This window comes from Rhizobium sp. KDH_Rht_773_N (assembly GCF_052946295.1).
In genome coordinates, this window is sequence record NZ_JBRFNB010000002.1 from 1,256,089 (window position 1) to 1,371,431 (window position 115,343).

Annotated in this window: 95 protein-coding genes (2 of these 95 only partly in view); 43 read left to right on the forward strand and 52 right to left on the reverse strand. The window is 61.0% G+C overall.

Features of this window, described 5'->3' with window-relative positions; all coding sequences use genetic code 11:
• From ACU8HS_RS27680 to ACU8HS_RS27690, 3 genes are all read left to right on the forward strand, one after another.
• Positions 1-58 carry the 3' portion of a substrate-binding domain-containing protein gene (locus ACU8HS_RS27680; RefSeq protein ID WP_112755651.1) on the forward strand. Its footprint begins 1,001 nt before the window's first position, so 58 of the gene's 1,059 nt are visible here — the last part of the coding sequence; its start codon lies off the left edge, out of view; it ends in the stop codon at positions 56-58.
• Between the two features lie 204 nt (positions 59-262).
• The gene (locus tag ACU8HS_RS27685; RefSeq protein WP_113500474.1) at positions 263-1,192 is read left to right on the forward strand and encodes a sugar phosphate isomerase/epimerase family protein; all 930 of its coding nucleotides are present in this window, start codon (positions 263-265) and stop codon (positions 1,190-1,192) included.
• 9 nt (positions 1,193-1,201) lie between these two features.
• Complete coding sequence (locus tag ACU8HS_RS27690; RefSeq protein WP_447016154.1) at positions 1,202-2,326, forward strand: Gfo/Idh/MocA family protein; 1,125 nt, start codon at positions 1,202-1,204, stop codon at positions 2,324-2,326.
• A 75-nt stretch (positions 2,327-2,401) separates the two neighbouring features.
• Here ACU8HS_RS27690 and ACU8HS_RS27695 read toward each other — a convergent pair whose 3' ends face one another.
• Positions 2,402-3,274, reverse strand: coding sequence for an IclR family transcriptional regulator (locus ACU8HS_RS27695; RefSeq protein WP_447016155.1), 873 nt, complete (start codon positions 3,272-3,274; stop codon positions 2,402-2,404).
• Positions 3,275-3,526: 252 nt separating this feature from the next.
• Here ACU8HS_RS27695 and ACU8HS_RS27700 point away from each other — a divergent pair, with 252 nt between their 5' ends.
• Both ACU8HS_RS27700 and ACU8HS_RS27705 read left to right on the forward strand, forming a co-directional pair.
• Entirely contained in the window at positions 3,527-3,961 is a 435-nt protein-coding gene (locus ACU8HS_RS27700; protein WP_112564259.1) for a VOC family protein, read from the forward strand.
• A 3-nt stretch (positions 3,962-3,964) separates the two neighbouring features.
• Positions 3,965-4,408: a VOC family protein gene (locus tag ACU8HS_RS27705; RefSeq protein WP_112753634.1), complete on the forward strand. Its 444-nt coding sequence runs from the start codon at positions 3,965-3,967 to the stop codon at positions 4,406-4,408.
• Between the two features lie 76 nt (positions 4,409-4,484).
• Here the strand turns inward: ACU8HS_RS27705 and ACU8HS_RS27710 are convergent, their stop codons facing one another.
• The 5 genes from ACU8HS_RS27710 to ACU8HS_RS27730 all read right to left on the reverse strand — a co-directional run bounded on the left by ACU8HS_RS27710 (position 4,485) and on the right by ACU8HS_RS27730 (position 10,039).
• Entirely contained in the window at positions 4,485-5,732 is a 1,248-nt protein-coding gene (locus ACU8HS_RS27710; RefSeq protein ID WP_112753636.1) for an ABC transporter substrate-binding protein, read from the reverse strand.
• A gap of 40 nt (positions 5,733-5,772) precedes the next feature.
• Positions 5,773-6,876: an ABC transporter ATP-binding protein gene (locus ACU8HS_RS27715; RefSeq protein WP_447016156.1), complete on the reverse strand. Its 1,104-nt coding sequence runs from the start codon at positions 6,874-6,876 to the stop codon at positions 5,773-5,775.
• Positions 6,877-6,880: 4 nt separating this feature from the next.
• A complete protein-coding gene (locus tag ACU8HS_RS27720; protein ID WP_112564268.1) occupies positions 6,881-7,789 on the reverse strand; it encodes a carbohydrate ABC transporter permease in 909 nt (302 codons plus the stop codon).
• On the reverse strand, positions 7,786-8,661 hold the full coding sequence (locus ACU8HS_RS27725) for a carbohydrate ABC transporter permease (protein WP_447016157.1): 876 nt from the start codon (positions 8,659-8,661) through the stop codon (positions 7,786-7,788). The genes ACU8HS_RS27720 and ACU8HS_RS27725 overlap by 4 nt, the downstream gene beginning before the upstream one ends.
• A gap of 184 nt (positions 8,662-8,845) precedes the next feature.
• Entirely contained in the window at positions 8,846-10,039 is a 1,194-nt protein-coding gene (locus tag ACU8HS_RS27730; protein WP_112564272.1) for a mandelate racemase/muconate lactonizing enzyme family protein, read from the reverse strand.
• A gap of 196 nt (positions 10,040-10,235) precedes the next feature.
• Here ACU8HS_RS27730 and ACU8HS_RS27735 point away from each other — a divergent pair, with 196 nt between their 5' ends.
• From ACU8HS_RS27735 to ACU8HS_RS27755, 5 genes are all read left to right on the forward strand, one after another.
• Positions 10,236-10,931 (forward strand): RraA family protein, encoded by a 696-nt coding sequence (locus ACU8HS_RS27735; RefSeq protein ID WP_447016158.1) that lies wholly within the window; start codon positions 10,236-10,238, stop codon positions 10,929-10,931.
• A gap of 60 nt (positions 10,932-10,991) precedes the next feature.
• Positions 10,992-12,179: a mandelate racemase/muconate lactonizing enzyme family protein gene (locus tag ACU8HS_RS27740; protein WP_112564276.1), complete on the forward strand. Its 1,188-nt coding sequence runs from the start codon at positions 10,992-10,994 to the stop codon at positions 12,177-12,179.
• Positions 12,180-12,367: 188 nt separating this feature from the next.
• Entirely contained in the window at positions 12,368-13,588 is a 1,221-nt protein-coding gene (locus tag ACU8HS_RS27745) for an ABC transporter substrate-binding protein (protein WP_112564278.1), read from the forward strand.
• 105 nt (positions 13,589-13,693) lie between these two features.
• Positions 13,694-14,548 (forward strand): carbohydrate ABC transporter permease, encoded by an 855-nt coding sequence (locus ACU8HS_RS27750; RefSeq protein ID WP_113413369.1) that lies wholly within the window; start codon positions 13,694-13,696, stop codon positions 14,546-14,548.
• Entirely contained in the window at positions 14,548-15,381 is an 834-nt protein-coding gene (locus ACU8HS_RS27755; protein ID WP_112564282.1) for a carbohydrate ABC transporter permease, read from the forward strand. The genes ACU8HS_RS27750 and ACU8HS_RS27755 overlap by 1 nt, the downstream gene beginning before the upstream one ends.
• 13 nt (positions 15,382-15,394) lie before the next feature.
• On the opposite strand, the gene ACU8HS_RS27760 is transcribed toward ACU8HS_RS27755, so the two are convergent.
• Together ACU8HS_RS27760 and ACU8HS_RS27765 are read right to left on the reverse strand one after the other, a co-directional pair.
• Entirely contained in the window at positions 15,395-16,000 is a 606-nt protein-coding gene (locus tag ACU8HS_RS27760) for a flavin reductase family protein (protein ID WP_113413416.1), read from the reverse strand.
• Positions 16,001-16,189: 189 nt separating this feature from the next.
• Complete coding sequence (locus ACU8HS_RS27765) at positions 16,190-16,684, reverse strand: Lrp/AsnC ligand binding domain-containing protein (RefSeq protein WP_112564284.1); 495 nt, start codon at positions 16,682-16,684, stop codon at positions 16,190-16,192.
• A gap of 403 nt (positions 16,685-17,087) precedes the next feature.
• On the opposite strand from ACU8HS_RS27765, the gene putA reads away from it, so the two are divergent.
• The 4 genes from putA to ACU8HS_RS27785 all read left to right on the forward strand — a co-directional run bounded on the left by putA (position 17,088) and on the right by ACU8HS_RS27785 (position 25,019).
• Complete coding sequence (gene putA, locus ACU8HS_RS27770; RefSeq protein ID WP_112564286.1) at positions 17,088-20,789, forward strand: trifunctional transcriptional regulator/proline dehydrogenase/L-glutamate gamma-semialdehyde dehydrogenase; 3,702 nt, start codon at positions 17,088-17,090, stop codon at positions 20,787-20,789.
• Positions 20,790-21,964: 1,175 nt separating this feature from the next.
• Entirely contained in the window at positions 21,965-23,263 is a 1,299-nt protein-coding gene (locus ACU8HS_RS27775) for a CmpA/NrtA family ABC transporter substrate-binding protein (RefSeq protein WP_447016159.1), read from the forward strand.
• Between the two features lie 53 nt (positions 23,264-23,316).
• Positions 23,317-24,210, forward strand: coding sequence for a nitrate ABC transporter permease (gene ntrB, locus ACU8HS_RS27780; protein ID WP_447016160.1), 894 nt, complete (start codon positions 23,317-23,319; stop codon positions 24,208-24,210).
• Positions 24,211-24,221: 11 nt separating this feature from the next.
• Positions 24,222-25,019: an ABC transporter ATP-binding protein gene (locus ACU8HS_RS27785; RefSeq protein WP_112704111.1), complete on the forward strand. Its 798-nt coding sequence runs from the start codon at positions 24,222-24,224 to the stop codon at positions 25,017-25,019.
• A gap of 98 nt (positions 25,020-25,117) precedes the next feature.
• Here the strand turns inward: ACU8HS_RS27785 and ACU8HS_RS27790 are convergent, their stop codons facing one another.
• The 3 genes from ACU8HS_RS27790 to ACU8HS_RS27800 are packed head-to-tail and all read right to left on the reverse strand — an operon-like array spanning position 25,118 to position 29,510.
• Positions 25,118-26,167 carry a DUF2218 domain-containing protein gene (locus ACU8HS_RS27790; protein ID WP_447016161.1) on the reverse strand — a complete coding sequence of 350 codons (1,050 nt, stop codon included), beginning with the start codon at positions 26,165-26,167 and terminating at the stop codon, positions 25,118-25,120.
• On the reverse strand, positions 26,164-27,384 hold the full coding sequence (locus ACU8HS_RS27795) for an MFS transporter (protein WP_113413374.1): 1,221 nt from the start codon (positions 27,382-27,384) through the stop codon (positions 26,164-26,166). The genes ACU8HS_RS27790 and ACU8HS_RS27795 overlap by 4 nt, the downstream gene beginning before the upstream one ends.
• A complete protein-coding gene (locus ACU8HS_RS27800) occupies positions 27,384-29,510 on the reverse strand; it encodes a TonB-dependent siderophore receptor (RefSeq protein WP_447016162.1) in 2,127 nt (708 codons plus the stop codon). The genes ACU8HS_RS27795 and ACU8HS_RS27800 overlap by 1 nt, the downstream gene beginning before the upstream one ends.
• A gap of 522 nt (positions 29,511-30,032) precedes the next feature.
• Between ACU8HS_RS27800 and ACU8HS_RS27805 the strand changes: the two genes are divergently transcribed.
• Both ACU8HS_RS27805 and atzF read left to right on the forward strand, forming a co-directional pair.
• A complete protein-coding gene (locus ACU8HS_RS27805) occupies positions 30,033-30,173 on the forward strand; it encodes a hypothetical protein (protein ID WP_162758017.1) in 141 nt (46 codons plus the stop codon).
• Positions 30,174-30,176: 3 nt separating this feature from the next.
• On the forward strand, positions 30,177-31,982 hold the full coding sequence (gene atzF / locus ACU8HS_RS27810) for an allophanate hydrolase (protein WP_113413376.1): 1,806 nt from the start codon (positions 30,177-30,179) through the stop codon (positions 31,980-31,982).
• A gap of 33 nt (positions 31,983-32,015) precedes the next feature.
• Here the strand turns inward: atzF and ACU8HS_RS27815 are convergent, their stop codons facing one another.
• The 9 genes from ACU8HS_RS27815 to ACU8HS_RS27855 all read right to left on the reverse strand — a co-directional run bounded on the left by ACU8HS_RS27815 (position 32,016) and on the right by ACU8HS_RS27855 (position 43,780).
• Entirely contained in the window at positions 32,016-33,572 is a 1,557-nt protein-coding gene (locus ACU8HS_RS27815) for an ethanolamine ammonia-lyase reactivating factor EutA (protein ID WP_447016163.1), read from the reverse strand.
• Positions 33,521-34,759: a cupin domain-containing protein gene (locus ACU8HS_RS27820; RefSeq protein ID WP_112753669.1), complete on the reverse strand. Its 1,239-nt coding sequence runs from the start codon at positions 34,757-34,759 to the stop codon at positions 33,521-33,523. The genes ACU8HS_RS27815 and ACU8HS_RS27820 overlap by 52 nt, the downstream gene beginning before the upstream one ends.
• Positions 34,760-34,909: 150 nt before the next feature.
• Positions 34,910-36,415 (reverse strand): ethanolamine ammonia-lyase reactivating factor EutA, encoded by a 1,506-nt coding sequence (locus ACU8HS_RS27825; protein ID WP_112753671.1) that lies wholly within the window; start codon positions 36,413-36,415, stop codon positions 34,910-34,912.
• Between the two features lie 63 nt (positions 36,416-36,478).
• Entirely contained in the window at positions 36,479-37,699 is a 1,221-nt protein-coding gene (locus ACU8HS_RS27830) for a hypothetical protein (RefSeq protein ID WP_377312404.1), read from the reverse strand.
• 127 nt (positions 37,700-37,826) lie between these two features.
• On the reverse strand, positions 37,827-38,684 hold the full coding sequence (locus tag ACU8HS_RS27835; protein ID WP_112753673.1) for an NAD(P)-dependent oxidoreductase: 858 nt from the start codon (positions 38,682-38,684) through the stop codon (positions 37,827-37,829).
• Positions 38,685-38,720: 36 nt separating this feature from the next.
• Entirely contained in the window at positions 38,721-40,574 is a 1,854-nt protein-coding gene (locus ACU8HS_RS27840; RefSeq protein WP_447016164.1) for a thiamine pyrophosphate-binding protein, read from the reverse strand.
• Between the two features lie 7 nt (positions 40,575-40,581).
• Positions 40,582-41,586 (reverse strand): Bug family tripartite tricarboxylate transporter substrate binding protein, encoded by a 1,005-nt coding sequence (locus ACU8HS_RS27845; protein WP_112571973.1) that lies wholly within the window; start codon positions 41,584-41,586, stop codon positions 40,582-40,584.
• Positions 41,587-41,726: 140 nt separating this feature from the next.
• Complete coding sequence (locus tag ACU8HS_RS27850; RefSeq protein ID WP_447016165.1) at positions 41,727-42,272, reverse strand: tripartite tricarboxylate transporter TctB family protein; 546 nt, start codon at positions 42,270-42,272, stop codon at positions 41,727-41,729.
• Positions 42,269-43,780, reverse strand: a complete 1,512-nt coding sequence (locus ACU8HS_RS27855) for a tripartite tricarboxylate transporter permease (protein ID WP_162702920.1) — start codon at positions 43,778-43,780, stop codon at positions 42,269-42,271. The genes ACU8HS_RS27850 and ACU8HS_RS27855 overlap by 4 nt, the downstream gene beginning before the upstream one ends.
• A 575-nt stretch (positions 43,781-44,355) precedes the next feature.
• On the opposite strand from ACU8HS_RS27855, the gene ACU8HS_RS27860 reads away from it, so the two are divergent.
• The 4 genes from ACU8HS_RS27860 to ACU8HS_RS27875 all read left to right on the forward strand — a co-directional run bounded on the left by ACU8HS_RS27860 (position 44,356) and on the right by ACU8HS_RS27875 (position 47,542).
• The gene (locus ACU8HS_RS27860; RefSeq protein ID WP_162758018.1) at positions 44,356-44,925 is read left to right on the forward strand and encodes a chromate transporter; all 570 of its coding nucleotides are present in this window, start codon (positions 44,356-44,358) and stop codon (positions 44,923-44,925) included.
• Complete coding sequence (locus ACU8HS_RS27865; RefSeq protein ID WP_112571981.1) at positions 44,918-45,457, forward strand: chromate transporter; 540 nt, start codon at positions 44,918-44,920, stop codon at positions 45,455-45,457. The genes ACU8HS_RS27860 and ACU8HS_RS27865 overlap by 8 nt, the downstream gene beginning before the upstream one ends.
• Before the next feature lie 127 nt (positions 45,458-45,584).
• A complete protein-coding gene (locus ACU8HS_RS27870) occupies positions 45,585-46,454 on the forward strand; it encodes a phosphate ABC transporter substrate-binding protein (RefSeq protein ID WP_112571983.1) in 870 nt (289 codons plus the stop codon).
• A gap of 47 nt (positions 46,455-46,501) precedes the next feature.
• Entirely contained in the window at positions 46,502-47,542 is a 1,041-nt protein-coding gene (locus ACU8HS_RS27875) for an amidohydrolase family protein (protein ID WP_112571985.1), read from the forward strand.
• A gap of 11 nt (positions 47,543-47,553) precedes the next feature.
• Here the strand turns inward: ACU8HS_RS27875 and ACU8HS_RS27880 are convergent, their stop codons facing one another.
• Positions 47,554-47,928, reverse strand: a complete 375-nt coding sequence (locus ACU8HS_RS27880; RefSeq protein WP_447016166.1) for a hypothetical protein — start codon at positions 47,926-47,928, stop codon at positions 47,554-47,556.
• 77 nt (positions 47,929-48,005) lie between these two features.
• On the opposite strand from ACU8HS_RS27880, the gene ACU8HS_RS27885 reads away from it, so the two are divergent.
• The 3 genes from ACU8HS_RS27885 to ACU8HS_RS27895 are packed head-to-tail and all read left to right on the forward strand — an operon-like array spanning position 48,006 to position 50,662.
• Positions 48,006-49,115, forward strand: coding sequence for a zinc-dependent alcohol dehydrogenase (locus tag ACU8HS_RS27885; RefSeq protein ID WP_112571987.1), 1,110 nt, complete (start codon positions 48,006-48,008; stop codon positions 49,113-49,115).
• A gap of 8 nt (positions 49,116-49,123) precedes the next feature.
• Positions 49,124-49,801, forward strand: coding sequence for an RraA family protein (locus ACU8HS_RS27890; protein ID WP_112753675.1), 678 nt, complete (start codon positions 49,124-49,126; stop codon positions 49,799-49,801).
• 15 nt (positions 49,802-49,816) lie between these two features.
• Positions 49,817-50,662 (forward strand): alpha/beta fold hydrolase, encoded by an 846-nt coding sequence (locus ACU8HS_RS27895; RefSeq protein WP_112753677.1) that lies wholly within the window; start codon positions 49,817-49,819, stop codon positions 50,660-50,662.
• Positions 50,663-50,664: 2 nt separating this feature from the next.
• Here the strand turns inward: ACU8HS_RS27895 and ACU8HS_RS27900 are convergent, their stop codons facing one another.
• Positions 50,665-51,585 (reverse strand): LysR family transcriptional regulator, encoded by a 921-nt coding sequence (locus ACU8HS_RS27900; protein ID WP_447016167.1) that lies wholly within the window; start codon positions 51,583-51,585, stop codon positions 50,665-50,667.
• A 213-nt stretch (positions 51,586-51,798) separates the two neighbouring features.
• Between ACU8HS_RS27900 and ACU8HS_RS27905 the strand changes: the two genes are divergently transcribed.
• Entirely contained in the window at positions 51,799-52,398 is a 600-nt protein-coding gene (locus ACU8HS_RS27905) for a HupE/UreJ family protein (RefSeq protein ID WP_112571995.1), read from the forward strand.
• A 74-nt stretch (positions 52,399-52,472) separates the two neighbouring features.
• On the opposite strand, the gene ACU8HS_RS27910 is transcribed toward ACU8HS_RS27905, so the two are convergent.
• From ACU8HS_RS27910 to ACU8HS_RS27940, 7 genes are all read right to left on the reverse strand, one after another.
• The gene (locus tag ACU8HS_RS27910; RefSeq protein WP_112571997.1) at positions 52,473-52,676 is read right to left on the reverse strand and encodes a hypothetical protein; all 204 of its coding nucleotides are present in this window, start codon (positions 52,674-52,676) and stop codon (positions 52,473-52,475) included.
• Between the two features lie 124 nt (positions 52,677-52,800).
• Complete coding sequence (locus ACU8HS_RS27915; protein ID WP_112572027.1) at positions 52,801-53,730, reverse strand: ABC transporter substrate-binding protein; 930 nt, start codon at positions 53,728-53,730, stop codon at positions 52,801-52,803.
• Positions 53,731-53,998: 268 nt separating this feature from the next.
• Complete coding sequence (locus ACU8HS_RS27920) at positions 53,999-54,931, reverse strand: LysR family transcriptional regulator (RefSeq protein WP_112571999.1); 933 nt, start codon at positions 54,929-54,931, stop codon at positions 53,999-54,001.
• 1 nt (position 54,932) lies between these two features.
• Entirely contained in the window at positions 54,933-55,943 is a 1,011-nt protein-coding gene (locus ACU8HS_RS27925) for a 2Fe-2S iron-sulfur cluster-binding protein (RefSeq protein WP_447016168.1), read from the reverse strand.
• Positions 55,944-55,956: 13 nt separating this feature from the next.
• A complete protein-coding gene (locus ACU8HS_RS27930; RefSeq protein ID WP_377312412.1) occupies positions 55,957-56,781 on the reverse strand; it encodes an IclR family transcriptional regulator in 825 nt (274 codons plus the stop codon).
• A gap of 88 nt (positions 56,782-56,869) precedes the next feature.
• The gene (locus ACU8HS_RS27935; protein WP_113413380.1) at positions 56,870-57,394 is read right to left on the reverse strand and encodes a 3-methyl-2-oxobutanoate hydroxymethyltransferase; all 525 of its coding nucleotides are present in this window, start codon (positions 57,392-57,394) and stop codon (positions 56,870-56,872) included.
• 13 nt (positions 57,395-57,407) lie between these two features.
• Positions 57,408-58,694 (reverse strand): aromatic ring-hydroxylating dioxygenase subunit alpha, encoded by a 1,287-nt coding sequence (locus ACU8HS_RS27940; protein WP_113413381.1) that lies wholly within the window; start codon positions 58,692-58,694, stop codon positions 57,408-57,410.
• A 216-nt stretch (positions 58,695-58,910) separates the two neighbouring features.
• Between ACU8HS_RS27940 and ACU8HS_RS27945 the strand changes: the two genes are divergently transcribed.
• From ACU8HS_RS27945 to ACU8HS_RS27955, 3 genes are all read left to right on the forward strand, one after another.
• Positions 58,911-59,228: a non-heme iron oxygenase ferredoxin subunit gene (locus ACU8HS_RS27945; protein ID WP_112572007.1), complete on the forward strand. Its 318-nt coding sequence runs from the start codon at positions 58,911-58,913 to the stop codon at positions 59,226-59,228.
• Between the two features lie 68 nt (positions 59,229-59,296).
• Positions 59,297-60,061 (forward strand): class II aldolase/adducin family protein, encoded by a 765-nt coding sequence (locus ACU8HS_RS27950; protein WP_113413382.1) that lies wholly within the window; start codon positions 59,297-59,299, stop codon positions 60,059-60,061.
• A 180-nt stretch (positions 60,062-60,241) separates the two neighbouring features.
• Positions 60,242-60,991, forward strand: coding sequence for an IclR family transcriptional regulator (locus tag ACU8HS_RS27955; protein ID WP_112704128.1), 750 nt, complete (start codon positions 60,242-60,244; stop codon positions 60,989-60,991).
• Between the two features lie 6 nt (positions 60,992-60,997).
• Here the strand turns inward: ACU8HS_RS27955 and ACU8HS_RS27960 are convergent, their stop codons facing one another.
• Positions 60,998-62,608 carry an FAD-dependent monooxygenase gene (locus ACU8HS_RS27960; protein ID WP_112704129.1) on the reverse strand — a complete coding sequence of 537 codons (1,611 nt, stop codon included), beginning with the start codon at positions 62,606-62,608 and terminating at the stop codon, positions 60,998-61,000.
• A gap of 204 nt (positions 62,609-62,812) precedes the next feature.
• On the opposite strand from ACU8HS_RS27960, the gene ACU8HS_RS27965 reads away from it, so the two are divergent.
• The 3 genes from ACU8HS_RS27965 (at position 62,813) to ACU8HS_RS27975 (ending at position 65,627) form a co-directional block, all read left to right on the forward strand.
• A complete protein-coding gene (locus tag ACU8HS_RS27965; RefSeq protein ID WP_162702918.1) occupies positions 62,813-63,802 on the forward strand; it encodes an ABC transporter substrate-binding protein in 990 nt (329 codons plus the stop codon).
• An 85-nt stretch (positions 63,803-63,887) separates the two neighbouring features.
• Positions 63,888-64,580: a class II aldolase/adducin family protein gene (locus ACU8HS_RS27970; protein WP_112572017.1), complete on the forward strand. Its 693-nt coding sequence runs from the start codon at positions 63,888-63,890 to the stop codon at positions 64,578-64,580.
• Positions 64,581-64,613: 33 nt separating this feature from the next.
• Positions 64,614-65,627 (forward strand): amidohydrolase family protein, encoded by a 1,014-nt coding sequence (locus tag ACU8HS_RS27975; protein WP_112572019.1) that lies wholly within the window; start codon positions 64,614-64,616, stop codon positions 65,625-65,627.
• Between the two features lie 70 nt (positions 65,628-65,697).
• On the opposite strand, the gene ACU8HS_RS27980 is transcribed toward ACU8HS_RS27975, so the two are convergent.
• From ACU8HS_RS27980 to ACU8HS_RS27990, 3 genes are all read right to left on the reverse strand, one after another.
• Positions 65,698-65,946 (reverse strand): hypothetical protein, encoded by a 249-nt coding sequence (locus ACU8HS_RS27980; protein WP_112570075.1) that lies wholly within the window; start codon positions 65,944-65,946, stop codon positions 65,698-65,700.
• 338 nt (positions 65,947-66,284) lie between these two features.
• Complete coding sequence (locus ACU8HS_RS27985) at positions 66,285-67,376, reverse strand: DUF5666 domain-containing protein (RefSeq protein ID WP_447016169.1); 1,092 nt, start codon at positions 67,374-67,376, stop codon at positions 66,285-66,287.
• Complete coding sequence (locus tag ACU8HS_RS27990; protein ID WP_447016479.1) at positions 67,373-68,236, reverse strand: DUF6502 family protein; 864 nt, start codon at positions 68,234-68,236, stop codon at positions 67,373-67,375. Before ACU8HS_RS27990 ends, ACU8HS_RS27985 begins: the two co-directional genes overlap by 4 nt.
• Positions 68,237-68,734: 498 nt before the next feature.
• On the opposite strand from ACU8HS_RS27990, the gene ACU8HS_RS27995 reads away from it, so the two are divergent.
• Positions 68,735-69,382, forward strand: a complete 648-nt coding sequence (locus ACU8HS_RS27995) for a TetR/AcrR family transcriptional regulator (RefSeq protein ID WP_113413383.1) — start codon at positions 68,735-68,737, stop codon at positions 69,380-69,382.
• A gap of 76 nt (positions 69,383-69,458) precedes the next feature.
• Here the strand turns inward: ACU8HS_RS27995 and ACU8HS_RS28000 are convergent, their stop codons facing one another.
• From ACU8HS_RS28000 to ACU8HS_RS28010, 3 genes are read right to left on the reverse strand one after another with little or no spacing between them, the layout of a single operon-like run.
• On the reverse strand, positions 69,459-70,505 hold the full coding sequence (locus ACU8HS_RS28000) for a flagellar hook-associated family protein (protein ID WP_112755588.1): 1,047 nt from the start codon (positions 70,503-70,505) through the stop codon (positions 69,459-69,461).
• A gap of 3 nt (positions 70,506-70,508) precedes the next feature.
• Positions 70,509-71,972: a flagellar hook-associated protein FlgK gene (gene flgK / locus ACU8HS_RS28005; protein WP_447016170.1), complete on the reverse strand. Its 1,464-nt coding sequence runs from the start codon at positions 71,970-71,972 to the stop codon at positions 70,509-70,511.
• A gap of 11 nt (positions 71,973-71,983) precedes the next feature.
• The gene (locus ACU8HS_RS28010; protein WP_113413385.1) at positions 71,984-73,282 is read right to left on the reverse strand and encodes a flagellar hook protein FlgE; all 1,299 of its coding nucleotides are present in this window, start codon (positions 73,280-73,282) and stop codon (positions 71,984-71,986) included.
• A gap of 720 nt (positions 73,283-74,002) precedes the next feature.
• Between ACU8HS_RS28010 and ACU8HS_RS28015 the strand changes: the two genes are divergently transcribed.
• The 3 genes from ACU8HS_RS28015 (at position 74,003) to ACU8HS_RS28025 (ending at position 77,865) form a co-directional block, all read left to right on the forward strand.
• Positions 74,003-76,192, forward strand: coding sequence for a DUF1217 domain-containing protein (locus tag ACU8HS_RS28015; RefSeq protein WP_112570067.1), 2,190 nt, complete (start codon positions 74,003-74,005; stop codon positions 76,190-76,192).
• Positions 76,193-76,206: 14 nt separating this feature from the next.
• The gene (locus tag ACU8HS_RS28020; RefSeq protein WP_447016171.1) at positions 76,207-76,503 is read left to right on the forward strand and encodes a hypothetical protein; all 297 of its coding nucleotides are present in this window, start codon (positions 76,207-76,209) and stop codon (positions 76,501-76,503) included.
• 450 nt (positions 76,504-76,953) lie between these two features.
• Entirely contained in the window at positions 76,954-77,865 is a 912-nt protein-coding gene (locus ACU8HS_RS28025; protein WP_112570063.1) for a flagellin N-terminal helical domain-containing protein, read from the forward strand.
• 131 nt (positions 77,866-77,996) lie between these two features.
• On the opposite strand, the gene ACU8HS_RS28030 is transcribed toward ACU8HS_RS28025, so the two are convergent.
• Positions 77,997-79,172, reverse strand: a complete 1,176-nt coding sequence (locus ACU8HS_RS28030) for an adenylate/guanylate cyclase domain-containing protein (protein ID WP_113413387.1) — start codon at positions 79,170-79,172, stop codon at positions 77,997-77,999.
• Between the two features lie 252 nt (positions 79,173-79,424).
• On the opposite strand from ACU8HS_RS28030, the gene ACU8HS_RS28035 reads away from it, so the two are divergent.
• Positions 79,425-79,622 (forward strand): hypothetical protein, encoded by a 198-nt coding sequence (locus ACU8HS_RS28035; protein WP_112570059.1) that lies wholly within the window; start codon positions 79,425-79,427, stop codon positions 79,620-79,622.
• A 57-nt stretch (positions 79,623-79,679) separates the two neighbouring features.
• Here the strand turns inward: ACU8HS_RS28035 and ACU8HS_RS28040 are convergent, their stop codons facing one another.
• The 8 genes from ACU8HS_RS28040 to ACU8HS_RS28075 all read right to left on the reverse strand — a co-directional run bounded on the left by ACU8HS_RS28040 (position 79,680) and on the right by ACU8HS_RS28075 (position 89,097).
• Complete coding sequence (locus ACU8HS_RS28040) at positions 79,680-81,515, reverse strand: ABC transporter ATP-binding protein (RefSeq protein ID WP_112753699.1); 1,836 nt, start codon at positions 81,513-81,515, stop codon at positions 79,680-79,682.
• A 33-nt stretch (positions 81,516-81,548) separates the two neighbouring features.
• Entirely contained in the window at positions 81,549-82,745 is a 1,197-nt protein-coding gene (locus ACU8HS_RS28045; RefSeq protein ID WP_112753701.1) for an aminotransferase class V-fold PLP-dependent enzyme, read from the reverse strand.
• Between the two features lie 51 nt (positions 82,746-82,796).
• Positions 82,797-83,312, reverse strand: coding sequence for a RidA family protein (locus tag ACU8HS_RS28050; protein ID WP_112570053.1), 516 nt, complete (start codon positions 83,310-83,312; stop codon positions 82,797-82,799).
• Positions 83,313-83,340: 28 nt separating this feature from the next.
• Positions 83,341-84,549: an amidohydrolase/deacetylase family metallohydrolase gene (locus tag ACU8HS_RS28055; RefSeq protein ID WP_112570051.1), complete on the reverse strand. Its 1,209-nt coding sequence runs from the start codon at positions 84,547-84,549 to the stop codon at positions 83,341-83,343.
• The gene (locus tag ACU8HS_RS28060; protein ID WP_112570049.1) at positions 84,550-85,419 is read right to left on the reverse strand and encodes an ABC transporter permease; all 870 of its coding nucleotides are present in this window, start codon (positions 85,417-85,419) and stop codon (positions 84,550-84,552) included. It lies immediately after the preceding gene.
• Positions 85,419-86,360, reverse strand: coding sequence for an ABC transporter permease (locus ACU8HS_RS28065; protein ID WP_162702915.1), 942 nt, complete (start codon positions 86,358-86,360; stop codon positions 85,419-85,421). The genes ACU8HS_RS28060 and ACU8HS_RS28065 overlap by 1 nt, the downstream gene beginning before the upstream one ends.
• 80 nt (positions 86,361-86,440) lie before the next feature.
• On the reverse strand, positions 86,441-87,967 hold the full coding sequence (locus ACU8HS_RS28070; protein ID WP_112704139.1) for an ABC transporter substrate-binding protein: 1,527 nt from the start codon (positions 87,965-87,967) through the stop codon (positions 86,441-86,443).
• Positions 87,968-88,182: 215 nt separating this feature from the next.
• Positions 88,183-89,097 (reverse strand): DMT family transporter, encoded by a 915-nt coding sequence (locus ACU8HS_RS28075; protein WP_112753703.1) that lies wholly within the window; start codon positions 89,095-89,097, stop codon positions 88,183-88,185.
• A gap of 296 nt (positions 89,098-89,393) precedes the next feature.
• Here ACU8HS_RS28075 and ACU8HS_RS28080 point away from each other — a divergent pair, with 296 nt between their 5' ends.
• Positions 89,394-90,596, forward strand: coding sequence for an ROK family transcriptional regulator (locus tag ACU8HS_RS28080; RefSeq protein ID WP_112753705.1), 1,203 nt, complete (start codon positions 89,394-89,396; stop codon positions 90,594-90,596).
• A 31-nt stretch (positions 90,597-90,627) separates the two neighbouring features.
• On the opposite strand, the gene ACU8HS_RS28085 is transcribed toward ACU8HS_RS28080, so the two are convergent.
• Together ACU8HS_RS28085 and ACU8HS_RS28090 are read right to left on the reverse strand one after the other, a co-directional pair.
• Positions 90,628-92,649 (reverse strand): beta-N-acetylhexosaminidase, encoded by a 2,022-nt coding sequence (locus ACU8HS_RS28085; protein ID WP_447016172.1) that lies wholly within the window; start codon positions 92,647-92,649, stop codon positions 90,628-90,630.
• Between the two features lie 643 nt (positions 92,650-93,292).
• The gene (locus tag ACU8HS_RS28090; RefSeq protein ID WP_112570039.1) at positions 93,293-93,760 is read right to left on the reverse strand and encodes an Lrp/AsnC family transcriptional regulator; all 468 of its coding nucleotides are present in this window, start codon (positions 93,758-93,760) and stop codon (positions 93,293-93,295) included.
• A gap of 132 nt (positions 93,761-93,892) precedes the next feature.
• Between ACU8HS_RS28090 and ACU8HS_RS28095 the strand changes: the two genes are divergently transcribed.
• Both ACU8HS_RS28095 and ACU8HS_RS28100 read left to right on the forward strand, forming a co-directional pair.
• Positions 93,893-94,309, forward strand: coding sequence for a DUF2000 domain-containing protein (locus tag ACU8HS_RS28095; protein WP_112570037.1), 417 nt, complete (start codon positions 93,893-93,895; stop codon positions 94,307-94,309).
• 52 nt (positions 94,310-94,361) lie between these two features.
• The gene (locus ACU8HS_RS28100; protein WP_447016173.1) at positions 94,362-94,682 is read left to right on the forward strand and encodes a GXWXG domain-containing protein; all 321 of its coding nucleotides are present in this window, start codon (positions 94,362-94,364) and stop codon (positions 94,680-94,682) included.
• On the opposite strand, the gene ACU8HS_RS28105 is transcribed toward ACU8HS_RS28100, so the two are convergent.
• Positions 94,620-97,757 (reverse strand): autotransporter family protein, encoded by a 3,138-nt coding sequence (locus ACU8HS_RS28105; protein ID WP_447016174.1) that lies wholly within the window; start codon positions 97,755-97,757, stop codon positions 94,620-94,622. The genes ACU8HS_RS28100 and ACU8HS_RS28105 overlap by 63 nt on opposite strands.
• Positions 97,758-98,008: 251 nt before the next feature.
• Here ACU8HS_RS28105 and ACU8HS_RS28110 point away from each other — a divergent pair, with 251 nt between their 5' ends.
• Both ACU8HS_RS28110 and ACU8HS_RS28115 read left to right on the forward strand, forming a co-directional pair.
• Complete coding sequence (locus ACU8HS_RS28110) at positions 98,009-98,455, forward strand: SRPBCC family protein (protein ID WP_112570033.1); 447 nt, start codon at positions 98,009-98,011, stop codon at positions 98,453-98,455.
• An 88-nt stretch (positions 98,456-98,543) separates the two neighbouring features.
• Positions 98,544-99,602: an adenylate/guanylate cyclase domain-containing protein gene (locus tag ACU8HS_RS28115; RefSeq protein ID WP_447016175.1), complete on the forward strand. Its 1,059-nt coding sequence runs from the start codon at positions 98,544-98,546 to the stop codon at positions 99,600-99,602.
• 63 nt (positions 99,603-99,665) lie between these two features.
• Here ACU8HS_RS28115 and ACU8HS_RS28120 read toward each other — a convergent pair whose 3' ends face one another.
• From ACU8HS_RS28120 to ACU8HS_RS28130, 3 genes are all read right to left on the reverse strand, one after another.
• Positions 99,666-108,161 carry a GH36-type glycosyl hydrolase domain-containing protein gene (locus tag ACU8HS_RS28120; RefSeq protein WP_447016176.1) on the reverse strand — a complete coding sequence of 2,832 codons (8,496 nt, stop codon included), beginning with the start codon at positions 108,159-108,161 and terminating at the stop codon, positions 99,666-99,668.
• Between the two features lie 343 nt (positions 108,162-108,504).
• Positions 108,505-109,719, reverse strand: coding sequence for an NO-inducible flavohemoprotein (gene hmpA / locus ACU8HS_RS28125; protein WP_113413395.1), 1,215 nt, complete (start codon positions 109,717-109,719; stop codon positions 108,505-108,507).
• A complete protein-coding gene (locus tag ACU8HS_RS28130) occupies positions 109,712-110,398 on the reverse strand; it encodes a DUF1971 domain-containing protein (RefSeq protein ID WP_447016177.1) in 687 nt (228 codons plus the stop codon). Before ACU8HS_RS28130 ends, hmpA begins: the two co-directional genes overlap by 8 nt.
• Before the next feature lie 103 nt (positions 110,399-110,501).
• Here ACU8HS_RS28130 and ACU8HS_RS28135 point away from each other — a divergent pair, with 103 nt between their 5' ends.
• Positions 110,502-110,921 (forward strand): RrF2 family transcriptional regulator, encoded by a 420-nt coding sequence (locus ACU8HS_RS28135; RefSeq protein ID WP_112570022.1) that lies wholly within the window; start codon positions 110,502-110,504, stop codon positions 110,919-110,921.
• Between the two features lie 25 nt (positions 110,922-110,946).
• On the opposite strand, the gene ACU8HS_RS28140 is transcribed toward ACU8HS_RS28135, so the two are convergent.
• Positions 110,947-111,966 carry a LacI family DNA-binding transcriptional regulator gene (locus tag ACU8HS_RS28140; protein WP_112570020.1) on the reverse strand — a complete coding sequence of 340 codons (1,020 nt, stop codon included), beginning with the start codon at positions 111,964-111,966 and terminating at the stop codon, positions 110,947-110,949.
• 215 nt (positions 111,967-112,181) lie between these two features.
• Between ACU8HS_RS28140 and ACU8HS_RS28145 the strand changes: the two genes are divergently transcribed.
• Both ACU8HS_RS28145 and ACU8HS_RS28150 read left to right on the forward strand, forming a co-directional pair.
• Positions 112,182-114,440, forward strand: a complete 2,259-nt coding sequence (locus tag ACU8HS_RS28145; RefSeq protein WP_447016480.1) for a family 78 glycoside hydrolase catalytic domain — start codon at positions 112,182-112,184, stop codon at positions 114,438-114,440.
• A gap of 74 nt (positions 114,441-114,514) precedes the next feature.
• Positions 114,515-115,343 carry the 5' portion of an extracellular solute-binding protein gene (locus ACU8HS_RS28150; RefSeq protein WP_112570016.1) on the forward strand. The gene runs 446 nt beyond the window's last position, so the window shows 829 of its 1,275 coding nt (coding positions 1-829); it begins with the start codon at positions 114,515-114,517; the stop codon falls past the right edge of the window.

A 115,343-nucleotide genomic window follows, 5' to 3' on the forward strand; every position in this document is an offset into this window, starting at 1 on the left:
GACCGAAGTCGTTCGCGCCAGCTTTGTCGAACGCCGCAGCGAATTCAGCCTCCGCTAAAAACATTGGGAATTCGCTCCCAGGGCAAGTTGTTCGTAACGTTACGAATTCCTTGATTCGTGCCGCGATGCGGCAGGATCATGATGATTTGAGGCGTTGACAGCCGAAGCCATGCCGTGCATTCGTAACGTTACGAATGGGCCATGGGGCGGGGTGGAGCGCTCCGGGGCAGGAAAGACGCTGCGACAATGATGGGAGGACGGCGTGGGTGCTCAGACGCTATTTTTCGGTTCGCCAATCTGGACGTTCAACTGGAACCCGCCTTATGCATCGCCCTTGCGACGGCTGGCGGCTACCGGCTGCAAGGGGGTCGAGCTGACGGCATGGTCGGTCGACATGCTCGGCTATTACACCGACGAGACGATCCGCGAACTCAAGTCGATCGCCGACGGCGAAGGACTGACGCTGACCAATTTCTTCTACAACCTGCCGTTCTCACGTGCGGAGGGCGCGCCGGTTTCGCGTGCGGATCTGGACGCCTATAAACGCGGCGTCGAGCTTGCGGCAAAGATCGGTGCGCCGATCGTGACAAGCATGACGCCCTATCCTTTCCAATCGGATATCCGGCCGATATTGCAGCGGCCGACCGCCCAGGAATGGTCGGCTGTCGTAAAGCCGGAATGGGATTGGGCAGAGGAATATGAGGTTGTCGTGGAAGGCTTCGCGGCCGCCTGTGCCATCGCAGCGGATGCCGGGCTGCGTGTCGCCATTGAGCCGCATCCCTATCGCTGGGTCAGCTCCGGCCAGGGAATGTTGCGGTTGATCGAGCGTACGGGCGCTCCCAATCTCGGCCTGAATTTCGACCCCAGCCATCTCTTTCCTGCCGGCGACATGCCGCATTACGTCGTGCTGCAGCTTGCGGACCGGATCTACAACACGCATTTCTCCGACAATGAGGGGCACACCAACGCCCACTGGCGCCCCGGTCGCGGCAAGATCGACTGGAAGGCAATTTTCGCGGCGCTGCGCACCATAGGCTATTCCGGACCGATCACTCTCGAGCTCGAGGATGCGCCCGGCGCGTCGCATTGGACCCATTTCCGCGAAGCTACGCCGGAATTCGATTCCGAAATGAAACGCGGCATTCGCTACCTGCGTGAGTGCGCCGCCGAACTCGATATCACTATTGCCTGAGGAGCCAGAATGAGCGCGAACAGCCCCATGAAAGTCGGCATCGTCGGTGCCGGAAATATCAGCGCCACCTATGTCGCAACGCTGCATATGTTCGATTTCATTCGCGTGAAGTCGATCTACGACCTGTACCAGGAGCCTGCGCGCAAGCTTGCCGAGCAATTCGGCGTCCAGTCGGTGTCGCTCGATGCGATGCTCGCCGATCCGGAAATCGGCCTCATCATCAACCTCACGACGCCGACCGCCCATTATTCGATCAGCAAGAAGGCGCTGCTTGCCGGCAAACACGTCTATTCAGAAAAGCCGCTCGGCGTTTCCATGGAAGAGGCCGAGGAACTGATGGCGCTCGCCCGCGCCGGTGATCTCAGGCTCGGCTGCGCCCCCGATACGTTTCTCGGCGGTGGCCATCAGCTGACGCGCCGCCTCTACGACGAGGGTCGCATCGGCACCGCCGTTTCCGCAACCGCAATGCTGCTTCTGCCCGGCCACGAACAATGGCACCCCAACCCGGCCTTCTTCTATGGCCGCGGTGGCGGGCCGATGCTCGATGTCGGCCCGTATTATGTCACCAACCTGATCGCCCTTCTCGGGTCGGTTCGCGAGGTCTTCGGCGCCGCCAAGGTCACGCGCATAGAGCGGACCGTGAAGACGGAGCCGCGCTTCGGCGAGACGATCAAGGTGCTGACGCCGACGCACCTGACCGGCGTGATGGAATTCCATAGCGGCGCGACCGTCACGATCGCGACGAGTTTCGACGTCATCAAACACAAGCACAACCAGATCGAAATCTATGGTTCCAAAGGCTCGATGATAACGCCGGACCCAAACAACTTCACAGGCAAGGTCGAGATATTCACTGAAGGTGGTGAGGGCTGGGAGGAGGTGGCAGTCGACCATCCCTATGTCGAAGGCGTTCCCGGCCATCTCGGCCTCAGGGGGCTGGGGGCTGCCGAGATGGTGGATTCGCTGCGCTCCGGCCGGCCGCATCGCGTTTCCTCGGAACTCGCATTTCACGCGCTCGAGGTGATGACGGCCTTTGAGCGGTCCGCCCAATCGAAGCGGTCGGTCGCCATCCGCAGCAGTTGCGGCCGGCCGGATCCGATCCCGAAACATCTGAAAGAAGGCAATTTCACGTGAAGTTTCCTCCCGGTCGGTCGGGCGGCGCGCGAATGCACCGCCTGCCGAGGGGAGAGGGTCTTCGGCGGGCAGATGTTATCGATGCTTCGGCTTTGCCGCCGTCCTTCGACTTGCGCGTTTTGGAACCGGCTCCTCGGCAGCGGGGTTTGTCGACGACATCTCGGGCGTTGCGGATCGGATGTCGTTGGTGATCGATTGCGCCGCCGCAATCACGGCCTGCCGGATGTCGGCCACGCGCTTTTCGTCCACGCCTGTGACGAAGGGAACGCTGACGGCAGCAATGACCGTGTCCTGGTGATCCCTGACGGGGGCTGCGATTGCGTGCACGCCGGACATCTGCTCGCCCATGTCCCGCGCCCAGTTCTGCTTGCGGATCAGCGCCAGCTCTTCGAGCATTCGCCTGGGATCGGTAATCGTCTGGTTGGTGAAGCGCTCGAGCTTGGTCAGGCGGCGCTCGATATCTTCCTGCAGTGAAAAGGCAAGCAGGATCTTGCCGGCGGCACCTGCATGAAACGGCAGGCGCTGGCCGGCCGTCGCCGACAGTGCATATTGGCCGTGCCCCTGGGCGGAGGCGACAACCAGAATATTGTCGCCGGATGGTACGGTCAGCTTGCTGCCCTCGCCCAGAAGCTCGGAAATCCGGTTCAGATGCGGCTGCGCGATCGCCAGGAGATCGTAGCTCGCAACGGTCGGGGCGACATGGGCGGCAAGCGTCAGGAGACGTCGGCCGAGCGTATAACTTCCCGTCGGCGAACGATGCACGAAATCATAGGCGCTGAGCGTGTTGAGCATGCGGTACACGGTCGTCCGCGACAACTTCACGGCCTTGACGACGTCACGGATCGTCGCGCCCTCCGGTGTCCGTTCCAGGAGCGCAAACACCTCCACCATCTGCTCGATGACTGGGATGCGATATTTCTGCGCGGCGTCTTCACTAATGTCGGTCATTCAAATCCTGCCAAGCCTGTCAGGCAACGCTTCGACTTCCATAAGCAATGCGTGGAGTTCACGCAATCGCGGCTCCTTTCGATTGACTCCGGCATGAGAATGCCGGTAAATTCATAAATGAACTTATATCAGTTCAAATAAGAAACGTCACGTCGATTGTTATCCGACGCGACGTTCCGGAAGCGGCGCCGGATCGGAGGTTCGGCGGGCGCTGCCTTGTGCGCGTTCAACGGAAATACGGAGGAGGATGCAATGAAGAGTGTGAAATCGATCGGGCACGTGGCCGTCAGTGTGAAGAACATCGACAGCTCGCTCGACTTCTATGTCAACAAGCTCGGTTTCGACGAAATGTTCCGGCTCGAGCGCGACGGCCGACTGTGGATCGTCTATCTCAGGATCACCGACACCCAGTTCATCGAACTGTTTCCCGAAGGCGTCGGCGACAGCGCGCCGCCCTTTGCCAATGTCGGTTACAACCATCTCTGCCTTGAGGTCGAAAATATCGACGAGGCGATTGCCGATATCACCAGCCGCGGCGTCGTCCTGACGGCCGAAAAGAAGCTCGGCGTCGACAACAATTACCAGGCCTGGATCGCAGATCCGGAAGGCAACCGGATCGAACTGATGCAGCTTGGCGCAGGCGCCATGCAGACGGCCGCCGTTCGCCGCATCAAGGGGCTGGTCTGAGCCATGGATCTTTTCAAACATCTCGGCCACATCGCCTTGCGCGTCAATGACCTCGACAAGTCCCTGGCGTTCTACCAGAAACTCGGCTTTCGCGAGATGACGCGGCTGCTCAACGATCAGGGAGAGGCGTGGATCGTCTACCTGCGCATCAACGACGACCAATATCTCGAACTCTTCCCGAAGGGCGTGGAGCGGCCGGAAACTGCGCCCGATACGATCGGCATTTTCCATATCTGCCTCACCGTCGAAGATATCGACAAGACGTTCGAAGAGCTCGCGAAGGTCGGCATCCAACCGAGCAAGCCAAGGCCGACCAAAATCGGCATCGACGGCAATCGCGGCGCATGGATCGAAGATCCCGACGGCACGCAGATCGAGGTCATGGAAATGGCGCCGGATTGCATTCAGCTGCAGGCCATCAGAAGATTGCATGCAGAATCAGTCTGATTGGACTGTTTTCTCCGCATCACGGATTGATGAGAAAACCCGGCAATGATCTGCCGGGTTTTGTGTTTCGTGGTCCTTAGAAGATCTGGTCGTAGGCGTCCTGCATCGCCTGCACGAACTCGTCTTCGGTCCGCTTCGGATCGCTCCAATATTTGTCGGCTTCCTGCCAGATGGTGCGATACCAGTCGGCATCGGCCGTATTGAAGGGGTTGGAGACCTGCTTCGTCGGATCCTTCAACGTATCGAGGACAAGCTTGTTGCAGGCGTCGAGATTGGTCGTATCGGCATCGGTACGGACGGGGCTCGCGCCCTTCTTCAAGACGAATTCGGCATTGAGCTTCGGGTCGACATCGAGCTTGGCGAAGTCTTCCTGGGCTTTCGCGGTGTCGGCATTGTTGGTGTTGAGGAAACCCCAGGAATCGACGGTGACGACGACTGCCTTGGTGCCGGGAATGTTCATGCAGTCGAAATCCTCGCCAAGCTTCTTCTGGGCGGCCAGGAACTCGCCCTTCATCCAGTCGCCGTGGATCTGCAGCAGGGCCTTGCCGGTAATGACCAGATTGGTCGTGTCGTTCCACTGACGGTTGGGCGAGCCCGGATCGGTGTGTTCGGCGATCTGGCGGAAGCGCTTCAGCGCCGCCCGCATTTCGGGCGTATCGATCACGGTGCGGTCGGGCTTTTCACCGTAGAAACGGTTGTAGATATCGGGGCCTTCCTCGGAGGCGATCAGCGCCTGCAGCAGATAGGCTTTCTGGAACTGGTCGCCGCCCTGGGCGATCGGGATGTAGCCGGCAGCCTTGACCTTGTCGAAGGCCGCAAAGAGGTCGTCGAGCGATTTCCACGATTTGGGATCGACGCCGGCGGCTTCGGCGACATGTTTGTTGTAATAGACCATTCCGTCGATATGCACCGTCGCCGGCGCCTTCATGATCTCGCCGTCGACGGTGATGTTCTTCAGAACCGAGGGCGGGAAATTCTTCGTGGCGCCAATGCTGTCGAACAGCTTGGTGAGCGGCACGCCGAGGCCCTGCTTGTTCAGATCCCGATAGATGCCGGGATCGGAATTCATGAAGATGGCCGGCGGATTGCCGCCGGTGATCATGTTCATCAGGCTGACATTGGCGCCGGAATCATGGGCGATAGACAGGTCTTTCCACTGGTGCCCGTCCTTTGCCCAGGCATCGCGGAGAACGCCGAGCGCCGCGATCTCCGATGGCTTGGACCAGGTGTGGTAGACGACGACCTCATCTGCCCATGCGTTGGTGGCAAGCGTGGTCGCGGCCAGCAGAAGCGATAGTCTCTTCAGCGATTTCCATTTCGTCATGCAGCATTCCTCCCTGTTAAATCTGGTCACATCTTTCTGATTACAGGCGCTGGCCGGTCGGTGCGTCGAACACGTTCAACTTGGTGAGCGGCAGATAGACGGGCAAAGCCGGCTGGCTGCGGTAGCGGTTGGCGTCACGCCCATCGATGCGCACGGCGACGCTCTTTCCCGACATGGTCAGGAAGGCAAAGGCGTCGGGTCCGGATTTTTCGAAATATTCGACCGGGCAGTCGAAGCGGACGGTATTGCCGGCATCCTGACGCTCCTCGATCAGAAGCTCCTCGGCGCGGAAACCGATCTTGACGGGCTTGCCTTCGGCCGCCTTCGCCTTCCACTTATATTCGCCGAGATTGATGCGGATGCCGTCCCTTTCATCCACGGCGACGAGATCGCCACCGTCACGCCTGATCGTGCAGTCGAGCAGGTTCATCGCCGGAGAGCCGACAAAATCGGCGACGAAGAGATTGGCGGGTTCGTTGTAGATCTCGTCCGGCGTGCCGAATTGCTGGATGACGCCCTTATTCATCACCGCGATCTTGGTCGCCATGGTCATTGCCTCGACCTGGTCGTGCGTGACGTAGACGACGGTATTCCTGAGCTGGTTATGGAGCATCTTGATCTCCATGCGCATTTCGTTGCGCAGCTTGGCATCGAGGTTCGAAAGCGGCTCGTCGAACAGGCACACACCGTATTGTTTCACCAGCGCCCGGCCGATCGCCACGCGCTGGCGCTGGCCGCCGGAAAGCTGCGACGGCTTGCGGTCAAGCAGATGCTCGATCTGCAGCAGTTTGGCGGCCCAGGCGATCCGCCTGTCCGCCTCCTCCCGCGAAATGCCGCGGGAAGACAGTCCGAAATTCATGTTCCCGCGCACCGTCTTGGTGGGATAGAGCGCATAGGACTGGAAGACCATGGCAAGGCCGCGGTCCTTGGGATCGAGGTAGCTGACATCCCGCTCGTCGATAAGGATTTCGCCGTCATCGATTTCCAGCAGACCGGCCAGGAGATTGAGAAGTGTCGTCTTGCCGCAGCCGGACGGTCCGAGCAGCACCAGAAACTCACCGTCGCCGATACTGAGGTTCAGGTTCTCGATGACCGTCAGCGCGCCGAACTTCTTCACGATATTGTTGAATGCAATGGAAGGCATGCCTCTATCCCTTGATGGCGCCGGCAGTGATGCCCTGCACGAAGAACCTGCCGAGAACGAAGTAGATGACGAGCGGCGGCAGAGCGGTGAGCAGCGCCGAGGCCATGTCGACCGCATAGTTCTTGGCGCCGGTCGTCGTGACCGTGATGTTGTTGAGCACGACCGTCATCGGCTGCGTGTCCTGCGCGCCGAAGGTGAGGCCCACCAGAAAGTCGTTCCAGATGCCGGTAATCATCAGGATCAGCACGACAATCATGATATTGCCGGACATCGGCAGGACGATTTCGAAGAAGATCCGCCAGAAGGAACCGGAATCGATCATCGCGGCGGCAATGATCTGCGGCGGCATGCCCCGGAAATAATTGCGGAAAATCAATGTCAGGAACGGCATCGACAAGACGCTGTGAATGACGGCAATGCCGAATGTCGTGCCGTAGATATGCAGCGCTCCGGTAATCTTGATCAGCGGATACATGATGATCTGGAACGGCACGAAGGCGCAGATGAAAAGCACGAACAGGAAGCCGTTCGCCCATTTGACGTTCCAGAGCGCCAGCCCGTAGCCGGTCACGATCGACAGCGAGATGGTCAGAACGAGGCTCGGGGCGAGAATGTAGAGCGAGTTGATGAAGCCGACGCGCACACCGTTGCAGTTCATGCCCGAACAGGCCTGCATCCAGGCGTAGGACCAGGCCTCGGTCGTCCAGGGCGAGGGCAGGGAGAAGATCTGCCCCTCGCGGATCTGGTCCATCGTCTTGAAGGATGTGACGACGATGACATAGAGCGGCACTGCGAAGAAGGCGGCGGCCATCAGCAGGAAAACGAAGATCACCACCCGGCTCGGACGGATCAGCGGGCGCCGGCGCACTTTCGTCTCGCGGCCGGATTGCGATGTGGCGGATATCGCCGTCATGCCTCTCTCCTTTGCCGGATGGCGGTGATGATGACGAGCGGCAGGAAGAGCACGAGCGTCGTCAAAAGCATGACGGTCGCACCTGCCGAGGCGAAACCGAGATTCTGCTTCTGCCAATAGGCGTCGATGACGAAATAGGCCGGCATGACCGATGCGCCGCCCGGTCCGCCATTGGTCATGGCGACGATGATGTCGTAGGCTTTCACCACGCCGATGCAGAGCAGGATGATGCAGGTCAGGAAGGTGAGTTTCATCATGGGAATGATGACCTCGATATAGAGCCGCCAGAAGGGAACGCCATCAAGGCGCGCCGCCTGCCAGATCTCGGTATTGATCGACTTCAACCCGGCGAGCATCAGGGCCATGAAGAAGCCGGTCGATTGCCAGACGGCTGCCAGAATGACACCGAACATGACGGTGTCCTGGCTCGCAAGCCAGTTGAAGGAAGCGCTTTCCCAGCCCATCGAGTGCAGCACGTTCTCGACGCCGAGCCCCGGATTGAAGAGCCAGCGCCAGACAAGACCGGTGACAATCAGCGAGACAGCGAGCGGGTAGAGAAAAACGGTGCGGAAGACGCCCTCGCCATGCACCTCCTTGTCGATCAGCGCGGCGAGAATGAAGCCCGTAACGATCGACAGCAGGCTGCCCACGGCAAAGATGACGAGGTTCTGCAGCGACAGGATCCAGGACGGATCGTGAAAAAGCCGCCAGTACTGCTTCCAGCCGACCAGTTCATAGTCGGGAAAGCGTCTGGATGCCGTGAAGGAGAGATAGACGGTCCAGCCTATCGCTCCAATGAAAAAGACAAGCGTCAGCAACGCCGCGGGCGCAATAGCCAGATGCGGGGTGACGCGGCTCCATCGGATTCCCATGAGCCTCCTCCTCAGGTCGCCGGCGTTCCGCTCCTCCGGTGCGCCGTGATCTGTTTCTTATATGAACAATATCTAGTTCATAATAGACCAACTATAGGAATCAAAAAATCGCGATGTCAAATGACAATTGGCTGCGCCCGCTCCAGTTATTCGCGCTGAAGTTGGGTCGCCGGAACGAAGCGGGTCAATCGAAGAATGCCTGATCGTCTTCCGCCAGATACGGCTTTGCCCTTTCGGGCACGAGATCGACACCCATGCCGGGTCGGTCGATCACATCGACAAAGCCATCCTTGACGATCGTCTTCGGCAGCCCCTCGACGATGTCGTACCACCAGTCCGGATCACCGGTCGTATATTCGAAGGCGATGAAATTGTGGGGCAGGGTGGCGCAAACCTGGATCAGCGCCGCAAGACCGAGCAGCCCGTTGGCCGTTCCATGCGGCGCCATCATGATCGAGTGAAGGTCGGCATATTCGGCGATCCACTTCAGCTCGGCGATGCCGCCGACATCGGCCGGGTCGGGGCCGACGACATTGACTGCATGGCCCTCGATCAGTTCCTTGAAATTCTGGCGCAGGTAGATCTGTTCGCCGGTATGGATCGGTGTCGTGCTGGCACGTGTGAGTTCGCGATAGACACCGGCATTGACCCAGGGCGTGTAGTCGCCGGACAGCAGGTCCTCGATCCACAGCACATGGTAGGGCTCCAGCATGCGGGCAAGGCGGATTGCATCCGGCAGCATCCAGCCCGGGCCGCAATCGAGCGCAAGACCGATCCTGTCGCCCGCGACTTCCTTCATCGCGGCGACGCAATCAACCAGGTGCCGCAGGCCTTTTTCGGTGATCGGGCCGCGATCGAGCGCGCCATGGAAGGGGCTGGCATTGGGTTCGCCATAGTAGAAATCCGGGATGCGTTTCATCGGTGAATGAAAGCCGATCGGCTGTTTGATGATGGTGAAGCCTTCCGGCAGATCCATCATCTTCTTCAGGTCGTCGGCCATGTGCTCCGGTTGGTATCCGCTCACCGGAAAGCGAATGGAGCCGTTATAAACACGGATGCGATCGCGTACGCGCCCGCCGAGCAGTTTGTGCACCGGCAGTTTCGCGGCCTTGCCCGCCACATCCCAGAGCGCCATCTCGATAACGCTGACGGCGGAGCCCCAGGGCTTGAAGCTGCCGCGCTGGCGGATCTTCAGCATCACGCGCTCGACATTGGTCGGATCCTCGCCGATCAGCGCTTCGCGGAAAGCCAGGATATGCGGCTTGAGATAGGGCTTCCATGTCTCGGCCTGACCGTAGCCGGAAATGCCCTCGTCGGTGACGATGCGCACGATCGGGCTCTTGCCGATGACGGCGCATTTGAGGTCGACGATCTTCATATCCGCTCCTCCCTATATCGGTTTTACCGGATGTCCGCGCCTGGGCGCCCATCGTCCCTCAAGAGCGATTGACAAGACTCCGATCCTTCCATTACCATTCATTAGAGAACTTTGAAAGTTCAAATAAGAAACAATCGGAGGAGCGACTGTTTCTTAACGTGCTTGCAGGAGTGGGCTTAGCTGGAGGAGGCAGGCCATGGTTACGCAGCATGCAGAGATCGCGGGCAGGGCCGAGCGATTCAAGAAGCTCTATACGGCTGCAGTCTACGACATTCTGGACGAGATGGGACTGCCCAATCAATGTATCGATCTCGGCGTTCATGCGCTCGACCGGTCGATGCGCATTGCCGGTCCTGCCTTTACGGTTGCCGTGACAGCCGACATGCGCAGCGACGAAGAATATGATCTCGAAGAGGTCAAAACCTTCACCTTTTTCCGCCGCATGTATCCAGGTTGCGTCGTGCTGCTCTCGGCGGCTGGCGAGCGCAAGGCCGGCCATTGGGGCGAACTGATGAGCACTGCTTCCAAAGCACGAGGCGCGGCTGGCGTCGTTGTTGACGGTGGAATCCGCGATGGCAATATCCTCCTGGGAATGGAGGACTGGCCGGTCTTTACCCGCTATCTTTCCCCGATCGAGTCTCGGGGGCGCACGCGTATCAGCGGTATCGAAGTCCCGGTTGCCGTGACCGGCACGCTGACCTCGCAGATCAGGGTCAATCCGGGCGATTGGCTGTTTGGCGACATGGATGGCGTGATGGTCATTCCCGCCGACAAGGTTGAAGCCGTTCTGATCCGCGCCGAAGAGGTTCTGACGATCGAGAACCGCTCGCGCGATGAAATCCGTGCCGGCGGCGATGTTGCCGATATCTACGCGAAATACGGACGGCTTTGATCCGTTCGCCACTAGAACAGTCGTCAAGCGGCTTGCGAGACCCGCGACCGGGAGGAAACCATGAAAATTACGGCGCAGAAGGTCTTCGTCGCCAATGTTTCGCGGACCAACTTCGTCTTTGTGAAGCTCTACACGGACGAGGGGCTGGAGGGCGTCGGCGAGGCGACGCTCGAATGGAAGACCAAAACGGTCGTCTCCGCCCTGGAGGAGCTGGAGCGGGTGTTGATCGGGCGCGATCCGTTTGCCGTCGATGCCATCGTCGAGCAATTGCATCGCGATTCCTACTGGCGGACCGGCGCGGTCTTTCGCACCGCGCTCGGCGCAATCGAGGCGGCGCTTCTCGATATCAAGGGCAAGGCGCTCGGCGTGCCGGCCTTCGAACTTCTCGGCGGCAAATATCGCGACCGGGTCGAATGCTATGCCAATCACTGGTTCTTCGGTGCGGCGACGCCGGAACAATATGCCGAGAAGGCCCGCGCGGCGGTCGCCATGGGATACCGCGCCCTCAAATGGGACCCCTTCGATGTCGCCGATCTCGAAATGAACGGCAAGCAGCGACGCCGGACAATCGATATCGTGGCCGCGGTGCGCGATGCGGTCGGGCCGGATGTGGACCTCATGCTCGACGTGCATGGCCGGCTGAACGTGCCGACGGCGATTGCCATGTGCCGCGAACTCGCGCGGTTCGATCTACGCTGGATCGAGGAGCCGACGCCGCCGGAAAGTATCGATGCGCTTGCCGACGTGCGCGCGGCAAGCGCCGTGCCGATTGCCGCCGGCGAACGCTGGTACGAACCTACGCGCTTCCTCGAAGCGCTGGCCAAGAAGGCGGTGGATGTGTTGCAGCCGGATGTCTCCCATGCCGGCGGCCTCGGGGAGACAAAGCGCATTGCGCATATGGCGCATTATCATCTTATTCCGGTTGCCCCGCACAATCCGGTCGGCCCCGTCATGAATGCGATGACCCTGCACATGTCGGTGGCGATACCGAATTTCTCGGTGTTTGAAACCGTCTCGATCGACGTGCCCTGGCGCAAGGAACTGGTTCGCGAGACGCTGCAATTCGACAGCGGCGCAATCCTTGCGCCAACGGCGCCAGGGTTGGGCGTCGAACTGAATGAGGAAGCCTGCGCGCGCTATCCCTATGCGCCATACGATGTGCCGCTGTTCGACGGCAGCATGAACACGAGCGGTGTCGCAACGGGAGCTGCAACATTCGGGCAGGCCGAGGAGGGCGGGCGCGATTGACAGCTAGTGCTCTGCGCCACAAAGTTATATAATGAAACAACATCAGTTCATATTTGAATAGTCCGGTATCTGCGTAGATCGCATGAAAGTGTGGTCTGGTGGAAAGAGGAGCCACCCTGGCGGATACCGGTAGCAGAAAGGTCTGAGGAGACGGAGGCGACCGACATGTCGCACGAAGGAGGAGAACAATGGACAAGATGAAGATGACGGTCATGACGGCCGTAGCAGTCTCGGCACTTTCATACGCATACACGAGTGCAATGGCCGGCGAGGTGGTCTGGTGGACGCCGAACTGGGGCCAGGCGCGAGCGGAGAAACTGGCTGCCGATTTCCAGAAGGCCAATCCCGACATCACGATCAAGATGGAGATCACGACGGCAAACGGCCTGCCGCAGCGCATCCTGACTGCGCTGCAGTCCGGCGCGACGCCTGATATTATCGAGGTTCAGCATCCCTGGGTTCAGGGCTATGCGCATAATGGTCTGGTGCTGCCGGTTGACGATGTCATCGAGGACAAGGACGATTACAACAAGGCGGCGATCAACTACGACACCTATGACGGCAAGCTCTACGGCATTCCGTATCGCATCGAATGCGTGGGCATGCTTTATAACATCAGCGACTTCCAGGCAGCCGGGCTCGACCCTGCCAACCCACCGCAGACCTGGGCTCAATGGACGGACGCGGCAAAGAAGCTGACGACGGGCGGCAAGTTCGGCATGGCGATCACCGGCGGCGGTGAGGTCGGCAATACCGTTACCCGTCTGCTGCCGCTGATCTGGATGAATGGCGGGGACGTCATCAGCGCCGATGGAAAGACCGCCGTGGTCAATACGCCGGAAGCGGTCGCTGCGGTCAAATTCTACACGGACTTCTACAAGAACAAGTACTCGCCGGATTCGACGCTGCAGAATGACGGCATTGCCAACCGCCAGCTCTTCATCGCCGGCAAGGTATCCATGTATCAGGCAGGTCAATTCGACGTCGCCCCGATCATGCAGGCAAAGCCCGACATGAAGCTTGGCGCCATGGCAACACCGCACCCGGAGGGTAAGCAGACTGCCGGTATCATTGGCGGCTGGAGCTATGTGATCCCGAAGGATGCCAAGAATCCCGACGATGCCCGGAAGTTCATCAAGTTCCTCGCGACGTCGGACAATCAGGGCTTCTTCACCGATACGTTCCCGGCCCGCGTTTCGGCCCTGTCTCAGCCGCGATTCCAGGATCCCATGCTCAAACAGTTCGCGGCCATGCTTCCCTTCGGCCGGCCGGCGCCGAACACGCCCCGCTGGGTGGAGATTTCGCAAGCCCTGTTCGATGGCGTGCAGCGGGTTCTTTCCGGCGATCAGGATCCGCAGGCATCCATGGATCAGGCCAAGGATGAAATTCAGGCGCTGCTCGACAGCTGATGAAGCGCTGAGCAGGCAAGGTGGTTTTGCAGCGGGCGGCGTCGGCGCTGCCCGCGCCGTCGACGCCAGATGATATTTCCGCCACATCACAGGAAAGGTCGCCCCATGGGCCGCCCATCTACAGGTCTTCTGTTTGTCCTGCCCGCCATGATCGTGCTGGCCATGCTGATCGCCTATCCGATCGCCTATACGGCCCTGCTCAGCGCCACCAATGCGCAGGGCGCTTTCACGGGCAGGAATTTCGTCAATGTGCTGCGTCCGCCGGTGACGCGGCAGGCCTTCGTCAATCTCATCTATTTCGTCGGCGGGTCGATCGTCTTCCAGGTGGCGCTCGGCACGGCGACCGCCATCCTGCTGAACCAGCAATTTACCGGCCGTGCCATTCTGCGTTCGATAACGCTCATTCCCTGGGTCGTTCCCGGTATCGTTGCCGCGACAACGTGGGCATGGATGTTCCATACCGAATTCGGCATCATCAACTACATGATGACCGGCGCCGGCATCATCCCTGCGCCGGTCAGCTGGCTGACGGATAGCGGTACCGTCATGCCGGTTCTGATCGCCATCAATGTCTGGAAGCTGTTTCCGTTCGTGGCGATTATGGTTCTCGCCGGTCTGCAGGCGATCCCGAAGGAGCTTTATGAGGCGGCCAAGGTCGATGGCGCCAATTTCTGGGAGGAGGTCTGGTACGTCACGCTGCCGCAGGTCCGTCCGGTCATCACCGCGGTAACGCTGCTGCTGGTCATCTGGGGCCTCAACTCGATCACGCTGATTTACGCCATCACCAAAGGTGGGCCTGCCAACAAGACGCTGATCACGCCGATCCAGATCTTTCGGCTTGCTTTCGAGAGTTTCCAGTTCAATCAGGCGGCGGCGCTGTCGGTCATTTTCTTCCTGGTGGCGGCTGTGCTCGTGGCGATCTACCTGAAGGTCCTGGCGGCAAGGCCGGGAGAGGTGTGATGGTACGAAGAAACCGCCTTGGAACGCTGACGATTGCACTCTGCTCGCTTGTTCTCGTGGCCGTCTGTCTCTTCCCCTTCGCCTGGATGGCGCTGTCCTCGATCAAGACGCTTCCCGAACTTTACACGGTGCCGCCGCATTGGCTGCCGTCGGCGCCGACGATCGGCAATTATGTCAACGTCATCTTCAGCTCGAACATTCCGCGCTACTTCCTGAACAGCGTCGTGATCTCTGTCGGTTCCACAGGCCTTGCGCTGATCCTGGCAATCTTTGCGTCCTACGGCTTTGCCCGTTTCGAGTTCCGCGGCAGGCGCTTTCTGCAATCGCTGGTGCTGATCGGCCAATTGCTGCCGACGGCGGCGATCATCGTGCCGCTCTTCATCACGCTGCGCTATCTGCACCTGGTCAATACCTATTGGGGTTTGATCCTGGTCTACATGATCATCACCCTGCCGCTCAGTGTCTGGATGCTGACGAGCTATTTCCGGGCGATACCTGTCGAGCTGGAGGAGGCCGCGACGATCGACGGCGCCTCGCGCCTCGGCGTGCTTTTTCGCATCACGCTTCCGCTCTCCACGCCTGGGCTGGTGGCTGTCGTGGTCTATGCTTTCGTGACCACCTGGAACGAGTTCATCTTCGCGCTCTGCTTTGCAACGGATTCCTCGGTCAAGACCCTGCCGATCGGCCTTGCGGAATTTTCGACCGAGTTCAACACCGATTGGGGAGCGGTCATGGCCGCCTCCATGGTGATGACGGTGCCGATCGCTCTCCTGTTCCTCTTCTTCCAGAACCTTTTCGTCGGCGGACTGACGGCAGGGGCGACCAAAGGCTGAATGAACCTTCCGATCAGGGCGAGGGCGGCGCGCGTTCGGCGGGTTCGGCTTCAACCGAGAGCGCTTCGCCAATCGCGTAGAAATGGCCGCCCGCAACGTGGTGCAGGCTGCGCCATTCCGGGCCGGCCGTTTCAAAGTGCCAGTGCCCGTCGCGAAAGACGCGATCGTCCGCCCACGCGGCCGTTACGTCACCGATGAACAGGTCGTAGGCATCCCGGATATGAGGCTCATCGACCAGTTCGCAGGCGAGCCAGGCCGAGCAGCCTTCCACGAAGGGCAGGTCCTGACCCGGGACGTCAAAAACCGTCACCCCTGCCGCCTGCAATTTGTCCGGCTCCTCATAGAGGCTGCGATTTCCAACCTCGTGGGTCAGCCGGAGTTGAGCGACCGTGGGCACCTGTATGACGAAACGCCTGCTCGCCTCGAGCAGCGTGCGCGTTCGGGCAATCCTGTCGACGACGATTGTCAGCTTCGGGGGATCTATATCGAGCGCGCAGCACCAGGCGGCGGCCATCACGTTGTCGATGCCGTTGTGCCGGGCCGACACCAGAACCGTTGGCCCGTAATTGATCAGCCGAAAGGCCTTCCTGAGTTCAACCGCTTTCATATGCTCGTTCATTTGAAGCCCGGTGGTGAAATTGCGGTCGTGTATTTCGCGCGATAAGGCATGTGCGGAGCCGATTGCATCCGTGAACTGATCGCCCGCCACTCCTCTTCGAGGACCATGTCTCCTTAACCGTGGGCGGCGGAAGAATGCAAGCGGACAGAGAAACCGGCCAATCCGACAATGGCGCTCATGTGTCGGCTGTCAGGGAAGGGCCGGCGGAAACGCATCCCAGCCCTCCTTGACGGTTTCCATCGCCGGGTTCGTCGATGTGCTTGCGACATACGGGAGCGTTGAAATCTTTTCCCCGAGCACGCGACGATACTTGCCGATATCGCGCGTGCGAACCTTCAGGAGATAGTCGAAGCGCCCGGCGATCATGTGGCACGCCTCGACTTCCTTGATCTTCTTCACGGCCTCGTTGAATCTCCTGAGGGCATCCTCGGTGGTATTCGACAGCTTTACCTCCACAAAGGCGATATGGTCGAGCTGCATCTTGGACGGGTTCAGGACCGCCTTAAACCCCTCGATGAATCCTTCGGACACGAGGCGTTTGAACCGCAACTGGCAGGGTGTCTTTGAAAGACCGACGCGCGCCGCCAGGTCCGTGATGGATATTCTGCCATCTTCGGTCAGCGCCTCGATGATCTTTCTGTCGAACTGGTCAAGTTCACTAAAAGTGCCGCCTTCAGTAGCCATTTCGATCTCCAGATATCAATAAATAAGATCAATGTCTCTATTGCGGATGAAAATCCAGTGAGATCGACAATCTGCGTTGTGCTACCTCTATGCCGTGGCTCCTGAAGGACGACTATGGGCACGGCGCGGGAATGCATATCGGGAGAGGATTTTCCGGAGCACAGGCGGGATGAATTCCTGACGCGTGGCAGCAAGATCGATCCCGTTCGCCGGATTGGACGATGTCACGCGAGCGGCGTATCATCGCGTGGCCATTGTTCGGCGGATACCCGATGACCAAGGACCTTCAAAATCGACCGAACTGGGGCGGACGCTCTGGGGCGGCGCCTTCTTCCGGAAAGCTCTTCGGGCCACGAATTGCGACAGTTTCAAATTCAACCAACGCTTCTAAGTAGGCTCTGCAATGCTCAAAGTCGTCGCTGACAACGGCCCTGGTTCAAATTCATCCGAACCCTTCGCGCAGTTCGCACCTCCGATCCGCGAGCAGTCGGACCTGCGTAAGGCAGTCACGGCGGCCTATCGCCGCCCGGAAACCGAATGCCTGCCGCCTCTTGTCGAGGCCGCCCGGCTTTCCGCCGACACAAAGGCGGCCGTGCGCAACACTGCGCGCAGGCTGATCGAGGCGCTTCGTGCCAAGCACAAGGGAACCGGCGTCGAGGGATTGGTTCAGGAATATTCGCTCTCAAGCCAGGAGGGTGTTGCCCTTATGTGTCTTGCCGAAGCTCTCCTGCGCATTCCGGACACAGCGACCCGTGACGCCCTGATCCGCGACAAGATTTCCGAGGGCGACTGGAAGTCGCACCTTGGCGGCGGCCGCTCCCTGTTCGTCAATGCCGCGACCTGGGGACTGGTCGTCACCGGCAAACTGACCGCCACCGTTAACGATCGCAGCCTCGCGGCGGCGCTGACGCGGCTGATCGCCCGCTGCGGCGAGCCGGTGATACGCCGCGGCGTCGACATGGCGATGCGCATGATGGGCGAGCAGTTCGTGACCGGCGAGACGATCGACGAGGCACTGAAGCGCGCACGTCCGCTCGAAGCCCGGGGCTTCCGCTATTCCTACGACATGCTGGGCGAGGCTGCGACGACGGCAAAGGACGCCGAACGCTACTATCGGGACTATGAAAACGCCATCCACGCGATCGGCAAGGCCTCGGGCGGCCGCGGCGTCTATGAAGGGCCGGGGATCTCCATCAAGCTGTCGGCGCTCCATCCCCGCTATGTCCGCGCCCAATCGAAGCGCGTCATGGATGAGCTCTTCCCGCGTGTGCGCGAACTTGCACTGCTTGCGCGAAAATACGACATCGGCCTGAACATCGATGCCGAAGAGGCCGACCGGCTTGAACTGTCTCTCGACCTTCTCGAGGAACTCAGCCTCGACGCCGAACTGCAGGGCTGGAACGGCCTGGGTTTCGTCGTCCAGGCCTACGGCAAGCGCTGCCCGTTCGTTCTCGACTATATTATCGATCTTGCCCGCCGCTCCGGCCGGCGCATGATGGTGCGTCTCGTCAAGGGCGCCTACTGGGATGCGGAGATCAAGCGTGCGCAGCTTGACGGCCTGCCGGATTTCCCGGTCTACACGCGCAAGATTCACACGGACGTCGCCTATGTCGCATGCGCGCGCAAGCTGCTGGCTGCGACGGATGTCGTCTTCCCGCAGTTCGCCACGCATAACGCCCAGACGCTGGCGACGATCTACCATCTCGCGGGTCCCGATTTCCAGGTCGGGAAATACGAGTTTCAGTGCCTTCACGGCATGGGCGAACCTCTCTACGACGAGGTGGTGGGAAAACAGAAACTTGACCGCCCGTGCCGCATCTACGCGCCGGTCGGAACGCATGAGACCCTGCTTGCCTATCTCGTGCGCCGCCTGCTCGAGAACGGCGCGAATTCCTCGTTCGTGAACCGCATCTCCGATCCGAACATTTCCGTCGACGACCTCGTCGCCGATCCGGTGGATCTCGTCGAAGCCAACAATCCCGTCGGCAAGCCGCACGATCTTATCGCTCTTCCCAGGGACCTCTACGGCAGCGACCGCAGGAACTCGTCGGGTCTCGATCTTACCAATGAAGACGAACTGCGCCGGCTCACTGCAAACCTGGTAATGACCGCAAAGACGTCGTGGCACGCCCTGCCGCTTCTGGCCGACGGTTCTGAAGAAGGAGAAACCCGGCCGATCCTCAATCCAGCAGACCATGGCGACGCGGTCGGACAGGTGACGGAAGTCCGCGCAGAAGACGCGGCCAGGATTGCGGCCCTTGCCGCTCGCGGGGCAGGGGAGTGGGCGGCTGTAGCGCCTGCCGAACGGGCCGCGTGCCTCGATCGCGCAGCCGATATCATGCAGGCCCGTATCGAGCAGCTGATGGGCATCATCATGCGCGAGGCGGGCAAGTCCGCTGCAAACGCGATCGGCGAGGTGCGTGAAGCCATCGATTTCCTTCGCTATTATGCCGAGCAGGCAAGGAAAACGCTCGGACCGGCTCACGTGCCGCTGGGCGCCGTCGTCTGCATCAGCCCATGGAACTTTCCGCTGGCCATCTTCACCGGCCAGGTCGCAGCAGCCGTCGTCGCCGGAAACTCTGTCATGGCAAAGCCGGCCGGCGTCACGCCGATCATCGCCTATGAGAGCGTGAAGATCCTGCACGAAGCGGGCGTGCCAAGGGGCGCGCTCCAGTTCGTGCCCGGAAGCGGCCGTCTGGGCGCGGCGCTCATCGATTCTCCCGAAACGGCGGGCGTCATGTTCACCGGATCCACCGGCGTTGCGCGCATGATCCAGGCGCAGCTCGTCCAGCGATTGTCGAAATCCGGGAAGCCCATTCCGCTGATCGCCGAAACCGGCGGCCAGAACGGCATGATCGTCGATTCCTCCGCCCTGGCGGAGCAGGTCGTCGCCGACGTCATAAGCTCGGCGTTCGACAGCGCCGGCCAGCGCTGCTCGGCCCTGCGCGTCTTATGCCTGCAGGAGGACGTGGCCGACCGCACCCTGGCCATGCTCAAGGGCGCCCTCCGGGAACTCACGATCGGACGAACGGACAGCCTGAAGGTCGACGTCGGCCCGGTCATCACCGCCGAGGCGAAGGCGGAGATCGACGGCCATATCGCAAAGATGCGCGCCGCCGGCTGCAAGGTCGACCAGCTTCCGCTGCCGGCCACTGCCGATCTTGGAACCTTTGTGGCTCCCACAATTATCGAGCTCAAGAAGCTCTCCGAGCTGACGAAGGAAATTTTCGGCCCGGTGCTGCATGTGATCCGCTATCGGCGCGAGGAACTCGACCGCCTAATCGACGACATCAACGGCTCTGGCTACGGCCTGACCTTCGGCCTTCATACCCGTCTCGACGAAACCATTGCCCACGTCACCAGCCGGGTGCAGGCCGGCAACCTCTATGTGAACCGGAACATCATCGGCGCGGTTGTCGGTGTCCAGCCGTTCGGGGGGCGCGGACTTTCGGGCACGGGTCCCAAGGCCGGCGGCCCGCTCTACATCGGACGTCTCGTTCAGACGGCACCGGTTCCTCCCCAGCACAGCTCCGTTCATATCGATGCGGCGCTCACGGATTTCGCGCTCTGGCTCTCCCGGACGGGGCGGGCGCAGGACGCGGAGGCGGCGCGCGAACTGGGAAGCCTCTCGGCGGTTGGCCTGGAAAAGGAGCTCGCAGGTCCTGTCGGCGAGAGGAACCTGTACGCTCTTCATCCGCGAGGCAAGGTTCTGCTCGTGCCGCTAACGGAGCTTGGCCTCTACCGTCAGATCGCTGCCGGTCTTGCAACCGGAAACCGCCTGTTCGTCGATGAAGCTTCCGGCCTCAGATCGCTCGCCGGGGATCTTCCGCAACGAGTTGCCGCACGCGTCACCTGGACGTCCGACTGGAACCGGGACGGTCCGTTCGCGGCGGCGTTGATAGAGGGCGATGCAACCCGCGTTCTCGAGGTCAACAAGGCCATCGCCGCGCTTGAGGGACCGCTGGTTCTTGTCCAGTCGGCGACCACCGAAGAGATCGAGAACGATGTCGAGGCCTATTGCCTGAACTGGCTCGTCGAGGAGGTGTCGACCTCCATCAACACGGCCGCTGCGGGCGGCAATGCCAGCCTCATGACGATCGGCTGAGTACGGAAAACTGATAGGGCGTCGTGCGTTCAGCCGATGCCCATATGGATGGCCCCTGGGAAAGTTGGGTAGCCCACCCACGCGCATCATGCCGTCGTCCAGGCGATGAATTACCGTGGGTCTTATGCGGATTGGCGCCCTGGATGACGCTCCGGCGCCGACTGCGGATCTTCTGGATGACTTCGAGGCGATGCAACTCTTTCTGCGACATGGTGATCAAACAGGACATGACGACTCCGACCGCTCCTGATCTCAACCGGGCTGCAGATCGTCATCCTTGCTCCCGACGTTGGCATTGACCAGTGCATCGAGAGGCGAGACTGTCGCATTACTAAATAGCCTCTACATATTGGCATGTCGCACTTGGAAATAGAATGTACCCGGCTACATATTTAGATCGCATAACGTATCTTATGGAACTTTCTTGTGTGACCACGCGGCGAGGTTATTGCATTGATCCTGCGGGCTTGGAATTGCTTGACGCGATGTTCCCCGGCCGATCCGAGCTTGGAGCAGCGACGACCTGACGCTCGCACAGCTGTTTGGTGGGTACCTTGCGCGATTTACGCTCGCGCTCTGCCGTCAAGGCTGTCGTCTCGTCACGTATTGGGGTCCGCCTAGCGAAAGCGAAGGTCGTCACTTGCGCGCTTGGCCACAACCATGCAGGCCGCTGCCGAAGCGCTGAAAACGAGGAGCGAGATTGTCGAAAGCTCCGATCTCCGCCTTCAAGGGGCCGGAGTTTTCAGCACGCCGTTGCTGGCCGAAAAGGTCCCTTTCGCCGTTCGCCCAAGGGCCAGCCGGCGCAAATCCAATTCACAATCCGCTCCAGCAGCCACATGTGCAGTGCACAAATAGAACGCTATTGCAAAAGCAGGAGCCGTCAGTCATGCCTAAATCATCGCCAAGATATACCCAAGCTCATAAAATAGGCAATCGATTTTTCCGGAAATTCGTCTTTTTATTCATAGTGTTACAAAATTCTTCGAAATTGGCACGCCGATTGCAGTCCTTCCTGGTGCATCGGTCAACGGCGACCGACGCAGATAGGCGCGACATAAGCGCTTACATTAGACACCGACGTCGCAAGGATTGCCATCCGGGATTCCCCAATCCCGAGAACGCATTCCGGCGGCGTTTTTTTGTGTCCAAATTCAGCCAGCAGAGGGAACCTGCGCATGACAAAGAATTCGACACCCGGCATCACGCGCCGCAGCATGCTCAAGACGACCGCGACGGCCGCCCTTATCGGCGCTGTCAAAACCGCCTTTCCGTCCGGTGCCTTCGCGGCCGGGTCTGGACCAGAAGTGACAGGCGTCAAGCTAGGCTTCATCGCTCTGACGGATTCCGCCCCGCTGATCATCGCCAAGGAAAAGGGCCTCTTCGCCAAATACGGCCTTCCGGAAACGGATGTCGCCAAACAGGCCTCATGGGGAGCGACCCGCGACAATCTCGTCCTTGGCGGCGCTGCCAACGGCATCGACGGCGCTCATATCCTCTCCCCGCTGCCCTATCTCATGCATACCGGCAAGGTGACGCAGAACAACAAGCCCGTGCCGATGGCAATCCTTGCCCGCCTCAATCTGGACAGCCAGGGCATTTCGGTCGCCAAGGAATATGCCGAAACCGGCGTGCAGCTCGACGCTTCGAAGCTCAAGGCGGCCTTTGAGAAGAAGAAGGCGGAGGGCAAGGAGGTCAAGGCCGCCATGACCTTCCCAGGCGGCACCCACGATCTATGGATCCGTTACTGGCTCGCCGCCGGCGGCATCGACCCGAACAAGGACGTTTCGACCATCGTCGTGCCGCCGCCGCAGATGGTCGCAAACATGAAGGTCGGCAACATGGACGTCTTTTGCGTGGGCGAACCGTGGAGCGAGCAACTCGTCAACCAGGGCATCGGCTTTACGGCAGCCACCACCGGCGAACTCTGGAAGGGCCATCCCGAAAAGGCGCTCGGTCTGCGCGCCGACTGGGTCGAGAAGAATCCCAATGCCGCCAAGGCCCTGCTGATGGCCGTCATGGAGGCTCAGCAATGGTGTGACAGCATGGACAACAAGGCGGAGATGGCCGAAATTCTCGGCAAGCGCCAATGGTTCAACGTTCCCTCGAAGGATGTGCTCGGCCGCCTCAAGGGTGACATCAACTATGGCAACGGCCGTGAGATCAAAGCCTCCGACCTCTACATGAAGTTCTGGAGGGACGGCGCCTCCTATCCCTTCAAGAGCCACGACACCTGGTTCATGACGGAAAACATCCGCTGGGGAAACCTGCCGGCCAATACCGACGTGAAAGCGCTGGTCAACCAGGTGAACCGCGACGATCTCTGGCGGGAGGCCGCCAAGGATCTCGGCGTCGCCGCAGCCGACATTCCCGCCTCGTCCTCGCGCGGCAAGGAAGTCTTCTTCGACGGCAAAATCTTCGACCCCGAAAATCCTGCGGCCTATCTCGACAGCCTGTCGATCAAGGCAGTCTCCTGACCTCTCCCGGCGCGTGATGCGCGCCGGCCCGTTTTCACCTGAGGAGCACGTCGATGTCCGCCCTTGCTAGTGACCACACCCCCTCCCCGACCGCCCCCGCCAAGCCGCCGGCAACGGTCCTGCCGTTTTCCGGCAGGCGGGGATCGCTGTTCAACCTCCGTCATGCGGGACTGGCCGCACTTCGCAATGTCCTTCCGCCGACCGTCGTATTGGCGCTCGTCCTGCTCGTCTGGCAGGTACTGTGTTCTTCCACGACTGCGTCTCTGCCCTCGCCGCACCAGGTGTGGCAGGACAGCTACGATCTGATCGCCTTTCCCTTCTTCAACTACGGCTCCCAGGATATCGGTCTCGGCTGGCGCGTGCTCGTTTCGTTGCAACGGGTCGGCTATGGTTTCGGGCTTGCCGGCGTTGCCGGTGTCGTCATCGGCGCGATCATCGGCCAGTCGGTCTGGGCAATGCGCGGCCTCGATCCGCTTTTCCAGGTCCTGCGTACGGTTCCACCGCTCGCCTGGCTGCCGCTTTCGCTCGCCGCCTTCCAGGATTCCAACCCTTCGGCGATCTTCGTCATCTTCATCACCTCCGTCTGGCCGGTGATCATCAACACCGCTGTCGGCGTGCGCACCATCCCGCAGGACTACCGCAACGTCGCCAAGGTGCTGCGCCTCAATCAGTTCGAATTTTTCTGGAAGATCATGCTGCCCTCGGCAGCGCCTTATATCTTTACCGGCCTCAGGATCGGCGTCGGCCTCTCCTGGCTTGCGATCGTCGCCGCGGAAATGCTGACCGGCGGCGTCGGTATCGGCTTTTTCATCTGGGACGCGTGGAACTCGTCGCGACTTCCAGACATCATCGTCGCGCTCGCCTATATCGGCGTCGTGGGCTTCGCTCTCGACAAGCTGGTGGCGGCGCTCGGCAAACTCGTCGCCCGCGGGGCCACGGCCAGCTGAGGATCATAGCCATGAACGCCTATCTGAAACTCGATCGCATCGACAAGCATTTCGATCGCGGCGGCGTGCGCGCCGAAGTCCTGAAAGATATCAACCTGACGATTTCCCAAGGCGAGTTCGTCTCGATCATCGGCCATTCGGGCTGCGGTAAATCAACACTGCTCAATCTGATCGCCGGCCTCACCCCGGTTTCCGCGGGCGTCGTGCTCCTCGAAAATCGCGAGGTCAACGAACCGGGTCCCGAACGCGCCGTCGTCTTCCAGAACCATTCGCTCCTGCCCTGGCTGACGGTCTACGAGAACGTCAACCTCGCCGTGTCCAAGGTCTTTAACGGCACGAAGACCAGGGCTGAGCGGCATGATTGGGTCATGGCCAATCTCGACCTTGTGCAGATGGCGCATGCCAGGGACAAGCGGCCCTCGGAAATATCGGGCGGCATGAAGCAGCGTGTCGGCATTGCGCGCGCGCTTTCAATGGAGCCGAAGATCCTGCTGCTGGACGAGCCTTTTGGTGCGCTGGACGCATTGACCCGCGCCCATCTTCAGGACGCGGTTATGGAAATTCACGCTCGGCTCGGCAACACGATGGTGATGATCACGCATGATGTCGACGAAGCGGTTCTGCTATCCGACCGCATCGTAATGATGACCAACGGGCCGGCGGCCCGCATCGGCGAAGTGCTCGACGTGGCCATCAAGCGTCCTCGCAACCGTATCGAACTCGCGTCTGACCGGACATATCTCAAATGTCGCGAAGCGGTCCTGAAGTTTCTCTACGAAAGGCATCGCTTCATCGAAGCTGCGGAATAGACGCTGCGCCTTTGCCGGCGGACTGATTGCGGCCCGGTTTCGCGTCCGGTCTGCGATTATCTGCGGACTCGCATCGGCAGGCACGGGATATCCCGTGCCTATCGCTTTCGCCAGTAGGCCGTCACGCTGTGCATTTCACGCGGCAATTTCAGGTCTTCGCGCGCCAGGCGCCGAATTGCCAGAAAGTCATCGCGCTCGCACCCGGCCCAGATAAAGGGGGCAGCTCCCTGATGGGAGGACAGGTATTGTGCCAGCGCCGCACTCAGTTGCATCGTGGTGCCGGCGCCTCTCTTGTCGCGATAGAGGTATGTCAGGTCGACATTTGCGGCGGAGGGAAAATCATAGTGATCGGCCGCGCTGTCGATTTCCGCGAAAACACGGGCTCTCGAGTGCTCGGGGAGTTGCTCGACGATTCGCGCCATTGCTGGCAACGCGGTCTCGTCGCCTAGAAGGAGAACCGAGCGTGCGTCTGGAATTTCGTTTCCGCCGGGCGCAAAAATCCCGACAACGTCACCCGGAAAGGCATCGCGGCCGAAGGCGGCGCCGGGGGCCGGGAGGCCGCATGGTTCATGCAGGACGAAGTCGATCTCGATCTCGCCGCGTGCAAGATCGAGCCGGCGGATGGTGTACACGCGCGCCGAAAGCGCATCCTCGCCGCCCGGCCAAATGATCCGCCCGTCCGCGCCGACCGAAGGCCATACGGCGTCCCGCCCTTTCTGGGCAAACAGCAGGCGAACGTGCAGGCCGCCGGCCACATAGGTCTCAAAAGCCTCTCCGCGAAAAGTGACCCGTTTCATATGCGGGGTGACCAGCCTTGAGGATACGACCTCGATGGTCTGGAAGAATGCAGGCCTGCGATCAATATGCGGAGCGCCATCCCAGGCCATTGACCGATCTGCCGAGAGCGGCTGCGCGGCCCAATGTTCTGCCACAGCCATCTTGACATAGGACAAGCGGATGGCGTCTTCCGCCTCCGCTGTAACACATATGCGATCACTCTCGACTTTGAGAATTGCCTGTCCGTATCGAAGACGAACGACATGCGTCTCGCCGTCAGTCCTGACCTCGGAATATTCACGGAACATGTCGAGCAGGCTCGCGGCCGCCGAGCGGGCATCGCCGTGGGACAGCATGGCATGAGATCTCACGGCGTCCTCCGCAACAAAAGGAAGATCGGGACAACAGCGGCAAGGCATATGCCGCTTGCTCCGGCAAAAATGCTGACATAGCCCAACCGCTCCGCGAGCCATCCGGCGCCCAGCCCGCCAGCGATGCTGACGATGCCGTCCATGCACTGGAAGACAGTGAAGTCCACGCCCGCCTGTTTCGGATCGGACCAATCCATAAACTGCGCATAGAGCGCCACGAATCCGATCGACATGATACCGGACGAACTCGCAATCGCGATTGCGAGCATGAGATGCCGCGGCATGTCGCCAGTGAGGCCCGCATAGGCCAGGCCCAGGAGCAGCGCCGCCTGCGTGACCAGAGCTCCCGCAATCACGGCGCGCACGCCAAAAATGCGGACGAGCGCACCGCCGGCAAGGGCGCCGGCGAGCCCGACGAACATGCTCCCTGCCCCGTTCAGGGCGCCGATCGTGGCAAGGTCGAGGCCCTGGTCGATGAGGAACGGCCCAAGCATGGACAGCCCCCATTTCTGAGCGGCGACGAACAGTGCCGTTGCGATCATGCCGCGCCGGATTTCCGGGCGGCGAACGGTTGCGGCCAGAGAAGGCGTATGGCTGCGCTGCCGTTCTTCCTCTTTCGCTGCGGGCCCCAGGGAAAAGGGCAGGCTGAGGGCCAGGATGGCGCCAGCCATGGCAAAGCAGGCATAGTGCCAGCCGATCCAATCGACAAGAACGAGGAAGAGACCGCCGCCGATCGCCGAACCGAGATAGGAGCCTCCCACCTGCGCGGCATTTCCCCAGCCATGGTGTCGCTTGGCAAGGTTTTCCACCGCGTAACCGTCGCAAGCGATATCGACCGTTGATGCAACCAGTGCGACGAGCGCCAGACAGGCGATGACGGGAAGCAGAACGCCGGGATTGAGGAGCCCAACCAGGGCGATGCCGACAACGCAGATGAGATTGCCGCTGAGCACGATGACGTTCGATCGATTGCGGCCGGCCGCCGGCAGGCGGAACCGCTCGATATAGGGCGACCACAGGAACTTCAACGCCCATGGAAGCACCGTCAGATAGAGAAGGCCGATCTGATCGAGAGGCAAACCCTCTTGCCTGAGCACCGCCGGCAGGCCAAGCATCGTCACGCCGCCGATGACGCTCTGCGCGATGTAGACGCCGCCGATGGCGATGAAGATCGCCACCGGAGAGGGGAATTGAACGGGGGCTTCCGTCGTGCTCATCAGAAGCTGTACTTCACGCTGGCAACGACCTTGCGACCTTCGTCATAATAGCAGAAGCCGGTCGTGCAGACCTGGTTGACCTCGTCCAGCAAATTGGTCGCGTTGACCTGCAACTTGATGCCTTCCATCGCCGGATTGCGCTTGCCGAAATCGTAGCGCAAGGCAGCGTCGACGAAGGTGCGCGCCCCGTTGTCGAGCACCGGCGTGTGAACGTTGTCGCCGAAGCTCGAGCCGACATAACGCACGCCGGCGCCGAGCCCCAGCCCCTCCAAGGCACCGCTCTGAACCTCATAATCGGCCCAGAGGGAGAACATGTGGTAAGGTGAGGAGTTCAGTTGGTTGCCGACCGTCTCGGGGGTGAGCTTGGTGATCTCGACGTCATTGTAGGAATATCCGCCCGTGAAGCTCAGGCCGTTGTCGAGCGAGGCGGTGACTTCAAGCTCGAAGCCGCGCGAGCGCAGGTCGAGCTGCCGCAGCAGGTTGACGCCGGACGACGTTTCGTAGACCGAGGCATTCTTCTGGTCGATATTGAAATAGGCGGCAGAAACCAGGACGTTCTGGTTCGGGAGCTGGTATTTGAGGCCGATCTCGTATTGCTTGCCGAGCGTGGGATCGGCCTGATGGGCGCCGCCGCCCGACGTGAGTACGACACCAGGATTTGCGACGTAAGACGTGCCGTAGCTTACATAGGGCATGACGTTCCACGGCGTCACGTAGCCGATCGCTGCGCGCCCCGTTGTCTCGCTGTCGTTCCGGGCATAATCAACGTCGCCCGGCGTATACTCGCTTCGGTGCCAGTCGTGCCGCAGACCGGCGGAGATGCGCCAGGCGTCGATCTCGACCTGGTCCTGCAGATAGATGCCGACCGAATTCTGCTTCTGCTTTTCGTAATAGGTGATCGCCGGCACATAGGTATAGCTGTCCGTGAACAGGTCCGGCCCGCTGCCCTGCCGGGCATCGTATTTCATGAAGCTATAATCCACGCCACCGATGAGCTTGTGGTGCGCGCCGCCGGTTTCGAACTCGCCTTCCAGATAGGTATCGGTCGCGAGGCCGCTATTGTCTTCGTAACCAATGCCGGGGAAGGCGTCGAAGACCCATTCCTGCTTGGCTGAAAGACCGGAGTAGCGCAGCTTGTGATGAAGGGTCAGGCCTTCGGAGAATTCGTGTTCGAACTCATATCCGATGCGCCATTGCTTCTGGGTAAAGTCGTTGAACCTGGCATCGCCCCCATAGACGGGAGTGGCGCCGATGGACGTTCCAGAGGGACCGTAAGTATTGATGTAGCCCCAGGTGCCGCCGGTCGTGGAATCCATATACTCGCCGAGAATGGTGAGCTTCGTGCCCTCATCCGGCTTCCACGTCAACGCGGGAGCGATCATGAGGCGATCATCCTTGATCGCCTCGATTTCGTTGCGCGCATCGCGGGCCACGCCGGTCAGCCGGTAAAGAAGGACACCGTCATCCGTGAGAGGTCCGGAAATGTCAAAAGCAGCCTGCTTGCGTCCGTATGATCCATATTGAAGTTCGATCTCCCGGAGCCGTTCTTCGGTCGGCCGCTTGGAAATGATATCGACGATACCGCCGGAGCTGCTGGCGCCGTAGAGGGACGCAGCCGGGCCGCGCAGGACGGTCAGGGCTTCCACACCATATGGCTCGATCCGGAAAAGACCGTTGGGGCTGCTGATCTGGCGCAGGCCGTCACGGAAAATGCCGGTATATGTCAGGTCGATACCGCGAATCTTGAATGCGTCGTAGCGGGGCTCGGCACCATATTGGCCGGCGCGAACGCCGGGTGTGTAGCTCACCGCCTCGGTCACATTCTGCGGCAACCGATCGTCGAGCTGCTTGCGGCTGATGATCGAAACCGACTGCGCCGTTTCCGCGACTGGGGTATCGGTCTTTGTTGCGGTGCGGCTCGATTTGGGAACGTAACCATCTGTTTCGACGACACCGGCCACGCCCTCGCTTGAGCCCGTGAGAACGATCGGCGCCAAGGTCGTGGAGTTTTCGCTGGTTGTCGCGCCGCCTGCCGTCTGGCCCCAGGCAGCATCGCCAATGGCTATGCCGACGCCTGCAATCGCGACCGTCGACAAGAGCCTGAGTTTTCCGTGATTTAATATCATAAGACGCCCCCAAAACTCGCGCGCATAAGGATGCCTAAACATGACTCATGCATTCCACTTTATATCGGGGTGCTGCTAAACAAGCTTTTGGCGCGACGCAAGGCCTCCGGGAGATAAAGTTGTCTTTTTCAGACAAGAATAAAGCGCCGCCGCAAATCGACAGACGATCAATCGCCGATTGCACCCGGCTGACGCGCAGGCTGAATTCCCGCTCCGGCGACGCAGACGCCCCTTCTCACGCCCGCGAGCCCCGCCGTCCGTCACTCGCTGGGGATGGATAGCCGGCACGATCTCGTCGACGAACCGCGCCAATTTTATGCACGACGCTTGCCCGCTTTTGCATCTTGCTTAATAAACGAGCATTCGTATACACTTTTTGAGTTTTGAACCGAATGCGGCATAGGTCCATCTCTAAAAATCAAACGGTTAGCAAATCTGGTACGGTGCTTGCTTCGAAGGGGCAGAGTTGGCGGATGAGGTACCGGCACTTTCCAGACGTGCGGCTAGGACGATGCGGAGTCGGTGAACCAATGGATGGGCGGGGCCTTTGATGTCATGACCGATATGGATGGGTTGTCGGTTGCTGCCGCCGGCGATGCCGTTACGACCGACGACGGGGCCATCGCCACAACCTTTATCATTGTTATTCTGGAGGAATGCTGATCCATGCTGCCGACCATTCTTGATCTGACAAGCCTTCGCGCAGCCTATGAGGCGGGCCAGAGCCCGCTCGATATTGTCGAGATCGTCATTGCCCGTCGCGCCGCCTCCAGCGATCCGGCAATCTTCATCACGCCGACGACTGATGACACGCTGCGGTCGGAAGCCCGGGCTTTGATGGAACGTGCACCTGAACCGAACAGTCTGCCGCTCTGGGGCATCCCCTTTGCGGTGAAGGACAATATCGACGTGGCCGGCCTGCCGACGACGGCCGCCTGCCCTGCTTTCGCCTACCGGCCCGAGAGGGACGCGACCGTCGTCGCGCGGTTGCGGGCAGCCGGCGCGATCGTGATCGGCAAGACCAATCTCGATCAATTCGCGACCGGTCTCAACGGCACGCGCTCGCCCTACGGCGCACCGCGTTCGGTGTTTGATGCCGATTATATTTCGGGCGGATCGAGTTCCGGTTCGGCGGTGACGGTGGCCTCCGGGCTTGCCGCCTTCGCGCTCGGCACCGATACGGCCGGCTCGGGCCGTGTGCCGGCCGCCTTCAACAATCTCGTCGGCATCAAGCCGACGCCGGGCCTCCTGCCGAACACCGGCGCCGTGCCGGCCTGCAGGAGCATCGACTGTATCACCATCTTTGCTGCAACCGTCGGCGACGGGGTCGCGATCCGCAAGGTCGCCGAGGGCTTCGATGAGGCTGATGCCTTTTCGCGCCGCGCCGCGTCCGCAGCCCTTCCGGCCGCCCGCCTGCGCGTCGGCGTCCTTGATGGGGCGGAACGAGAGTTTTTCGGCGATGCCGATGTTGAGGCACTCTATGATCAGGCTATCGCGCGAGCCAGGGCGCTCGGTGCCGCCATCGTTCCTTTCGACTATGCGCCCTTTCGGGAAGCCGCTTCGCTTCTCTACGACGGCCCCTGGGTCGCCGAGCGTCTGGCCGCCATCGAAGGTTTTCTGGCGAGCAATGCCGCCGATTTCGATCCTACGGTTCGCAAGATCATCGAAGGCGCCAAAAGCAAGACCGCCGTCGATGCCTTCAACGGCCGCTACCGGCTCGAAGACCTGCGGCGCAGAACGGAGGCCGAATGGGCGAAAGTCGATCTCCTGCTGCTGCCGACGGCACCGACGACTTACAAAGTTGCCGATATGCAAGCCGATCCGATCGTGCTCAATGGCAGGCTTGGCCGCTACACGAATTTCGTCAATCTGCTCGATTGTGCGGCGATCGCCGTTCCTGCCGGCTTCGGCAGCAACGGCCTGCCCGGTGGCGTGACACTGGTTGCGCCGGCCTTCACCGATGACGCACTGGCGCCGCTCGCCGATGCGCTGCATCGTGCGGCCGCAGCCGGCATGGGCGTCGATCGCGCCGCGACCATCCCCGAGCAGAGCCGTATCGCTTCGCCGGCGGACGACACTGTCGCCATTGCGGTGGTCGGAGCGCATTTGACCGGCATGCCGCTCAATCACGAGCTGACGGCTTTGGGCGGCACGTTTGTAAAGGCTTGCCGGACGGCAGGCGATTATCGCCTATTCGTGCTGCCGGACACCGTACCGCAGAAGCCCGGCCTGATCCGCGAACCCGGATATGACGGACATGGACTGGCGATCGAGGTCTGGGCGCTGCCGCCCGACGGCTTCGGCCGTTTCGTCGCCGGGATTCCCGCCCCGCTCGGCATCGGCAAGGTCACGCTGGAGGATGGCTCGAACGTGTCGTGTTTCCTCAGCGAAGCCCATGCCGTGAGGGATGCCGAAGAGATTACCGCATACGGCGGCTGGCGGGCCTACGTCCGCAGCAGAGCGGCCGTCTGAGGCCGCAGGGCGGACACCGCGGCAACGGCGACCCTATCCCCCGCTCCCGAGTTTCTTGTCCGGGAATACCAGCGACTTGATGACGACGGGAACCGCGCCTGACGTTTCCAACATAGCGCCGATGTCGATGTAGTCGAATTCATCGAGCTTGATGCCGTCGATCGAGACAAGCGACGAAATGCCCGCTTCAAGCTTGCAGTGCATTCCGACAAGGCCGCCCACATCGCCATTGCCGACGAGAATCAGCGGATGTCCCCGAGAAAGGATCGGTTTCAGGCCCTCGATCACACCACGGCAGAAGCCGTCCAGCCGGCGATAGCTGGCCGAGCCGTCCCAATCGTAGCAGACAGCGACCGGGCTTTCGCCATAGCCGAGATCGAGCCGCGACAGGGATTCGGTGATGCGGGCCGCCACTTCCGACGGTTCGATCCTGTCGGCAAAATCGATCGCGGGCTTGATGACCGGTATATTGCGTACCGGCAGGAGGCTCAGCGGATGGACGAAGATGGTACTGCCGCTCACCTGCACCGTATATTGCGACGCTCCGACGACGGTGGCGCGGATGCCCTGCTCCGGCTTTTCGAGCCGAGGCGACCAGTTCTCCAGCCTTTCACGCAACAGCTGCGCAAGCAGCGGCCCGAGGTCGCTGAAATTCTCTGTCTCTTCGGCATAGAGGAATTCGGACACGCCGCCGGATACGGTCACGACGTCAGGCAGTAGCCCTGCCGGCAAGGGCGGCAGGCGATGCAGGCCGACCGTCGCCTCACTCATTTCGCCGCCCCGCATGGCTTCAAAAAGCTGATCGACCATTGCAGAGGCGAGGAGCCGCGCATCCGTCTCGCAGAGCGTTTCGCCGAGCGATACGTTGATGCCTGTCTTGCGACCGAAATAGCGGCCGGCCTCTTCGACGCGGATGATCTTCCTGTTTTCGTCGAAGGCGACAATGCGCGCGCCGATGTCGATGGCGGCGATATGGCGGATCGTGCCTTCCGCGCAATAAGCGAGTTTCGACGTGCCGCCGCCGATGTCGACGTTCAACACAGCCTGCCCCGTGCGCCCGGAAAGCGCGACGGCGCCGGAGCCGAAGGCCGCAAGCGTCGTCTCCAGCCCGTCGCCGGCGCTGACCACCACGAACTTACCGGTTTCCTCCGAAAACAGTGTGCCAATAGCCCGCGCATTGCTTCGGCGCACGGCAACACCCGTCAGGATCAGGGCACCCGTGTCGATGTCGGCGGGCGTTATGCCGGCTGCCTTGTACTGATCGGCAAAGAACGCGCCGAGCGCATCGGCGTCGATCTCGTCATCGCCGCGATAGGGCGTCAGCAGCACATCGGACTGGTGCAGCAGCGTCCGCTCCACGACCATGTAGCGCGTGTCGAGCCGCTCCAGCACGATGCGGGAGAAGGCGAGATGCGAGGTCGAGGAACCGATATCGATGCCGACGCTGGTCAGCACGATTTCGTCCTCGAGCTCCATGCTGCGGCCGATATTCGAAAAGAATATCCGGCCGCCCTGTTCTTCCTCGTCGTCGGACATGATCAGACGACGGTCGATTTCTTCTTCGTCGTATCGGACGGCTTTTCGTACCATTCCGGCTTCATGCGAACCTCGACGCCGTTCTTCTTCAGGAGCGCCTCGTACTCCTGGCGAATATAGGGATCCTCCATCCAGTAAGGGATGGCGGTGCCGCCTTCGTTGACGTCGATCGCCGTATAGTCCGTATGCTTTTCGCCAGGCGCACCCGGATCGCGGCCCGGATTGTGCGGGCCGAACCAGGCGGTCAGGCGGAAGTCATCCTTCGAGACGCTGAAATGCTGGTGATACCAGCGCGCGCCGCCGGGAGCTGCCGTCACCATGCCGAACGGGCCGTAATCGAGGCGGCGGACACGGTCGGCGTGGCCGTTCGCCCAGGGATTGACGCCACATTCCTCCGGCCAGGTATAGGTATAACCTTCGCCCTTCAGGCAGATCAGGATTGCCGCCGACGTGTGTGCATGGGCCTTGGAGTAGCGGCCGTTCTCATGCTGGCCGATCCAGTAGTAGAAATTGTTGTTGGTCATGAAGGGCTCGACACGGCGGTAGCCGACGGAGCGGCGGTTATCGAGCGGCAGGTCGCAATTGACCGCATCCGGCAGGAAGTTGGTGCGGCGCATGGCAAGCCCGCGTACCGGATCGGGCTCGATCTCCTCGCGATATTTGTAGAAATCGTCGGCGCCCGAGAAACGGTCGCGGAAGACGAAGGGATTGTTGTAGACGGCATCGAAATTCTGGATGGCGTTGATCACCACCGGTGCCGTCGTGCCGCCGAGCAGCAGCGCCGGGCTGTTGGTGGCGTTGACGATGCGGTGCCAGGCATTCATCGGGATCGAGAACATCGATCCTTCCTGCCATTCGAAGACGTGCTTCTTGCCTTCGCCTTCGAGCCAGACTTCCGTCGAGCCGCGGCCTTCCACGACGAGGTAGATTTCCTCGTACATATGCTTTTCCGGGTTCAGTTCACCCGCGGCCGGAACCTCGACGAGGTGACAGCCCCATTTGGTTTCGGTGCCGTAGAGCTGGATATAGGTGCCGCGGCCGCCGGTACGCTTCCACGGCTTCAGCGGCAGGTTCTTGACGTTGGAAACGCCGAGATCGCGGAAGACGGGGATGCCTTCCTCTTCCATGAACTGGTCATAGGGCGTCGGCTGCTTCTTGAACTCGCCGAAGCCTGCCTTCTTCGTGCCGGCCGGCTCGTGCCAGTGCGTGCCTGTGCCGCCGCCAAGTGGATCCTGATGCATGGGTTTCTCCTCTCGATACGAGGTCGCTCCAGGCATTTCCTGTCCCGGAGCGCTCCTCCCAACCAAATGTTCCTTTATATGGAACATCGTTCCTATTTAAACTCAACGTACATCCGCCCGCCCTGCAAATCAAGGCCGTGCGGCTGTCCGTCACGAAAACAAAAGCGACTTGATCACGACGGGCACGACGCCCGGGGGATTGATGAATTCGCCGAGATCGACGAAATCGAGTTCCTTCAGCTGTACGCCGTCAATCGAGATCAGCTGCGGGCCGATCTCCAGTTCCCGGTCGAGGATACGTCCGAGCGTCAGGCCGATATCGCCGTCGATCACCAGCACCAGCAACTCCCTGCGCGGACCGTCGGGTGCGGCAAACATCTTGATCGCCTTGGCGAGCTCAAGAAGCCGCGGATAGTCGGGCAGGCCGGCGAAGGTAAATGCAAGTGCCAGCGGCGCGGAGAAATCACTGTCGCGGCGCGCGGCCCCGCTGGCAAAAGCCCTGGCAATCGCTTCCGCATCGACATTCTCAGGCACGGCATGGCCGAGATGCACGACCGGGATATTGTGCGACGGCAGCCCTTTGTCGCCGCTGCGATACATTGTCTTGCCGCTTACCTGCACGGTGAACTGAGAAGCACCGATAACCGTCGCGCGGATACGCTGCCCGGCATCGACGATCGGCACCTCGATGCGTGGGGTCAACTGGGAGACGAGCTCCCTGGCAAGCATCTGGGCGATATCGCCATGATCTGCCGTCTCGTATTCGAAGATATATTCCGAGACGCCACCCGAGAAAGTCACGTAGTCAGGCCGGACGTTGCGTTCGAGCGGTTCCGTCAGCAGCAGCTTCTCGCCGAGCGTATCGAGCGGTGCGCCGAGGATCTGATCGACAGCGGCTGCGGCGAGTCTCCTGGCGATCGCCAGCCGAACCTCCGGTTTTGCGAGCGTTTCGGGATCGGTTGCAAGCCCCAGTTCGGCTGCGACAAGCGCTGCCGATTCATCGACGCGCGTCCAGGCCCCCGTCTTGTCCCGCGCAACCAGGCGTCCTCCGACGGCAAAGGCTGCGACGTCGAGAATTTCGCCCTTGCTGATCAGCGCAAGCTTCGTCGTGCCGCCGCCGATATCCACATGCAGGCCGCAGGCGTTGCGCTTCCTGGAAAGTTCTGTCGCACCCGAGCCGTGGGCAGCCAGCATGCATTCGAGCTTGTGGCCGGCGGTTGCGCAGACGAAGCGGCCGGATTCGCTGGCAAAAATCTCGTCGATCGCCCGCGCATTCTTCTTCTTGATCGCCTCGCCGGTCAGGATCACGGCGCCGGTGTCGATATGGCTGCGCTTGTATCCTGCGTCTTCATAACAGTGCGCGAAGAAATGCCGGAGTTCCTGGGCGTCGATCGTCCCGTCCGGCAGAAAAGGCGTCAGCAGGATCGGCGAACGCCAGACGACCTGCCGGTCGATCACCTGAAAACGGCTCGACAGTTCCTCCGTTTCGCGCCGCATGACGACGCGAGCAAACAGTAGGTGCGATGTCGAGCTGCCGATATCGATACCGACGGTCAGAAGCTCGACCGTTTCCTGCTGCCATAGCCACTCGGAAATGACCCGGCGTTCCTCGTCGGAGAGGTCACCATGTTCGTGGTCGAAATCGAGGTCGTGCACGTGACACCGTTCCCTTTACATATGCTTGAGCCGCGCAAGCTCTGCGCGGCTCGTCGGCGGCTATCAGCTTGCCGGGCCGGCAAGGATCGGGGTCTTGATGACACCCGTCAGGCTTTCCTTCGGCAGGGCCATGATAGCCGGCTCGTCGAAGATGTCACCCATGGCCGAGGGCACGCCGGTCTTCTGCAGCTCCTCGAGGAACTTGCGATGAACGCGCGGATCCTGATCCTCGTACTCGATCTGACGCCCCCCGTCCTTGACGGAAGTCGCACCGCCGCCTTCGGCGCTCTTGCGGCGCAGCGAGATGAAGGGATAACGGCGGCTGCCGAGCGAGCAGGCGACATAACGGGCCGGCTGGTCGCAGGTGTTGAAATGCTGGTGATACATCCAGAAGGGCGGCGTATACATGTAGCCGTGGCGCCAGGGGATTTCCTTGAATTCGGATTCCCCTTCGTACCACATCAGCGAATAGCCCTCGCCATCGACCGCATGAACATGCGTGCCCGCCGCATGACGATGCGCCTTCTTGTAGCGGCCGACCGGCATCTGCGAGACGTGCGAATGCATCGTGCCATCGGCAAGGACGAAATTGACGTTGAGCGAACCCTTGCCGCGGCCATCGAACTCGTAGAGCTTGAAGCTCGTCAGGTCGTGCACGAAATTGGTTTCCCAGACATTCTGGATCTTGCGGGCGGATTCCGCGCCATAGGTGTAGAGGACGCCCTCACCCTCGAAATGCTTGGCGCCGCCCAGGCGGTCTTCGAACTCGAAGTCGTTTTCGAAGACGAACTTGAGATTGTGGTAGAGATTGATCGTCAGCGGCGCATCATTGGTGCAGGACAGCCGCACCGTCTCCTGGCCCGAGCCGTTGTGGAACTGGTACTGGCAATTCAGCGGAATGGCGAAGAGTGCCTTCGGCCCCCATTCGAAAGTCCGCGTTTCGCCGTTCGGCAGCCATACCGTCGTCGAGCCGTAGCCCGACAGCACGTAGAAGAAGGCTTCGTAAAGGTGCTTCACCGGTCGCGTCTTCTTGCCGGGCAGGACTTCGATGACATAATTCGCCATGAAGTCGCCCATGCCGTTGGTATGGGCAAAGCAGCCGCGCGCGTCGTAGCGGTCCCAGGCGCCGGTTTCCAGCGCCAGCAGGTCATGGCCGTAGTCGAAATGGATCGGAATGCCCTCCCCCTTCGACCAGTTGCCGTAGGGATCGACCAGAAACTTCGAATTGCCGGGATCGCTGGTCGCTACGGGATCGCTTACGCTTGGCTTTTCACTGACGGACATTGTCTCACTCTCGATTTCTTGTTTCTGTTTCACCGCAGGAGCCATCGGAGGATGGAGCGGCGGTTCGGCGCAATTGCGGACGGTGCCGGCGCTTGCGCGGGCGCATATTCGGTTGCAGGCAAAGGCGTCAGGCAACGCCCCCTTCGGCCGGAGACATGGGCCGCACCGTCTTGCCGAGATAGTTGGCCTCGGTCCCGTAGAGCAGGCCCTTCACATCGTCGGCCTTCAGCGACTTGATGATCTGGTCCACCTGGCCGGCAAGCGGCAGCATGAGGCCGCCCTTCTGGGCCAGCTCCAGCGTCACGTCCATGTCCTTTTCCTGCCAGGTGAAGCGTGTCGTATCCCAACGCGCGAGCGTGCCGTTGGTGCCGGGGCACAGAAGCAGGATTTCACGCATGCGCTGGGCATCGATGCCGTAACGTTTGGCAATCAGCAGCGTCTCGTAATTGGCCACGCAATGAACCCAGTGCAACAGGTTGTTGCAGGATTTCGCGATCTGGCCGGAGCCGAGCGGACCGACACGCACGACATCGCGGCTGTAGCACATCAGCGCCGGGCGGATGCGCTCGACATCTTCCTCGCTGCCGCCGCAGAGCGACAGCAGCGTTCCCGATTTCGCGCCCGAAGCGCCGTAGACGACCGGGGCGTCTACGAGTCCAATATCCCTGCTCCTGAGCTTCGGCCCAAGCTGCAGCATCGTCTCGGGGCTGATCGTCGCGGCGACGGCAATGATCGATCCTTTCGCAGCACTTTCAGCAAGCGTTTCGCAGACGTCGATGACCTGCTGATCGGTCGCAACGACCAGAATATAGGCCTCCGCATCCGCAAGCTCAGAAAGCGCGCCAGCCGCCTTGATGCCTCTCCCGGCTGCAGCGGCCAGGCGCTCGGCACTGACATCGAAGGCAGAAACCTCATGCCCGCGGTCGAGCATATGCCCTGCCATTGCGAGCCCCATTTCCCCCGTGCCGACGACCGCGACCTTCATCCCTGTCTCCCCTTATGCCTATGCGCGTTCGAGCGCTTAACCTTCGTGCTGCGTCACCACGTCAACGAGGGCCGGAATGCCGCTCTTGACCTTGGCGATTGCCCGTTCGAGCGCCGCACCGATATCGTTCGCGTCCTCGATCGGGCCTTCGGCATACCAGCCGAGGCCACGGGCAAGGGTGGCGAAATCCGGCGCCGGATCGAAAAGATCCATGCCGATATGGGCGCGCTCTTCCGGCGTGCCGCGCTGGCGCGCCACGGTGATCTGATGTTCCCAGTCGTTGTAGTAGGCGCGGTTGTTGTGCATGACGCAGAGGAACGGTACGCGATGCTTGGCAGCAAACCAGAGCGCGCCGACATCGAACATCAGGTCGCCGTCCGTCTGGCAATCGACGACGAGGCGGCCGGTGCCCTTGTGCGCCAGCGCGATGCCCGTTGCCATGCCGATCTGCGTCCCCGTGCCGAGAGCCTTGCCAGGCCAGCGGTAGGGCCTGTCGAAATCCCAGAGCTTCAGAGCCCAGTCTTCGAAGGCATTGGTGGTCAGCACCCAGTCCTCGTTGCGGATCTTGTCCCAGACTTCGGTGGCAAGGCGGGCGAGCGTCACCGGCTTGGCGTCCCAGTCGTTACGCGCCTCTTCGCGCCACTTGGCGCGCTGGGCGTCATGCATCTTGCCGATGGCGCTCGCGCGCTCGGCGATGCGCCGGGCAAGCGCGCCGTTGTCCTTGACGCGATCCTTGATCAGGGTGGTCAAGGCCGGGATCGCAAGTGCCGTATCGGCGAGCACACGCTGGGCCGTCTCCGGGAAACGCTGGTAATCGGTCGCCCATTTCGAAATCTCGATATCGGCAAAACCGATGTCCAGCCAATCGCAGCCTTTTGGGAACAAGGGCTTCAGCGTGCGGTTGATGCGGTCGTTGACATGCGTCGGGCGTTCCCAGTCGCGGCAGTCGAGCAGCGTGATCAGGTCCGCCTGCTTGAAGACGTCCTTGCTCATGCGCATGTCGAGCGGGTGCTCGGTCGGGAAATTCAGGCGCCATTGCGTATCGACGACGGGCGCGCCGAGCGCTTCGGCAAGGCCCACCATGTCATGATATCCGTTTTTGTCGCGGCCGACGAATTGCGGCAGCAGCACCGGCCATTCAGCCGAAACCAGACGGTCGGCGGCCTCTTCCAGCGCCTTCGGATCGGGCGCGATGCGGCTCGGCACCTTGGCGGATTTCGGCGAAGGCAGCGCGATCGGCGCCTCCAGCGGCGCTTCCTGCAAGGCTGCGTCGTAACACATGTAGATCGGGCCGCGCGGCTCGGTCATCATGATCGAATAGGCGCGGGCAAAGCTGTCAACGACACCGTCGATGCCACCCGGCTGATAGTCCCATTTCACATAGTCTCGAACCTGGTTGCCCTGCACATTGGCCGTGTGAGCCCAGTCGACGCGGGGGCGACGCTTGCCCTCGTCCATCGGACCGGTCGCCCCGATCAGGAAGACCGGCGCGCGGTCGGTATAGGCGTAATAGACACCCATTGTCGAATGCAGCAGGCCGACGACATTGTGGACGATGACGGCGAGAGGTTCCCCCGTTGCCTTGGCGTAACCATGGGCGATCTGCACGGCGATCTTCTCATGCTGGCAGACCAGCATCGGCGGATTGTTGCCGTTATGGTTGATCAGCGAGTCGTGAAGGCCACGATAGCTGGCACCCGGGTTGAGGGTGATGAAGGGAAAGCCGTATTGCTTGATCAGATCGGCGATGACATCCGACTGCCACGCGGAGGGTACGCCTTCCTTCTTCGCCGTCTTGTCAAGCGCGGCGGTCGTCACCTTGTTGTCCATGCTGCGTTCCTTCAACCGGTTGAGAAGAACCGGGCGGCTGACCGCCCGGCCATCCTGCATGGATCGATCAGTCTTCCTTGAGCGACTGCTTCAGGAAATCGACAACCTCGGGCGTCTGGTTCATGGCCCCCTTGACGAGGTTGCCCACGTCGTCGCCGATCTTCGGATCGACCGGAACGCCGATCTCCTTGGCCTTGGCCAGGAATTCCGGGTCCGAGGTTGCGGCAGCATAGGCGTCACGCAGCGCCTTCAGGCGGTCGGCCGGGATATCGGCAGGCCCGGCGGTCAGGCGGGAGATGTCACTCTGCGATTCCACAAGAGCGATGACGCGCTTTGCGTCGTCACTGTTGACGAGCGAGGAAAGCTGCGGAATGTCGGTTTCCGAACCGCCGATCTGGGCAATGAGCTTGCCGTTGCCGGCATCGACGAAGGGCTGGAACGTCGAGCGCGAGCCGATGATGCCCTGCACTTCGCCGCGGCGCATGGCGAGCTGATCGTCACTGCCGTTATAGCCTGATACGACCTGGATCTTCAGGCCGAGCGCCTTGACGAGCATGGTCGTTTCGATCGTCGATGCGGAACCGACGCCGGCGGAGGCGAACTTGATCGGCTCCTTCAGATTGACCAGGTCCTCGTAGCTGTTGATACCGGAATCCTTGGATACGACGATGACGCGCGGATCGGACGACACCTTGCCGATCCAGGACATCTGGGCAAGGTCGAACTTGATGCCCGGATTGCCGGACAGCTGGCCGTAGATCAGGCCGGTGTTGAACGTGCCGAAGGTCAGACCGTCCGGATCGGAAGCGTAGATGAAGTTTGCGCCGATCAGATGGCCGGCGCCGGGCATGTTCTGCACTACGAAGGTCGAGCCCGGCAGGTGCTTCTGCATGAACTGGGCGACGAGGCGTCCGTTCGTGTCGTAGCCGCCGCCGGGTGCCGTGGCGACGATATAGTTGACAGTCTTGCCTTTGAAGAAATCCGGGCCTTCCTGTGCAGCGGCAGAACCTGCCAGCATTACAAGACCGGCACCAAGGCCGAGAGCCGTCATGCGAATTGCGTTGATATTCATAGTTTCCTCCCAGTGAGCTCAATCAAAATCTGTAGGCGTCCTGCTCGTCGATCATGCCGGCCATCCCGTTTCCTCGGCGGGTTTGGTTGGCCGGCACTTCCTTCTTCGCCGCACGGTCTGTGTCCGCGCTCGGCGTTCCGTTAGATGGCACCCAGGCCAAGAGCGTGAATGGCCCAGCGCGTCACAAAGCCCGGATGAAGTTCGATGCCGAGCAGGCGTCCGAACATCAGGTAAAGGGCAAGCGTTGCGGCGATCGCCAATGCCAGCGCAAACTTCCAGCTCGCTTCGCTCTGCCGGCGCAGGAATGTCAGGAGCATGATCGGCACGCTGATGTAGAAACCGAACAGGATCACCCCGGCGATGAAGCTCACGAAGTAGCTCCACATCACCACTTCCTGACGCGCCGTATGCGGCCCGAACTCCGGCAGTTCTTCATGCTGGCTGCCTTCCGGCGCACTCGCCGCCGCGATCTGCTGACCGACCGAGGCTGCAGCGCTTTCGGTCGGCGAGCGGAAGAGGTCGAGCCCGAGCTGGATGAGACAGAACACGATGCCCGGCAGGCCAACGACGAGCGGCATGAAACGCGCCTTTGCCGGATATCCGAAGGAAATGGCCACCATGGACGCGAAGATGGCAAGCATGATGACGGTCAGCACTGTGCTGAAGTTGATGTTCTTCAGGGTCATGGGCTGACCTCCACGTTGGATCGGCGGGCAGCCGGACGGAAGTTGCGATAGAAGGCGTAGCCCATCAGCGCGACGATCATGGCGATCAGCACCAGCGACAGAGGCCGCAGGAAGAAGCTGAAGCCCCACAGCTGCAGCGCCTGATTGAGCGAGGCTTCAGCCTTTCCGCCAAGCACGAGGCCGATGACGAAGGGGGCACGCGGCCAGTCGGCACGCAGGAAACCGTAGCCAATGAAGCTGAAGACAACCAGGACGATCAGGTTCTGCCACTGGAAGTCGCTGACGAAGCAGCCGAGCGATACGAAGACCAGGATGAAGGGTACGAGCATGCGGCCGTTCACGAAGGTCAGCACCGCAACCCAGCGACAGATGACGAGCAGCATGCCGACGGCGATCAGGTTGCCGACGACGAGCGCCCAGATCAGCGTCCAGACGAGATCGAGATGCTGCGTTACCATCAGGGCACCCGGCTGAATACCGAGGATCAGGAACGCGCCGAGCAGCACGGCCATGCCCGACGAACCGGGGATGCCGAAGAACAATGTCGGAAGCAGCGAGCCGCCTTCCTTGCCGTTGCTTGCGGTCTCCGGCGCAATCACGCCTTCGATCGCACCCTTGCCGAAGCGCTCGGGATGTTTGGAACTCTGCACGGCATGGCCGTAGCAAAGCCAGGCGGCGGTCGATCCGCCGAGGCCCGGGATCATGCCGATAATGGCGCCGATGACGGAGGTGCGAACAACCAGCCACCAGTGACGCGGCACTTCCATGACGCCGGACAGAAGCTGGCGATAGGAAAAGCCCGAGTCCATCGGAACGGCGGAAATCGAGCCGCCCTTGGTGCTAAGCGAAATCATTTCGGGTACGGCAAACATTGCAAGCACTGCCGTAACCAGGCTGACGCCATCCCACAGAAACAGGAAGTCGCCGGAATAGCGGGGCGTGCCGGTGATCGGGTCCATGCCGACGGTTGACAGCATGAGGCCGTAAAAGCCGACGATCAGACCCTTGACGATGCGGTTGCCGCTCGAAAGGAAAGCGATGAAACTGATGCCGAGCAGCGCGATCAGGAAGAATTCCGCCGGGCTGAACATCAGGATGACCGGTTCCAGGATCGGGATCATGATCGCGAAGACCACGGCGCCAATGATGCCGCCAACGCCCGATGCGGTAATGCTGGCGCCGAGGGCACGTGCCGCCTGCCCCTGTTTTGCCAGCGGGTAGCCGTCCAATGTCGTCGCAGCATCGTCGCCGTCGCCGGGGATGCCGAACATGATACTGGATATCTGTCCGCTGGTGCCGTTAACGGCGTGCATGGTCAGCAGAAAGACTGCGCCTGCCACCATATCCATGCCGTAGACGAATGGGATGGCCATGGCGATCGACAGCTTGCCACCGATACCGGGCGTGACACCCACCAGCAGTCCGAAAACCACCGCGATCAGCATCAGGCCCATGATGTGGGGCGAACTAACGAGGTTGAATAGCGCCCCGAACATTGTTTCAATCATTGCAGCTTCACTCCTCCCGCCGACGAAAACCGCAACAGGCCTCCGCCGATCCTCCGCACTCCCCCAGGTGCGGTTATCCTTACCCGGCGCCTCAAGCCCCTGGCATCTGGAGTTCATTAGGACCCCTCGCCAGAGCTTTGTCCAAAGCAAAAATTTATGCTTAGTCCATCACTTTTCTTGCGGGCTGGCAATAGCTATTCCGTACTGGGGTACATCGTTCCATTTAGAAGAACGTAATTTAAGTATCTGATTTCAGTATAAAATATCGACCAAATCGCGGTATTTTCACATATATCATCGATAAAAAACGTGATTATGTACCGGCTGTCGGCCTCGCGTCTGGAAAACGCGAAACCGTTCGCCATCGACAGCTTAAAAGCTTCATCCCATTGCCGAAAAAGACCGCCAACGGTGCAGTCGATAAATTTTCCTTACTGCCTTGCTAAGCGGAAATGGCATGGACTTCGTTGCCGAGCACGGCGCATCCTTCCTTGACGTCGCCCGGGATTCCTGGCCGGGCGCCGATCTCAGGCAGGCAAGGGAGGGCCGAATTGGATAAGCGGGTAGACGCTCACATGAAGAGGGAGGACGCAGTTCCGTTGTCCGACCTGCTGATTTCTTTCCTCCGGCTCGGGGCGTCGTCGTTCGGCGGCGGCATGTCCGGCTGGACACATCGCGAGATCGTCGAACGGCGCGGCTGGCTCGATGACGACAATTTCCTGAAGACGCTGACGATCGCGCAGATCCTTCCGGGAGCCAATCCGGTAAACCTTGCCGTCTATATCGGCCTGAAACTGCGGGGCTGGACCGGTGCGGCGCTTGCCTTCACGGGAATGCTGACCCCGGCCCTCACAGTGATCCTGCTGATGAGTTTTTTCTATGAAAAGATAAACGGCTATTCCGAGGCCCATACAGTGCTGCGGGGCCTTGCCTGCGTCGGCATCGCCTCCTCGCTGACCATGGGGATCAAGACCGGCCGCCGGCTGCATCGGCATGTCGTCCCTATTCTGATTGCCATCGCCGTCTTCGTCATGGTCGGTCTCCTGCGCTGGCCGCTGGTGCCGGTCGTTGCCTTCAGTATCCCGGTCAGCATCATCGCCGCCTTCTTCGTCAAGGACAAAAAGGAGGTGCAGAACCATGGATGACGCAAAGCTTCTCAACCTCGTCCTTCTCTGCATCCCGCTGTCGCTCGTATCGTTCGGCGGCGGGCAGTCGATCATTGCCGGCCTGCAGCACCAGACAGTCGACGTGTTCGGCATGCTGAGCGCGCGCGCCTTCACAGACTTTTACGCCATCTCCCGCGCGGCCCCCGGCCCCGGCACGCTGATCGTCGCGCTGATTGGCTGGCATGTTGACGGTTTGCTCGGCGCGCTTGCCGCGACACTTGCAATCTTCCTGCCGTCATCGCTGCTCGTCTGCGTCTGCGGCAGTATCTGGCACCGTCATCGCAAATCGGCCTGGGTTATTGCCGCCGAGCGCGGCCTGGCGCCCGTCGCCGCCGGTCTGATCTTTGCCGGCGTCTACACCGTTGCGCGTTCGGCCCAGCTCAACCTGATCGAGGTGGCAACGGTCGCAGCCGCCGTCGGCCTGTTGCTTTTCACCAAGGTCGGCCCTTACCCGATCCTGGCTGCCAGCGCCGTCGGCTACTTCCTGCTGAGCCTGGGCGGCTACGCCTAAGACAGGGCTTCAACACCAGGCTTTGAAAAATCGCCGAGCCCGGAATTGACCGGTCGGCGATTCGCGTTATTATCATTAAACAAGAACATCGTTCCATATATAGGAACAATCGATCCGGGAGGGTTCGATGTCAGACAAATTGCTGCTGCGCACGGCACTGGGAAAACACGCTCACGTCAAGCCGCTGACGGACGGACGCGTTTCGTCCAGCCGCGTAACCTTCGCGTTCCGCGATTACGACCCCCTGCCCAAGGCCTTCCGCACCATGGTTCGCGGCGATGAACTCGACGTCTCGGAGCTCGCCGTCGTCACACATCTTCTCGCGCATCACTATGCCAAGCCCCTGACGGGTATCGCGATCCCGCTCTGGAGCCGGCTGCCGCACGCCAATCTCGTCTGTCCGACCGGCTCGGCCATTCGCGAGCCGAAAGACCTCAACAATACCAGGGTCGGCGTGCGCGCCTATGCCCAGACGTCGGGTGTGTGGGTGCGCGGCATCATCAAGGACGACTACGGCGTCGATCTCGACAGCATTACCTGGCTGACGATGGAGGACGCCCATCTCAGCGAATATGCCGATCCCGCAAACACGGTGCGCAACGACAGGTCCATGGGGCTTCGCGAACTGATGATGGCGGGCGAGCTCTCGGCGATCATGGGCGAGCGCGTCGTCGATCCATCGGGCATCCGCACGGTCGTTCCGGAAGGCGACAGGGCGGCCGAAGCCTGGATCGAGCGGACTGGTATCGTGCCGATCAACCACGTGCTGACCGTGCGCAACGAACTGCTCGATAGCCATTCCTGGCTCGCCGGAGAGCTGATGGAGCTGTTCGAGGAGGCGCGCCGCGTGGCGATCGAGGAAGATGGCGCGACGCCGCCTCCGGCCTATGGCCTGGAGGAGAACCGCCGCTCGCTGCAGCTCGCCTTCGACTATTCCGCCGACCAGAAGGTCACACCGCGGCGCTACGAGGTCGACGAGCTCTTCGTCCGCATCTGAGCGATGCCGGACACCAGCTCTCATCGATGACGCAAGGAGGATTGCGCATGATCATCGACATTCACGGACACTACACCACCGAGCCGCAGGCGCTTCACCAGTTCCGCGACAAGCAGCTTGCCGGGCTCGCCGACCCGATGCGCCGGCCGCTTACCACCGATCTCGGCATTTCGGATGATACGTTGCGCGAATCCGTGGCGCCGCAGCTGAAGCTGCAGAAGGAACGCGGCAGCGATCTGACGATCTTTTCGCCGCGTGCCGCCGGCATGGCCCACCATGTCGGTACCGAGGCGGTGAGCCAGCAGTGGACCTCGATGTCCAATGACCTGATCCATCGCATCTGCAAGCTGCTGCCGGACAATTTTGCAGCTGTCGGCCAGCTGCCGCAACATCCCGGTGCTGCGCCGAAGAACTGCATTCCGGAACTGAGGCGTATCGTCGAAGAACTCGATTTTGTCGGCGTCAATCTCAATCCGGATCCGTCCGGCGGCTACTGGACCGACCCGCCGCTCACGGATCGCCAGTGGTATCCGCTCTATGAGGCGCTCTGCGATCTGGACGTGCCGGCGATGATCCATGTCTCGTCGTCCTGCAATGCCTGCTTCCATCATACCGGCGCCCATTACATCAACGGCGATACGACGGCCTTCATGCAGCTTTTGCAGGGGGATCTGTTCAAGGATTTCCCGACGCTGAAATTCGTCATTCCGCACGGCGGCGGCGCGGTGCCCTTCCATTGGGGCCGCTATCGCGGCCTGGCGCAGGAGATGAAGAAGCCGCTTCTGACCGAGCACCTCTTGAACAATGTCTTTTTCGATACCTGCGTCTACCACTATCCCGGCATCGAACTGATGTCGAAGGTCATCCCCATCGACAATATCCTGTTCGCCTCGGAAATGCTCGGCGCCGTCAAAGGCATCGATCCTGAAACGGGGCATAACTACGATGACACGAAGCGCTATATCGACAGGCTCGAAGCGCTGGACGAGACCAGCCGCTACAAGATCTTCGAGGGCAATGCGCGCCGGGTCTATCCGCGTCTCGACGCCCAGCTGACGCACCGCGGCCGTCCGGGCCGACCGCAATGAGCAGCGCCGGGTCAGCAGCAGGAAAGATCGTCGCGGTCGGAAATGATGGCGTTCTTCATCCACGAGGGCGGCAGGTCTTCGACCGTCACCTCGATGGCAGGTTTGAACGCCTTGAAGGCGTGTCGCGCCTCCGGCGCCGTCCAGAAGGTCACGATCGTCTCGATCGGCGGGCAGCCCGGAAGGCCGCAGGCCACTTCCGCTACCATGACCGGAATGTCGTCACCGAGGCCGAAACGTGCGCGCGTCCAGTCCTTGATACGGCGGACGGCATCGATCTTTCCGGCATTGCGGCTTGCAGTCTTCAGCATGGTTTCCGGCTGGGTTCGGCGGCGGCCGATCGGCCGCTGCTGACCGCCACCATAGGGCGCGACGGCGTCACTTGTCAAAAACGTTTGTCGAAACAGAGGGCTCGCCGTGCGGCGCTTATGCCGCTGGCCCACAGCCCGCATCAAGGGAGTGAAGCATGACAGAGAAGGTTCTCGCCGCGGTCCGCACCGGACCGAGCCAGATGGATTTTCGGGAATTTCCGATGCCCGACGTTCCGGAGGACGCCGCCCTCCTGAAGATGGAAGTTGCCGGTATCTGCGGCACCGATGTCAAGCTCTTCAAGACGCCGCCGAACAATGCGCCGACGATCATGGGCCACGAAAATATCGGCTATATCGCCAAGGCCGGCCGCGAATTCACCCGTCGCAAGGGTTTTAAGGAAGGCGACCTCGTCTTCGTCGAACATTACGTCATGTGCGGCAAGTGCCAATGGTGCCATCAGGGCCAGTATCGCCATTGCGAAAACACCGATTGGCGCAACAACCCGGAGAGCATCCGCTACGGCTATACCTCGGCCGAGCGCGCGCCGCATCTGTGGGGCGGTTTCGCACAATATGTCTACCTGCCGTGGAACGCCGTCGTCCATCGCGTGCCGAAGGGTGTCACGCCGGAACTTGCCGGTCTTGTCACGCCAATGGCAAACGGTGTGGAGTGGTCGCTCTTCGATGCCGGGGTCGGCTATAATTCCACCGTCCTTATCCAGGGTCCGGGCCAGCAGGGCCTGTCGCAGACCGTCATCTGCAAACAGGCGGGCGCCTCGCTGATTATCGTGACCGGCACGACCAAGGACACGGCCCGCCTCGAAGTCGCCAAACAGCTCGGCGCCGATTATGTCATCGACGTCCAGAAAGAAGACCCGCTGGCGCGTATCATGGAAATCACCGGCGGCAAGGGTGTCGATATCTCGCTCGACTGTACCGCAGGCGCCGGCACGATCCCGATCCTGCTCGGCGTCGAGGCGCTTGTGCGCAAGGCCGGCACGATCCTCGTGCAGGGCGAGATGAAGGAGTTCCCGAATTTCCCGCTCGAGAAGGTGACGACCAAGGCGATCACCATCAAGAGCGCCCGCGGCCACAGCTACCGCGCCTGCGAGCTGGCGCTCGAACAGATCGCCTCCAACCGCTTCGCGCTTGAGAAGATCACCACGCACCGCTTCGGGCTGAAGGACGCCGCACTCGCCATCCAGTCGGTCGGCGGACAGGGCGTACCCGACGTGATCCACGCATCGCTTCTGCCCTGGGAATAGGAGCAACCATGAGCCTCGGTTTCAGAATCGTGCCGCGCACCCGCAAGGTGGATGCGGCCACTATCGAGAAGTTCCGCACTCTGCCCGTTGCCAATGTCAGCGATGTCATGTCGCGCATGACGGCAGGCGGGCCTGAACTTCGCCCCTTGCATGCCTCCGGCCAGATGTCGGGGGCGGCCTTTACCGTCAAGACCCGCCCCGGCGACAATCTCATGGTCCACAAGGCACTGCTGATGGCCGAGCCCGGCGATGTCATCGTCGTCGATGCCGGCGGCGATCTCACCAATGCACTGGTCGGCGAAATGATGCTCTCGCACGCCATGAAGATCGGCGTCACCGGCGTCGTCATCAACGGCGCGGTGCGCGATTACGGATGGATCAAGGCCGGGAATTTCCCGGTCTTTGCCGCCGGCATCACGCATCGCGGCCCGTACAAGGACGGCCCCGGCGAAATCAACGTGCCGATCGCCTTCGGCGGCATGGTCATCAATCCCGGCGACCTTGTCATCGGTGACGATGACGGCCTGCTCTGCGTGCCCTACGGCACGACGGAGGAGATCTACACGCAGGCCAAGGCCAAGAATGAGGCCGAAGCGAGAACCGTGGCCAATACGCTTGCCGGCAAGCTCGATCCCAAGCTCTGGGTCGACGAAAGCCTGCGCAAGCTCGGCTGCGAAGGGCTTTGAGATCAGGAGACTTGAATGGCAACGGCAGTCATCGACGGTATCAAAACGCGCTATGAGGTGATCGGCAACGGTCCGCCGCTCCTGATGTTCTCGCCCGGCGGCTTCGACGCCACGATCGAGAAATGGCGCACACAGGGCATCTATGTGACGACCCGGTTTCTGGATCACCTGCCATCGCACTTTACCTGCATCCTCTTCGACCGGCGCGAAACCGGCCAGTCGGGCGGGCGGGTCGAGCGTGTGACCTGGCACGATTATGTCGCCCAGGCGATGGGCTTGCTCGATCATCTCGGTATTGAAAAAGCCCACATCATGGGCGGCTGCATGGGCTGCAGCGTGGCGATGGCTGTCGCCACGCAATTCCCCGAACGGGTCGACAAGATGGTGCTCTTCTGGCCGGTCGGCGGCGCCCGATACCGCATGACGGGCCATCAGCGCTTTGCCGAGCACCTGGCCTTCGTTCAGCAGAACGGGCTGGAAGCGGTCGTCGCGCTGGCGAAGGAAAGCAACAAGGCCTTCGGCGCCGATCCGCGCGGCGGCCCCTGGGTTTCCGTACTGCGGCATGACGAGGAGTTCGCCAAGCGTTACGTCTCGATGAATGTCGATCACTACAAGGCAATCATCGCCGGCATGCCGCGCGGCCTCATCGACCGTGACACGTCTCCGGGCGCCGAGCCAGAGGATCTCGTCAGGCTTGACATTCCGACGTTGATCGTCCCGGGGGCCGACTTCTCGCATGCGACATCTGCCGCACGCTATCTGCAGGAATGCATCCCGGGCTCGGACTACTGGGATATTCCGGTGCCGCAGCTGACAGCTGACAATACCAACGCCCGAATCGTCGACTTCCTGAAGGCCTGATGTCAGGCCGGCAGCGCTTCCGGGAGGAACTGCCCGCTTCGGCGCGTCAGGAACTCCTGGAAGGCGATCATGACGGGGGTCATGGCCCGGTCGGTGCGGCTGATGGCAAACCACTGGCGACGGATCGGCAGCCCGACGACATCGAGAACGGCAAGCTTGCCGTCCCGCACCTCTTCGGCGACGCTGTGGGCGGCAAGGAAAGCAAGCCCGGTATCGACCATGACGGCCCGCTTGATATCTTCAACGAGTTCCATCTCGGTGATCGGGCCGGCGGCCCGGCCGGGAATATCGGCCATAAAGCGCTCGAAGGATATGCGCGTGCTGGAACCGGTGCCGCGCACGATGAAATGCTCCTCCACAATATCCGCCTTCGAAATGCCATGGCGGCCGACAAGCGGATGATGCGGCGGCGCGACGACGACCAGCGAATGCTCTCCGAAAATTGCCGCGCGCACGGAAATATCCCGCGGCGGCCGTCCAACCAGAGCGATATCAACCGTCCGCCTCTTAAGGCGCTCGATCGTTTCCGTCCGCCTGTCGATGACGAGATCAAGGTCGATGTCGGGAAACTCGTTTGCGAAGGCATTCTGCATGGCGCTCGCAAAATAACGCACGGTGGATACCGCACCGACAGTAATACGGCCGCGCTTGATGCCCTTGAACGCGTTGAGCTCGTCGCTCAGAAGCTGAAGGCGATCCTCGATATCACGCGCAGCAGACAAGACAGCCCTGCCCGCTTCGGTCGGATACATGCCATGCGCCATGCGATCGAAGAGCTGGACTCCGGCCTCGGCCTCCAGCTGCTTGAGCTGTAGCGTCACGGCCGGCGCACTCAGCCGCAGCACTTTCGCAGCCTCGACGATCTTGCCATGTGACTCGATGGCAAGCAGCGACCTCAGCTGACGAAAACTTATATTTTTCATAGAAGTCACGATAAAAAAACTTAACGGCACTGTAAAGAGATTAAAATTTACTTCGGCACCGCCAGGGCCTACCGTGGCCATGATGAAGGGTAATTGTTCTCCGCTCGCGCGGGAGGCGCCTACGTCAAATGACCCCTTGCATTACCATCAGATGTTGACGACGCTGCCCCCTCATAAATTGTCGCCGACGCAGACCTCAGGAGGAAAATGACAATGAGACAATCAATCAAGCGCATGCTTCTGGCCCTTGCTGCCGTCGCGGCCCCGGCCGTTGCCTACGCTCACACCGGCGTTGGCGATACGTCGGGCTTCGTGCACGGATTCAGCCATCCGATTTCCGGGCTCGATCACATCCTCGCCATGGTCATGGTCGGCGTCTTCGCCTTCCAGCTCGGCGGCCGCGCAACCTGGCTGGTGCCGACAACCTTTGTCCTGGTTATGGCTGTTGGCGGCGGCCTCGGGATTGCCGGGATCAACGTGCCCTTCGTCGAGCTTGGCATTGCGCTTTCGGTAGTGGTCCTCGGCGCCATCGTCGCGCTGAACGTGAAGGCGCCGACCGCAGTGGCAATGGGCCTCGTCGGCCTGTTTGCGATTTTCCATGGCCACGCGCACGGAGCGGAGATGCCGGAGAATGCAGCTGGTGCGGCATATGCCGCCGGCTTCATGATTGCGACGGCCGTGCTTCACGCCGTTGGCCTCGGCCTTGGCTTCATGATCGGCCGTGCCGGCGAACGTCACGGCACCTTCGCGGTTCGCACGGCTGGCGGTGTTGCCGCCGTTGCCGGCGTCGGCATCCTGACAGGTATGATCTAAGACTTCGCACAATGATAAAAAAGGGCGGCAATCCAACGGATTGCCGCCCTTTTCTCATGTCCGATACAGAACGGTCAGCGGCGCTTGTAGGTCCGCTTGAAAGCCGTCGCGTCGATTCCGAGGGTCTGAAGAGCGGCGGTGTCGGGAACGCGGCGCTCCCTGCGCGCCATCGAGCATTCATGCGCGGCGCCGACGAGGCTCATCGTGTCGAAGAAACCTCCGAATGCACTGCGGACCCAATCCGTGCGAGGCATATTCCGGTAGGCAATCGTCGTCATCTCTCATCTCCGCGTCTATTGTGCGCTGCATATAACTTGCCGGCGCAGCTGCGGAAAGAGCCTATGTTTCAATGCTGATATACGGACATCGCATAGCGACCCGAGGTGCCTGAACAGGAGCGGCTCAGATCACGAAATTCTCCATCGTCTCCGGCACGAAAATGTCCTCCGGCTGCAGCCGCCGTTTCGACAGGCCCTGCTCGTAGGAATAGCGCAAGAACGTATCCAGCGTCTGGCGGTTCTGTTTGAACCCGTAGCTCCAGTAGTCGTCTCCCATGATCCGGCGGGCTTCCTCGACATGGGCGTTCAGCCAGGGAAGCATCACCTTCAGCGCCGCCGTCTCCTCCAGATCCCGGTAGATGCGGGCCTGGGCCTCGGTGAAGGCCTTGTAGAGAGACTGGGCGATCCAGCGATTCTTCTCGTAGATTTCCCGGCGGATGACGATCGTATGCATGATCGGGAAGATCTCGGTCTTGCGGAAATAGGCGCGCTCGACCTCGACGAAATCCTCGAACAGACGCTTCACGTGGCGACCGTCATAGGAAGAGGGCTTGCGTGCGGTAAACAGCGCATCGATTTCCCCTTCCCGGATCATCGTCGACAGCGTCTGCTGGGGACCGATACGCTTGATCTTGATGTAGGGCGGCAGGTCGAGCGGCAGTTTTTCCGGCCGGTTCGGCTGTTCTTCGCCGCCCGTGTAATGCGTCACGTCATCGACCCTGACGCCATATTCGTCCGACAGGATCCCGCGGATCCAGACCGGAGCGGTCATCTGATATTCCGGACTGCCGACACGTTTGCCTGCGAGATCGGACGGCTGGCGAATGCCGGCATCGGCATTCACGTAGATCGAGGAGTGGCGGAAGTAGCGCGACGGAAAGACCGGTATGGCGACGAAAGGCTGCTCCTCGGTGAAGTGGGACATCACATAGGACGACAGCGACATCTCGGCGATATCGAATTCCCTGTGGCGCAGCATGCGGAAGAACGTCTCTTCCACCGGCATGTTCAGATAGACGAGTTCGATACCGTCAGGCACGACCGTACGGTCCATCAGGGCGCGTGTGCGGTCATAATTCCAGCAACCGAAGGACAAACGAAGCGACGATGTCAGAATTCTCACTCCCCAACAGCAGAGCCCGAGACGGACCTTGGCAACCTCCCGCCAAGCGACTGACATCAAAAGACAATCAGTTTTCGCGCTCTTTAGCCCGACACGAAGATCCGGTCTGCGGCCCTTGATATTTCCTTGCGATCATCGGGCTCGCTCAGGCAAATGTCCAAGATAAATCATATTGTCCAGCCCATACGAAAATCACTGGTCAGTCTTCTGCGACCCGATCGATCGGGTGGGCGTAGGGGCCGATCGCCGCTGCAAGGCGGTCAACCATGTTATAGATGAAGGAATGGAACAGCCGCTCGTCCGCCAGCCCCTTGTGGGAGGCGTGGGCGAGAAAGAGCGTCAGTTTCACGTCCGGGCGCTCGATGCGCCGGGCGACCAGTTCGCCGGAGCGGATTTCTTCGGAGACGATGCCGTAGGGCATGATACTCTGGGCGACGCCATGAAGGATGAGCGCCTTGATCGCCTCCATCGATTGCACCTGGTAGGTGATCTTGACGTCCACGGAGAGGCGCGAGGCGGTTTCGTGCACGCGCCGCCAGATGATGTCGCGATTGGACACCAGCGCGAGGTCGCCGGCCACCGCGTGACGGAAGGAGACATCGGCTTCGTCCGACTTGCCGTCCGGCGCCGATATCAGCAGCAGGTCTTCTTCCATCAGCGCGATACGCCTCAGGCCCGGGCTGTCGTCGATATCGTAGGCGAGCACGTAATCGAGCTCGCCACGCTCCAGCGCATCGGTCAGCACGAAGCTCAGTTCCTCGACGACGTGAAGCGCGATGCCCGGAAGCTGCTCGTTGGCGGCGACAAGAAGATCGGTGCCGATGAGTTTCAGGATGCTCGGCGTCGCACCGAGCCGTACCCTGACACGTTCGCCGCCGAGCGAGATCAGGTCACGCCGCGTCTCCTCGATACGCTGGAGAATTTCCAGCGCCCGCTCATAGAGCAGCATGCCTGCCGGCGTGGCGCTGACGCCGCGCGAATGCCGGTCGAGAAGCTGGATCTGCAGCGAATCCTCAAGATTGCGGATCTGGATGCCGAGAGCGGTCTGGGCAAGGTTCAGCTGTTCGGCGGCACGAGTGATGTTGCCGACTTCGACTACCTTGACGAAATAAGAGAGCTGGCGAAGTTTCATGTCAGTAGAACTGGTCGAAATGGACCTGCGCCTGCGGCACGCCAAGGTCGATGAGCATTTTCTGGATGGCCTGGCCCATCATCGGCGGACCGGCGAAATAGATCTCGCATTCCGGCAGTCGATCCGCAAACAGCTTTGCGGCGATCTCGTGCACGAAGCCGCGATAGCCGTCCCAGCCGTCGTCCTCCGCCGGCATGCCGGAAACGACCGGGTGGTAGTGAAGTGTGCTGCCGAAGCCCGGAAGCTCCTCCAGCATCTCACGCCCGCAAATGTCGCGCACTTCCCTGCCCCCATAGATGAAATCGATACGGCGGCCCGCCAAAGCTGGCGAAACGGCTGCAGCCCGCGTCACCGAAATCATCGGCGAGAGGCCTGAGCCGCCGGCGAGACAGATGATGTCGCGCGGTGAATCCTCGCGCAGATAGGCCATGCCATAGGGGCCGTCGATGCCGATGCGATCTCCCGCCTTGAGCTTGTCAAACAGCGTAGAAGTGGCCGCGCCATTCGGTACGCGCCGGATCTGGAAGTGCCATTCCTCCGGTTGGTCTCCCCTGTTGGCCATGGAATAGGCGCGGCTACCCTCCACGCCCGCGAGTGAAAGAAGCGCATACTGGCCGGAGAGAAATGGCACGGGCCTGTCGAGTCGGAAGCGGAATTCTCTAATGTCGTGGGTTATGTCTCGGATGCCTGCCAGCGTCGCTTCCTGGCGCACCGGCGCGTGCGTGCTGACATATTGCGGCATCAGCCGCAGCTTGACGAGGCAGTCCGTCAGTGGCCGCGACTGGCAACCAAGCCTGCGTCCGCGCTGGCGGTCGCGATCGCTGAGACCCGGTGCATCGGGGCGAAGCTCCTCGATCTCGCCCTCGAGAAGATCGAAACGGCAATTGCCGCAGGAGCCGACATTGCATTCATAGGGAAAGCCGAGCCCGGCGCGAATGGCGGATCGCATGATCGTGTCTCCGTCAGCGCAGGACCATTTCGTATCGGTCCCGCTCAATGTCATCACGGTCATGCTTTCCTCCCTGTCATCTTTGTCTGTAACCCGCTCCATGGCCGAGACGGGACGAAATGGTTGCCACCGTTTCCAAGAGCGGCGGCGCGAAATTCTCTATGGCTTCCAGCGAGAGCCGCAGCGACGGGCCGGCGACGCCGACGGCGCCGACGACGGCACCGGTGGAATCGCGGACGGGGGCAGCAATCGCGCGGATGCCCGGCTCGCTCTCTTCGTCTTCGATCGCAAAGCCGCGCTGGCGGACTTCAGCGAAAATCTCGCGCACCCGCGCGGGATCGGTGATCGTATGCGGCGTGCGGCGAACGAGCGGCCCTGCAAGCAGGCGCTCCACCGTCTCCTCCGGCGCGAAGGCGAAGATCGCCCGGCCGACCGCGGTACAATGGGCCGGCCGGCGGGCGCCGAGGTCAGACTTGATGCCGACCGCCTGCGGGCTTTCCAGGTCGTAGACATGCATCACTTCCGTATCGGTCGGGATGCCGAGGATGATGGTCTCGCCGGTATGCTTGCGAAGGTCGAAGAGGTACGGACGCGCCTCGTTCGACAGGTTCATGCGGCGGCGCACCAGCGTTCCAAGTCCGAAGAGGCCGACACCCAGGCGATAGCGCTCGGTTTCGGGGTTCTGTTCGAGCAGCCCTTCGGCGACCAGCGTCACGGCAAGCCGGTGAACCGTGCTCTTTGCCACCTTCAGCTTCTGAGCCAGCGCGCTGACGCCGATTTCGACCTCGTCCTCCGAAAACGCTTTCAAAAGACGGATCGCCGTCGTGACCGAAGACAAGCGATTGCGTTTGGCAGGCGCTGCCTTTTTCGTGCGTGCCGTTTCCTTCACAGATGCGTTCATGGCGTGCGTTTTCCGTCTCTTTGCAAGGAGTAAGGGATCGTCCATAACACAGCTCCTGCAAATACTCACGCCACGCCTTGAAGCATTCTCAGACCCTCAAGGCGCTCAGCATCTCGGCGACATAGTCGTCGCCGTTGGAGATGACGAGCATCGCCGCAAAGGGACGCATCGCCGTCAGCGTCCGGGCAAGATCGAGCGCCGGCACGTCCGCCGAACTCACGACCAGACCCGTCGTCATCTTGCTGCGCACGAAGCACGCATTGCCGATAACCTCCGCCGCCTCCGCCGAGCTGCCGGCCGTCGTCAGCATGACGACGACATCGGCATCCGCGATTTCGTCCACCAGCGCCGAGCGCTTGCCGGAGAGATCTTCCAGCACCGCGTCGACGGGCAGCATCTTCAAAGAATCGCTCGCGGGCTTGGCTTCGACGTAACGCAGGAAATGCGCATGGCCTCCGGCATAACCGGCCGCCAGCCGTTCAAGCGTCGCCTCGGCGCTCTTGTCGAGGGCGATGATGCGCGACTTTCGCGGCCGCGAATTCGGATAGTTGATCCGGAAACGCGCCTCCTGCGCCGTCGTGGCGCGTGCACTTTCGCTCAATCCGAGGTGCATGATTGCCTCCCTGTCAGACGCTCGTCTGCGCCTTGCCCGAGATTACGGTCAGCGCCTCATCGGCGATATCGGTATAGGCCTTGTCCGCCGGCAGCACGATCGCGGCAGACCGCACCCGGTGATGAGCCGGATCGACGCCGGGCGGCGTGGTGCCCTTGTCCTTGAGCGCACGGGCCGCCCGCATCAGCCGGTGGCGTGCCATGATGATGCCGTTGTCGGTCGAAACCAGGTTTTCCTTGCTGCGATCGACGATCGGCCCCATGCTTTCCTGCAGCGACGCATCCTGCATGGCGATGCCCTCGACGCCGGAATAGGTAATGCCCTTGCGCTGGGCTTCCCGGTCCATCAGGTAATCGTTGTCCTTGTTGGCGAGCGGCCGATAGGTGCCGGGAACATAGGCGACATGGATGCCCTTGCCGTCCTTCATGGCCTGGCGCTCTTCGCTCGTCAGCGCCCGGACCGGGTGATAGTCGAAGCTCCAGGCCCAGCAGTTTTCGTCGTCGATCGGGATCCAGAAATGGCCGTGAACCGGGTGATCGCCGCGCGGCGGAACCATGGTGAAGGACGGCATGACCCAGGGCGTGATGCGCCAGTAGTAGTGGCCCTCTTCCGCATTGCGGCGCGCGCCGATGTAGAGGCCGCCCGCCATGTCGGTCACTTCAAAGAAGGGCCGGGCATCGGACATGTTGTATTTGTTGCCGCGAGCGCCCTTGAAGAGCGGGTCGGAATTCAGGCTGCCGCTGTGGAGCCAGGAGACATGGCTCGAATCGATTCCGCCTTCCATGGCCTGCAGCCAGTTGCATTCCTGCCAGCGTTTGGACGTGAAGGTCTGTTCGGCCGGCACGAGCGCGAATTCCCATTCCGGATGCGGCGGCTCCTTGTCTGCCGGCCCCATATAGGTCCACAGAATGTCGCCGATCTTGATCAACGGATAGGACTTCAGCTTGATCTTGCTGCAATAACCGCTTTCGGCCGGCTCGGAAGGGACCTCGATGCACTGGCCGGTGTGATCGTATTTCCAGCCATGATAGGGGCAGCGCAGGCCGCCATGCTCATTGCGACCGAACCAGAGCGAGACGCCGCGATGGGCGCAGAACTCGTCGATCAACCCATATCGCCCCTCGCTATCGCGGAACGCCAGAAGGCGCTCGCCGAGCAGCTTGATGCGGACAGGCGCACAGTCATTGTCCGGCAGTTCTTCGGCCAGCAGCGCCGGAATCCAGTAACAGCGGAACATCTCACCCATCGGCGTACCGATATCGGTCTGGGTCAATAGATCGTTCTGTTCTTTCCTGAGCATGACAACTCCTCCTCGAGTTCGTCCGTGGCCGACGGCTGCGCCGCGCCACCTCGTGTTTCCTCCGGCCGATCGGATTTGCGGTTGACCTTCACGCCGGATCGGGTATTTTTACCGAGTGTTCCGTTATGCAGAACATCGTTTCGTTTTAAACGCTACATCCAGACGGCAGGCTAGTCAAGCGCTGGCAAGGCCATCGAGGCAGAGGAGGAAAGACCAATGGCGGAAGTGGGTTCTCGGATCAGGCTGTGCTCGACCGATGACGTGGATTGGGATAGCGCGATCCGGGTCGAGGAAGGCGATCTGACGCTTGCCGTGTTCAACGTGAACGGCACGTTCTACGTGACCGACGACCTCTGTACGCACGGTCCCGGATCACTGTCGGAAGGCTATCTCGATGGTCACAACGTCGAATGCGACTTCCACAACGGACAGTTCGACGTGCGCACCGGAGAGGTCGTCGCCCCGCCCTGCATGATCCCTATCAAGACCTACAGGGTCATCGTCGAAAACAACGACGTGCTGATCGAAGTCTGATACCCGCCGCTTGCGGAAGATAAAAAGTCGTATAATGTGGGATTAATTTCAAACGGGAGGAGCCGATCATGCAATCTCACAAACACGCGGACGAACCGCAGACCGAACTGTCGGAAAATACGCTGCGCCATGATGTGTCCATGGCGACGCGTCTCCTGAACAGCCTGAAAATTCTTGAGTATAGTGGCCATGTTAGCGCCCGCCTGCCGGGCGGAACGACTTTTCTGATCCAGCCGCAGGACAAGAGCCGCGCCGATGTCGCACCCGATGACCTGCTGGTCTGCGACCTTGACGGCAAGGTCGTGGCTGGTACGCCTGGCGTCAAACCACCGTCGGAGACATTCCTTCATTGTGAGATTTACCGATCGCGGCAGGATGTGAACTCCGTCGCCCATTTCCATCACGACGTGACCAACGTCTTCACGCTGGTGGAAGACGTTCCGCTTCCCCCGGTCAAGAACCACGCCATCCGCTGGCGCAACGGCATTCCCGTCCATGCCGATCCCGCCCATGTCGATACGCCCGAGCGCGGCCGCGGCATCGTGGCGACGCTCGGCGATTGTCATGCGATGCAGATCCGCGCGCACGGTCAGATCGTTACCGCCGAGACGGTGCGTGGCGTCTTCATCGATGCCGTGCATCTGGTCGAGAACGCCGAAGCTGCCTATCGGGCCGCCTCGCTCGGCAAGATAAAGCCGCTGACCGAGGAGGAAATGGCATCCTTCGCCCACAGTTTCCGCCGCGGCCACCACATCCGCAAGCTCTGGAAATATTACGCGAGCGGCGCTATCCGCGACGGCCTGTTCCCGGCAGATTGGAACACGGCGGCCTGACGCAGATGAGCCGGAGCGTTGCACAATGCTCCGGCTCACGCAGCCGATTGCTTGCCGCCTGATCATCGCTCTATAGTAAGGCCTTCCTGATATTGTCGAGGCGGGATTCGATTTGCTGATGGACTGGTCTTTCGAGGGCTCGATCGGGCCTTACGCTCACCCGAGGGTGGAGATGCCAGCTTGAACAGCCTCGAGAAAATGATCGGCCTGCTCGATCTCTTCGATGCGGGCGAAGACACGGTGGCGCTCACTTTCGACGAACTCTGCGATCGGCTCGGCTATACCCGCTCGACCCTCTACCGCTACCTCAAGATCCTGACGGATGCCGGCCTGCTGACGTCTCTGCCCGGCGTCGGCTATATGCTTGGCCCCCGCATCGTCGAACTGGACTACAAGATCCGGACCGGCGACGTGCTCATCCGCGCCGCGCGCCCGATGATGGAAGAACTCGCCGCCCGCTTCAAAGCCGTCGCGCTCCTCTGCCGTCGCTATAAGTTCGAAGTGCTCTGCGTGCACCAGGAAGCAGGAACAGACGCGGTTCACAGCAATTATGACCGCGGACGCAGCCGTTCGCTGCTCCACGGTGCGGCTTCGATCGCGATCCTCGCCTATCTGCCGGATCACCAGCTGCGAAAGTTCTACGGGCTTGCGCAGGACGAGTTCCTCAAGGCGGGCTTCGGCAGTTCCCTTCCGGACGTGAAGGCGAAATTCCGTCAACACCGCGACCGCGGCTGGGTGAGCACCAGCGGCGATGTGACGCCTGGCGTCACCGGTATTGCGGCGCCTGTTTTCGATGGCCGCTCCGAAATCATCGGCAGCCTCAGCCTGACACTGCGCGACACGCAGATACAGGCAAAGACACTCGACGATATTGCCGGGCAGGTCGTCTTTTGCGCCGGCGTCCTTTCCAAGACGCTGGCGCGCAGCTGACGGTTCTCAGTGTCCCGTGACCATGGCCACGAGATCTCCGGCATCTTCCGGGGCCTGCTTGCCGCGCCAGACGACATGCATATCCGGGCGCACCAGCACCAGATCGTAGCCATAGATATCCCGGGCGCGCTGCGAGGCGATCTCCAGCGTCTGGTAAGGCACGCCCCTCGCCTTGAAGGCGGCCGCCACGCCGGACGTATCGATGGACGTGCCGCCAAGCCGCAGCATGGTGTAGCCGGGGCCGATATGGTCCTGCACCGGGTCGTTCTCGCCGAGCCAGAGATGCGGCAGCCGGGCGCCCGGCCATGTGGTCGGGTGATATTCGCGGAACAGATGTTCCGGCCCGCCGGGCTCGTCGGTGATGACGGGTGAGCCGACATAGCGGTATCCCAGTTCGGCACCGATCATCTCGTTCGTCTTGCGTTGCTCGACATCGGCGATGCGCGCGAGATTGTCGCGCGTCGCCTGGCCGGCCGGCGTCTGATCGCGAATATCGGGCCGGTATTGCGAGCGCCATTTGCGACGGCCGAGCGAGGCATAGCGCGAAGCGCCGACATTGCGGTCGCCGACCTGCCGGCGCTCGATCTCGTAGGAGCGCAACAGGTTCGGCCCGCCCCAGCCCTGAAGCGTGGCGGCAAGCTTCCAGCCGAGATCGACCGCGTCGCCGACACCGGTATTCATGCCGAGACCGCCTGTCGGGATAACGAGATGGGCGGCATCGCCGGCCAGGAAAACACGCCCGGCGCCATAGTGGTCGGCAAGCAGGAGGTTCTGCTTCCACTGGCCGACATAGAGCATCTGGTAATCGACCGGAACGCCGACCGCTTTCTCGAACTGGGCGGCCATGTCCTCGTCCTTCTCGACGACGGCATGCAGCGTCCAGTGCTTTGTCGAATCCTGCATGATGAGAAATGTCGCCTGCCCATCAGCAACGTGATAGTGGCGCCCGCGGCCGGGGCCGTCGCCGAGCGGAATGCGGCTGTAAAGCTCCTCCGAATAGTAGAGCGCCTGGCGCAGATGCAGGAGATTGCCTTCCCCGCGCAGCTTGATGCCGAGCTGCTTGCGCACCGGGCTTGCCCCGCCATCGCAGCCGACGACATATTTGGCGCGGTAGGTGATATCGCCGCTCTTCGTGACGGTCCGTGCGGTCACGCCGCCCTCGTCCTGTTCCAGCGAGACAAATTCCGTGCCGTAGCGGACCGAGACTGTCGGCAGCTCTTCGGCCACCGATTTGAGGAGAGGCTCCAGCGTATATTGCGAGATCAGCTGATAGGCTTCCAGCGGCTGGCTGGCATCCTCGGAGCGGCGAATCTCGTCCAGTGCCTCGTTGACGGAAGGATACGGCAGGCGCAGCAGCGGCGGCTCGTTCATCGCCAGAACGACATAGACATCCATCGGCACCGAAGCGTCGAGGCCGGCCTTGCGGATCTTTTGCGACAGGCCCATGCGACGGAAGATTTCCATGGTACGCGCGTTGCAGCGCTCCATCTTCGGCAGGAATTCCGGGGCTTCCTTCTTTTCGATCAGCGTGCAGCGCACGCCCTTCTGCCCGAGGTCGATAGCAAGCGTCAGCCCGACCGGGCCTGCGCCGACAATAAGGACATCCGTCTGTTCCATACTCTCCATCCCTTAACCACCCTCCAACCGGCGGAAACAGGTTTCATTTATCGCGAGTTCGAAAGAGGCGTCAATTCAAAACTTAAAAAATCCCATAATGCAGGAAAAAATGAAAATTGACTGGACAGACGATTGCCGTTCTGCGCATGCTGGCTGTAAATGATGGCGCGGCGGATTTTGCCGGGCGGCTCTGGGAGGAGTGCAGTGACGAAAAAGGTCGAGCTGACGCTTGCTTGCGGTGACTACGAAATCGTGCGGGCGCTGAAGGAAGGGACGGTCAAACCGGACGGGATTGAGCTGACGATCCTGACGGAAATGGATTCGACCACCCGGCACTGGCGCTTTCTGCGCAACGGCGAATTCGACGTCGCGGAGGTCTCGCTTTCTTCCTACATGGCGGCAAAGACGCGTGGCCTGCCCTTCGATGCGATCCCTGTCTTCCTGCACCGGCGTTTCCGCCACGGCTTCATTTTCACGCATACGGCAAGCGGCATCCGCGAGCCGAAAGACCTGATCGGCCGCAAGGTCGGCGTCAAAAGCTATCTGGTGACGGCGTCGCTCTGGCTGCGCGGCCTGCTGGAAGGCGAATATGGCGTGCCGCATCAGTCGATCGAATGGTATTCGGAACTGGACGAGGACGTGGATTACACGCTGCCGTCGGGCCTGAAACTGCACAAGATCGCCGAAGACAAGTCGATCGAGCAGATGCTTGTCGACGGCGAGATCGACGCTCTGCTGCATCCCGACCTCATCGCTCCGATCAAGAAGCGTGATCCGCGCGTCGGCCGGCTGTTTCCGGACTACAAGGCGGAAGAGATCGCCTATTACAAGCGCACCGGCATTTTTCCGATCATGCACGTCATGGGCATTCGGCCCGAGATCGTCGCGCGCCACCCATGGGTGCCGATCAATCTTTACATTGCCTTCGAGGAGGCCAAGCAGGTTGCCATGAAACGCATGGAGAACCCGCGTATCGTGCCGCTCGCCTGGTATCGCGAAGCCTGGGAAGAGCAGCAGGCGATCCTTGGCGACGACCCCTGGGCCTATGGCATCGAGGGGCAGAACGCCAAGACGCTGGAAACCGTCATCGGCTACGCACACCAGCAGGGGCTGATCGACCGCAAGGTCGCGGTCTCGGACCTCTTCCTCGACGTATCACAGGGCCGCAAGCGCGGTGACAAACACCGTGTGTAACGCCTGCGAGGGCGGTGATGCCGCATTCGAACCGGCCTGGAGCGGTGGCGGCTTCCGGTGCGACAATTCCTCGGAGAACAAGACGATGCATGAAGAGCTGAAGCAGCGGATGATCGAGGCCGGCCGCATACTCGAACAGGCCGGCCAGGGCGACTGGACGCGCGGCCACATTTCGATCCGTGTGCCGGACCAGCCGGACCGCTTCTACATGAAGCCGTCGAAATTCGGCCTCGAGGAAATCACCCTCGACAACATCATTACCGTCGATCTCGATGGTGAAAAGGTCGATGGCGAATACGGTCGCCACAACGAAGTCTATATCCATTCCGAGGTTCTGCGCGCGCGCCCCGACGTCAATGCCGTCGTTCACACGCACGCGCCCTATGCTGTGAGCTTTTCAGCACTGGGCAAACCGCTGCAGCCGATCGGGCATCCGGGATCGATCTTTGCCGAAGGCCTGCCGGTGTTTTCCGAAACCACGGAACTGATCACCACGCCCGAGCGTGGCAAGGCGGTGGCGGCCTGCCTCGGCGGGCATGGCGCCATGCTCCTGCAGAACCACGGCCTGGTGACGGCTGGCCCCAGCATCGAACAGGCGATCTATCTCGCCCTGTCACTGGAGAACGCCTGCATGATGCAGCTGTGGGTCGAAGCTGCCGGCGGTGCCAAGGCGCTCGGCAAGCCGGAGGATATCAAGGCCAAGCGCAAGCACATGTTCCGTGAAGAGATGTTCAAGGCGACCTTCGCCTATCTCGTCCGCCGCCTGAAGCGCGGCTGAGGCGTCAATACCGACACATTGAGGAGGAGTCCGATGTACTATATCGATGCGTTCAATCACTTTTTCCCGAAAGCGCTCTGGGATCGTATCCAGAAGCTCGACGGCGCCGGCAAGGATATCGGCCGTCGCATGCAGGGCATACCCTGCATCTACGATCTCGAGACCCGTTTCCGCGTGATGGACGAGTTTCCCGACTACCGGCAGATCATCTCGCTCGGCATGCCGCCGCTCGAAGCGATGGGCGGCCCGGAACTTGCCACCGAGTTTGCCCGCATCGCCAATGACGGGCAGGCCGAACTCGTCGAGAAATATCCGGAACGCTTCGCAGGCTTCGTTGCCGCCCTGCCGATGAACGCCCCGGACGCCGCCGTTCGCGAGGCCGAACGCGCCTTTACCGAACTCGGCGCCAACGGCCTGCAGATCCACACCAACGTCAACGGTGCGCCGCTTGACGAGGAGCGCTTCTTCCCGATCTTCGAAGCCGCCGCCAAGCACAACAAGCCGGTGCTGCTGCACCCATCGCGCAACTCTTCGATGGCTGACTATGCCACCGAGGACAAGTCCAAATACGAAATCTGGTGGACCTTCGGCTGGCCCTATGAAACCAGCGCCGCCATGGCGCGCCTCGTCTTCTCCGGCTTCATGGACCGCTTGCCGAACCTGAAGGTGCTCGCCCATCACATGGGTGCGATGGTACCCTATTTCGAAGGCCGTGTCGGTCCCGGCTGGGATCAGCTCGGCAAGCGCACCTCGGACGAGGATCTGTCGCTCGTACTGAAGCGCCTCAAGAAGCGTCCGCTCGACTATTTCAAGGATTTCTATGCCGACACCGCCGTCTTCGGCTCGCGCGCCGCAACGCTCTGCGGCCTCGAATTCTATGGCAGCGACCGCATTCTCTTCGCATCGGACTCGCCCTTCGATCCCGAAAAGGGACCGGGCTACATCCGCGACACGCTCAAGATCCTGAATTCGCTCGATCTTCCCAAGGAAGACATGGAGAAGATCTGCTTCCGCAACGCCGAAGCCCTGTTCGGGCTCAAGAGCTAAACGCTGCGGATGGCCTGCTTGATGCGCGGCCGACATAGCCGCGCATCATTCTCATGCAATTCGAGCCGGCTTAGTCCAACCGACGCGCCGCCTCGCTCAGCGCGCTCATTTCGGACAGCAGCAATATCATCTCATCCGTGTCGGACTGCGAGAGATGGCCGCGCTGGCCGCTTCGCTCCCACAAGTTCTGAACCTGCTCGGCGAGGCCCAGAGCATTGCGCATGATCGCGAGAAGTTCCGACCGGTTTTCCCAGGTCGTGATTAACGTATATGGCGGCCTGCTGCCTTGCGCCGAAACCTTTTCGCCTGCCTTGCGCATCAACATCTCTCTATCGTCAGACCTCGATCAAATTTGAAACGACAGGATTGCGTGGCGATTTGACGGTCCGGCAAATCGCCCGAAAACACCTCAGACGATCGCCGTGCGAAGGTACTTACCGGCAATCATCCTCGTCGTCGGGATGCAGGCATCGCAACGCAATCCATGTCGGGAACGCAGGAACAAGGGGTTAAACTGGAGCGATCGCCTCGCCGTCCTGGGGTTGGACCGGCTCCGCGATCGGCGCTCTTCCGCCGTTCTGCCAGCGGCTTCAGAATCGCTTCACTATAAAATGGGAAATTTTCCCATATGTCAATCGACCCTTGCCGTGAGGCCGGTCAGCGGAACCTCTCCGGCGGTGGCCCCGGCCTTCTGCCCGGGGCTCTCTGCATGCCGCGCGGCGGTTCATGCATGCCAAAGGGCGGGCCTCCCGGCGGAAATCCGTTTGGCGAGAAACCTTCAGGTCTGCGGAAACCGGGTGGCGGAGGGCCGGGCGGCATACGGCCTCCGTTAAAGCGGGCATCGTGAGGAGGCCGACCGCCGTTTCGAATTGATGTCATACGGTCCGATCGCACCGAGACAGTCGCAAACGTCCGCCCGTCGGGACCGAATCGAACCTGAGCACCTGGGCCGAACATGCCGATACCAAGTTTCAGAGAGCCGTTCTTATTGCTGCCATAGGTTTCCACATTGGCCACGCCTTCGTCCAAACCCGGCACCAGAGATTCCGAAACAACCCTGGAAATGACGGGCTGGTTGCGCACCGTCTTGAACGTCACCAACGTCTGCCGTCCGACGAAATAACGATATTGCGGTCCGAGCGGCAGATCGCCAATGAAGGCGCTCGTACCGCGCTGACCCGGTACGCCGCGGACATGGGCCTTGCTCGTGGCGGCGCGTCGCTCGATACGCCGTGCGACGATCGTCCCGTCCTCCGCCCGTATCCCGAATACGGCAACCTGATCGCCGACCTTGAGACGGCTCGTATCCAATGTGCGCGTGTCGATGGTCTGTTGCAGGATAGACAGTCGCGACTTGCTGATGAGCGCGATCGGTCCAAGCACTTCGCTCGTGATCTCGATCCGCTGCGCCACGCCGCCTACGGTCAGAACACGGGCAACATGGCCTATCTTCATTTCCTTCGTCGCGACGCGCTTGCCGTTGATGCGAACCGGCGTGCTTTCGGTGAACGGGATATGGACATCGTTGACGATGATGGAGCCGAAGCCCTGGATGGTGCCGACGATACCGGTGCCGCCGATGCCGTGATCCTCCTGCTCTCCGCCACTGACGGAAAGGCCCGAGCCGCCAATGCCCTGATCGTCGCCGGACGCGGCCTTCTGCCCTGCACCGGCCGGTACGCGGCTGAACAGATGCAGAGCAGCAGTTCCCAACAGCAGTTGCCGTCTCGACAGTACCGGAGGCGTCATTGTTTTGCCTCCGTAGTTCTTCCAGAGCGCGGCAGCGGGCTCGTTTCCACCGTTTCGGTCAAAACGTATCCTCCGGCAATCCAGCGGCTGCCGCCACCCGGATCCTCTTGCACCAGTTGATGGGCGATCTTGTTCAGCCTCAAAAGCATTGCCATCGTCTCCTCGCGGGCAATCACGTCGAGACGGGCAGCAAGATCCGCCGATATTCGATCGTAGTGGACGGCGCGCTCGAGATGGGGCGCCACATCGTTTATGACATTGGACACGGCAGCAAGTGCGTGGTCGTGAAGATTGCGGGTAAAATAATGCCGGCGCGCTTCGTCATCGGCATTGGGGACGATGGATGCGAGATCCAGTCGAACCATGTCCTGCGCATCGACGGATACGATCCCGCGATCGACCCATTCGTCGAGGACGGCGCGTGGATGAACGTCCTTGGTGATTTCGGCGACAAGCCGCTCGAAGGACGGACCTTCACCCTGCAAGGTTCTCGGCAGCACGCGCGGGCTTCCGTCTTCATTGCAGTAGAGCGGATCGGCTATCCACTTTGCGATGATCCGGCCCGTCTGCGACACTGCGGCCGGCAGCGTCGTTTCGCTGAGCGGCTCATCGCGCAGGCGGCTGACATCCTTGCGGTGGACTCCCGTCAACAGGGAGATCCGGCTGTCCGTCTGTGCCTTGTCGGCGAGCGCGAAGTCACGTTCGGCGACATCTACATAGAGGCGCTTCAGCAAGGACGCGAACGAAGGAAAACTCAATCCCGATGCCAGCGCGAGTTTGACAAGCGGCCGGAGCACGCGCATCAGCGTCAGCTGCAGTGTTTCCCCTGAAAATGGACGTTTCGCGCGTTGCATCGGCATCTGGGATATTCGCGTTTGCGAGGGGCAAGGGTCCGTCATGGTCGCATCGCCCTTCCCGCTTTGGGTAAGCGAAAGCTTCGGGACCCGCAACATGGCCGGATGGAGCGCCCTGTACGTCACCCGCTTGCGTCGTCCGCCAATGCACAGCCCTGAGCTGTCGCCCGGCTCCCGGCCATTCACTGCTGGACTCAGCTTTCGCTTGTCCAAACAATGGATTAGCCGCGTGCCCTGACGCGGATACGCAATCCTTTGCCAGCAGACGACGAAGCTGTTACCTGCTTGGTGCACTTCGCCGCAGGCAGTAGTGCATGTTCGCGAACCTGTGGAAAACCCCAATGCGCCGGGAGCATTGCGGCTCTTCAGCATCGAATTGCCGTTCGGATAGCTGTCATCTTGGATAGCTTGGCCTTTGTCAGGTGAGTCTCTTGCCAACCGCAGTTGCTTTTCGGCTGGCAGAGGGATTATTCCGGGTTGAGAACATGTGGGGATTGATGGTGAATGGCGGGGACTGACAGCGGCGAAGAAATGCAACGCAAGCGTGGCCGACCCAAAGCCTCCAGCGACGACGAAAAACGCTCCCATATCGTCGCAAACGCCGGCAAGATTTTTGTCAAACACGGCTATGCAGCGAGCACGACGGCAATCGTCGCTGCCGAGGCAGGCGTTTCCAAGCAGACGCTCTACCGCCTGTTCGAGAGCAAGGAGGAACTGTTTGCCGCCGTTGTCCGCGACCACAGGCGCATGATGCTCGATCTGCCGCGCCAGCCCGAGCAGGGTCCGGTTTCCCGTTCTCTCGAGCAGATCTTCATGATCGACATGGACGAGGAAAGGGACATCGCGCGCGCCGGCCTGCTGCAACTCGTCTTTCGCGAGGCTCCGCAGTTTCCGGAATTGATCGAAATCCTCAACAACGAGGGGCTTCTTGCGTCCCGGCAACTCCTTGCCGACTGGCTGGAGGCAAGGCAGGCCGAGGGCCGGCTTCGGCTGGATGATGCCGCAAGCGGCGCACGGATGCTGATGGACATGGTCTTTGGAGGCATGGGACCACCGGAGGGGCGCACGAGCGCCTGGCCAGACCGGACCACACGCCTTGCCCATCTGCGCCGCTGTATCGCCGTCTTCTGCAAGGGCGTCGGGGCCGAATAGAAAAAAGGCTCGCCGAGGTCGGGGATGGCGAGCCTTTCTCCACGGCAAGTACCGCATGGCGGCACCGCGCGTCCGATCAGAGATAGTTCACGAGACTGAGGCTCTGCAGCTTGTTGACCAGCGTATAGGCTGTCTCCAGCTGCGTCTCCAGGGACTGGACCTGGGTGGAAGCCTCATAGGTATCGACCCCTTCGAGATCGACCAGCTTGTTCTGCAGGATCGTCGTCTGGGCATCGAGCGCGTCGTTGGCTTTCTCGACGCGCTCCTGGGAGAGGCCGAGTTGGCTTTGCTGGCTGACCAGATTGGAAGAGGCACCGGAAGCATAGTTGATCGCCGCGGATGTCACCGCGCGCTGGGCATCCGAATTCAGCCCCTGCGCCGATAGAGTGCTGACGAGAACGGAAGCGAGGGCCAGATAGCGCATGCCCTGGGAGTTTGCGTTCGTCGACGACTGGATGACCTCCGACGTATTGATCCGGCTGCTCATGTTCGTGCTCGATGCGGTGGACCACCCGCTCGTTGGATCGGTCCAGGCCGCTTCGGAAAACATCGGTTCGACGGTGTCGGTGATGAAGCTCGAGACCTCCTCGCCCGTGAGATCGCCGATCGACTTGCCGAGCCCGTCCGCATAGGTCTGCAAGGCGTCGTTGATCTGGCTCGAGACGGCAGCGGACTGGTCCGTCAGCGGCTTGGAGGACAGGTTGATGCCTGCGAACAGATACTCGCCATTGACCATGGCGTTCCCGGCCGACACCAGTTGCGAGAGCGTATCGGTCGCCGACTGTTGCGCCACCGCGAGGGCCGATTCATCCTGATTGCCAAGCAGGGCCGTCAGGTTGGAGACAAGCGAATCCGCCGCGGTCTGCATGGTCGAGAGTGAGGATTGCGACGAATCCAGCCTCAGGGCAACGAGCGCGTTGCTGTTCTTGAGAGACGCCGCCTGATCGATGACCGACGACATGCTGATCGTCTTGGCAACGCCGGAGCCCAGCGACGCCCCGATATCGGCATAGGTTCCTGTTGCCGCTTCCGTCGACGCGCTGCTCATCAGCTTCTGGGACTGGCCGATGGTCTGGCGAAGCATGTTCTGTATCGCACTTGTGGAAACAAAAGAGGTTTTCATAGCTCAGCTCGCAATGTCGAGCAGGGACTGAAGCATCTCATCGATCGCGTTGAGGATCTTCGTTCCTGCCTTGTAGGATTGTTCGATATCGAGAAGCTTCGTCAGCTCCTCATCGAGGTTCACGCCGGTCTCGTTGGAATAGGCCTCTTCGGAGCGGGACAGTGCTGCGGAGGTGTTTTCCGACGTTGTCGAAGCATCGCTTCGATATTGCTCCAGCCAGCCGACCGAATCGCTCGCATAGTCAACGAGGCTGGCGGTCTGGCCGATCCCCGCATCGGCCGAGAAGCTTCGCGCGGTGCTCAGGGCGCTATAGCGCGCATTCAGATTGTCGGAAAAGCCGCTATTGCCATCGGGGTTGAGATCGGTGATGCCGCTGATCGTTCCGTCCCGCAGCTTCGCCGGATCGCCGCCCGAGCTCGTGACGACGGCACTGTTGACCGTAATTGTCGCCGCGATACCGTCGATCACGCCCGATGTATCGGAAGGCGTAGCCCCGTCGGCGCCGGACGCCGTGGTCCAGACGAACAGCCCGGGCTCGCTCGTGCTGCCGTCCGTCTCGGAAAAGCTCTGGACAAGAGCCTTGGCGATTTCATCGAGCTGCGACTGGAAAGTTGGCGCGATCTCGTCACGAACCTGCAGCAAAGCCTGCAGGCTGCCCTTCGCCGTGGTTGTCGACCCCTCGCCGGCCGACAGCGCAACGCCATCGATATAGACGGAATTGCCCTCGGTGCCTGCGACATAGGTGCCGGTCGCCTTGAAGCTGACGGTTCGGGGTACGGTCTCGAACAGGACCGTGCCGTCCGACGTCGTCAACATCATGTCGTTGTTGCTGCGGGTGGTGGTGGAGACGCCGACGATGGAGGAGATCTGCTTCAGGATCTTTTCCCGGTCGTCCAGCGCCGCCGAGGTATCGGCGCCGGTCGCCGTCGCAAGCTTGACCGCGTTGTTGGCGGTTTCGAACTGCGACAGCAACGTGTTGAGCGTATCGACCTGCTTGGCGATCTCGGCGTCGGCATCCTCGCGCACAGACTGCACGGCGTCACTTGCCGTATTCAGGCTGTTGGCGAGATCCTGTGCCGCCGTTACCGCCGCCTGTCCCGAGGTCGTGTTGCCGGGCGAGGCGGCAAACGCCTGAAGCGCCGACTGGAAATCGGACAGATAGGTGCTCGGCGACGTCTCATAATCGTTGCCGCCGAGGATGGATTTCAGGTCCTCCAGTCCGGAAAGCAGGGTCTGCTGCGCACTGTCCTGCGAATTCGACTGAAGATATTGTTTCAACAGGGCATCTTCCTGGGCGCGGCTGATCTTGACGACCGCCGCGCCGGTCAGCGTGGAGGTGACGGATGCCTCGCGCCGCACATAGTCGGAATTGCCTGAATTGGAGATGTTCGTCGAAACGACGCTGCTCTGGTAACCCGTATTGTTGAAGATGTTCTGGACTCTGTTGAGCGCTGAGGTAATCGACATCCGTCCCTCCCCTAACGCTTGAGATTGACGAGGATGTCCATGATGTCGGAGCCGGTCTGGAACACCTTGGAATTGGCCGTATAGCTGCGTTGCGCCTCGATCATTTCGGTCAGTTCGCCGGCAAGATCGACATTCGAGCTTTCGAGCGCGCCGGACTGGATTGAACCGAGGCCGTTGCTTTGCGGAAAACCGGTGACGGTAACACCGGACCGCCCGTTGGCGCTGTAGACATTGCCTGTCTGCAGCGTCAGCTCGTCGGGACTCGCAACGGTTGCCAGCGGGATCTGGTAGAGCGGCTTCGACGTGCCGTTCGAGTAGCTCGCCGAAACGACGCCGTCGGCGCTGATGGTCACGCCGCTGACCGTGCTCGCCGCCTGCCCGTTCGCCGAGCCCGATGCCGCGAAATCGGAGGCGAGCTGATTGAAGCCGGAATAATCCATCGAGATCGTCTGGCCGGTCTTGGGATCGACGATATCGGTGCCGCTCTGCGAGGTCAGGTTTCCGTTTGCGTCGAAGGATAGCGAAGCGACGCTGACCGCATCGGATGAATAGGGGAAGGATGTCGTACCCGTGGTCGCCGCATCGGCATTGCGATAGACCGCGACTTCCCAGGTCGATCCCGCGACCGCGCCGCTGGCATCGGTCGTCTCGCCGGTCTTGGTGTAGTAGAAGTCATACTGGACTGTGGCGCCGAGACTGTCGTATCCGACGAGCGACATCTTCTTGGTGTCGGTGGTGACGTCTTCGGAAGCACCGTTGGCACTTGGCAAGGCGTCCGGATCGGAGACGACTTCTGCCCCGGAATCGAGATTGCCGCTGAAGGAGCCGCTGGTCGAAGCGATCGCGGTCAATCCGGACTGATTGACATTGACCGGCACGAGCCCGTCGAAGCCATTGACGACCACTGCCGGCGAGCCGGAATTGTACGAATAGGCCATCAGGGTAAAGCCGGCGGAGTTGACGAGATTGCCCTCGTCGTCAACCGTGAAGTCGCCGGCGCGCGTCAGGACCGGGATGCCGTCGGCGCCCTGAACGATGAAGAAGCCGTCACCGGAAATCGCCAGGTCGTAATCCGACGTCGTATAGGAAATGTCGCCTTGCTGCGAGACCGCCTGCCGGACGGTCGTTTGGACGCCGCCCGAATTGTAGTTGCCGGACGAAGACGGCAGGACGAGTGATGAAAAGCTCGTCGATACCGCCTTGTATCCCGTCGTGTTCACGTTGGCGATGTTGTCGGCGACCGTGCTCAGGCGATTGGCTTGCGCATTCATGCCCGAAACTGCCGTTTTCATGCTGCCGAAGATGCTCATGTCTATGTCCCTGCTTGTTTGCTTGATCGTTAGTCAACTTTAAATTGCATTGCTGATTGCAACCGGTCACAGTCCAACCTGTACTCGGCACTGTTGTTGATGGCGTGCGGGTTCATCCCGACAAAGGGTGCGACCGGTCAGTCCGGCCGGATCGCAAATTCGGACGATGGATGAAGGCACGAATTCAGGCGCTTCCCCCGAAAAGGAAACGTCAGAGATCGCGGAACCTTGCTTCGCGGTCCGAAACAGATTTACAAGAGTTGATCGGTCATGATCAGGCTGAGCCGGCCACTCGCGCAATGCGAGCCGTCTGGTCCAGCAACGAGGACAATGACCCGGATGAGAAACCGCCCGACAATTGCGGGGAGCCCGACCGGTCATTTACAGAACTGATTAGTTCTCTAAATCGGAATCACGTTTCGCTCAATATGAAAAATTGCGATCGCAGAATTTTTTTTGCGTTAACGCTCTCATCACAAAAGCGCCCGCAACCCTTCCCCGAACAAGAATGCGCGCAGTTTTCGGGCTTGCGTTAACGAGAAATTAATTTATAGAACTTATTAGTTCCCAAAATATGGTGAACGAGCGCCGCTGTTAGGCGCACTGAATCCGCCATGATTGGCGTCCCTGAAACGTATTGAACTTTGCTCGATAGATACGATCGAACCGATCTCAAGGTCGTTTTCGAAGTGGCTATCTGCGTCCAGAAGGGAAGCAAGAATGGTTTCGACCTATGTCAGCTATCTGACCGTAGCACGCGATATGAATGCCAGCCTGAGTGCAATCGCATCCAAGGCCACGGTTGCCAGCGACACCCAATATTACAAGGACAACATCAACAAAGTCACCACAGTCGATGAGTTCATGGGGGACTATCGGCTCTACTCGTACGCGATGAAGGCCTACGGCCTCGAGGACATGACCTACGCCAAGGCCTTCATGAAGAAGGTCCTGGAAAGCGACCTCTCCGACTCGTCGAGCTTCGCCAACAAACTCAGCGACAGCCGCTACGCCGACTTCGCTGCTGCATTCAAATTTTCCGGCGAAACGAAAGAAGCGCAGTCGACGGCCCAGGAAACCAATCTCCTGGACGCTTATCAGGCCTCCTTCGATGACGAACAGGACAATATCAGCGCTGAAACCAGCTACTACCAAGGCGCGATTTCTGACGTTACCTCCGTGGACGATCTCCTCGGCAATACACGCCTGAAGAACTATGTTCTGACCTCGTTCGGCCTCAGCACCGATTACACATCGACGAGTTTCCTGCGTGACGTCCTGACGAGCGACCTCAGCGATCCCGCCAGCTTCGCCAACCAGCTTGGCGATGCGACCTATCTCGATCTTGCCAAGGCGTTCAATTTCAACACCGACGGCAGCGTCAAGGCTGGCGGTGTCCAATCTGACGACCAGGCCTCCCTGGTTACGAACGGCTACACCGTCGCTTCGGCAACATTTGCCTCGAGCACAACCGGCTCCGCCTATTCGACGTATTTCTCTGCAGAGATCGCCAATGTGTCTTCCGTCGACGATCTGATGCAGAATGCCAAACTCGTTTCCTACATCCGCACCGCCTACGGCATATCTGAGGACGATCCGGACAATTACATTTCCGCAGCACTGAAAAACGCCGACGTTGCCGACGCGATCGGTCTTGGCGACCTGCATGACGCGTTCAATTTCAACGAGGACGGCAGTCTCTCCGACGTAAGCGCTCAGACAGCCGACCAGACGGCGGCCACGTCGGCAAGCTTTGCCACCAACTACCAGTCGGCTATCGCCAATTTCAGCACGGACGACGCGATCGCCAACTACAAGACGCGCATGGCATCCGTTACCTCCATCAACGATTTCCTGACGTCCAATACAGCTGACGACGACAGCACCAATGACGAGGAGCCGGAGCTTTGGGAGATGGCATTGCGCTCCTTCGGCATCGATCCGGCAAGCGTTTCCAAAAGCGAACTGCGCAGCATTCTCTCGAGCGACCCGGATGATCCGAAGAGCTATGTCAACGGCCTGAAGGACGACCGCTTCGTCGCTTTCCGCGAGGCCTTCAATTTCGACAAGGACGGCAAGGCGAGCGTACCGCTGCAGGCCATGTCGGAATCGGTGATCGATGATTTTGCTGCCGCATACAAGCAGAACAAGATCCGCTATCTCACCGGAACCGCGCAGACCGATGCGGGCAAGGCTGCGGATACGGAAGCCACCTATTTCCGCGAGCAGATGGGAAGCATCAAGACGGTTTCCGATCTCCTGTCGAACGACCGGCTTGTGAACTTCGTCCTTGAAGCCAAGGGCATCGACCCCAAGGACGTTAAGGCGGCAGACCTGAAGAAGATGTTCGCCTCCGATCTCGACGACAAGAAGAGTTTCGTCAATCAGCAATCCGACAACCGTTTTGCGGAAATCGTCGCATCCTTCAATTTCGACAGTGACGGCAATATCTCCAAGGATCCGACGGGCTCGGTCCAGCAGCGCGGCGATGTTCTCCAGACGGTCAACGACTATCTGCAGCAGACCCTTGAAAGCGACGAGGGCGACGAGAATACCGGTGTGCGCCTGGCGCTCTACTTCCAGCGCAAGGCGCCGACGATCTCCAACGCCTATGATATTCTCGGCGATTCCGCGCTCATGGAGTTCTTCACCACGACCTTCAACCTGTCGAGCTACGTCTCCAGCATGGACGTCGACAAGCAGGCGGACATGGTCAACCAATATATCGACCTCAAGGACCTCTCGGATCCGGACAAGGTTGAATCGCTTATCAAGCGCTTCACCGCGATGTATGATGTCAAGAACGGCACGCAAGGCACCTCCCCGGCGCTGTCCATTCTCAGCAACTCCTCATCGGGCGGCATCAGTGCCGACACGCTTCTGGCCGTTGCCCAGCTGAAGACGGCCTGACCACCATGGACGCGATGTTTTCTCATGACTACCTTCCTGTCATCGAATGCCAGGAAGAGCTGGCCTACAAGCTCGCATGTTCGCTGATCGACATGCTGCCCTTCGTCGGGGAACCCCGTTATCCGGCACAGGCGCGTGCATGGCCTCGCCGTGGCGTCTTTGACGCAAGCGGCACGGCAATCGAAGATGTTCCTCCGGAGATCGAAAAGTTCTGCGACAGGATCGCCGCAAATCTGCTCGCTCACTCGGCCTTCGACATCTGGATCGAAGCAATCGGCGCCATCAAGCCGTATCTCAGACTGCATTCGTAGCGGGCTGATCTGTTTCCGCCCCGGCTGATCTCTGCCGGGCCGATACAATATCCGCAATCTGACGTGAAAAGGGGGCGAGCCAATCGCTCCCTTTTTGTCGTTCCTTTGCCCGGCATGTCTCTTGAATAACCGGCGTCAGGCGGCTCGGGTGTCAACGCTACCATCGCAACAGGCGATGATCTCCAGGCGCCCTTTCTCTGAAAGCGATCAACTCCTGGTGAAGATTCAGTGAACCGCTGAATACCGCCAGCGCGTTAATAATTAAGGTACCATTAGGTACTATAAATCATCCCGACGCCGAGAAGTCATGCCGCGGCAGCTTCCCGACTTCCTCCTGCCCGTGATGAATCGGTCCCGACCTGTCGGGACGATAGGCATGAAGCCGCTCAGCACGATCCGGCCGTTTCCGGAATGTCGAACTCAAACCTAGTTTAGACGGGCGATTTCACGATGACGAGCATCAATACCAACAATTCTGCAATGGCAGCCCTGCAGACACTGCGCACGATCAGCAGCAACATGCAGCAGACTCAAAACGCCGTATCGACGGGCTATCGCGTCGACAAGGCGTCGGACAATGCGGCCTATTGGTCGATTGCCACCACAATGCGATCCGACAATAAGGCACTTTCGGCCGTGTCCGACGCACTCGGCCTCGGTGCCGCAAAGGTCGATACCGCCTATACCGCCATGGACAGCGCGATCGACGTGGTTGACCAGATCAAATCCAAGCTCGTGGCAGCGACGGAAGAAGGCGTCGACAAGACGAAGGTCCAGGAGGAAATTTCGCAGCTCCAGGATCAGCTGCTCAGCGTTGCCCAGTCCGCCTCCTTCTCCGGCGAAAACTGGGTTGCCGGTGCTGACGGCACCAAGAGCGTCGTATCCTCCTTCGTCCGCGACGGCTCGGGCAATGTTTCGGTCAAGATGACCGATTATGTTCTGGACACGAGTTCCAACGGCAACGTCCTCTTCGGCATGACAACCAGCGGAACGATCGACACGTCGACGGGCATTCTCGGAACGGCCGATGCAAACGGCAATTCGGTCTTCTCGCTGGATATCACCAATTTCACCACCGGCCAGATCCAGTCCGCGCTTTCGACCGTCGAATCGGCACTCTCGGCCATGACGTCCGCCGGCGCTCAGCTGGGCTCGATTTCCACGCGCATCGGCAATCAGGAAACCTTCGTAAGCGCGCTCTCCGACTCAATCGATTCCGGTGTGGGCCGCCTCGTGGATGCCAACATGGAAGAGGAATCGAGCAGGCTGACGGCGTTGCAGACACAGCAGCAGCTGGCCATCCAGTCGCTATCGATCGCCAATTCCTCCTCGCAGAATATTCTGTCGCTCTTCCGCGGCTGATAATCGAGCAACCAGGATATTGAACAGGCGCCCCCAACGGGTGCGCGATAGAAAGAACAGGCAAGCCCGGTCGCAATGGCTGGGCTTTGACCTTGCTGAACTGCGGCCTCGGCCGGACCGCACCTCAGATATCAATCTGGCCAGGCATATATGGCGGCTGGACGAGCGACGCCTTTCAGCGGAAAAGTGCCCGCTTCCTCGAAACGGCCTGGCGCCTGTGAAACGAAATCGGCTGATGCCAGCAGGCTGCGGCCAACGACATCGGCGAGTTTCTCCATGCGCGCCGCTTCGTTAACCGCCCTGCCGATGGCCGTGAAGTCCAGGCGACGGGCCGCGCCGACATTTCCATAAAAGACCTCGCCGACGTGAAGAACGATGTCGACCAGCAATTCCGGCTCGCCCCTTTCCGCTCGCCGGCGATTGACCTCGGCATTGGCATCCATCGCAGTTCGCGCTGCCGAAAGCGCGCGCGAGCATGCCTCGGCCGGCCTGTCGATATCGGCAGGGAAGATGGCAAGCAGGCTGTCGCCCATGAACTTCAGGATCTCGCCGCCTTCTTGCTCGACCGGAGCGCCGATCGCCTCGAAATGCTCGTTGAGCCAGGCAACGATGCGGTCAGGCGCGTGTCTTTCGTTGAGCGACGTGAAGTTCTTGAGATCGGCCAGAAGGATCGCGGCGTAGATCGCGGTGCCGTCGCCGCGCCTTATGTGACCGCTCAGGATGCGGCCGCTGCTTCCGGCACCGGTATAGACTGCGAGCACATCGGTGGCGACGCGCGTGGTGGCGATCCGGCAACAGGTAAGGGTAAGGGCTGGCATCAGCTCCCGCAGTCCCGCGATCTGATGATCGGAAAAGCCCTCGGGCTGATCGACGGCCATGGAAAAGCTGACGCCTGCAAGCGCGGTGTCGCCAGGAAATCGCGCAAGTTTCATGAGGTAATCCGTGGCCCCGAGCTCGGCCAGCTCGGTCAGCAGCGGAATCGGCGGCGCGCCCGGTCCGGGCGGCAATTTCCAGCGGGCGTAATCGAGATCGTTCGTCAGGAGATAAGCAACGGGCGAGCGCTGGAACAGCTCTTGGCCCGCTGCGTCATGTCCTTGAATTTCAGTCAAAAAACCTGACGACCGGTACCATGCGACTGAAGACCCGCGTTGCAGGGGGTCGATCGACGGCATGGCAATCGAGGCACGAACAATCGAATATCCGATGTCCGTCAGCCGTTCTGCCACACCCTGCAGAACAGTCTCGATCGTATCGGTTGATAGTCCTTCGGCAATAATCCAGTCGATCAGTTCCTGCAAATGTGGCATGATATGTTCCCTTGGCCTCGGGGATGTGTGGAGGTCTGTCGTTCTATCGCAATTTCGTCAACCGTCCATCGGCCGCGTCATTCACGGACATGGGGCAGGAACGCAACGAAAAGACTTAGTGCTCGCGTCGCCGGCAGCAAAACGCATGGAACAAAATCAACGCATGCGCGTAATTCGTCTCTGGGACGCGAAGAACCTGTTATCGCCCTAACAAGAAGCACAACCAGATCGAGGAAGGAAAGGAACGTGTCAATGACCTCACGGAATGCTCGCGTTGTGCCGCATGACGATCACGTGGTCACGGCCAAGGAGGCCTTGGAGGGGCTTTATCTGAGGCTTGAAATGGAGGCGGAGGTCCGGCTTGTTGCCGCTGCCTTGCGCGCCGGCTGGACAGCGAACGAAGCGCTCGACGCGATCGATCAGCTACGAGCCGACGATATCAGGCATTAGGATTTTCCAAACCAGCTCCATGATGTAGCAGGGGGAGCCGCCGTTCCCGGGCCGAGGTCAGATCGCCACCAGGTGCCCCGGCGATACCTCCCGGTACTCAAGCGGCTTGATCTTGTAGTCGACGGGCCGGATGGGGCTCTTGATCTCGTCATTGGCGACTGACCGCTTTTCACGACGGCGATCGGGGTCCGGAACCGGGACGGCCGACATCAGCTTTTTGGTATAGTCGTGCTGCGGGTTGCCGAAGACGGCCGCGCGCGGGCCGATTTCGACGATTTCGCCGAGATACATGACCGCGACACGATGGCTGACACGCTCGACGACGGCCATGTCGTGGGAGATGAACAGGAAGGCGAGGTTGAGGCTTTGCTGCAGGTCCAGCATCAGATTGATGACCTGCGCCTTGATCGAAACGTCGAGCGCCGAAACGCTCTCATCCGCCACAATAACCTTCGGTTCCAACGCAAGCGCACGCGCAATGCAGATGCGCTGGCGCTGTCCGCCAGAAAATTCATGCGGGAAGCGCGAGGCCATGTCGGGCGTCAGGCCGACCTTGACGAGGAGGTCCGCGACGCGCTCCTTTGCCTGCCTTGTCGTTCCCATCCTGTGTTCGAGATAAGGCTCGGCAATGGCGTCGCCGACGCGAATGCGCGGATTGAGGCTGGCAAATGGATCCTGGAAGATCATCTGCACGGTCTTGCGCATCTCACGCATGCCCGTCCTGTCGAGCGCCAGCACATCCTTGCCGTCGGCGATCACGGAACCGCTCTGCGCCTCTATCAATCGCATGATTGCGCGCCCGGTCGTCGATTTACCGCATCCGGACTCGCCGACGAGCGATAGCGTCTCACCGGCATGGAGATCGAAGGAGACGTTCTCGACCGCGTGGACGCGGCCGGTCAACTTGCCGAACAGGCCGGAGTGAATATCGAAGCGCTTGGTGAGGTTCTTCACTTCCAGCACCGGGCGGGCTGCGGCGGCGACCGTATCGGCCGTCTGGACCGGCGCGATCGATTCACCCGTTGCCGTATTGACGACAGGAAAGCGCAATGGCCGCTCGTAGCCCTGCATGGAGCCGAGCACCGGTACTGCCGACAGCAGCGCCCGGGTATAGGGATGTTTGCCGCGATGGAAGATATCGGCGGTCGCTCCCGTTTCCACCTGCTCACCGCGATACATGACGACAGTGCGGTCGGCAATCTCGGCCACCACGCCCATGTCATGGGTAATGAACAGGACCGAGGTGCCCTCCTCTTCCTGCAGCATCTTGATCAGATCCAGGATCTGGCCCTGGATCGTCACGTCGAGCGCCGTCGTCGGTTCGTCGGCGATCAGCAGCTTCGGCCGCGAGGCAAGCGCCATGGCGATCATCACGCGCTGGCGCATGCCGCCGGAGAAGCGGTGCGGATATTCATCGAAGCGCGAGGCTGCCGAGGGGATGCGCACTTTTTCGAGCAGCCGGATCGTCTCCGCACGTGCCTCGGCCTTCGACATGGACCGATGGCAAAGCAGGGCCTCCGAAATCTGGTCGCCGATGGTGAAGAGCGGATTGAGGCTCGTCATCGGCTCCTGAAAGATCATTGCGACATCGTTGCCGCGCACCTTGCGCATCTGATCTTCCGGCAAAGCCAGAAGATCGCGCCCGCCAAGCATGATCCTGCCTTCGATACGGCTCGAATCCGCCTGCAGAAGGCGCATGATCGACAGCGAGGTTACGCTCTTGCCGGAACCGCTCTCGCCGACGATGGCAACCGTCTCGCCCGGTGCGACATCGAAGGAGACGTTGCGAACGACCGGCCTCCAGGCACCATCGACCAGAAAGGATGTCGTCAGATTCTGGACGGAGAGAACGGGCTCTGCCGTTGCGATGGATTGTGCCGGGATGCTTGCCATGATCGCTTCCTCAATTTACGCCGGGTTTTCCGATCAGTCCGGCCACTTCAGCACGCCTTCGAAACGGCGCTTGCTGCGGTTTTCGATCGGCGTTGCGATGATCTCGTTGGAGGCGCGCGCCTTGTCGAGTTCTTCCGCGAGGCGGCTCGCGACGATCTTTTCCTGACCCGGATGCAGGTTGCAGGGGTCGAGATAGAAGTAATGGTGCTCGACTTCATGGTCGCGCACGATGATCGGCGGAGAACCGCGTCCGAGCGCATCGGCGAGATCCCAGGCCGTGATATGCGCCTCCTCGGCATCGACGATCAGGCGCAGGCGGTCGAGCGGGTTGTTGGTCGGGTCCGGTTCGATCAGCGCGGTCACGCCGGGGCGGCCGTCGAGCGTCTGCTTCCAAAGATTGAGGTAGCTGGTCTCACGCTCGCGAATGCCGGCATGGTCGCGCTTTTCCCAGGCCTCCAGTGCCGCCATGACGCCGAAGATACTCTCCTTGCCGACCTTCATGCCGCGGCCGATACCCATATTCTGCAGGAAGGCGTTGCGCACCAGTTCCTTTCTGCCGGCAACGATGCCCGAGGTCGGGCCGCCCAGGAACTTGTGGCCGGAATAGAGCGCCACATCGGCCCCCTGCTCCAGGAAGATGCGCAGATCATATTCCGAGGCTGCATCGACGATAACGGGAACGCCCCTCGCATGGGCGATTTCGACGAATTCCCTGAGGTTGAGCAGGCCGTAATCGACGACGTGATGCGAGACGACATAGACGGCGGCGGCCGTCTTTTCGGTAATCGCATGCTCCATATGGAAGCGATGCGTGGAGGTCGCCTGACCGATCAGCACGACCTTGCCGCCGGCGAGGCGGATCGCCTGATCGACCGGCGCGCCGTAGCTGACGACGTGGCCCATCTGGACGAGAACTTCATTCTTCTCTGGAACCACATCCGGCAGTTTCTCAATGGCGAGAAGATTATTGCCGGTGATCGTGCCGGCGACAGCGAGCGAAATGCCGGCAGAGCAGGATGCGGTGACGAAGCCCGCCTCGCCGCCGGTCAACCGGGCAATGACCGCGCTCGCCTTGCGCTGGAGGTCGTTGATCTCCACGAATTGCGGCAGGATCGACGACATGGCAGCGATGGCCTCGGGAACGACGATCGATGCGCCGAGGCTGGTCATCGTGCCGGAAACGTTGATGACCGGACGAAGGCCGATCGATGTGCGGATGTCCTCAGACATGGGTATCTCCAATTTCAATCTGTTGCGCCGGAACAGTCACAGGCATCCTCATCAATCCCTGAGCGCGACGATAGCCTCGATTTCGACGGTGATGTTGCCTGGCAGCGATCCGAAGCCGACGGCCGAGCGGGCATGTTGGCCGACCTCCTCGCCGAAGACCTCGATGAAGAGATCCGAGCAGCCGTTGATGACGGCCGGGTGATCTGCGAAATGGGGCACTGCATTGACCATGCCAAGCAGCTTGACGACGCGTTTGACGCGCGAAAGATCGCCAAGCGCCTCATGCATGACGGACAGCAGATTGATGCCGGTCAGTTTCGCATGGCCGTAAGCAGCCTCGACGCCGATCTCGGCCCCGACCTTGCCGACATGCATGAAGCCGTCCGCTTCACGAGGTCCCTGCCCCGACAGGTAGAGCATGTTGCCCTCCTGCACATGGGTGACGAAATTGGCGATCGGCGGCGGCGGAGCCGGAAGCTTGATGCCGAGAGCGGCAAGCCGCTCGTAGGGCGACGTGCCGATGGTGCCGGCGGTGGCGGAAGACTGGTTCACGCAAACTCCTGTCATGCGAATTGCTTGTGAATGACCGGAACGATCACCGGTAGGAATAACCGTGGCTGTGGCGCACCAGCTTGCGGGCGCGGGGCACATAGCGGCTCGATGTGAAGACCTCGCTGCCGAGCACGGCATAACGCGGCTCGAAAAGCTTGTTCAGCACAGAGACGTCGCCGTTGGAGTCGGTCGCCTCCAGATCGGAATCGACGAGGTCGAAGATCGTAAACTCGGCCTGAGCGCCAACCGTCAGCCGGTTTTCCATCGACAGCTTGATCACCGATGCCGGCGCATGAGTAACGGCATCGATCACCTTGTCGAAGGGCATGCCGACCGAGAGCAGCTTCGACATGGTCGTTGCCAGGTCCCAGACCGGGAAGTTCATCGAATGGCCATGCAGGTCCGTGGAGATCGAGTGGGGCAACAGGCCGCGGGCAATGGCGGCCTCCGCCACCTTGAACGAGAAGGATGCGCCGCCATGGCCGATATCGAGACGGATGCCTTCGGATGCGCAGCGTTCGGCAAGATTGAAGAGGTCTTCGTCTTCCATGATGCTGGAACCGGCCTTGCCGTTGAAGCAGTGTGTGACCACATCGCCGGGGCCGAGGATCTCCAGCACCTCGTCGTAAAGTGCCGGCGGCTCGCCGACATGCACCATCATCGGCACCTTGAGGATCTTGGCGATCTTCTTGCCGAGCTTGACGGGGGTGACACCCCAGGAGCCGGTGATCACGTGGCTGGCGCGCACCTTGATGCCGACGATGTGCTCGCTGTTTTCGGCGTAGCACTCGAGGATACGGTCAAGGTCGATATCCCTGATGTCGCGCAGTTCCGCGACACGATTGCAGGCGACCAGACCAATGGAACCGAGGTTGAGGAAGGCCTTGATGCGCTCCTTCGACGGCTCGATAATATACTCGCGGAAACCGTGGAAATTGGCCTCACCGGCAGAGCCGGCGTCCACCAGCGTCGTCACACCCCGCTCGACGCCGCATTCGGACGGGCGGATCGAGATGTCGGTGCCGCCGTGCCAGATATGTACATGCAGATCGACCCAGCCGGGCGAAACGAAGGCGCCCTTGCCGTCAACGCGCGTCACGTCGTCGGCCACAGCCAGGGACGGGCCGAACTTGGCGATCTTGCCATCGGCATCGACCAGAATGTCGATTGCCCCATCGGGCGTGCCGGCGCCGAAGCCGACAGGCTTTACGCTGGTGAGAAGGAGCGGCTTGCCCGCTGTTTCACCGGTCATCTAAAGGTCCTTTCGAAGTTTGGGATCGAGCATGTCGCGCAGACCGTCACCGACCATCTGGAGCGAAAGCACGGAGAGAATGATGGCGACACCCGGAAACAGCGTCATCCAGTCGGCCTGACCGATATATTGCCGGCCGGCGGCTATCATCGTGCCCCAGGTCGGAATTTCCGGGCTCACGCCGAGACCGAGGAAGGACAGGCCTGCCTCGGCGAGCATGGCGCTCGCAAAGAGGAAAGTCGACTGCACCATGATGGGGGAGAGCAGGTTCCTCAGCACATGCCGCGTCATGATATGGAAAGTCGAGATGCCGAGCGCCTGCGCCGCCTCGACATAGGGCAGTTCGCGAATGACGAGGGTCGAGGCACGCACGATACGGGCAAGACGCGGGGCATAGACGATCGACAGCGCGATGATGACCGTCGTCAGCGACGGGCCGAGGGCAGCGACAAGCGCAATCGCCAATAGGATGTCCGGAAAGGCCATCATCGCATCGATCAGGCGGGCAATCGGCGTATCAAGATTCTTGAAGAAGCCGGCGAGCAGACCGAGCGTGACCCCGATCGCGGCCGACAGCGCCACGACAGCAGCGCCGACGAGCAGCGAGAGGCGACCGGCAAAGATGGTGCGCGACAGCACATCCCGGCCGAACTCGTCGGTGCCGAAGAAGTAGGTGCCGCTCGGCGGTTTCAGGCGGTTGACGATCGAAAGCTTCGACGGCGAATAGGGGGCGACCCAGGGCGCCAGGACCGCCAGCAGCACGAAGACCAGCAGGATCAGCAGGCCGACGGCGACCGTCTTGCGCTTCAGCAGGCGGCGGATGAACTTGCGGCCTTCGTTCTCGGCCGGTTTGATCGCGATATCCGTCATCAGTAGCGCACCCTCGGATCGACGAGCAGATAAAGCATGTCGATCGCAAAATTGATCAGGACATAGAGCGCTGCAATCACCAGAAGCGCACCCTGGATGACCGGATAGTCGCGACGCAGAACCGCCGATACGACGAGATTGCCCACACCCGGAAGACCGAAGACGGTTTCCGTCACCACAGCGCCGGAAATCAGCACCGCGGCGGTGAGGCCGAGGACGGTGAGGATCGGGATCAGCGCATTCTTCAGGGCATGTTTGAGGATCACCCGGCGCTCGACCAGACCCTTGGCGCGGGCGGTGCGGATGTAATCGTCGCCGAGCACGTCGAGCATCGAGGCACGGGTGAAGCGCAGGATAAGCGCCGAGGAGACGATGCCGAGCGCAAAGGCAGGCAGCGTCAGGTGATACATGCGATCGAGAAAAGTCGAGCCCGGTCCGCCATAACCGGAGACCGGAAACAGGCCGAAACGAACCGCAAAGACCTGCATGAGAATGAGGCCGAGCCAGAAGCTCGGAATGCTTGCTGCAAACATCGCCAGCGTGGTTGCCGCCTGATCGATGAAGGAACCGCGGCGATAGGCAGCGTAAATGCCGATCGGCAGTGCGATGATGCCGGCGATGACAAGCGAAAAGATCGTCAGGAAAAAGGTCGGCTCGGCGCGATCGAGCAGTGCTGATGTCACCGGCATGTTGAGGAAGATCGACTGCCCGAGATCACCCTTCAGGAGCTGGCCGATATAATAGAGATATTGCACGCCGATCGATTTATCGAGGCCAAGGCTGGCGCGCAGATCGGCAATGTCCTGCGGCGTCGCATCGGGACCGAGCATGACGGCTGCCGGATCGCCGGGAGTGACGCGCACGATGACGAAGACGATCGTGACGACGAGGAACATCACGACGATCATGCCAAGCAGGCGCTGGAAAATGTAACGTATCATGAAGTCTGTCCCGGTGCCGGCGGGGCACGATGGAAGAAGGATACCGGAGCAGGCGCGCCGGTATCCCGCGATAGAAAGCGTTACTTCTTGATGGACGCGTTCCAGAAGTAAGGCCACGGAGCCGGATCGACACCTTCGAGCTTGGTCGATTCCGCCGACACGGCGTTGAAATCGCCGATCTTCATGTAGGGCACTTCGTCATACATGGCCTTCTGCACATCGGCCCAAAGGGCTACGCGCTTCTGCGGATCGACCTCGGAGGTAAAGGCATCGACGACACTCTTGCGGGTCGGCGTATCCCACCAGCCGGGCGAGCTCGGAGACAAGGACCCGATCAGCGCCGGCTCCGGCAGGAAGGGGCTGTGGCTGATATAGATATCCCAGAGCTTCGGATCGGTACGGCGCTGCGTCAGCGTTGCCCAGTCGACGACCTGCAGATCGACGGCAAAACCGGCGGCCTTGAGATATTCGGCCGCGACCTGCGCCATCTTGTAGTGGAATTCATACTGGCGGCTGGTCAGGATGCGGATCGGCTCGCCATTGTAGCCAGCCTTTTTCGCTGCGGCGGCAGCGCCTTCGGAATCGCCGACATTGTAATTGCCCTCGACACCCGCATTCGTGTTCCAGGCATAGGGCTTGGGATAGATGTCGCCGTCAAGCGCATAGAAATCCGTGCTGCCGAAGGCTGCGGCGAGCATGTCTTCCATGCTCAGAGCCTGGCGGATCGCCTTGCGGATCTCGACATTCTTGGCAAGACCCTCCTTCGTATTGAAGACAAAGACCGGGTAGCCGAAAGGCTTCAGGATGACCGGCTGCGAGGCAGTCGATGCCTTCAGCTTGTCGAAGGATTCGACCGGGATCGAATCGACATAATCGTACTGGCCGGAAACGGCCGCCTCGACGCGGGTGTTCGCGTCCGGAACCGGCACGAAGCGGATTTCGTCGAGATACTGGTGGCGGGCGCCGCCGTAACCGTCGCTTTCGCCGTCGCGAGACTTGTAGCCATCAAAACGGACGAGCTGGATATATTGGTCCGCCTTGCGTTCCTTCAGCATGTAGGGACCGGTACCGATGAATTCCTTCATCGGCTCATCCTGCTTTTCCGAGGGGATGATGATGGCGGCGGAATTGTTGAAGGCGAGCAGCGAAGTCAGCGGCGCATAGGGCTGCTTCAGCGCGATCTTGACAGTTGCCGGATCGACGGCGGTGACGGAATCCACGAAGCCCGCAACCTGCTTGCCGCGCGAAGCGATCTTCATCCAGCGGTTCAGCGAAGCGACGACATCCTCCGAAGTCATGTCGGAATTGTCATGGAACTTGATGCCGGTGCGCAGCTTGATCGTATAGGTCTTACCGTCAGCACTGATTTCCGGCAGGCTTTCAGCCAGAAGCGGCGTGACGTTCCACTTCTTGTCGAAGGTGTAGAGCGTTTCGAAAATGTGCTGCGTGACGATGCCGACAAGGTCGGCGGTCGAGGACATCGGGTCAAGCGTCGGCGGTTCGCCGATCGTCGCGACGTTGATAACGCCACCCTTTTCCTGGGCCAGCAAAGTTGTCGGCAGAGCGACCAGCGCTGTGCCGAGAAGGAATGCGACAAGTGTCTTCATTTCATGCTCCCGGTTTAATGTTCCACAATTATGTTATGTCAATTTTTATAATAGAATAACGACGGAAGTGGTCCTGTCAATCGGGAAAGTGGCTCCATCGGTGGAAATGAAGAGGGGCACACGAAAACGGCCGAGTCGTTCGCCCGGGACGCCGTGTGACCGAAGACTGTCAGAATAGAAGCTGCGCCCGTCAGCGACGGAAAGCCATGTGATCTCTAATGCCCGTCGGGCGGAACGTCGGCTCTGGACGTCGTTTCCACCATATTCTTGCGATGGAAAATGAAGAGGCCTGCGAGAACGATGATGACGGAGCCTGCCAGGATCTGGCTGTCGGGCAGTTCGTCGAAGAAAACGTAGCCAAGCACGATTGCCCACAGGAGCAGGCTGTATTGCAGCGGCGCAAGCAGAGAAGCAGGCGCAAGCTTCAGCGCGCGCGTGATCATCATATGGGCGCTGCCCGCTACGATGCCGAGCGCCAGCATCGCGAGGAAGTCGAGGACGGACATGGCGTGCCAGTGGCCGGCGCCAAGAAGAAGCCCCGTCACGAGGGCGCCAACCGTCTGCCATGTCACAAGCGTGGCATCGCTCGTCTGTCGCAACCGGCGGCCGAGGATCAGCGTCAGCGCAAAGCAAAGGCTGCCGATCAGGCCGAAGATCGATGGCCAGGATAACATGGCGGTCGAAGGTCTTAGCGCAATCACGACGCCCACAAATCCCAGGATGACAGCGAGCCAGCGGCGCCAGCCGATCGTTTCGCCAAGAAAGAAGTGCGAGAGAGCGGCCACATAGATCGGGCCGGCCATATAGAAGGTCATGACGTCTGCGAGCGGAAGGTAGGCGACCGCGGCATAGAAGAAGGCAACATCGCCTGTTGTCAGGATCACCCTGAGGATCTGCAGGGATACACGCTCGACCCGAAACAGCGAGTGAGGTCCCTTTCTGGCAATGATCGGCGCAAGGATCAGAAATGAGCCGAGCGAACGGATCACCAGGACCTGACCGACTGAAAAGCTCGCCACCAGCCATTTGCCCATGGCGTCGTTCAGCGAGAACAGGAAATCGCCGAGAAGCATCAGCAGCACGCCGAAGAGTACCGTGTTTGCCCCGGTGCGGCTGATGCGCAAAATCATGATTCGTTCCAGTCGGTTAGGCCTTCCGCCTGGCATAGAACCTCATCCCGACGCCGTCGATTCCCGCGGATGATTTTCATGGCCGATCTCTGATCGTCGAGAGGCGTTCGATGCCTGTCCGCCGCCGTCAGCGGCAATCGAACTCAGCGACACGGCCGTTAAAGTGATACTTTAAGGACCACAGAGCAACCGGTATCAATTGCCGCCGCGATCACGTTGAAAAGACTACACACTTCTCCCCTTCCCCGCGTGATCTTCTTGTGGCAATGGTGATATTCGAGCTGCATAAAGACACCATGAAAGCGATTTCCGGCACCAATCTCGAGCAGGCCAAGTCACACAACAGGCGTGTCGTGATTGAGGCCATCCGTACCAACGGCCCGCTGTCGCGCGCCGCAATTGCCCGCATGACCGCGCTGACGGCGCAGACAGTCTCCAATATCGTTGAGGAATTGCAGCGTTCGCACCTGCTCGTGCCTGCCAAGGCGCAGAAACTGGCTCGTGGCCAGCCGATTATTCCCTATTCGATCAACCCGCACGGGGCCTATTCGATCGGGCTTGAACTTGGCCCCCGGCGCGCCAGCGGCGTACTGACCGATCTCTCGGGCGCCGTTTGCGCCCGCATTGAACGTCATGTCGAATATCCCGATCCTGAACGGGCGATGTCGGTACTGGGAGCTATCGTGGAGGATCTGCAGCAGGCCTTCGCTTTTGACCGCGATCGGCTGCTCGGTGTCGGTATGGCGCTGCCGGGACGTTATGCGGATGGGGGCGTGACGTCGCTCAGCCCGCAAAACCTGCCTGGCTGGCAGGATTTTCCCGTCGGTTACGAGCTGGAGCGGCGCGTGAAAGTGCCCGTGCTCGTCGAGAACGACGCAACGGCGGCGGCTATCGGCGAGCGCCTGCATGGTGTTGCCCGGGGCTTCGGCAGTTTCGTCTATCTCTTCCTCGCCGGCGGCGGCGGCATTGGCGCCGGCATGTTCCTCGATGGACATCTCTACAAGGGCAGCAGGCACAATGCCGGCGAGATCGGCCATATCATCGTCGAGCCGCACGGCCGGCTCTGCGGCTGCGGCAAGCGTGGCTGCCTCGACCGCTATATCTCCGCAACGGTTGCCTATGAATTCATGGGCATAGAGAATGCGCGGGAACTTTCACCTGAGGATCTCGACACCCATATTGCGATGAACGGCGAAGGTCTCAACGCCTGGCTGGATCAGGCCGTGCAGCCGCTGCGGCAGACCATCGATTTCCTCGAACTCGCTTTCGACCCGCAGACCATCGTGCTTGGCGGCACTATCTCCAGCCTGCTGATGCGCCGGCTTGCCGAGCGACTGGAGCCCCTACACCTACCGATCGATCCGACCGAAGAGAGAAGCGTTCCGCGCGTCATGATCGGCGCAACCGGCAGGGATACCGCCATTCTCGGCGCTGCTGCCCTGCCGATCTTTTCGGAGACCAATCCCCGTTTCGACGTATTGCAAAAGCCGGTCGGTTAGCCCACGCCTCGCTCGAGGCGCAGCCCCCCTGTCAGGATTGCTGCAGACCGTAGAGAAGCGGCATCAGGCCGGCAAGCGCCCTGAAGCGCTCCCAGGATTTGGCGGACGGCTTCGTCCATCCAGTTTCGGCAAGGGCCGACAGGCGGGGGAAAACGAGCCGGTCGAAAACGGCGCGATCGGTCATCGGCTCGGACCAGATGCAGGCCTGAATGCCGCGAAGCTTCTGCTTTTGCGTTTCCGTCCAGCCACCGACCGGGTCGAACCTGTAGATCTTTTCTGCATCCGACGTGCCGGCCCAGCTGGCGCCCGGTTCATCCCAGTCAGGCCGCAGCGCCATGTCCAGATAGTAGACCTGCCCGGGGCAGACGACGATCTCGTATCCACGATTGGCAAGTTCTGCAGCGACTTCGACATTGCGCCAGCTGCAAAGATAACTCTTCGATTTATCGATGACGTCGCCGTGCGCCGCCTCTTCCCAACCGCCGGTAATGCAGCCCCTGGAGGCAAGGAAACGCTGGACCCGCTCAAGGAACTCGGCCTGCAGGACGGCCGCGCCCGATCCATGGATATCATCGGCACCATGCGTATTGGTGATGACGTTCAGGCGCCTGGCATGCGCATCGGCAACCTCGTCACCGGCGAGCGAACGCAGCTTTGCGAGCGCCTCCGGTGAGCCGGACCACGCGCCGAGCGGCACTTCGTCGGCACCGATGTGGATCGTCCTGAAGGGGAAAAGCTCGATGAGTTCCGAAAAGATCGTTTCGATGACTTCATAGGTCTTTTCGCGGGCGGGATTGATGCAATTGTCCGGGAAGCCCTGGACGGAATAGTAGCTGCCGGCCTCCTGCGGATCGCGCAGTTCCGGTATGGCCTGCAGCATGGCGTAGCAATGGCCGGGTATGTCGATCTCCGGCACGATCTCGATGCCGAAACCCTGAGCATAGGCGACAATTTCGCGAATGGCAGCCTTGGTATAGTAGCCGCCGGTACGGGCCGGGCTCGAGCCGAGCAACGGCGGCAGGGCCAGACCATGGCCACGCCATGCGCCGATTTCGGTCAATGCCGGATAGGCATCGATCTCCACGCGCCAGGCCTCGTCGTCCGAGAGGTGCCAGTGGAAGCGGTTGAGCTTGTTCCAGGCAAGCACCGCCATCAGCTTCTTGATTTCCGCCTCACCATAAAACTGACGGGCGACATCGAGATGCAGCCCGCGCCAGCCCATCGACGGCTCATCGACAATCTCGCCCGAGGCCGGAAACTGGAAGGTCCGCGGATGCAGGCGCGCGCCGCGCCAAATCTGCCCGAGCGTCACGAGGCCGTAAAGGAAACCGGTCTGGCTCGCTGCCTCGACGGTGATGGCTGTCCCTTCGAAACTCAGCCGATAGGCTTCAGGGCTATAGCCGGCAGCCTTCTTCAGAGTAACGGTCGCAGCTCCCTCCGCGGCTGTACGGATGATTCCTTCGACGGCGAAGAGATGATCGACCAATGCCTTGAAACGGCCGGCCGCCACCTTTGCATCCGGATCGTCAGCCTGCAGGGCAAAGCCCGCCGGCAACGGTTGACGCGACGCGACGGCGACATGGTTCGGCCAGGGGATAATCGAAACCGGCACCGGCTCGCTCGCGGGCACCGGATAAACCTCCGCACCGCGCTTCAATGGCGCGTTGCTGGCGGAAGAGCGCGTGGGCTCGAGGCCGAGCGAAACGGTGCTGCCATCGGCAAGGGCCAGATAGGCGCTGGTTGCGCCATCCGTCCAGTGACGGAACTGCCAGCTCAGGGCATGGACCGATATCGTCCAGGTTTCGCCCTTGTTGAGAACGAAGCCTTCCGGCGGATAGAACTCGGTGAAATTCGACAGCCTTTTCGAAACCGTCGCCCCCTCGACGCGACCGGCAGGATCGACCCGTCCTGGCCCGCTGACACAGAGCGAGAAGCCGGAAAGCGGCTCGGCGGCCAGGTTCTTGAGCTGCAGAACGTAGGAGAAATCCTTGCCATCGGCTGGAGGGTTCCAGAAAGTCTCGAGCCGCAGGGCCTGATATCGCGGTGTGGACATGATCGTTTCCTTCTATTCGGATTGTCGCTGTGAGGACGGGAGCATGCCGGCATAAATGCCCGGAACGGAATCGGGATGGGCGTGGCGCCGACGGCTTTCTGTCGGGAGGAGGAGCCGACACTGCCGATGATCGTATGCCCGTAGCCCGTCGTCTTCACGGCAGAGCGCAACTCCCTGCCGATGTCGCGCAGGCTTTCATCGACACCGATCGGCCCGAGGAAATCAGGTGCGGTCGCTTCGTGGCAGGAAAGCCGACGAGCGTGCTTTCGCGCGTGGCGATGGCCCATTTTTCTGCATTTCCTGCTTCTCATTGCTGGATTCAATCAAATTGATTTAATCAAGCTAGCGCAGGATTTCCGGCCCGGTCAATCGGGTGGAGACCAAGAATCTCTTGCTTCAACAATGAAGCTTCCCGAAGACGACGCACAAGTTGATTGCCAGCAACACACCACGCCTGAAATAAATCATCATACTTATTGTGCGGCGCGAAAAGCCTGGCGCAAGCGCCGTCGGCGAGACTAGACCCGTTAAAACGTTGATTGTTCGATCTATATTGAAGTCGTGACGGCTTGCTTTTCAACACGATCAGCCGTCCAGCTCTGCTGGACGGCTATTCTGTCGTTCACAAGCTCAGATCGGCTTCTTAAAGGCCGACCGGGAAACCTTCAAACGGCTTGATCTCCTTGAGAACGAAGGTGGTCTGCATTTCCTTGATGCGCGGCAGACGACGCACGACCGACATGGCAAAGTCGGCATAGGAATCGAGGTCGGGAGAAACGACCTGCAACAGAAAATCCGAGTCGCCGGCAATACTGTAACAGGCGACAACCTCCTCCAATCGTGCAACTTCGGCAGCGAAGGCGTCTGCTTCGGCCTCGTTATGGCTGTCGATCTTCACTCGGATGAAGGCAAGGACCCCGAGCCCGAGCTTGCGCCGGTTGAGATCGGCCCTATACCCCTGGATCACGCCCGCCTCTTCGAGCTGACGCACTTTTCGCCAGCAAGGAGAGGTCGATGTGCCGACGCGCTCGGACAGCTCCTGATTGGTCAGCCGGCCTTCAGCCTGCAGGCTCGAGAGGATCTTCAGTTCGACCGGCTCGAATGTCGCCATCGGTAATACCTACCCCGAGATCACGAATATCAGGTCAATTCTACCAAATATCGGCATTGGGGCGCAATATCAGACAGGATTCTTCTGCGGCGATCGTTTAGCCTGTCGCCATCGCAATCTCAGGTCCTTCCGATGCTCTCCGATATTCGCATTGCCATTGTCGTCGATCCCAAACTCCCGCCAGCCCTCATTGCCAACACCGTCAGCGCCATCGGCATAGGCATGGGCGCCAAGATGCCTCTCCTCGGCGCCGAAAGATTGAGTGACCGGGCCGGCAGAACCACGGATATCGTCTCCAACCGGCCCGTGCCGATCCTGCAGGCCGATGGACAGACGATCCGCCAGATCATGCTCAAGGCACTCGACCAAAAGGAGGAACACGCCATCGTGCCGTTCCCCGGTTTTGCGCGGTCACTGCATGATTATACCGACTATCAACGCAGCTTCCCGGACAGAGACTTGAGCGATGAAGAGATCGACGGGCTCGGCCTTGCCGGGCCAGCGAAATGGGTGAGGTCGCTGACCGGTTCCTTAAAACTGTTGCGATAGATCCAACAGGATTTGTTGTCGCCCAATCGCCGGCTTCAAACTTCCAATCGAGATGATCGGGCTCTGGAGAGGGGCCGGCGTTCCCTCAGAACATCCGCTGGAGGGCGTTCTCAGGAATTTGCAATGGTTCGGCAAGCGCTTCCACTCCGACATGCGGGCCGACGCCCTGCTCTTTCAATGGCACCCCGCGCGGATCGTCGCCATCGATCCGCGCTTCGCGCCTGCCGGGCTTGTGACCAGGGCTTGTGCCAATCGGACGACCTCCCTTGCCGGGAGCCTGAAGGCCTTATCTCCGATCGATCCTTGCGGCCTAGAATTTGACATTCAGACCCATTCTTCCCGTCAGGGCATAGCTGTCCCCAACATCGTTTAGGCTGGTGTCGACCGTGGCCTCGCCATATACAGCATATTTGTTATCGCCCCAATTGTAGGTACCGCCAAGACCGAGGCCGCCCCAGAGCGGGTCCTGTTCGCTGGCGAGCCTGACGCCGGAAAGCGTGACCTCCGTGTCCGATTGGAAATTGTAGTAGAGGTTCGCGATACCATAGGCATGCAGACGGTTTGTCTGGCCCGTGTCATCAATCCAGCCAGCCTCGTAGTCGGCGGAGATACCGAGGCGTCCCCTGAGGTTGTGGGCCTCCGTTTGGGAAACTGTGCTGCCGAAAACATCGGTGAAGTCGTCATAGTCGACTGCCGAGTAGGTCAGCTGCGCCTGGGGAGTAACGGACCAGCTGGCGCCGAGCGCAATCTGTTGGCCTGCTTCCAGCCCGAATGCATAGCCAAAGCCATCATTGCCGGAAACAAGACCCATCCCGGCAGTGGAGGAGGACAGATCGCTGTCGTACCAGGTGGCGTTCGCCTGGGCATCGAGATAGAAGCCTGTTTTCCCATACCACGTCATCGATCCGCCGACGCCATAGCCCGAGCTGTTGATCGAGCCGTTGCCAAAACTCGAAGACACATCGGCGGAGATGGTGCCGTAGCGCGCCGAGATACCGCCGGTGAGATCGCCTGCGTCTCTGGAATAGAGCTGACCATCCGCCCCGACCTGCAATTGCCAGATATCTGCGTCGTAGTTGGCCCCGGTTGTCGCATTCACTGGATCGATGCTGGTATGGCGGCCAAAGATGCGTCCCCACACGCCGCTTCCAGCACCGTCGGCATTATTGGGCGGCGTGTCCGCCGCGATAGCGCTGCTGGGCCACGAGCGGTTGCCCAGGCGTTGTTGCAGCGTGTCGAGTTCATTGAAGCTCTGCAACACGCCGGCATAGGCCTCGTAGACGGGAGCGCCCGGCTGGTAGAGCGGAGACACGGAATTCAACAGGGCCGAGCGCAGATACCAGTCACCGTCGGTGGGTGTGCTGACGCCACCCTGATAAAGGCGATAGGCATAGGCGCCTGCAACGACGGCCGGGTCGCCCTCGAACGTGTAACTGCCCAAGAGCGTGAAGTTTCCGTTCGATATTCCGCCGACATCGACGATCTTGATGCCTTCGACGGTTTGCGCGCCGAGGCCGCCCAGATTGATCACATGGACATTGGTGTTGCCGGACGTGTTTCCGGTAACGACCAGCTTATCGGCAGCGGAGCTGTCGTCTCCGAGCACTGTCTCGATTTCCAGGGTGCCACCATTGCCGATATAATTGCCGGAAACAGTCAGCGTGCCGATCGAATTGCCGGGCGCAATCACACCGCCTGTGAAGTTGGTGGTGCCTCCAACCTGGCCAATGCCCTGAAGCCGCCCGCCTCTGACCTCCATCGCGCCGCCAAGAATACCGTTGACCGAAAGGATGCCGTTCTGGACCTGTGAGACGCCGACAAGGCCTGAACTATCGGCCGTGAGGATAGTCCGCCCGCTCCCGATCTGGTGGACCCCTCCTGTTCCAGTGATAGTCCCGCCGAATGTCACGACATCCGAGCGGTTGAAGGCCAGGATGCCGTCATCGGTCACGTCGCCAAGGATCGAGCCCGTCGTTCCGCCGTCGCCGAGCTGCAACGTGCCGTCGATGATGGTCGTGCCGCCACCATAGATGTTTTCCCCGGTCAGGGTGAGGGTGCCCAGGCCGTCCTTTGTCAAGCGGCCGACGCCGGAAATGACTGGAGCGATGCCAATGTCATGGCCGTCGGTATCGATGATGCCACCACCAGCCCCCAACTGCACCTGCTGAGTGCCATAGTTGGAAAAGAACGCGGCATTGTCATCGATGGCTCGCACGATGCCCCCATCGAGCGTGAGATCCGCGGTTCCCATGCCGCCCCGAAATCCACGGGTCTCCAATACCCCACGAGCACCCGGCGTGCCGTTAATGTTCAGCGTTCCGATTGCATCAGTTGCCGAAACACCGAGCCAAACCCCGGTCTTCGCGAACACCCGCCCTCCGTCGTCAATGATCATCGAGCCGACGCCGAAATGCCCCAGGGTGAGGTTAAAATCCGTCACCTGCCAGCTGGAGCCATTCCCCGTCACGGTGACACTTCCATCGCTGCCGACACTGGCGCCGACATAGCCTTGGTTGCTGATGACGGCAGCGCCGTTCTCGACGCGCATAGTACCCGTAGCGAAGCTCCCGACCGTCAGCTGTCCCGTGTTGACCCAGCTCGAGCCTGGGCCAGTCACGACCGCATCGCCAGTGTCTGAATCGCCGACGATACCCAATGTGTTCGAGACACTACCGCCGTCTTCGATACGCAAGCTTCCGTTGTCGATGGTCAGCCGTCCGGTATTTTCCCAGGACGACCCAGGCCCTGAGACCAATGCACTGCCGTGGAAAGATTGGCCAAGAATAGCATCGGTGTTGACGACAACCTTGCCACCGCCGAGGATATTCAGTGTGCCGGTCCCGCCATCTCCGACCGCGAAATAGTCGTTGTTGATCCAGGTTGATGCATTGCCGCCAGCGTCGGTGCCTGAGATGGTGGCAATGCCACCGACGACGCCGCTGCTGTTGGTGACAAGGCCGCCATCCTCAATAGTGAACGATCCCCCATCCGTGCGGGTTTCCGTGGTCGTCAACGTGGATCCTGTCCCGGTTACGGTTACCGTCCCTCCAGATACTATGGAGACATTGTCGCCTTCAGCGGCGTTGCCGGAAATCACGGCATGCCCGGAATTGACTTCAATGGATGTTGAGGCACCCGGGACGGCCGAGATGTCCCAGTTTCCGGCGTCGAACCAATCGTCGTTCCCGGCTGCGCCGGTCCAGGCGGTCTGCGCCAAGGCAGGATATGCGGTGCCAGCCATCAAGCAGCCAAGCAACGCAACGCGCGGCAGGCGGAGCTTGTACCATCTGTTGGCTGGTTCACATCCGGCTCGCACCCGCATGGGTGAGTTTGGCAACAAGCACCAAGTGCAAGCCGCCTGGATCGGCGATTGATGAAAAAAGTCCCGCGGGATCGCGGCAACTGGAGTGAATCCCGGGTTTTTCGTTGAACCCTGGAATTTGCGCATCTTCCTTCTCCGTAACACCAGGTCTAAAAGGACGCAAAACAAAACCTCGCAGAATGACAGCATCTTTGGGTTAAACGAGGATAAATTACGGGTTGTATTTTTTTGCGCGACTATCTTTAGCTAGCCTCCAGTCTTGAACAGTCATTCTCACGAAAGCGCTGACGCCCTTGTTGCGCGCGATCCTCCCCCTAAAATATCCGGGATACCGCGTCGCGCGCCCGGCCGGCGCAGAGCAAACTGGGGAGGAAGCGATGCAAGAGGCTCTCGTCGTTCGTCGCGAAACACATCTTTCCGCGCCGCCTGCGGCAGTGTTCGCCCTGTTGACGGATCCGGAAAAGATCCTCCGCTGGATGGGAACGGAGGCGGAGATCGAGCCGCAACCGGGGGGACTCTATCTCGTCAACGTGACCGGTGCACGTTTCGCTCGCGGCTCTTTTCGCGAAGTCGTGCCGGTCCACCGTCTGGCCTACAGTTTCGGCTGGGATGGCAGCGAGGTGGTGCCGCCGGGCTCGAGCCTCGTCGAGATCGATCTGATCGAACAGCCGGATGGAACGCTCCTGCGCCTGACTCATACCGGGTTGCCGAATGCCGAGCAATGCGCCGGCCATGCCGAGGGCTGGGCTCACTACCTTGGCCGGCTGAGCACCGTGGCGGCCGGACACGACCCCGGCCCTGATCCCTTCCATGGCAGGAAGTGACCGATCCTCTCAATTGAAGAAGAAGTGGGCCGGCTGACCGTTGTGGCCATGCGGCTGACATCAGACGGCCGGTATGGCATGATCGGACATGGATTTACCCGCCCATCTCGCCTGGCTGATCGATGAGGCCAGCGCCTCGCCCAGCCCCGAACAATTCATAGCCGAGCTTGGCCGCCAGTTGCTCGCCGCCGGCCTGCCGCTTGCAGGCGGCGGCCTCACCCTCGCCGTTCCGCACCCGATCATTGCGCACCGCACCTGGTTATGGCGGGTGCAGACCGGCGCCGTCATCGAAGCGCTTGATTTTGGCGGCAGCCCGACCAACAAGGCTGCCGGTGACTGGCTCGCCGGGCTTGGGCCGACATACGAAGGAAGGATCGGTCAGGGCTCCGACGGTCCGATATTGGGCTGGGCCGGATCGCGTGCGTTTGATCGCAGCGAGGAGGATCACTTGCGGCAGGTCGCGCGCTTTGCCGCGGCCCCCTTGGCTGCATTGGCCGCACGAACGGCGCTGACAACGCTGCTTGAGGCCTATCTCGGCCGACGCAGTGCCGCGCAGGTGCAGGCCGGGGCGCTCGGCCGCAGCAGCGGTGAAACCATTCGCGCCGCTTTGCTCTGCGCCGATCTGCGCGATTTCACGGCGCTCTCTGAAGCGACCGAGCCCTCCCTCATGATTGCCACCCTCGATGCCTGGTTCGACCGTGTGGCCGGCGCGGTACACGCTTTCGGGGGCGAAGTGCTGAAGTTCATCGGTGACGGTGTTCTGGCGATCTTTCCCGTAACCGGAACTCCCGGTGAGGCCTGCGATGCTAGCCTGCGCGCCGTTGCCGCCGCCCGTGCGGGCATGGCCCATCTCGACACGGCACGACAGGCACAGGGCCTGCAGCCGCTGCCCTTCGGCATGGCGCTGCATTTTGGCGAAATGCTCTGGGGCAATATCGGTGCGGCAGACCGGCTGGACTTCACCGCCATCGGCCCCGCCGTCAACCTTGTCAGCCGGCTGGAGGGGCTATGCAAGACCCTTGGCTATCGTGTGCTGATATCAGGTGCGCTGGCCGCGCACACGACCATGCAGCTCGTTCCCCTCGGCGAACACCGCCTGCGCGGCATTGCCGATCCCTGCGCCGTCTTCACGCTGCCCACGGACTGAACGACGCGGATCGCGGCAAGCGTCGGGGCAGTGACGCCAGTCGACCTGCCCCGACATGCGTTTTCATTTGGCCGCAAGCAGATATCCCTCGTTCGGATCATCGAGCGCAGCGCCGTTGACCGTCACCGAGCATCGATCCGCATCCACCCTCGAAACGGAAACCTGATATTTCCCGCTCGGAAGATCGAGTTCAGCGGAGAAGCCGTCCCATCCGGCCGGCAGGACCGGCTTGACATGCAGGCGGCCATTCTCCGAGCGGATGCCGAGGATGCCCTCCACCGCCACCCGGTAGAGCCAGCCGGCCGAGCCGGTGTACCAGCTCCAGCCGCCGCGGCCCTTGAGAGCACCCTCGCCATAGATGTCGCCGGCAATCACATAGGGCTCGATGCGGTAGACGTCTGCCGACGATTTGTCGAGCGAATGGTTGATCGGATTCAACATCTCGAAAGCGCGCCAGGCGTCGTCGGCCCGGCCCATGCGGACAAGGGCGAGCACCGCCCAGGTAGCGGCATGGGTGTACTGGCCGCCATTTTCGCGAACGCCGGGCGGATAGGCCTTGATGACGCCGGGATCGTTGACCGGCTTGACGAAGGGCGGCGTCAAGAGGCGGATGAACCTGCCTTCCTCATCCACGAGCTTGTCGCGTACGGCCTTCATCGCCATCTTGCTGCGCTCCGGATTGCCCTCGCCCGACAATACGCTCCAGGACTGGGCGATCGAGTCGATCTTGTCCTCTTCGGACTGGCTGGAGCCGAGCGGAGCGCCGTTGTCATAATAACCGCGGCGATAATATTCACCGTCCCAGCCGGCCGTTTCGATCGCTTCCTTGAGCTTGCCAAGATGCGCCGTCCAGTGGCTGACACGTTTCACATCGCCTCGTGCCTCCGCGTAGGCGATGAAGCGGCGCAAGGCACCGGCCAGGAACCAGCCGAGCCAGACGCTCTCGCCGCGACCGGCCATGCCGACGCGATCCATCTTGTCGCACCAGTCACCGCTCATCATCAGCGGCAGGCCGTTGACGCCGGTCCGCTTGATTGCGAGATCAAGGCCGAGGGCGGCGTGCTCGTAAAGCGATGCGGTCTCCTCGGAGACACGCGGTTGCAGGAAGGCGTCGTACTGACCGGGGCTCAGCTGCGCGCCTTCGACGAAGGGCAACATCTCGTCCATGATGGCCGCGTCGCCTGTGGCGGTGCAATATTGATCGATCGCATAGGCAAGCCAGACCGGATCGTCGGAGATGTTGGTGCGAACGCCGGCGCCGCTGTCTGCCAGCCACCAGTGCTGGAAGTCGCCCTCCGGAAACTGACGCCGGCCGGTATTGAGGATCTGCCGGCGCGCGATATCGGGCGAATGCAGCAGGAAGGCCAGCGAATCCTGCAGCTGGTCGCGCAGGTTCCAGGCACCGCTCGACTGGTAGAAGGCCGTGCGGGCCATGATGCGGCAGCCATATGTCTGATAGGGCAGCCAGCTGTTGACCATGAAGTCGAGGCGCTGATCCGGTGTCGAAACGCGCGTCTTGCCGGTAAACTTCTTCCAGAAGTCGCGGGTCCGGTCGAGTATGTCCTCGAACGCGACCGAGCGGATGTCGGCAATCAGGGCCGCCGCGTCCTCCTGCGAGGCGGCGTCGCCCATATAGAAGCAGACTTCGCGCACCTCGCCGGGCTCGATCGTCAGATCGAAGGCCAGGGCGGCTGCAGGATCGCCGTCAAGATCCAAAGCGTTGGAGAGACGCGACCCTGCCGAAACGGTGCGCGGCTGCTGGATCGTCCCGTGCCGGCCGATGAATTCGCGACGGCTCGTCGAAACGCTCGACGGGGTTTCGCTTGCCGCGAATGCCGCGACACGCGTTCCAAAGCTCACGCTGAACGGGTTGCTCGCAAAGACTGCCCCACTTGCGCTGTCGAAGCTGGAGATGATGAAGGGTTTGCTCTTGGTCGGATGGTTGCCGAGGATCCATTCGGCATAACCATAGAGCCGCAGCTTGCGTGCCTCGCCCGCATCGTTGCGAATGCGCAGCCGTGTCAGCTTGACCGACTTTTCCATATGGAGGGTCTGCGTGACCTCCAGGGCGATCTCGTCCTGGACCGTCGAGAAGACCGAGTAACCAAGGCCGTGACGGGCCTCGAAGCGCGTGTCGGAGCGCTGCGCCAGCGAGGAATAGGGAACGATGACCGAACCGCGATCGAGATCCTTGAGGTAGAAAGCTTCACCCGGACGGTTGGTGACCATGTCGTTGGTCCAGGGCGTCAGCTGATGATCGCGCGAGTTCTGGCTCCAGGTAAAGGCCGCGCCTTCGGCCGAGACATGGAAGCCGAAACTGTCATTGGCCACGATATTGACCCAGGGGTGCGGCGTCTGCTCGCCACCGGAAAGGCGCACGACATATTCGCTGCCATCGGCCGCAAAGCCGCCATAGCCGTTCCAGAAGGCGAGATCGCTGCCGTCGGCCGATACGGGCTGAACGGGATCGCGCACCATTCTCGGCACGAGGGTGGAATCCCCCCACTGGCCAAGCAACGCCGGCGAACCGGTCACGGAACGAGCCTTCTGCAGCTGGTCGATGAGGCTGCCGTCCCGGCCTCGCAGCACGACGCGGGAGGCGGCGATGATGGCGTCATAGGCCTCCGGCGATGTCAGGTCCTTGCGCAGTACATAAATATTGCGCTGGATGCCGGCAATCTCGCTGGCATGACGCGCCGCGTCGCAAAGCTGGTCGATCGTGCGCTGCATTTCCGCAGCCGCCTCGCCGGTGCGCTCGTTGAAGATAACGAGATCGACCTCGACGCCGCGCGACTGCAGGAGCCCCTGAGCACGCAGCAGTTCCTTGACGAGATCCGTCCCGAGCTCGTCAGTGATGCGCAGCGTCATCAGCGGCGCATCACCGGACAAAGTCGCACCCCAGAGCACGGACTGGGACTTGAGACCCTCGCGAACCGCCTTGCTGTCGGCGCGCAGCGCCATGTCGGGATAGATGATGTAGCGCGCGAACCTCTGGTAGGCGGCGGCCTCCTTCGAGTTGACGCCGATCTGGCGCAGCTGGCTTTGTGTTCTCGTCCAGGCCTGCACGAGGCCCTGGGCAAAGCTTTCCGGCTGGCGATAATGCTCCAGCGCCGCTTCGAGTTCGGCACGTTCGGCCGCAGCGACGGTCCAGAAGGTCACGCTGACCTTCTGGCCGGCCGGGATGCGGAGCGTACGGCGCAGCGATACGCAGGCATCCATGGTGAAACCGTCGGTACCCGACAGCTGTACACCGGCATCGAAGGCGGCGGCTTCAGTCAGGGTGCGTCCGCGGCCGAGGAAACGCATGCGGTCCGTCTCGAATTGCGTCGGACCGTTTTCGCCCGACGTATCGACGATAAGCTGAGCAATGGCGACATCGGGATCGGTGAGGCCGCGCTTCTGGCGTTCGACGATAACAGCATCGCCGGAAGCGGCGATCTCGGTCTTCAGGAACATGCGCGCAAAGACCGGATGGCCCGTATCAACGATATCGAGTGTCGCGACCGGCTCCATATAGGAGGTCACTTCGATGACGCGATCTTCCGTGCCGGTATTGGTGATCGTGAGACGGCGGCCTTCCGCATCGTGATCGCTGGCGACAAAGACTTCCATCTCGCTCGTCAGTTCACCGACAGTCTTGATGAACTCGGCCTTGTCGTCGCTGAAGCTGACGCGGACATGTTCATTGGCGATCGAGCGCGGCTCTGCCGTCGCTGACCACCATTCGTTCGACGCCGTATCCCGCAGGAAGATGAAGGAACCCCAGCGATCTTCCGTCGGGTCGGCCCGCCACCGGTTGACAGAGAGGTTCTTCCAGCGGCTGTAGCCGGACCCCGTCGCCGTCAGCATGGTCGAATAGCGGCCGTTGGAGAGCAGCAGCAATTCTCGCTCGCGCGACGCCGGATCTTCAAGGCGGCGCACTTCCGGACGCATAAGATCGCCCTGGATGGTCGCAGGCGCATCGGTTTCATGCTTGGCGGCCATAACCGGAATGTCGCGCGGCGCCTTTTCCTGCAGCAGCAGTTCGGCCGCCTCGATGACGGGATCGGCGTGGAAGAGTTCGCGCAGCATGCCGTCGAAGACGACATTGGCGACGGCTGCGATCGACATGCCGTGATGGTGCGCATAGTAGTTATAGACCACGGCGCACTGCTTGCCTTCCGGCACGCGGTTCGGCGTGAAATCGACGGCATCGTGGAAGCCATACATGCCAAGCGCACCGACGGCCCGCAGCCTGTTGAGGTTTTCGAGCGCGGCGACCGGGTCGTACTGGCTCGCCAGCAGCGAGGCATAAGGGGCGATGACGGCATTCTGGCCAAGACCGCGCTTCAGACCGAGCGTCGGCACGCCGAAATTGCTGTACTGGTAGTTCATCTGGTGGTCGCGGGCATTGAAGGCCGCTTCCGAGATGCCCCAGGGGGTGCCGAGCTTGCGGGCATAGTTCATCTGCTCGAGAACGATCAGATTGTTGGTCTGGTTGAGAATACCGCCGCTGCGCTCCTGCATGACGAGCGGCGGCATGAGATATTCGAACATCGAGCCGGACCAGGAGACGAGCGCCCCGCGCGAGCCGACAGGCACGACGTGACGGCCGAGCTTGTACCAGTGCTCCGTCGGCAGGTCGCCCTTGGCAACGGAGAAAAGGCTGGTCAGGCGCGCTTCGGAGGCAAGCAGGTCGTAGCAGGCGGCATCGACTTCTTCCGTCTCCACCCGGAAGCCGATCGACAGCAGCCGGCGCTCGGGGCGATAGAGGAAGCTGAAATCCATGTCGAGCGCGGTTTCGCGGGCGCGGTTGCCGACGCGGGTCAGCCTTTCGCTGATGGCGTCCTCCTGTGAGGGGTCGAAGGCCTTGTCGGTCTGATGGAGCTCGCAGGTTGCCACGAGCTTTTCGGCCCAATAGACGACTTCGTCGCTCTGTGCCGTCTTCACCTCACGATCGAGGCTGCCGGCAAGTTCGCGAATTTCGCGCGCCTGCCCGGCAAATCGCTCGATCAGGCCGGAGGAGAATTCCTTCTCCCGCCTGCCGGTGGCGACCGCCGTTTCGAGATCGGCGATCCGGCCATCCAGCCGGTCGTGCAGGGACCGGATTGACTTGTCTTCTTCCCGAAGCTCATTCAGCACCTCGCGAAGAATGGCAGCGACATCGCCGATGCCATCGAGATCGGTGTGAATGTGTGCGAGAGGAGACTGCGCCCAGATACGGCAGGCCGAGGAAACGGCAATCAGATGGCCGGCGAAATTGCCGCTGTCGACCGATGACACATAGCGGCGACCGAGCGGCTTCAGCGTGTCGGTATGATACCAGTTGAAGAGGTGGCCGCGATATTTTTCGAGCCTGTCGACGGTTTCAATCGTCTGTTCGATGCGTTTGACCGCGTCTTCGAAGGAAATCCAGCCGAAACGGCGTGCCGAAATCACCGACAGCAGATAGACGCCGATATTGGTCGGCGAGGTGCGCATCGCGACGACGGCGTGCGGCGTCTGCTGGACGTTGTCCGGCGGCAGGTAATGCTGGCCGGGTACCACGAAGTGATCGAAATAACGCCAGGTGCGCCGTGCAATCTTGCGAAGCTCGCTGCGCACGTTATCGGGCACGTCGAGCCGGTCTTCTGTTTCCGCCGTCTGGCTGACCGTCCAGGCGATGGCCGGCGAAAGGATCCAGAGAATGACGAAGGGAAGGCCGACCATCCAGGCGCTGTCGCCGGACGAAATCGTAAAGAGCAGCGCCAGGACGGCCAGCACCGGTGCCCGCCACATGACCTTGTAGTGACCGACAATGGTCGTCTGCGCCATAGCCTGGGCGCTTGCGGCCGTGCGCCATTGCAGCATCAGCTTGCGGCTGACGAAGAGGCGGTAGAGCGAGCGGATGATAGCATCGGCCATGACGCAGGCAATGTCGGCGATGAAGACGATGCGCATCGCCACCTGGGCGTTGGCATTCTCGATGTCTTTCCAGACGGTATGGAGGTGCGCCTGCAGGATGATGTCGCTGGTGCGCGGGATGATACCGTTGATCAGCGACAGGGTCGGCGCGACAAACAGGGAGAAGATCAGCAGGATCTGCCAGATGAGCGCGCCGAGCGGGTCCATCCAGTACCAGCCGAGAACGGATGCCAGGAACCAGGCGATCGGGGTCAGCGAGCGACGCAGGTTGTCGAACATCTTCCAGCAGCCGAGCGCGGTCACACCGCGACGGTCGTCGAAGATGTAAGGCAGAAGCTGCCAGTCGCCGCGTGCCCAGCGATGCTGGCGCGAGACTTCCACTTCGTAGCGAATTGGAAAATCCTCGACCAGCTCGCAGTCCGTCACCAGCGCGCAACGCGCCATCGAACCTTCGAGCAGGTCGTGGCTGAGAACCGAGTTCTCCTTGATCCGTCCCTTCAGCGAAGCTTCGAAAGCGTCGACATGGTAGAGACCCTTGCCGGTGAAGGTGCCTTCGCCGGTAATGTCCTGATAGACGTCGGAAACGGCAAAGACGTAAGGATCAAGGCCGCGGTTGACCGAGAAGACGCGCTGGAAGGTAGAGGCGTCCTTGCCTGTCGTGAGCGACGGCGTCACACGCGGCTGCAGCACGCCATAGCCGTCAACCACGCGCTGTTTCTTCTCGTCGAAGACCGGCCGGTTGATCGGATGATGCAGCTTGCCGACAAGTTTCGTCACGGTGTCGCGGACGACACGCGTGTCGCTGTCGAGCGTCATCACATATTTGACGTCCTGCGGTACGACATCGGCGCCGGGCAGAAAGCTCGTGTTCGGCTCGCCGCGCAAAAGCATGTTGAGTTCATGCAGCTTGCCGCGCTTGCGTTCCCAGCCCATCCAGGCGCCTTCGGCGGGATTGTACTGGCGGCGGCGATGCAGGAGATAAAAGCGCTGCTTGCCGTTTTCGGCATAACGCGCCTCCAGGTTGGCGATCTTGCTCAGCGCATAATCGAGCACTTCGAGATCGCGGGCGTTCTGCTCCTCCTGTGCGTCCGGCCAGTCGCTCAGCAGCGCATAGTAGATTTCACCGCGCGCGTTGGCGAGATAATGGACCTCGAGATTGCGAACGAGCTCATCGACATGTTCCCGCTTGCCGATCAGGCAGGGGATGGTGACGAGCGTGCGGGCTTCGGCCGGCAGCCCCTTCTTGAATTCGTAGCCGACAAGGCGATCCGGCGTGATGAAGAAGGTGGCGAAGAAGTTGAAGAGGCCGGTCGCTCCCTCGGAGGCGGGAAGCGCGAACATCGCCAACAGCACGACCGTCGCAAAAAGCGGCATGCCGGCATCGACAAAAATCGCATCGGTGATGACCAGCGCCAGCAGCGTCAGGAGCAGCACCGGCACGGCGATTGCCAGCCAGTTCAACTTGCGGATGACGCGCATGAACCGCAGGCCGAGCGGCGGCCGGAAGCCGATCTCCCTTTCGAGCGCCGGGCGCCCGTTGCCGACGAAATAATAGCCGACATTGCCGGCGGCGGACGACGGATCCTGACGGCCCGCCTTCGCACCGTCGGCCAGACGGACGGCCGCTTCGGCTATATCCATTTCCGTCTTGTCGGAGCGCTTGGCAAGCTTCTCGATCTGGCGGCGATAGCTGTTGCGGGAACCGGAATCGAGTTCGGCATAATCCGTCTGCTGCCAGAGCAGCTTGTCGATCGTACTGACTTCTTCGACCCATTCGGACCAGTCGGTATCGTTGATCTCGCGCAGGCTCTTGATGATGCTGCCCATCAGCGCATTGGCTGCGCCGAGGCGGACCTGTTCGGCCGACATGACGGCCTCGGCGTCCGTTCCCTTCGCCGCAAGCCTGGTCTCAAGCCAGGTCAGTGCGGCTTCGGTCGGCTCAAGCGCGTTGCGCAGCCGGTAATGAAGCTGGGTGACGAAAGTCGTGTCGTCGAGATTGGCGGAAAGCGTTTCGAGGTAGCCTGCGGCCCCGGCATCGCCGAGCGCGATCGCCTGTGTGGCGGCCGCATTGGCGCTCGAGCGCATTTCACGGCTCTTGTCGATGCGGGTCGCGACATGGCGAAGATTGTCGATCAGCACGTAGCGAACGAGCGAAGGCAGCGCCCAGAGTTCGCCGATGCGCAGCGTCTCCCTGTCCTGAAAGCCTTCGGTAACAGCCGCCATGCCGGCATTGCTGATATTGCTGTGCGCATGCGCCATATAGAGCCAGGCAAGCGCCAGCGTGCGCGGCACTTCGGTCCCGTCGAGCGTGATCTTGCGCAATTCCCGATAGAATTTCTTCGGGAAATCGCGGCGTACTTCCTGGATCGCTTCCTCGACGATATAGTGGTTATCGAGCAGCCATTCGGCAGCCGGCGTGATGCTCTCGCCCGCATCGACATCCGCTGCAGCCGCGCGATAGACCCTCAGGATCTCCGCCTCGTTTTCCCGATGCCGCTGGAAGAAATCGAATCCCTTGAAATTTGCCACGTCCAGCGCGCGGCTCTCTGCAAACTCCGCGGCCTTGACCCTCAACTGCTCATTCGACAGCAGGGGCGCGCGGATGCCGAAATCGGGATCTGCGGCGGTTGCCTGAACATGCGCGCTCGAAGCGCCCGTAATCTTTTGAGAGGACATAGCGTTTTCTCTTCTACTGGGTTCGTGTCCGGCCAATGCATTCTTGCGGAACTGGATGCGAGAAGGGGCACGAGCGTTTCGAATTGGGCATCTTCATTGCTTTTTTAGCGGGAGTTTACATTCAAACTTGGATTGTTCGAAATGGCGGATAGTGGTCAATAGCGGCGGCAAAATGAACGGGCGATTAATCGGGCCGCCAGCCAGGAAAAATGGACCCCCGGCCTCATGCGGCCACCCTGGCGACGCCACGCGAAACGCAATCGACCGGCCGGAGCCACCACGGCTCCGGCCGGTCGAATTTTTGTTACGGCAGTGAGTTTTAGCCGCTCAGTCGCGGGCGGTTTCAGGCCGCCAGCAACTCATCCGTCGGGCCGAAGAATTCATAGTGGATGCGATCGCTGGAAACGCCAAGCGCCCGCAGATCACCGACAACCGACCGCAGGAAGGGCTTGGGGCCGCAAATATAGAAATTTGCCGTTTTGATCGGTGTGTTCGCCTCCAGCCACCTTCCGGTGATGAAGCCGTCCTCGTCATGCGAAAGGCCCGCCACGTCCCTGTCTGACGGATCGCTGTAGAAGGTGCTGACGGCGACGCGGCCATGGCGTTGGGCAAGGGAGCGGACATGCCTGTCCATCGCGTGCGTCGAGCTATTGAGCGCACCGTGAACGAAATGCGCTTCGACGTCAGGATAGTCGGCCGCGATCGCTTCCAGCATGCTGACCATGGGTGTCAGACCGACACCACCGGACAGCAGGATTACTTCGCTGTTCGGTTCCTCGGGCAGGAAGAAGTCTCCGGCAGGCGGAGTGACCCTCAAGATCGTCCCCACCTCGACGTGATCATGCAGGTAGCGCGACGCGCCCTTGCCGTTTTCCTCCCGCTTGACCGATATGCGGTAGAAGTCCTGGTTCGGGCCGGACGAGATGGAGTAATTCCGCTTCATCCTGATGCCGTCGGGAAGACTGAAGTCGAAGGTCAGATATTGGCCGGCGCGATGCAGGGCCACGGCTTGTCCGTCAACGGGGCGCAGGACGAAGGAAGTAACGACATCGCTTTCCTTGATTTTTTCGGCCACCCTGAATTCGCGCCAGCCATTCCAGCCGCCGGCCCGCTTTTCAAGCTCTGCCCGTATCTGTTCCTCTCTTTCGATCAGGGTATCGGCCAGAAACCAATAGGCTTCTCCCCAGGCGTCCATCAGCTCCTCGGATGCCGCTTCGCCCAGGACTTCACGGATTGCTGCCAGCAACGATTTGGCGACATAGGGATAATGTTCCGACAGGATATGAAAACCGATGTGCTTGTGCGCGATCCGTTCGATGACGGGAACGAGGGGCGCGAGGTTGTCGATATTCTGGGCATAACCGACAATCGCTGCCGCCAGCGCGTGAACCTGAGAGCCGTTCTCGCCGTGGTTGGCCTGATTGAAGAGTGCCTTGATATGCTCGTCTTTAAACAGCAGCCCATACATGGTCTTGGTAATATCGCTCGCATGCGCGGCGACCGCCGGAGCACTCTGCTTCACCAGTTCAATGGTGCGTGCCGAAAGCGGATTAGGCATGTTCTTTCCTTTCACTACTATCAACATGGAGGGGATCGCGATCGAAGAATTCGATCTGAAACTGTACCGGGCCGTGAAGCTCGAGATGATGCTTCACCTCAGGCAGGATCCGGCCGATACAATCGGGGTTTAAGGGGCTCACGGTCTGCCCTGTCACCAGACGCATGCTGCCCGTCAGGACGCGGATGAGCGCCCAGGCACCGGGTTTGACCCGGTGGCTTTCGAGAAGGGCCGCTGGCACGGTCGCTTCGTCGAAGATCTTTGTCGTCCTGTACGGCTTCGGCACCGGCGCAGGCTTTTCAGCCCGCAGCTCGAGCATCTCTCCGGTCAGTGCCAGGTTCAGCCGCGAGGCAATCCGCCCCGCCTTGACCTGCATCTCCTGCGCGACCTTGAGCGGCAGCATCTCGTTCGTCGTCTCACGCCAGATCGCAAGCCAACGCTCGAACATTGCCGGCTCTATCCTGTCAGCGTGGATCAGGTGCATGGCAACGGGATTGCCCTTGTATTTGCCCGATGTCAGCATCAGCGATGACCAGAATTCGGTCAGTCGCTGCAAATGCTCCGGCCAATCGGAGACCACGGCGAAAACCGGGCCGAGCATCGGATCGCGCCGAACCCTCTCGTAAAATCGCTCCAGCAGGGGGAGGATCTGTTCCTCTTCCAACCTCGTCGCATCCATCGCATCGCTCCATAATCATGCATCTGGGATGCATGTATACGTAGCCAGAAAAAGATGCTATCGAAATGCATGATTTCTCTTTGGGCGTTTTGACGCAGGTGCCATGAAGCTTACACGGTACACCGACTATGCGATCCGCGTGATGATTTACCTCGGCTCACACGAGGGAGAAATCCGCTCGATCAAGGAGGTCGCCGACGCCTACGCCATCTCCCAGAACCATCTGATGAAGGTGGTTCAGGATCTGGCGAAAGCCGGTTTCGTGGAATCGATCCGGGGCAGGCACGGCGGCATTCGGCTTGGCCGCCCGGCCGCCGCTACCAACCTCGGCAAACTGCTGCGGCATACGGAAGGCCTCGACGACATTCTCGAATGCTCCTCCTGTGCCATCAGGGGCGGCTGCGGCATGCCGCCTATCCTGCGAGAGGCGACCGAGGCTTTTGTCGGCGTCTTCGATCGCTACAGCGTCGCCGATATCATAGAACGGAAAGACGTGCTGAAGGCGTTCTTTGCCGCCGCATGACTGACGGCCGTCCGCCCCCTGCCCTTCAGGTACTTCCGCGCATTTCGACATGCGGTTCGATCAGCAGGTGGCGGGCCTCCTCGCGACCATCGATCCTGCCGAGCAGCACCTCGGCTGCGGTTCTGCCCAGGCCGGCGGCGTTCTGGTCCACGCTCGTCAGGCCGACGAGCGGTATGGCCGCCATGGGCGAATTGTCGTAGCCGATAATCGCAAGATCTTCCGGCACCCGCACGCCGCTCATGCGCGCAGCATTGATGAGCGGAACGGCATCGAGATCCGACCAGACGAAGACAGCGCGGGGGCGATCCTTCAAAGCCAGGAAATCATTGATTGCGGGCCTGCGATCCACGCCGACGGGCGGCAGGCGGATGATGCGGCCCTCCAGACCGGCGGCCTTCGTGGCCGCCAGATAACCCTTCTCGCGCTGGAGCGCGACGACGGTCTGCGGTGAATCGCCAAGCTCATAACCGAGCATCGCGATGGACTCGTAACCGGATCGCAATGCCGCCTCCACCGCCAGAGCAGCTCCCCTGCGGTCATCGGAATTGACCGTGTCGTAGGTCTGAGCGTGCGGTTCGTGATGGGCAATGACGACGATCGGGATCTGACGCGCGTAACGCTCCAGCACCCTGCCCGATATTCTGGGAGCGATGATCAGCACACCGTCCATGCGATTATCAATCATCGATTCGATCATCGACGCCTCGATCGGGCTCGTGGAACGGCCGATGCCGATCAGCGCCTTGAAGCCGCTCTCCGCCAGCGTGGCGTTCGCCTCCTCGATGACGCCGGCCAGGAACGGGTTCGACAATTCGATGACGAGGACGCCGACCGTCTGCGTGCGGCCGCGCATGGCGCGCGCGGCCACGGAAGGCCGGTAATTCAGCTTCTCGATCGAGGTCTCGACCTTCGTTCGCAAGACGTCGCTGACGCCGTAGGCATTGCGCAGAACCTTCGATACCGCAGCGACGGAGACGCCGGCATCCTGAGCCACGTCACGGATCGTGATCCTGTCTCTCGTCGCGTTAACGGCCTGATTTTTCATTCCAAATTGCCTCACTCTCACGTGTCCCGAAAATTATAGGCACAAAAGCTCTTGCGCGGCAATCGATAGTGTAGAATGATATACATAGAACGATACACACGAGCAATCGCCGGAGGAATTGGCGGTTGGGGAGGTTCTGAATGAAGACTGTTTCGGCCCAGGGCATCACTGGGGAGGACGGCCTTGCCGGTTCTGCTTTCCAGTTTACAGCGTCGATGATCGGCCCGTCCTGCGACGGCGGCCAGGCAACACCAGGCACGTTCGTTTCGCGGGAGTTCACGCTGGAGGCCTTTCCCGCCGAAGCAACGCTGCGTATCTCGGCCCTCGGCCTCTATCGTGCCTTCCTCAACGGAAAGCGCGTGGGCAACGATCTTCTGACACCCGGCTGGACCTGCTACGACGACCGGATCGCCTATCAGACCTACGATGTCGCAAAGCTCCTGCAACCCGGCAGCAACCGCATCGAGATCTGGCTGGGTGACGGCTGGTATCGCAGCCAGCTTATGTGGGCCGCCAATCCGATCGTCAATTGCTGGGGCGAGCGGACGGCGGCCATCGCCGAATTGCACGCCGGCGGCGAGCTGCTTCTGAAGACGGACGGCAGCTGGAAAAGCGGCTTCACTCCCGTCCTGCGCAACGGCATCTATTATGGCGAGGACTATGACGCCCGCATCCGCCCGCAGGACAGCCACGGTATCGATGTGCTCCCGTTCGACAAGGCTCTGCTGGTTCCGCACGAGACCGGCGCGGTCAAGGAACTGGACGCTCTCTCGCCGACCGACAGCTGGACCGAGGCGGATGGCCGAACCGTCTATGATTTTGGGCAGAATGCCGGCGCCTATATAAGGCTGCGCCTCAAGGGCGCTGCCGGCGCGCAGGTGCGCGTCGAGCATTCCGAAGTGCTCGGCCCCGAGCGCTTCTTCGACAACCGCAACTATCGCAGCGCGCGCGCCGAACTGATCTATACGCTTTCGGGGCAAGGCGAAGAGGAATACGCGCCGCTCTTCACCTTCATGGGTTTCCGCTTTGCGCGCGTTACCATTACCGGACAGGCCGAGCTTGTCGCGATTGCCATGGTGCCGGTTACTTCGGTGCCGACACGCGCCGGCGGCTTCACGTCGGGCATCGCCGCCGTCAACCGGCTTGTCGACAACACGATCTGGTCGCAACGCTCCAATTTCATCGAAGTGCCGACCGATTGCCCGCAACGCGACGAACGCCTCGGCTGGACGGGCGATGCTCAGGTATTCGCCGGTACGGCCTGCTGGCTCGCAGACAGCCACACCTTCCTCAGGAAATATCTCCGCGACGTGATCCACGACCAGCGTGCCAATGGCGCGGTCTCGCATTTCTCGCCGGACCCGACGCGACTGCACCCGATCGACGGCCGCGGCGAGTGGGCAGGATCGACCGGCTGGGGCGACGCAATCGTCATCATTCCCTGGCAGCTCTACCTGCATTACGGCGACAGCGCGGCGCTGGAGGAGTGCTTTCCCGCGATGCTTCGCTGGCTCGACTATCTCTGGGGCATCTCGAACGGACCGATCATCCGCCCGCCCGCTCTCTGGGGCGCGCACGGCTTCACCTTCGGCGACTGGCTGCAGCCGGTCGGAGACAACAGAAAGCCGCGCCCGACCGTGGCAGACGATTGCGCAGCCACCCTCTATCACTTTATCTCGACGCAGCTCACGGCAAAGATTGCCCGCATCCTCGGCGAAACCGTTGAAGCCGCGCGGCTCGAAAAACGTGCGGAAGAGATCAGGGCGGCGTTCAAGCACGAATTCTTTTCACCCTCCGGCCGTATTGCCCATAACGACCAGACTTCATGGTCTCTCGCATTCCTCTACGGCCTTGTTCCGCCCGAATACGAAGAGGCCGCTCGGGGTTATTTCCGTCGGGTGGCGGAGGAGACCGAGGGCGTCATCGGCACGGGTTTCATCGGCACCCCTGCCCTGCTGCCAGCCCTGACCCGGCTCGGCATGCTGGACCTTGCCGAGAAGATGTTCCTCAACCGGAAGGTCCCCGGCTGGCTCTATCAGGTCGAACGCGGAGCGACATCGATATGGGAACGATGGGATGCGCTTGCCGAAGACGGGACGATCTACGATCCCGACATGAACAGCTATAATCATTATGCCTACGGCGCCGTGTGCCAGTGGCTCTTTGAGGACGTTGCGGGCATCAAGCCGCGGGAAGACAAGCCCGGTTTCGAGGAAGTGAGCTTCGATCCCGCGATCCTGCCCGCGCTCTCGCCGGTTTCGGCCTGGCACGACACGCGTTTTGGCCGCATCGAAGCGGGATGGACCCTGGAGGAGGGAACCGTCACATGCCGCCTTGTGCTGCCGCAGGGCGTAACGGCGCGCCTGCAGGCCAGGGGCGATCGCAAGTCGCTGAAGGCAGACGGCATTCCGGTCGAGCAAGGTGAGGAGACGAAGCTCGAAGCAGGAGAACACACGATTACGTTTTCCATCTGATGCGGCGCTCGCGGGTCTTTGATCCGCGAACAGCCAGCCCAACGCATTCCGGTCTTCAAGAGGAGGAAGTGACTATGCGAATGACGAAGTGCAGCATCCTTGCAGCCAGCATCATGGCTCTTGCCGCTGGAGTGGCACATGCGGATGTGACCCTCAGCGTCCTGATCGATACCAATCCGGAGACGATTGCCTCGTTCGATGCGGTTTCCAAAGCCTACATGGAAAAGCATCCGGACGTTACGTTCGATGTCGAGCAGCGCGCCGGTGGGTCCGAGGGTGACAATATCGTCAAGACCCGGCTCGCCACCGGCGAAATGGCCGATATCTTCCTGTATAACGGCGGCTCCCTCTTCCAGGCTTTGAAGCCGCAGGAAACGATCGCAGATCTTTCCGATCTTCCGTCGGAAGCCGGCATTCTCGACAGTTTCAAAAAGGTCGTCACCAGCCCGGACGGCCATGTCCGCGGCCTTCCTTTCGGTCCCGCCATGGGCGGCGGCATCTTCTACAACAGAAAGATCTACGCCGATCTCGGGCTCACACCGCCGAAGACCTGGGCGGAGTTCATGAGCAACAACGAGAAGATCAAGGCGGCCGGCAAGGTGGCCGTGGCGCAGACCTATGGCACGACCTGGACTTCGCAGCTCTTCGTGCTTGCCGACTTCTATAACGTTCAAGCCGAGGTTCCGAACTTCGCGAGCGACTATACCGCCAACAAGATCAAATATGCCAATACGCCTGCTGCGCTACGCGGCTTCGAACATCTTGAAGAGGTAGCGAAAGGCGGTTTCCTCAACGCGGACTTCGGCGCGGCGACCTTTGACGACGGCATGCGGATGGTGGCCACCGGCGAGGCCGCGCACTATCCGAACCTCACCTTCGGCATCGGCAACGTTCAGCAGAACT

Excerpts from the sequence above, each read along its gene's own strand:
- ACU8HS_RS27775 (WP_447016159.1), top strand. The coding sequence starts at position 21,965 with ATGACAAAGAATTCGACACCCGGCATCACGCGCCGCAGCATGCTCAAG.
- ACU8HS_RS27695 (WP_447016155.1), bottom strand. The coding sequence starts at position 3,274 with ATGACCGACATTAGTGAAGACGCCGCGCAGAAATATCGCATCCCAGTC.
- ACU8HS_RS27835 (WP_112753673.1), bottom strand. The coding sequence starts at position 38,684 with ATGAAGGTCGCGGTCGTCGGCACGGGGGAAATGGGGCTCGCAATGGCA.
- ACU8HS_RS27895 (WP_112753677.1), top strand. The coding sequence starts at position 49,817 with ATGGCAACGGCAGTCATCGACGGTATCAAAACGCGCTATGAGGTGATC.
- ACU8HS_RS27830 (WP_377312404.1), bottom strand. The coding sequence starts at position 37,699 with ATGTCCGTCAGTGAAAAGCCAAGCGTAAGCGATCCCGTAGCGACCAGC.
- ACU8HS_RS28020 (WP_447016171.1), top strand. The coding sequence starts at position 76,207 with ATGTTTTCTCATGACTACCTTCCTGTCATCGAATGCCAGGAAGAGCTG.
- ACU8HS_RS28015 (WP_112570067.1), top strand. The coding sequence starts at position 74,003 with ATGGTTTCGACCTATGTCAGCTATCTGACCGTAGCACGCGATATGAAT.
- ACU8HS_RS27945 (WP_112572007.1), top strand. The coding sequence starts at position 58,911 with ATGGCGGAAGTGGGTTCTCGGATCAGGCTGTGCTCGACCGATGACGTG.
- ACU8HS_RS27920 (WP_112571999.1), bottom strand. The coding sequence starts at position 54,931 with ATGAAACTTCGCCAGCTCTCTTATTTCGTCAAGGTAGTCGAAGTCGGC.
- ACU8HS_RS27905 (WP_112571995.1), top strand. The coding sequence starts at position 51,799 with ATGAGACAATCAATCAAGCGCATGCTTCTGGCCCTTGCTGCCGTCGCG.
- ACU8HS_RS27935 (WP_113413380.1), bottom strand. The coding sequence starts at position 57,394 with ATGCACCTCGGATTGAGCGAAAGTGCACGCGCCACGACGGCGCAGGAG.
- ACU8HS_RS27995 (WP_113413383.1), top strand. The coding sequence starts at position 68,735 with ATGGCGGGGACTGACAGCGGCGAAGAAATGCAACGCAAGCGTGGCCGA.
- ACU8HS_RS28120 (WP_447016176.1), bottom strand. The coding sequence starts at position 108,161 with ATGTCCTCTCAAAAGATTACGGGCGCTTCGAGCGCGCATGTTCAGGCA.
- ACU8HS_RS27840 (WP_447016164.1), bottom strand. The coding sequence starts at position 40,574 with ATGCAGGATGGCCGGGCGGTCAGCCGCCCGGTTCTTCTCAACCGGTTG.
- ACU8HS_RS27820 (WP_112753669.1), bottom strand. The coding sequence starts at position 34,759 with ATGCATCAGGATCCACTTGGCGGCGGCACAGGCACGCACTGGCACGAG.
- ACU8HS_RS27900 (WP_447016167.1), bottom strand. The coding sequence starts at position 51,585 with ATGAAAAATATAAGTTTTCGTCAGCTGAGGTCGCTGCTTGCCATCGAG.
- ACU8HS_RS28030 (WP_113413387.1), bottom strand. The coding sequence starts at position 79,172 with ATGCCACATTTGCAGGAACTGATCGACTGGATTATTGCCGAAGGACTA.
- ACU8HS_RS28055 (WP_112570051.1), bottom strand. The coding sequence starts at position 84,549 with ATGACCGGTGAAACAGCGGGCAAGCCGCTCCTTCTCACCAGCGTAAAG.
- ACU8HS_RS28105 (WP_447016174.1), bottom strand. The coding sequence starts at position 97,757 with ATGCGCAAATTCCAGGGTTCAACGAAAAACCCGGGATTCACTCCAGTT.
- ACU8HS_RS27815 (WP_447016163.1), bottom strand. The coding sequence starts at position 33,572 with ATGGTACGAAAAGCCGTCCGATACGACGAAGAAGAAATCGACCGTCGT.
- ACU8HS_RS27755 (WP_112564282.1), top strand. The coding sequence starts at position 14,548 with ATGGTACGAAGAAACCGCCTTGGAACGCTGACGATTGCACTCTGCTCG.
- ACU8HS_RS27740 (WP_112564276.1), top strand. The coding sequence starts at position 10,992 with ATGAAAATTACGGCGCAGAAGGTCTTCGTCGCCAATGTTTCGCGGACC.
- ACU8HS_RS27735 (WP_447016158.1), top strand. The coding sequence starts at position 10,236 with ATGGTTACGCAGCATGCAGAGATCGCGGGCAGGGCCGAGCGATTCAAG.
- ACU8HS_RS27985 (WP_447016169.1), bottom strand. The coding sequence starts at position 67,376 with ATGACGCCTCCGGTACTGTCGAGACGGCAACTGCTGTTGGGAACTGCT.
- ACU8HS_RS27940 (WP_113413381.1), bottom strand. The coding sequence starts at position 58,694 with ATGCTCAGGAAAGAACAGAACGATCTATTGACCCAGACCGATATCGGT.
- ACU8HS_RS28115 (WP_447016175.1), top strand. The coding sequence starts at position 98,544 with ATGGATTTACCCGCCCATCTCGCCTGGCTGATCGATGAGGCCAGCGCC.
- ACU8HS_RS27730 (WP_112564272.1), bottom strand. The coding sequence starts at position 10,039 with ATGAAGATCGTCGACCTCAAATGCGCCGTCATCGGCAAGAGCCCGATC.
- ACU8HS_RS27710 (WP_112753636.1), bottom strand. The coding sequence starts at position 5,732 with ATGACGAAATGGAAATCGCTGAAGAGACTATCGCTTCTGCTGGCCGCG.
- ACU8HS_RS28025 (WP_112570063.1), top strand. The coding sequence starts at position 76,954 with ATGACGAGCATCAATACCAACAATTCTGCAATGGCAGCCCTGCAGACA.
- ntrB (WP_447016160.1), top strand. The coding sequence starts at position 23,317 with ATGTCCGCCCTTGCTAGTGACCACACCCCCTCCCCGACCGCCCCCGCC.
- ACU8HS_RS28095 (WP_112570037.1), top strand. The coding sequence starts at position 93,893 with ATGCTCTCCGATATTCGCATTGCCATTGTCGTCGATCCCAAACTCCCG.
- ACU8HS_RS27760 (WP_113413416.1), bottom strand. The coding sequence starts at position 16,000 with ATGAACGAGCATATGAAAGCGGTTGAACTCAGGAAGGCCTTTCGGCTG.
- ACU8HS_RS27865 (WP_112571981.1), top strand. The coding sequence starts at position 44,918 with ATGGATGACGCAAAGCTTCTCAACCTCGTCCTTCTCTGCATCCCGCTG.
- ACU8HS_RS27930 (WP_377312412.1), bottom strand. The coding sequence starts at position 56,781 with ATGAACGCATCTGTGAAGGAAACGGCACGCACGAAAAAGGCAGCGCCT.
- ACU8HS_RS28135 (WP_112570022.1), top strand. The coding sequence starts at position 110,502 with ATGAAGCTTACACGGTACACCGACTATGCGATCCGCGTGATGATTTAC.
- ACU8HS_RS27925 (WP_447016168.1), bottom strand. The coding sequence starts at position 55,943 with ATGACCGTGATGACATTGAGCGGGACCGATACGAAATGGTCCTGCGCT.
- ACU8HS_RS28145 (WP_447016480.1), top strand. The coding sequence starts at position 112,182 with ATGATCGGCCCGTCCTGCGACGGCGGCCAGGCAACACCAGGCACGTTC.
- ACU8HS_RS28065 (WP_162702915.1), bottom strand. The coding sequence starts at position 86,360 with ATGATACGTTACATTTTCCAGCGCCTGCTTGGCATGATCGTCGTGATG.
- ACU8HS_RS28035 (WP_112570059.1), top strand. The coding sequence starts at position 79,425 with ATGACCTCACGGAATGCTCGCGTTGTGCCGCATGACGATCACGTGGTC.
- ACU8HS_RS28080 (WP_112753705.1), top strand. The coding sequence starts at position 89,394 with ATGAAAGCGATTTCCGGCACCAATCTCGAGCAGGCCAAGTCACACAAC.
- ACU8HS_RS27890 (WP_112753675.1), top strand. The coding sequence starts at position 49,124 with ATGAGCCTCGGTTTCAGAATCGTGCCGCGCACCCGCAAGGTGGATGCG.
- ACU8HS_RS27910 (WP_112571997.1), bottom strand. The coding sequence starts at position 52,676 with ATGACGACGATTGCCTACCGGAATATGCCTCGCACGGATTGGGTCCGC.
- ACU8HS_RS27765 (WP_112564284.1), bottom strand. The coding sequence starts at position 16,684 with ATGGCTACTGAAGGCGGCACTTTTAGTGAACTTGACCAGTTCGACAGA.
- ACU8HS_RS27785 (WP_112704111.1), top strand. The coding sequence starts at position 24,222 with ATGAACGCCTATCTGAAACTCGATCGCATCGACAAGCATTTCGATCGC.
- ACU8HS_RS28090 (WP_112570039.1), bottom strand. The coding sequence starts at position 93,760 with ATGGCGACATTCGAGCCGGTCGAACTGAAGATCCTCTCGAGCCTGCAG.
- ACU8HS_RS27970 (WP_112572017.1), top strand. The coding sequence starts at position 63,888 with ATGCATGAAGAGCTGAAGCAGCGGATGATCGAGGCCGGCCGCATACTC.
- ACU8HS_RS27800 (WP_447016162.1), bottom strand. The coding sequence starts at position 29,510 with ATGATATTAAATCACGGAAAACTCAGGCTCTTGTCGACGGTCGCGATT.
- ACU8HS_RS27725 (WP_447016157.1), bottom strand. The coding sequence starts at position 8,661 with ATGGGAATCCGATGGAGCCGCGTCACCCCGCATCTGGCTATTGCGCCC.
- ACU8HS_RS28140 (WP_112570020.1), bottom strand. The coding sequence starts at position 111,966 with ATGAAAAATCAGGCCGTTAACGCGACGAGAGACAGGATCACGATCCGT.
- ACU8HS_RS27975 (WP_112572019.1), top strand. The coding sequence starts at position 64,614 with ATGTACTATATCGATGCGTTCAATCACTTTTTCCCGAAAGCGCTCTGG.
- ACU8HS_RS27875 (WP_112571985.1), top strand. The coding sequence starts at position 46,502 with ATGATCATCGACATTCACGGACACTACACCACCGAGCCGCAGGCGCTT.
- ACU8HS_RS27870 (WP_112571983.1), top strand. The coding sequence starts at position 45,585 with ATGTCAGACAAATTGCTGCTGCGCACGGCACTGGGAAAACACGCTCAC.
- flgK (WP_447016170.1), bottom strand. The coding sequence starts at position 71,972 with ATGTCGATTACCTCAGCGCTCAACAGAGTCCAGAACATCTTCAACAAT.
- ACU8HS_RS28000 (WP_112755588.1), bottom strand. The coding sequence starts at position 70,505 with ATGAAAACCTCTTTTGTTTCCACAAGTGCGATACAGAACATGCTTCGC.
- ACU8HS_RS27850 (WP_447016165.1), bottom strand. The coding sequence starts at position 42,272 with ATGACCCTGAAGAACATCAACTTCAGCACAGTGCTGACCGTCATCATG.
- ACU8HS_RS27845 (WP_112571973.1), bottom strand. The coding sequence starts at position 41,586 with ATGAATATCAACGCAATTCGCATGACGGCTCTCGGCCTTGGTGCCGGT.
- ACU8HS_RS28110 (WP_112570033.1), top strand. The coding sequence starts at position 98,009 with ATGCAAGAGGCTCTCGTCGTTCGTCGCGAAACACATCTTTCCGCGCCG.
- ACU8HS_RS27885 (WP_112571987.1), top strand. The coding sequence starts at position 48,006 with ATGACAGAGAAGGTTCTCGCCGCGGTCCGCACCGGACCGAGCCAGATG.
- ACU8HS_RS28060 (WP_112570049.1), bottom strand. The coding sequence starts at position 85,419 with ATGACGGATATCGCGATCAAACCGGCCGAGAACGAAGGCCGCAAGTTC.
- putA (WP_112564286.1), top strand. The coding sequence starts at position 17,088 with ATGCTCAAAGTCGTCGCTGACAACGGCCCTGGTTCAAATTCATCCGAA.
- ACU8HS_RS28085 (WP_447016172.1), bottom strand. The coding sequence starts at position 92,649 with ATGTCCACACCGCGATATCAGGCCCTGCGGCTCGAGACTTTCTGGAAC.
- ACU8HS_RS27705 (WP_112753634.1), top strand. The coding sequence starts at position 3,965 with ATGGATCTTTTCAAACATCTCGGCCACATCGCCTTGCGCGTCAATGAC.
- ACU8HS_RS28010 (WP_113413385.1), bottom strand. The coding sequence starts at position 73,282 with ATGAGCATCTTCGGCAGCATGAAAACGGCAGTTTCGGGCATGAATGCG.
- ACU8HS_RS27715 (WP_447016156.1), bottom strand. The coding sequence starts at position 6,876 with ATGCCTTCCATTGCATTCAACAATATCGTGAAGAAGTTCGGCGCGCTG.
- ACU8HS_RS27750 (WP_113413369.1), top strand. The coding sequence starts at position 13,694 with ATGGGCCGCCCATCTACAGGTCTTCTGTTTGTCCTGCCCGCCATGATC.
- ACU8HS_RS27915 (WP_112572027.1), bottom strand. The coding sequence starts at position 53,730 with ATGGACCGTACGGTCGTGCCTGACGGTATCGAACTCGTCTATCTGAAC.
- ACU8HS_RS27980 (WP_112570075.1), bottom strand. The coding sequence starts at position 65,946 with ATGCGCAAGGCAGGCGAAAAGGTTTCGGCGCAAGGCAGCAGGCCGCCA.
- hmpA (WP_113413395.1), bottom strand. The coding sequence starts at position 109,719 with ATGCCTAATCCGCTTTCGGCACGCACCATTGAACTGGTGAAGCAGAGT.
- ACU8HS_RS28075 (WP_112753703.1), bottom strand. The coding sequence starts at position 89,097 with ATGATTTTGCGCATCAGCCGCACCGGGGCAAACACGGTACTCTTCGGC.
- ACU8HS_RS27990 (WP_447016479.1), bottom strand. The coding sequence starts at position 68,236 with ATGCCGATGCAACGCGCGAAACGTCCATTTTCAGGGGAAACACTGCAG.
- atzF (WP_113413376.1), top strand. The coding sequence starts at position 30,177 with ATGCTGCCGACCATTCTTGATCTGACAAGCCTTCGCGCAGCCTATGAG.
- ACU8HS_RS27860 (WP_162758018.1), top strand. The coding sequence starts at position 44,356 with ATGAAGAGGGAGGACGCAGTTCCGTTGTCCGACCTGCTGATTTCTTTC.
- ACU8HS_RS28040 (WP_112753699.1), bottom strand. The coding sequence starts at position 81,515 with ATGGCAAGCATCCCGGCACAATCCATCGCAACGGCAGAGCCCGTTCTC.
- ACU8HS_RS28045 (WP_112753701.1), bottom strand. The coding sequence starts at position 82,745 with ATGTCTGAGGACATCCGCACATCGATCGGCCTTCGTCCGGTCATCAAC.
- ACU8HS_RS27690 (WP_447016154.1), top strand. The coding sequence starts at position 1,202 with ATGAGCGCGAACAGCCCCATGAAAGTCGGCATCGTCGGTGCCGGAAAT.
- ACU8HS_RS27950 (WP_113413382.1), top strand. The coding sequence starts at position 59,297 with ATGCAATCTCACAAACACGCGGACGAACCGCAGACCGAACTGTCGGAA.
- ACU8HS_RS27720 (WP_112564268.1), bottom strand. The coding sequence starts at position 7,789 with ATGACGGCGATATCCGCCACATCGCAATCCGGCCGCGAGACGAAAGTG.
- ACU8HS_RS27855 (WP_162702920.1), bottom strand. The coding sequence starts at position 43,780 with ATGATTGAAACAATGTTCGGGGCGCTATTCAACCTCGTTAGTTCGCCC.
- ACU8HS_RS27700 (WP_112564259.1), top strand. The coding sequence starts at position 3,527 with ATGAAGAGTGTGAAATCGATCGGGCACGTGGCCGTCAGTGTGAAGAAC.
- ACU8HS_RS28070 (WP_112704139.1), bottom strand. The coding sequence starts at position 87,967 with ATGAAGACACTTGTCGCATTCCTTCTCGGCACAGCGCTGGTCGCTCTG.
- ACU8HS_RS27960 (WP_112704129.1), bottom strand. The coding sequence starts at position 62,608 with ATGGAACAGACGGATGTCCTTATTGTCGGCGCAGGCCCGGTCGGGCTG.
- ACU8HS_RS28130 (WP_447016177.1), bottom strand. The coding sequence starts at position 110,398 with ATGGATGCGACGAGGTTGGAAGAGGAACAGATCCTCCCCCTGCTGGAG.
- ACU8HS_RS27745 (WP_112564278.1), top strand. The coding sequence starts at position 12,368 with ATGGACAAGATGAAGATGACGGTCATGACGGCCGTAGCAGTCTCGGCA.
- ACU8HS_RS28050 (WP_112570053.1), bottom strand. The coding sequence starts at position 83,312 with ATGACAGGAGTTTGCGTGAACCAGTCTTCCGCCACCGCCGGCACCATC.
- ACU8HS_RS28100 (WP_447016173.1), top strand. The coding sequence starts at position 94,362 with ATGATCGGGCTCTGGAGAGGGGCCGGCGTTCCCTCAGAACATCCGCTG.
- ACU8HS_RS27795 (WP_113413374.1), bottom strand. The coding sequence starts at position 27,384 with ATGAGCACGACGGAAGCCCCCGTTCAATTCCCCTCTCCGGTGGCGATC.